At 64.2% G+C, this 110,733-nt stretch carries 113 protein-coding genes (1 of these 113 only partly in view); 71 read left to right on the top strand and 42 right to left on the bottom strand.

Annotation, left to right across the window (positions count from 1 at the left end; translation table 11 throughout):
• From ABIB00_RS27520 to ABIB00_RS27495, 6 genes are all read left to right on the top strand, one after another.
• A protein-coding gene (locus ABIB00_RS27520; protein ID WP_247446651.1) for a nuclear transport factor 2 family protein crosses the window boundary here: on the top strand, nt 1–327 show its 3' portion. The gene continues 18 nt to the left of window position 1, outside the view; only the last 327 of its 345 coding nucleotides appear in the window; its start codon lies off the left edge, out of view; its stop codon occupies nt 325–327.
• A gap of 238 nt (nt 328–565) precedes the next feature.
• Nucleotides 566–892 carry an NIPSNAP family protein gene (locus tag ABIB00_RS27515; RefSeq protein WP_247349208.1) on the top strand — a complete coding sequence of 109 codons (327 nt, stop codon included), beginning with the start codon at nt 566–568 and terminating at the stop codon, nt 890–892.
• Nucleotides 893–1,015: 123 nt separating this feature from the next.
• Nucleotides 1,016–1,879, top strand: coding sequence for a 3-deoxy-8-phosphooctulonate synthase (kdsA, locus tag ABIB00_RS27510; RefSeq protein WP_354106517.1), 864 nt, complete (start codon nt 1,016–1,018; stop codon nt 1,877–1,879).
• Nucleotides 1,879–3,087, top strand: a complete 1,209-nt coding sequence (locus ABIB00_RS27505) for an MFS transporter (RefSeq protein WP_354106516.1) — start codon at nt 1,879–1,881, stop codon at nt 3,085–3,087. The genes kdsA and ABIB00_RS27505 overlap by 1 nt, the downstream gene beginning before the upstream one ends.
• Before the next feature lie 219 nt (nt 3,088–3,306).
• Nucleotides 3,307–3,762, top strand: coding sequence for a hypothetical protein (locus ABIB00_RS27500; RefSeq protein WP_354106515.1), 456 nt, complete (start codon nt 3,307–3,309; stop codon nt 3,760–3,762).
• Complete coding sequence (locus ABIB00_RS27495; RefSeq protein ID WP_354106514.1) at nt 3,755–4,987, top strand: HlyD family secretion protein; 1,233 nt, start codon at nt 3,755–3,757, stop codon at nt 4,985–4,987. The genes ABIB00_RS27500 and ABIB00_RS27495 overlap by 8 nt, the downstream gene beginning before the upstream one ends.
• Nucleotides 4,988–5,008: 21 nt before the next feature.
• Here ABIB00_RS27495 and queF read toward each other — a convergent pair whose 3' ends face one another.
• Together queF and ABIB00_RS27485 are read right to left on the bottom strand one after the other, a co-directional pair.
• Complete coding sequence (gene queF, locus ABIB00_RS27490) at nt 5,009–5,461, bottom strand: preQ(1) synthase (protein ID WP_247349203.1); 453 nt, start codon at nt 5,459–5,461, stop codon at nt 5,009–5,011.
• Nucleotides 5,462–5,512: 51 nt separating this feature from the next.
• Nucleotides 5,513–6,490: a Vgb family protein gene (locus ABIB00_RS27485; protein WP_354106513.1), complete on the bottom strand. Its 978-nt coding sequence runs from the start codon at nt 6,488–6,490 to the stop codon at nt 5,513–5,515.
• Between the two features lie 174 nt (nt 6,491–6,664).
• On the opposite strand from ABIB00_RS27485, the gene eno reads away from it, so the two are divergent.
• From eno to ABIB00_RS27420, 13 genes are all read left to right on the top strand, one after another.
• Nucleotides 6,665–7,948: a phosphopyruvate hydratase gene (gene eno / locus ABIB00_RS27480; protein ID WP_354106512.1), complete on the top strand. Its 1,284-nt coding sequence runs from the start codon at nt 6,665–6,667 to the stop codon at nt 7,946–7,948.
• 33 nt (nt 7,949–7,981) lie between these two features.
• The gene (locus tag ABIB00_RS27475; RefSeq protein ID WP_354106511.1) at nt 7,982–9,115 is read left to right on the top strand and encodes a zinc-binding dehydrogenase; all 1,134 of its coding nucleotides are present in this window, start codon (nt 7,982–7,984) and stop codon (nt 9,113–9,115) included.
• Nucleotides 9,116–9,235: 120 nt separating this feature from the next.
• Complete coding sequence (locus ABIB00_RS27470) at nt 9,236–10,234, top strand: MBL fold metallo-hydrolase (protein ID WP_354106510.1); 999 nt, start codon at nt 9,236–9,238, stop codon at nt 10,232–10,234.
• Nucleotides 10,235–10,410: 176 nt separating this feature from the next.
• Nucleotides 10,411–10,962, top strand: coding sequence for an NADPH-dependent FMN reductase (locus tag ABIB00_RS27465; RefSeq protein WP_247446588.1), 552 nt, complete (start codon nt 10,411–10,413; stop codon nt 10,960–10,962).
• Nucleotides 10,963–11,067: 105 nt separating this feature from the next.
• Entirely contained in the window at nt 11,068–11,385 is a 318-nt protein-coding gene (locus ABIB00_RS27460) for an FtsB family cell division protein (protein ID WP_247349469.1), read from the top strand.
• 316 nt (nt 11,386–11,701) lie between these two features.
• Nucleotides 11,702–12,724 carry a pyruvate dehydrogenase (acetyl-transferring) E1 component subunit alpha gene (pdhA, locus tag ABIB00_RS27455; protein WP_354106509.1) on the top strand — a complete coding sequence of 341 codons (1,023 nt, stop codon included), beginning with the start codon at nt 11,702–11,704 and terminating at the stop codon, nt 12,722–12,724.
• A gap of 29 nt (nt 12,725–12,753) precedes the next feature.
• Complete coding sequence (locus ABIB00_RS27450; RefSeq protein WP_354106508.1) at nt 12,754–14,145, top strand: pyruvate dehydrogenase complex E1 component subunit beta; 1,392 nt, start codon at nt 12,754–12,756, stop codon at nt 14,143–14,145.
• Nucleotides 14,146–14,148: 3 nt separating this feature from the next.
• Nucleotides 14,149–14,451 carry a DUF5076 domain-containing protein gene (locus tag ABIB00_RS27445; RefSeq protein WP_247349190.1) on the top strand — a complete coding sequence of 101 codons (303 nt, stop codon included), beginning with the start codon at nt 14,149–14,151 and terminating at the stop codon, nt 14,449–14,451.
• Between the two features lie 2 nt (nt 14,452–14,453).
• A complete protein-coding gene (locus ABIB00_RS27440) occupies nt 14,454–14,906 on the top strand; it encodes a nucleoside deaminase (RefSeq protein ID WP_247446590.1) in 453 nt (150 codons plus the stop codon).
• A 62-nt stretch (nt 14,907–14,968) separates the two neighbouring features.
• A complete protein-coding gene (locus ABIB00_RS27435) occupies nt 14,969–16,315 on the top strand; it encodes a pyruvate dehydrogenase complex dihydrolipoamide acetyltransferase (protein ID WP_354047966.1) in 1,347 nt (448 codons plus the stop codon).
• Nucleotides 16,316–16,455: 140 nt separating this feature from the next.
• Nucleotides 16,456–17,877, top strand: a complete 1,422-nt coding sequence (gene lpdA, locus ABIB00_RS27430; RefSeq protein ID WP_354106507.1) for a dihydrolipoyl dehydrogenase — start codon at nt 16,456–16,458, stop codon at nt 17,875–17,877.
• 45 nt (nt 17,878–17,922) lie between these two features.
• The gene (locus tag ABIB00_RS27425; RefSeq protein ID WP_354047962.1) at nt 17,923–19,164 is read left to right on the top strand and encodes a threonine synthase; all 1,242 of its coding nucleotides are present in this window, start codon (nt 17,923–17,925) and stop codon (nt 19,162–19,164) included.
• 86 nt (nt 19,165–19,250) lie between these two features.
• Entirely contained in the window at nt 19,251–20,219 is a 969-nt protein-coding gene (locus ABIB00_RS27420; protein WP_354047960.1) for a tripartite tricarboxylate transporter substrate binding protein BugD, read from the top strand.
• Nucleotides 20,220–20,383: 164 nt separating this feature from the next.
• Here the strand turns inward: ABIB00_RS27420 and ABIB00_RS27415 are convergent, their stop codons facing one another.
• Nucleotides 20,384–22,573 carry a lytic transglycosylase domain-containing protein gene (locus ABIB00_RS27415; RefSeq protein WP_354106506.1) on the bottom strand — a complete coding sequence of 730 codons (2,190 nt, stop codon included), beginning with the start codon at nt 22,571–22,573 and terminating at the stop codon, nt 20,384–20,386.
• Between the two features lie 318 nt (nt 22,574–22,891).
• On the opposite strand from ABIB00_RS27415, the gene ABIB00_RS27410 reads away from it, so the two are divergent.
• The 5 genes from ABIB00_RS27410 to ABIB00_RS27390 all read left to right on the top strand — a co-directional run bounded on the left by ABIB00_RS27410 (nt 22,892) and on the right by ABIB00_RS27390 (nt 29,144).
• On the top strand, nt 22,892–24,628 hold the full coding sequence (locus ABIB00_RS27410; protein WP_354047957.1) for an adenylate/guanylate cyclase domain-containing protein: 1,737 nt from the start codon (nt 22,892–22,894) through the stop codon (nt 24,626–24,628).
• Between the two features lie 103 nt (nt 24,629–24,731).
• Nucleotides 24,732–24,908: a hypothetical protein gene (locus ABIB00_RS27405; RefSeq protein WP_247349180.1), complete on the top strand. Its 177-nt coding sequence runs from the start codon at nt 24,732–24,734 to the stop codon at nt 24,906–24,908.
• 153 nt (nt 24,909–25,061) lie between these two features.
• Nucleotides 25,062–25,274: a hypothetical protein gene (locus tag ABIB00_RS27400; RefSeq protein WP_247349178.1), complete on the top strand. Its 213-nt coding sequence runs from the start codon at nt 25,062–25,064 to the stop codon at nt 25,272–25,274.
• Between the two features lie 1,334 nt (nt 25,275–26,608).
• The gene (gene ilvD, locus ABIB00_RS27395) at nt 26,609–28,333 is read left to right on the top strand and encodes a dihydroxy-acid dehydratase (protein WP_354047951.1); all 1,725 of its coding nucleotides are present in this window, start codon (nt 26,609–26,611) and stop codon (nt 28,331–28,333) included.
• Entirely contained in the window at nt 28,320–29,144 is an 825-nt protein-coding gene (locus tag ABIB00_RS27390; protein WP_247349174.1) for a tetratricopeptide repeat protein, read from the top strand. Before ilvD ends, ABIB00_RS27390 begins: the two co-directional genes overlap by 14 nt.
• 15 nt (nt 29,145–29,159) lie before the next feature.
• Here ABIB00_RS27390 and xth read toward each other — a convergent pair whose 3' ends face one another.
• Nucleotides 29,160–29,957 carry an exodeoxyribonuclease III gene (gene xth / locus ABIB00_RS27385; protein ID WP_354047949.1) on the bottom strand — a complete coding sequence of 266 codons (798 nt, stop codon included), beginning with the start codon at nt 29,955–29,957 and terminating at the stop codon, nt 29,160–29,162.
• A 134-nt stretch (nt 29,958–30,091) separates the two neighbouring features.
• On the opposite strand from xth, the gene ABIB00_RS27380 reads away from it, so the two are divergent.
• Entirely contained in the window at nt 30,092–32,422 is a 2,331-nt protein-coding gene (locus ABIB00_RS27380) for a hybrid sensor histidine kinase/response regulator (RefSeq protein ID WP_354106505.1), read from the top strand.
• Between the two features lie 9 nt (nt 32,423–32,431).
• Here ABIB00_RS27380 and erpA read toward each other — a convergent pair whose 3' ends face one another.
• On the bottom strand, nt 32,432–32,761 hold the full coding sequence (gene erpA, locus ABIB00_RS27375; protein ID WP_007610737.1) for an iron-sulfur cluster insertion protein ErpA: 330 nt from the start codon (nt 32,759–32,761) through the stop codon (nt 32,432–32,434).
• Nucleotides 32,762–32,911: 150 nt separating this feature from the next.
• On the opposite strand from erpA, the gene ABIB00_RS27370 reads away from it, so the two are divergent.
• From ABIB00_RS27370 to surE, 12 genes are all read left to right on the top strand, one after another.
• A complete protein-coding gene (locus tag ABIB00_RS27370; protein WP_247349171.1) occupies nt 32,912–34,120 on the top strand; it encodes a deoxyguanosinetriphosphate triphosphohydrolase in 1,209 nt (402 codons plus the stop codon).
• A gap of 9 nt (nt 34,121–34,129) precedes the next feature.
• On the top strand, nt 34,130–35,920 hold the full coding sequence (gene argS / locus ABIB00_RS27365) for an arginine--tRNA ligase (protein WP_354106504.1): 1,791 nt from the start codon (nt 34,130–34,132) through the stop codon (nt 35,918–35,920).
• Nucleotides 35,921–36,062: 142 nt separating this feature from the next.
• Complete coding sequence (locus tag ABIB00_RS27360; protein ID WP_354106503.1) at nt 36,063–37,625, top strand: SPOR domain-containing protein; 1,563 nt, start codon at nt 36,063–36,065, stop codon at nt 37,623–37,625.
• 46 nt (nt 37,626–37,671) lie between these two features.
• On the top strand, nt 37,672–38,700 hold the full coding sequence (nagZ, locus tag ABIB00_RS27355; protein ID WP_354106502.1) for a beta-N-acetylhexosaminidase: 1,029 nt from the start codon (nt 37,672–37,674) through the stop codon (nt 38,698–38,700).
• Nucleotides 38,697–39,536: a segregation and condensation protein A gene (locus ABIB00_RS27350; RefSeq protein WP_247446607.1), complete on the top strand. Its 840-nt coding sequence runs from the start codon at nt 38,697–38,699 to the stop codon at nt 39,534–39,536. Before nagZ ends, ABIB00_RS27350 begins: the two co-directional genes overlap by 4 nt.
• Before the next feature lie 21 nt (nt 39,537–39,557).
• The gene (scpB, locus tag ABIB00_RS27345; protein WP_354106501.1) at nt 39,558–40,310 is read left to right on the top strand and encodes an SMC-Scp complex subunit ScpB; all 753 of its coding nucleotides are present in this window, start codon (nt 39,558–39,560) and stop codon (nt 40,308–40,310) included.
• A gap of 165 nt (nt 40,311–40,475) precedes the next feature.
• Nucleotides 40,476–40,709 (top strand): twin-arginine translocase TatA/TatE family subunit, encoded by a 234-nt coding sequence (locus ABIB00_RS27340; RefSeq protein WP_247349164.1) that lies wholly within the window; start codon nt 40,476–40,478, stop codon nt 40,707–40,709.
• Nucleotides 40,710–40,794: 85 nt separating this feature from the next.
• Nucleotides 40,795–41,358: a Sec-independent protein translocase protein TatB gene (tatB, locus tag ABIB00_RS27335; protein WP_354106500.1), complete on the top strand. Its 564-nt coding sequence runs from the start codon at nt 40,795–40,797 to the stop codon at nt 41,356–41,358.
• Nucleotides 41,355–42,167, top strand: a complete 813-nt coding sequence (tatC, locus tag ABIB00_RS27330; RefSeq protein ID WP_354106499.1) for a twin-arginine translocase subunit TatC — start codon at nt 41,355–41,357, stop codon at nt 42,165–42,167. Before tatB ends, tatC begins: the two co-directional genes overlap by 4 nt.
• Before the next feature lie 186 nt (nt 42,168–42,353).
• Entirely contained in the window at nt 42,354–43,685 is a 1,332-nt protein-coding gene (gene serS, locus ABIB00_RS27325; protein WP_354106498.1) for a serine--tRNA ligase, read from the top strand.
• A 95-nt stretch (nt 43,686–43,780) separates the two neighbouring features.
• The gene (locus ABIB00_RS27320) at nt 43,781–44,143 is read left to right on the top strand and encodes a hypothetical protein (RefSeq protein ID WP_247349160.1); all 363 of its coding nucleotides are present in this window, start codon (nt 43,781–43,783) and stop codon (nt 44,141–44,143) included.
• Between the two features lie 99 nt (nt 44,144–44,242).
• A complete protein-coding gene (surE, locus tag ABIB00_RS27315; protein ID WP_247349159.1) occupies nt 44,243–45,010 on the top strand; it encodes a 5'/3'-nucleotidase SurE in 768 nt (255 codons plus the stop codon).
• 19 nt (nt 45,011–45,029) lie between these two features.
• Here the strand turns inward: surE and ABIB00_RS27310 are convergent, their stop codons facing one another.
• On the bottom strand, nt 45,030–45,401 hold the full coding sequence (locus tag ABIB00_RS27310) for a response regulator (RefSeq protein ID WP_008547195.1): 372 nt from the start codon (nt 45,399–45,401) through the stop codon (nt 45,030–45,032).
• Between the two features lie 224 nt (nt 45,402–45,625).
• On the opposite strand from ABIB00_RS27310, the gene ABIB00_RS27305 reads away from it, so the two are divergent.
• Together ABIB00_RS27305 and ABIB00_RS27300 are read left to right on the top strand one after the other, a co-directional pair.
• Nucleotides 45,626–46,276 (top strand): protein-L-isoaspartate(D-aspartate) O-methyltransferase, encoded by a 651-nt coding sequence (locus tag ABIB00_RS27305; RefSeq protein ID WP_247349468.1) that lies wholly within the window; start codon nt 45,626–45,628, stop codon nt 46,274–46,276.
• 109 nt (nt 46,277–46,385) lie between these two features.
• Complete coding sequence (locus ABIB00_RS27300) at nt 46,386–47,771, top strand: peptidoglycan DD-metalloendopeptidase family protein (RefSeq protein WP_354106497.1); 1,386 nt, start codon at nt 46,386–46,388, stop codon at nt 47,769–47,771.
• Between the two features lie 135 nt (nt 47,772–47,906).
• Here the strand turns inward: ABIB00_RS27300 and ABIB00_RS27295 are convergent, their stop codons facing one another.
• On the bottom strand, nt 47,907–48,911 hold the full coding sequence (locus tag ABIB00_RS27295; RefSeq protein ID WP_354106496.1) for an ATP-binding protein: 1,005 nt from the start codon (nt 48,909–48,911) through the stop codon (nt 47,907–47,909).
• A gap of 181 nt (nt 48,912–49,092) precedes the next feature.
• Between ABIB00_RS27295 and yajC the strand changes: the two genes are divergently transcribed.
• The 6 genes from yajC to ABIB00_RS27265 are packed head-to-tail and all read left to right on the top strand — an operon-like array spanning nt 49,093 to nt 54,734.
• Nucleotides 49,093–49,458: a preprotein translocase subunit YajC gene (gene yajC, locus ABIB00_RS27290; RefSeq protein WP_247349156.1), complete on the top strand. Its 366-nt coding sequence runs from the start codon at nt 49,093–49,095 to the stop codon at nt 49,456–49,458.
• A gap of 47 nt (nt 49,459–49,505) precedes the next feature.
• A complete protein-coding gene (secD, locus tag ABIB00_RS27285; RefSeq protein ID WP_247349155.1) occupies nt 49,506–51,110 on the top strand; it encodes a protein translocase subunit SecD in 1,605 nt (534 codons plus the stop codon).
• Between the two features lie 10 nt (nt 51,111–51,120).
• Nucleotides 51,121–52,140, top strand: coding sequence for a protein translocase subunit SecF (gene secF, locus ABIB00_RS27280; RefSeq protein WP_354106495.1), 1,020 nt, complete (start codon nt 51,121–51,123; stop codon nt 52,138–52,140).
• Between the two features lie 60 nt (nt 52,141–52,200).
• Entirely contained in the window at nt 52,201–52,584 is a 384-nt protein-coding gene (locus ABIB00_RS27275) for an Mth938-like domain-containing protein (RefSeq protein WP_354106494.1), read from the top strand.
• Nucleotides 52,581–53,444, top strand: coding sequence for a phytoene/squalene synthase family protein (locus ABIB00_RS27270; protein WP_354106493.1), 864 nt, complete (start codon nt 52,581–52,583; stop codon nt 53,442–53,444). The genes ABIB00_RS27275 and ABIB00_RS27270 overlap by 4 nt, the downstream gene beginning before the upstream one ends.
• A 45-nt stretch (nt 53,445–53,489) precedes the next feature.
• On the top strand, nt 53,490–54,734 hold the full coding sequence (locus tag ABIB00_RS27265) for a threonine ammonia-lyase (protein WP_354106492.1): 1,245 nt from the start codon (nt 53,490–53,492) through the stop codon (nt 54,732–54,734).
• A 12-nt stretch (nt 54,735–54,746) separates the two neighbouring features.
• Here the strand turns inward: ABIB00_RS27265 and ABIB00_RS27260 are convergent, their stop codons facing one another.
• Nucleotides 54,747–56,300 (bottom strand): winged helix-turn-helix domain-containing tetratricopeptide repeat protein, encoded by a 1,554-nt coding sequence (locus ABIB00_RS27260; RefSeq protein ID WP_354106535.1) that lies wholly within the window; start codon nt 56,298–56,300, stop codon nt 54,747–54,749.
• 127 nt (nt 56,301–56,427) lie between these two features.
• On the opposite strand from ABIB00_RS27260, the gene ABIB00_RS27255 reads away from it, so the two are divergent.
• On the top strand, nt 56,428–56,889 hold the full coding sequence (locus ABIB00_RS27255; RefSeq protein WP_354106491.1) for a cupin domain-containing protein: 462 nt from the start codon (nt 56,428–56,430) through the stop codon (nt 56,887–56,889).
• Between the two features lie 69 nt (nt 56,890–56,958).
• Here ABIB00_RS27255 and ABIB00_RS27250 read toward each other — a convergent pair whose 3' ends face one another.
• The 5 genes from ABIB00_RS27250 to ABIB00_RS27230 all read right to left on the bottom strand — a co-directional run bounded on the left by ABIB00_RS27250 (nt 56,959) and on the right by ABIB00_RS27230 (nt 61,690).
• A complete protein-coding gene (locus ABIB00_RS27250; RefSeq protein ID WP_354106490.1) occupies nt 56,959–58,137 on the bottom strand; it encodes an aminotransferase class V-fold PLP-dependent enzyme in 1,179 nt (392 codons plus the stop codon).
• 90 nt (nt 58,138–58,227) lie between these two features.
• Complete coding sequence (locus ABIB00_RS27245; protein WP_354106489.1) at nt 58,228–58,800, bottom strand: CAP domain-containing protein; 573 nt, start codon at nt 58,798–58,800, stop codon at nt 58,228–58,230.
• 86 nt (nt 58,801–58,886) lie between these two features.
• Nucleotides 58,887–59,987 (bottom strand): serine/threonine protein kinase, encoded by a 1,101-nt coding sequence (locus ABIB00_RS27240; RefSeq protein WP_247446622.1) that lies wholly within the window; start codon nt 59,985–59,987, stop codon nt 58,887–58,889.
• Nucleotides 59,984–61,411: a methylenetetrahydrofolate--tRNA-(uracil(54)-C(5))-methyltransferase (FADH(2)-oxidizing) TrmFO gene (gene trmFO, locus ABIB00_RS27235; RefSeq protein ID WP_247349144.1), complete on the bottom strand. Its 1,428-nt coding sequence runs from the start codon at nt 61,409–61,411 to the stop codon at nt 59,984–59,986. The genes ABIB00_RS27240 and trmFO overlap by 4 nt, the downstream gene beginning before the upstream one ends.
• A gap of 126 nt (nt 61,412–61,537) precedes the next feature.
• The gene (locus tag ABIB00_RS27230; RefSeq protein WP_247349143.1) at nt 61,538–61,690 is read right to left on the bottom strand and encodes a DUF1127 domain-containing protein; all 153 of its coding nucleotides are present in this window, start codon (nt 61,688–61,690) and stop codon (nt 61,538–61,540) included.
• Between the two features lie 649 nt (nt 61,691–62,339).
• Between ABIB00_RS27230 and ABIB00_RS27225 the strand changes: the two genes are divergently transcribed.
• Nucleotides 62,340–62,666: a hypothetical protein gene (locus ABIB00_RS27225; protein WP_247349142.1), complete on the top strand. Its 327-nt coding sequence runs from the start codon at nt 62,340–62,342 to the stop codon at nt 62,664–62,666.
• 72 nt (nt 62,667–62,738) lie between these two features.
• Here ABIB00_RS27225 and ABIB00_RS27220 read toward each other — a convergent pair whose 3' ends face one another.
• Both ABIB00_RS27220 and ABIB00_RS27215 read right to left on the bottom strand, forming a co-directional pair.
• On the bottom strand, nt 62,739–63,563 hold the full coding sequence (locus tag ABIB00_RS27220; protein ID WP_354106488.1) for a lytic murein transglycosylase: 825 nt from the start codon (nt 63,561–63,563) through the stop codon (nt 62,739–62,741).
• 130 nt (nt 63,564–63,693) lie between these two features.
• Nucleotides 63,694–64,602: a DUF2189 domain-containing protein gene (locus tag ABIB00_RS27215; protein ID WP_247349139.1), complete on the bottom strand. Its 909-nt coding sequence runs from the start codon at nt 64,600–64,602 to the stop codon at nt 63,694–63,696.
• Between the two features lie 329 nt (nt 64,603–64,931).
• On the opposite strand from ABIB00_RS27215, the gene ABIB00_RS27210 reads away from it, so the two are divergent.
• Complete coding sequence (locus ABIB00_RS27210; protein WP_247349138.1) at nt 64,932–65,333, top strand: DUF3597 domain-containing protein; 402 nt, start codon at nt 64,932–64,934, stop codon at nt 65,331–65,333.
• Nucleotides 65,334–65,387: 54 nt separating this feature from the next.
• Here ABIB00_RS27210 and ABIB00_RS27205 read toward each other — a convergent pair whose 3' ends face one another.
• On the bottom strand, nt 65,388–65,663 hold the full coding sequence (locus ABIB00_RS27205) for a GNAT family N-acetyltransferase (RefSeq protein ID WP_354106487.1): 276 nt from the start codon (nt 65,661–65,663) through the stop codon (nt 65,388–65,390).
• A 103-nt stretch (nt 65,664–65,766) separates the two neighbouring features.
• Between ABIB00_RS27205 and ABIB00_RS27200 the strand changes: the two genes are divergently transcribed.
• Nucleotides 65,767–66,696 carry a tetratricopeptide repeat protein gene (locus ABIB00_RS27200; protein ID WP_354106486.1) on the top strand — a complete coding sequence of 310 codons (930 nt, stop codon included), beginning with the start codon at nt 65,767–65,769 and terminating at the stop codon, nt 66,694–66,696.
• Nucleotides 66,697–66,759: 63 nt separating this feature from the next.
• On the opposite strand, the gene ABIB00_RS27195 is transcribed toward ABIB00_RS27200, so the two are convergent.
• Complete coding sequence (locus ABIB00_RS27195; protein WP_354106485.1) at nt 66,760–67,119, bottom strand: hypothetical protein; 360 nt, start codon at nt 67,117–67,119, stop codon at nt 66,760–66,762.
• Nucleotides 67,120–67,298: 179 nt separating this feature from the next.
• Here ABIB00_RS27195 and ABIB00_RS27190 point away from each other — a divergent pair, with 179 nt between their 5' ends.
• The 4 genes from ABIB00_RS27190 (at nt 67,299) to ABIB00_RS27175 (ending at nt 72,253) form a co-directional block, all read left to right on the top strand.
• On the top strand, nt 67,299–68,906 hold the full coding sequence (locus tag ABIB00_RS27190) for an acyl-CoA synthetase (protein ID WP_354106484.1): 1,608 nt from the start codon (nt 67,299–67,301) through the stop codon (nt 68,904–68,906).
• 9 nt (nt 68,907–68,915) lie between these two features.
• The gene (locus ABIB00_RS27185; RefSeq protein ID WP_354106483.1) at nt 68,916–69,782 is read left to right on the top strand and encodes a PCC domain-containing protein; all 867 of its coding nucleotides are present in this window, start codon (nt 68,916–68,918) and stop codon (nt 69,780–69,782) included.
• Nucleotides 69,783–70,733: 951 nt separating this feature from the next.
• On the top strand, nt 70,734–71,303 hold the full coding sequence (locus tag ABIB00_RS27180; protein WP_354106482.1) for an SRPBCC family protein: 570 nt from the start codon (nt 70,734–70,736) through the stop codon (nt 71,301–71,303).
• A 5-nt stretch (nt 71,304–71,308) separates the two neighbouring features.
• A complete protein-coding gene (locus tag ABIB00_RS27175; protein ID WP_354106534.1) occupies nt 71,309–72,253 on the top strand; it encodes a YVTN family beta-propeller repeat protein in 945 nt (314 codons plus the stop codon).
• A gap of 26 nt (nt 72,254–72,279) precedes the next feature.
• Here the strand turns inward: ABIB00_RS27175 and ABIB00_RS27170 are convergent, their stop codons facing one another.
• Complete coding sequence (locus ABIB00_RS27170; protein ID WP_354106481.1) at nt 72,280–72,912, bottom strand: HAD-IA family hydrolase; 633 nt, start codon at nt 72,910–72,912, stop codon at nt 72,280–72,282.
• Between the two features lie 73 nt (nt 72,913–72,985).
• Between ABIB00_RS27170 and ABIB00_RS27165 the strand changes: the two genes are divergently transcribed.
• On the top strand, nt 72,986–73,207 hold the full coding sequence (locus ABIB00_RS27165; protein ID WP_247349129.1) for a DUF433 domain-containing protein: 222 nt from the start codon (nt 72,986–72,988) through the stop codon (nt 73,205–73,207).
• Nucleotides 73,208–73,210: 3 nt separating this feature from the next.
• Nucleotides 73,211–73,561, top strand: a complete 351-nt coding sequence (locus tag ABIB00_RS27160) for a DUF5615 family PIN-like protein (RefSeq protein ID WP_354106480.1) — start codon at nt 73,211–73,213, stop codon at nt 73,559–73,561.
• Between the two features lie 47 nt (nt 73,562–73,608).
• Here ABIB00_RS27160 and uvrA read toward each other — a convergent pair whose 3' ends face one another.
• The 3 genes from uvrA to ABIB00_RS27145 form a co-directional block, all read right to left on the bottom strand.
• Complete coding sequence (gene uvrA / locus ABIB00_RS27155; RefSeq protein WP_354106479.1) at nt 73,609–76,593, bottom strand: excinuclease ABC subunit UvrA; 2,985 nt, start codon at nt 76,591–76,593, stop codon at nt 73,609–73,611.
• A 277-nt stretch (nt 76,594–76,870) separates the two neighbouring features.
• Complete coding sequence (locus tag ABIB00_RS27150) at nt 76,871–77,617, bottom strand: outer membrane protein (protein ID WP_247446635.1); 747 nt, start codon at nt 77,615–77,617, stop codon at nt 76,871–76,873.
• Nucleotides 77,618–77,851: 234 nt separating this feature from the next.
• A complete protein-coding gene (locus ABIB00_RS27145; protein WP_354106478.1) occupies nt 77,852–78,634 on the bottom strand; it encodes an outer membrane protein in 783 nt (260 codons plus the stop codon).
• A gap of 470 nt (nt 78,635–79,104) precedes the next feature.
• Here ABIB00_RS27145 and ABIB00_RS27140 point away from each other — a divergent pair, with 470 nt between their 5' ends.
• On the top strand, nt 79,105–79,602 hold the full coding sequence (locus ABIB00_RS27140; protein ID WP_247349121.1) for a single-stranded DNA-binding protein: 498 nt from the start codon (nt 79,105–79,107) through the stop codon (nt 79,600–79,602).
• Nucleotides 79,603–79,980: 378 nt separating this feature from the next.
• A complete protein-coding gene (gyrA, locus tag ABIB00_RS27135) occupies nt 79,981–82,713 on the top strand; it encodes a DNA gyrase subunit A (RefSeq protein ID WP_354106477.1) in 2,733 nt (910 codons plus the stop codon).
• A gap of 127 nt (nt 82,714–82,840) precedes the next feature.
• Here gyrA and ABIB00_RS27130 read toward each other — a convergent pair whose 3' ends face one another.
• Nucleotides 82,841–84,694: a potassium transporter Kup gene (locus ABIB00_RS27130; RefSeq protein ID WP_354106533.1), complete on the bottom strand. Its 1,854-nt coding sequence runs from the start codon at nt 84,692–84,694 to the stop codon at nt 82,841–82,843.
• A gap of 201 nt (nt 84,695–84,895) precedes the next feature.
• Nucleotides 84,896–85,153, bottom strand: coding sequence for a hypothetical protein (locus tag ABIB00_RS27125; protein ID WP_354106476.1), 258 nt, complete (start codon nt 85,151–85,153; stop codon nt 84,896–84,898).
• Nucleotides 85,154–85,423: 270 nt separating this feature from the next.
• On the opposite strand from ABIB00_RS27125, the gene coaD reads away from it, so the two are divergent.
• From coaD to queA, 5 genes are all read left to right on the top strand, one after another.
• The gene (gene coaD, locus ABIB00_RS27120) at nt 85,424–85,918 is read left to right on the top strand and encodes a pantetheine-phosphate adenylyltransferase (RefSeq protein WP_354106475.1); all 495 of its coding nucleotides are present in this window, start codon (nt 85,424–85,426) and stop codon (nt 85,916–85,918) included.
• A 41-nt stretch (nt 85,919–85,959) separates the two neighbouring features.
• Nucleotides 85,960–86,523, top strand: coding sequence for a peptidylprolyl isomerase (locus ABIB00_RS27115; protein ID WP_247343435.1), 564 nt, complete (start codon nt 85,960–85,962; stop codon nt 86,521–86,523).
• An 8-nt stretch (nt 86,524–86,531) separates the two neighbouring features.
• Entirely contained in the window at nt 86,532–86,942 is a 411-nt protein-coding gene (locus tag ABIB00_RS27110) for a UCP034077 family protein (protein ID WP_247446640.1), read from the top strand.
• Nucleotides 86,939–87,403 (top strand): peptidylprolyl isomerase, encoded by a 465-nt coding sequence (locus ABIB00_RS27105; protein ID WP_354047887.1) that lies wholly within the window; start codon nt 86,939–86,941, stop codon nt 87,401–87,403. Before ABIB00_RS27110 ends, ABIB00_RS27105 begins: the two co-directional genes overlap by 4 nt.
• Before the next feature lie 141 nt (nt 87,404–87,544).
• Nucleotides 87,545–88,618, top strand: a complete 1,074-nt coding sequence (queA, locus tag ABIB00_RS27100) for a tRNA preQ1(34) S-adenosylmethionine ribosyltransferase-isomerase QueA (protein ID WP_354106474.1) — start codon at nt 87,545–87,547, stop codon at nt 88,616–88,618.
• 43 nt (nt 88,619–88,661) lie between these two features.
• Here queA and ABIB00_RS27095 read toward each other — a convergent pair whose 3' ends face one another.
• Nucleotides 88,662–89,699, bottom strand: coding sequence for an aspartate-semialdehyde dehydrogenase (locus ABIB00_RS27095; RefSeq protein WP_354106473.1), 1,038 nt, complete (start codon nt 89,697–89,699; stop codon nt 88,662–88,664).
• A gap of 220 nt (nt 89,700–89,919) precedes the next feature.
• Entirely contained in the window at nt 89,920–90,522 is a 603-nt protein-coding gene (locus ABIB00_RS27090; protein ID WP_354106472.1) for a PepSY domain-containing protein, read from the bottom strand.
• Here ABIB00_RS27090 and ABIB00_RS27085 point away from each other — a divergent pair.
• On the top strand, nt 90,521–90,691 hold the full coding sequence (locus ABIB00_RS27085; RefSeq protein WP_354106471.1) for a hypothetical protein: 171 nt from the start codon (nt 90,521–90,523) through the stop codon (nt 90,689–90,691). The genes ABIB00_RS27090 and ABIB00_RS27085 overlap by 2 nt on opposite strands.
• Nucleotides 90,692–90,773: 82 nt before the next feature.
• On the opposite strand, the gene ABIB00_RS27080 is transcribed toward ABIB00_RS27085, so the two are convergent.
• Both ABIB00_RS27080 and ABIB00_RS27075 read right to left on the bottom strand, forming a co-directional pair.
• A complete protein-coding gene (locus tag ABIB00_RS27080) occupies nt 90,774–91,520 on the bottom strand; it encodes a TetR/AcrR family transcriptional regulator (protein ID WP_354047879.1) in 747 nt (248 codons plus the stop codon).
• Between the two features lie 135 nt (nt 91,521–91,655).
• Nucleotides 91,656–92,807, bottom strand: a complete 1,152-nt coding sequence (locus ABIB00_RS27075) for a patatin-like phospholipase family protein (RefSeq protein WP_354106470.1) — start codon at nt 92,805–92,807, stop codon at nt 91,656–91,658.
• A gap of 241 nt (nt 92,808–93,048) precedes the next feature.
• On the opposite strand from ABIB00_RS27075, the gene tgt reads away from it, so the two are divergent.
• Nucleotides 93,049–94,197, top strand: coding sequence for a tRNA guanosine(34) transglycosylase Tgt (gene tgt / locus ABIB00_RS27070; RefSeq protein WP_354106469.1), 1,149 nt, complete (start codon nt 93,049–93,051; stop codon nt 94,195–94,197).
• Nucleotides 94,198–94,212: 15 nt separating this feature from the next.
• Here tgt and ABIB00_RS27065 read toward each other — a convergent pair whose 3' ends face one another.
• The gene (locus ABIB00_RS27065; protein WP_354047873.1) at nt 94,213–94,431 is read right to left on the bottom strand and encodes a hypothetical protein; all 219 of its coding nucleotides are present in this window, start codon (nt 94,429–94,431) and stop codon (nt 94,213–94,215) included.
• A 224-nt stretch (nt 94,432–94,655) separates the two neighbouring features.
• On the opposite strand from ABIB00_RS27065, the gene cysK reads away from it, so the two are divergent.
• A complete protein-coding gene (cysK, locus tag ABIB00_RS27060) occupies nt 94,656–95,633 on the top strand; it encodes a cysteine synthase A (protein WP_354106468.1) in 978 nt (325 codons plus the stop codon).
• A 3-nt stretch (nt 95,634–95,636) separates the two neighbouring features.
• Nucleotides 95,637–95,879: a BrnA antitoxin family protein gene (locus tag ABIB00_RS27055; protein WP_354106467.1), complete on the top strand. Its 243-nt coding sequence runs from the start codon at nt 95,637–95,639 to the stop codon at nt 95,877–95,879.
• Between the two features lie 78 nt (nt 95,880–95,957).
• On the opposite strand, the gene ABIB00_RS27050 is transcribed toward ABIB00_RS27055, so the two are convergent.
• Nucleotides 95,958–97,370 carry a caspase family protein gene (locus ABIB00_RS27050; protein WP_354106466.1) on the bottom strand — a complete coding sequence of 471 codons (1,413 nt, stop codon included), beginning with the start codon at nt 97,368–97,370 and terminating at the stop codon, nt 95,958–95,960.
• A 194-nt stretch (nt 97,371–97,564) separates the two neighbouring features.
• Nucleotides 97,565–98,440 (bottom strand): DMT family transporter, encoded by an 876-nt coding sequence (locus tag ABIB00_RS27045; RefSeq protein WP_354106465.1) that lies wholly within the window; start codon nt 98,438–98,440, stop codon nt 97,565–97,567.
• Between the two features lie 151 nt (nt 98,441–98,591).
• Between ABIB00_RS27045 and ABIB00_RS27040 the strand changes: the two genes are divergently transcribed.
• Complete coding sequence (locus ABIB00_RS27040) at nt 98,592–98,990, top strand: RidA family protein (protein ID WP_354047867.1); 399 nt, start codon at nt 98,592–98,594, stop codon at nt 98,988–98,990.
• A 52-nt stretch (nt 98,991–99,042) separates the two neighbouring features.
• On the opposite strand, the gene ABIB00_RS27035 is transcribed toward ABIB00_RS27040, so the two are convergent.
• The 3 genes from ABIB00_RS27035 to ABIB00_RS27025 all read right to left on the bottom strand — a co-directional run bounded on the left by ABIB00_RS27035 (nt 99,043) and on the right by ABIB00_RS27025 (nt 100,650).
• On the bottom strand, nt 99,043–99,588 hold the full coding sequence (locus tag ABIB00_RS27035; protein WP_354106464.1) for a hypothetical protein: 546 nt from the start codon (nt 99,586–99,588) through the stop codon (nt 99,043–99,045).
• A complete protein-coding gene (locus ABIB00_RS27030) occupies nt 99,533–99,877 on the bottom strand; it encodes a hypothetical protein (protein WP_354106463.1) in 345 nt (114 codons plus the stop codon). The genes ABIB00_RS27035 and ABIB00_RS27030 overlap by 56 nt, the downstream gene beginning before the upstream one ends.
• 185 nt (nt 99,878–100,062) lie before the next feature.
• Nucleotides 100,063–100,650 (bottom strand): formyltransferase family protein, encoded by a 588-nt coding sequence (locus ABIB00_RS27025; protein ID WP_354106462.1) that lies wholly within the window; start codon nt 100,648–100,650, stop codon nt 100,063–100,065.
• Between the two features lie 821 nt (nt 100,651–101,471).
• Between ABIB00_RS27025 and ABIB00_RS27020 the strand changes: the two genes are divergently transcribed.
• A complete protein-coding gene (locus ABIB00_RS27020) occupies nt 101,472–101,705 on the top strand; it encodes a hypothetical protein (RefSeq protein WP_354106461.1) in 234 nt (77 codons plus the stop codon).
• 4 nt (nt 101,706–101,709) lie between these two features.
• Here ABIB00_RS27020 and ABIB00_RS27015 read toward each other — a convergent pair whose 3' ends face one another.
• From ABIB00_RS27015 to ABIB00_RS27005, 3 genes are all read right to left on the bottom strand, one after another.
• Nucleotides 101,710–102,012 (bottom strand): hypothetical protein, encoded by a 303-nt coding sequence (locus ABIB00_RS27015; RefSeq protein WP_247447221.1) that lies wholly within the window; start codon nt 102,010–102,012, stop codon nt 101,710–101,712.
• A gap of 92 nt (nt 102,013–102,104) precedes the next feature.
• Entirely contained in the window at nt 102,105–104,150 is a 2,046-nt protein-coding gene (locus ABIB00_RS27010) for an acetoacetate--CoA ligase (protein ID WP_354106460.1), read from the bottom strand.
• 164 nt (nt 104,151–104,314) lie between these two features.
• Nucleotides 104,315–104,542 carry a hypothetical protein gene (locus ABIB00_RS27005; protein ID WP_247343368.1) on the bottom strand — a complete coding sequence of 76 codons (228 nt, stop codon included), beginning with the start codon at nt 104,540–104,542 and terminating at the stop codon, nt 104,315–104,317.
• A 392-nt stretch (nt 104,543–104,934) separates the two neighbouring features.
• On the opposite strand from ABIB00_RS27005, the gene ABIB00_RS27000 reads away from it, so the two are divergent.
• Together ABIB00_RS27000 and ABIB00_RS26995 are read left to right on the top strand one after the other, a co-directional pair.
• A complete protein-coding gene (locus tag ABIB00_RS27000; RefSeq protein ID WP_354047857.1) occupies nt 104,935–106,050 on the top strand; it encodes an AI-2E family transporter in 1,116 nt (371 codons plus the stop codon).
• A 145-nt stretch (nt 106,051–106,195) separates the two neighbouring features.
• Nucleotides 106,196–106,588 carry an NUDIX hydrolase gene (locus tag ABIB00_RS26995; protein ID WP_354106459.1) on the top strand — a complete coding sequence of 131 codons (393 nt, stop codon included), beginning with the start codon at nt 106,196–106,198 and terminating at the stop codon, nt 106,586–106,588.
• Between the two features lies 1 nt (nt 106,589).
• On the opposite strand, the gene ABIB00_RS26990 is transcribed toward ABIB00_RS26995, so the two are convergent.
• From ABIB00_RS26990 to ABIB00_RS26975, 4 genes are all read right to left on the bottom strand, one after another.
• Nucleotides 106,590–106,877, bottom strand: a complete 288-nt coding sequence (locus ABIB00_RS26990; protein WP_247447225.1) for an OapC/ArvC family zinc-ribbon domain-containing protein — start codon at nt 106,875–106,877, stop codon at nt 106,590–106,592.
• A gap of 185 nt (nt 106,878–107,062) precedes the next feature.
• Nucleotides 107,063–107,302, bottom strand: coding sequence for a hypothetical protein (locus ABIB00_RS26985; protein ID WP_354106458.1), 240 nt, complete (start codon nt 107,300–107,302; stop codon nt 107,063–107,065).
• A gap of 156 nt (nt 107,303–107,458) precedes the next feature.
• The gene (locus ABIB00_RS26980; protein WP_247343353.1) at nt 107,459–107,701 is read right to left on the bottom strand and encodes a hypothetical protein; all 243 of its coding nucleotides are present in this window, start codon (nt 107,699–107,701) and stop codon (nt 107,459–107,461) included.
• Nucleotides 107,702–108,348: 647 nt separating this feature from the next.
• The gene (locus ABIB00_RS26975) at nt 108,349–108,519 is read right to left on the bottom strand and encodes a hypothetical protein (protein ID WP_354106457.1); all 171 of its coding nucleotides are present in this window, start codon (nt 108,517–108,519) and stop codon (nt 108,349–108,351) included.
• Between the two features lie 365 nt (nt 108,520–108,884).
• Here ABIB00_RS26975 and ABIB00_RS26970 point away from each other — a divergent pair, with 365 nt between their 5' ends.
• Nucleotides 108,885–109,547: a hypothetical protein gene (locus tag ABIB00_RS26970; RefSeq protein ID WP_354106456.1), complete on the top strand. Its 663-nt coding sequence runs from the start codon at nt 108,885–108,887 to the stop codon at nt 109,545–109,547.
• A gap of 121 nt (nt 109,548–109,668) precedes the next feature.
• Here the strand turns inward: ABIB00_RS26970 and ABIB00_RS26965 are convergent, their stop codons facing one another.
• Together ABIB00_RS26965 and ABIB00_RS26960 are read right to left on the bottom strand one after the other, a co-directional pair.
• On the bottom strand, nt 109,669–109,953 hold the full coding sequence (locus ABIB00_RS26965) for a hypothetical protein (RefSeq protein ID WP_247343342.1): 285 nt from the start codon (nt 109,951–109,953) through the stop codon (nt 109,669–109,671).
• Nucleotides 109,954–110,352: 399 nt separating this feature from the next.
• Nucleotides 110,353–110,733: hypothetical protein (locus ABIB00_RS26960; RefSeq protein WP_354106455.1), on the bottom strand; the 381-nt coding region annotated here is incomplete at its 5' end.

The raw sequence follows: 110,733 nt of genomic DNA, 5'->3' as shown, positions 1-110,733 counted from the left end.
CTCAATGCGGGCTATATGCGCTCGGTTGCCTTGAAGGATGTCGATTGGTTCCGCCAACATCTGAGCGATGACTTCCTCAACAGCAACCCTGACGGATCAGTGGTTGATCGTGCCGGGTTCATTGAACAAATCGCGAAGCCGGCAACCATATCGAATTTGGGATACGAGGACGAGCGGATCCGGATCATGGGTGATATGGCGATTATCCATGCACGGACGACCTATACCAGAGCCGATGGGTCGGCCAGCCTCGGACGATATACCGACAGTTGGGCACGTCGAGGGGGCGTCTGGGTTTGTGTTGCCGCTCACGTCACCCGGGGATGAGCATAGGCCCGGATTTGGCGGCAACCCGAGTTCGTGGTTGTCGTGCTGCCGAAGATCGCCGAATATGAGGATCACCCAGGTTCATCGGCGTGCACTTGCGCAACGCGGCGTCGACCTTCGACTGCCAGAGCCCGGACCTTGCAGTCAATCGCTCGCAGGGGAGGCATGTGTGCCCAGCTACAAGACAGTCTCAGACGCAGCCGCTATAGATCACGGGAAATGTCAGGGAGGATAACAAATGATCTACGAAATGCGCATCTATCGCTGCGTGCCCGGCCGCCTGCCGGCACTGCTCAAGCGGTTCGAGACCGTCACGCTGAAGCTGTGGGAAAAGCACGGCATCAAGCAGGCCGGGTTCTTCACGACGCTGATCGGTGAATCCAACCAGGAGCTGACCTATTTTCTGGCCTGGGACTCGCTTGCCGAGCGCGAGAAGAAGTGGGCCGGCTTCATGACCGATCCGGACTGGATGAAAGCGCGCGCCGAGAGCGAGGCGGACGGCCAGATCGTCGGCAACATCATCAGCCAGATCATGGCGCCGACCGCCTTCTCGGCGGTGAAGTAGCGGCCGCCCGCGAGGGCATCGTGGGGAGCCCGGGCGCAACCCTGATATTCTGGGAGCCCGGGCCGAATGGGGTTGATCCGCCCTTCATCGCGGCTATGGTCGCGCCGAAACGAGGGATTTGCCTTGAGCTCTTCGACGTCAGCGGCGCCGGTCGTCACCATTGGCACGGTCCAATTCGGCAATGATCTGCCGATCTCGATCATTGCCGGGCCGTGCCAGCTCGAAAGCCGGCAGCATGCGCTGGAGGTGGCCTCCGCGCTAAAGGAGATCGCCGCGCGGCTGAAGATCGGCCTCGTCTACAAGACCTCGTTCGACAAGGCCAATCGCACCAGCGCGTCGGCTGCGCGGGGTCTTGGGCTGACGCAGTCGCTGCCGATCTTTGCCGAAATCCGATCGTCGCTCGGCCTGCCGGTCCTGACCGACGTGCATGACGCGGCGCAGTGCGCCGAAGTGGCGCAGGCGGTGGACGTGTTGCAGATTCCCGCCTTCCTGTGCCGGCAGACCGATCTGCTGCTGGCGGCCGCCGCGACCGGCAAGGTCGTCAACGTCAAGAAGGGCCAGTTCCTGGCGCCTTGGGACATGGCCAATGTCGTGTCCAAGATCACGAGCGCGAACAATCCGAACGTGCTCGTCACCGAACGCGGTGCGTCCTTCGGCTACAACACGCTGGTCTCCGATATGCGCGCGTTGCCGATTCTTGCGCGTACCACCGGCGCGCCCGTGATCTTCGATGCGACTCATTCGGTGCAGCAGCCGGGCGGGAAGGGGACGTCCTCCGGAGGCGAGCGCGAATTCGTGCCGGTGCTCGCACGCGCGGCTGTCGCTGTCGGTGTTGCCGGCGTCTTCATCGAGACCCATCCCGACCCTGATAGCGCGCCGTCCGACGGACCTAACATGGTGCCGCTGCGCGAGTTCGAAGAGTTGATCCGCAAGCTGATGGCGTTCGACGCGCTCGCCAAGGAATCTGTCAGAACCGGCCCGCGCTGATGCAGCAAGGCGAGGCGCGGCCGCACGATCACGGCCTGCCGGCCGCGCTCTACGTCATCTCCGGTGCAAGCTTCGCCGCAGCGCTCTCCGCGCGTGCGCTCGACCCGGTGCTGCCGCACGTCGCCGAGGATTTTGGCGTCAGCATCGCGACCGCAGCCGGATTTGCCGCGGTGTTCGCCTTCACTTTCTCGATCATCCAGCCGATCGTCGGCGCCGCCGCCGATCTGTTCGGCAAGACGCGGCTGATGATCGGCTGTCTCGCGCTGCTCGGCCTTGCCAACATCCTGGGCGCGCTCTCGAGCTCGTTCTCGGTTCTTTTCGCGACCCGTATCCTCGCCGGCATCGGCTCCGGCGGCGTGTTTCCGGTGGCGCTCAGCCTAACCAGCGATCTCGTCGGTCCGGAGAAACGCCAGGTCGCGATCAGCCGCACGCTCGCCGGCGTGATGACCGGCAATCTCCTCGGCGCCTCGGCCTCCGGCCTGATCGGCGACTTCCTCGGCTGGCGCGGCGTGCTGGCGGTGCTCGGCGTGCTCGTGATCGTTGCATCGGTCGCGGTCGCCGCCGGTTTTCGCGGCGCCAAGGTCAAGCATCCGCCGAAGACCAGCCTGTCGGCGCTGAAGGCCGGCTATCGCACCATCTTCACCAATCCGAACGCCTATGTCTGCTATTCGGCGGTGTTCATCGAAGGCTGCTGCGTGCTCGGCCTGTTTCCCTACCTCGCTTCGTTCCTGTTCGAACTCGGCCAGACCTCGCTCTCGATCGCGGGCATTGTCATCGCGGGCTTTGCGGTCGGCGGCTTGTTCTACACGCTGACAGTGTCGCGCCTGCTGCCATGGCTGGGCATGAAGGGAATGATGATCGCAGGCATGACGCTGGTGGCCTCGCAGCTCGTTGTCCTTGCCTTCGGCCCACGCTGGGAAGTGCAGGCGCTCAATCTCATCGTCATGGGCTGGGGCTTCTACATCGCCCATGGCTGCCTCCAGATGTTCGCCAGCGAGCTCTCGGTCGAGGCGCGTGCCACCGCGCTGTCGCTGCATTCGTTCTTCTTCTTCATGGGGCAGACGGTCGGGCCGCTCGCCTACGGCCTTGGTCTCCAGCATGGCGGCAAGATGCCGACCCTGTTCGCGAGCGCCGTGATCATGGTGGTGCTGGGTTTCGTCTGTGCCCGGCTGCTCAAGCAGCGCGCGCCATCCGACGCGCCGACCTGACGGAAGTATCGGATGTCCGACTTTCGTAGTTCCGCCACATCAAACTCCAGCTCGAGCATGCGAGCCGTTCACCAAGCAGGCGGCCGCGAGGTCAAGGATTCCGACACCACCGTTGCGCGCCTCGACGCACAATGCCGGCTTTGCGCTTGCCAAGTTCCCGCAATGTGAAAGAATGAAGTCGGGACGACCAGCGCCCAATGCAATTTCAGGGAGAGGCGCGTGAGTGAATTGCTACATCCCGCGGCCCCCCATCACCTGCCTTCCTTCATCACCGCGCCTGGAGAAACCGACGTCCTGATGGTCATCGTCGGCATTGTCCTGATTGGCGCCGTTCTCGCGGTCGGGAATCTCTATTTGCACCTGCATACGATGCCGGAGCGGATGGCTCACAAGTCGCAGAAATTCCAGTTTGAAATCGTGGCCGTGCTGGGGCTGCTGGCGCTGTTCACGCATAACCACCTGTTCTGGGTGATCGGCCTGTTCCTCGCCATGATCGATCTGCCGGACTTCAGCACGCCGCTACGCAAGATTGCCGGGTCGGTCGAGAAGATGGCCGGCGTCGCGCCCGGGCAGGATCCGACCGAGCCGCCAGGTGAAACCGTTGCCGCGCAGCCTTCCGCAGGAAGCAATGCCAAGGCCGAGAGCGCCAAGAGCGAAGTGGCCAGCCATGCTTGAGCTGCTTCTCTGTTCCCTCCTGACGATATTTCCGGACTATCTCTATCGCCGTTATCGGCAGGGAAAGCGCATCGGGTACGAAATCACGCTCTATTCGGTCTGGTTCGAGCTGCGATTTGGCATCATCGCCTGCCTGATGCTTACGGTCTCGCTCATCACGATGATCTTCTATTTTCATCCGTCGACGTCGTCGGCGACGTTGTTCTATCGGACTGTCCCGATCATGACCGAAGTCAACGGCCGGGTTGCCGAGGTTCATGTCGACGTCAGTGCGGACGTCAAGCAAGGCGAGGTGATTTTCAGGCTGGACAGCGCCAAGCAGGAAGCGTCGCTCCTGACGGCCAAGCGCAAGATCGCCGAAATCGACGCCGCCATGCTGGCCGCGCAGGCCGATGTCATGAAGGCGGAAGGCCAGCTTCAGGAGGCAAAGGGTTCGCTGCAGCAGGCTCAGGACGAACTCGATACCAAGACTGAATTGCAGAAGCGCAACCCCGGAATCGTTCCGCAGCGCGACATCGAAAAGCTCGGTGTGGCCGTTGCGGGTCGCCAGGGCACTCTAGACGCGGCGACCGCTTCCAAGCAATCCGCGACAACGCGGCTGAGCGCTCTGCTACCGGCGGAGAAGGCAAGCGCCGAGGCCGCATTGGCCGAAGCGCAGGTCGATCTGGACAAAACCTTCATTCGGGCCGGCGTCGACGGGCGGGTAGAGCAATTTGGACTGAAGCCAGGTGACATCGTTACGCCAAATATGCGCACGGCCGGCGTCCTGATCCCGCAGGGTGCAGGACGGCGTGCTCTCATGGCAGGGTTTGGGCAGATCGAGGCTCAGGTCTTGAAGATCGGAATGGTGGCCGAGGCCACCTGCATTTCCAAGCCGTGGACGATCATCCCGATGGTGATTACCGGTGTGCAGGACTACATCGCGGCCGGCCAGTTCAGGGGCGGTGAACAATTGGTCGAGGCGCAGCAGGTCGTGCGGCCCGGCACCATTCTCGTTTTCATGGAGCCGATCTACAAGGGCGGGCTGGAGGGCGTGACGCCCGGCAGCAGTTGTGTCGCCAACGCCTACACCAGCAATCACGAATTGATCTCGTCGGGGAAACTCGGCTCGTTCAAGAGCTTCGGCTTGCATGTCGTCGATGCAACCGGACTTGTGCACGCCATGCTGTTGCGGATTCAGGCCCTGCTGTTGCCGATCCAGACGCTGGTGCTGAGCGGGCATTGACCCGCCCGCAGCGGCCAAAGATTAGCCCCGCCCGCGATAGGGCGCGACGCCCTGCTCGGGCAGCCACAGGCCCTTCGGCGCGCGGCCGGTCTGCCAGAACACGTCGATCGGGATGCCGCCGCGCGGATACCAGTAGCCGCCGATGCGCAAAAATTTCGGCTTGATCTCGCTCGCGATGCGCTTGCCGATCATCACGGTGCAGTCCTCGTGGAAGGCGCCGTGATTGCGGAAGCTCGCGATGTAGAGCTTCAGCGACTTCGACTCCAGCAGCCATTGGCCGGGGGCGTAGTCGATCATCAGATGTGCGAAATCCGGTTGTCCCGTGACCGGGCAGAGCGAGGTGAATTCCGGCACGGTGAAGCGCACCAGATAATCGGTGCCCGCCTGCGGATTGGGCACGCGGTCGAGCTGAGCTTCTTCCGGCGTGTGCGGCCATTCGACCGCGCGGCCGAGCTGAAGAGATTTCTTCGCCATTGTCGTCACATCCTGTTTCGCGTGCCGGGATGGACGCAAACGCCGCGGCCGTCAACCGGCGGCGATCGTCTGGATCATGATGATCCGGTCGTTGCCGGACTCGCAGCCCCAGACCTCGCCAGGCCTGCCGTCGAGCTGGCGCACATTGGCATTGGCCTTGTCGCTGGCGAATAGGTTGAACTTTTCGGTGGCCGGATCGAAGCGGACGATGGCGTTCGCGGAGAAATCGGTCAGCCAGACCTTGTCCTTGTCGTCGACATAGACCGCGTAGGTGCGGGGACGTTCGCCCGGCAGCTTCCAGGTCTTCCAGGAGGCTCCCGCGGGATCGTGCACCGAGACGTGGCCGCTGTTCCACTCGCTGACCCAGATCCGGCTTTTCGAATCCGACCAGACGCGCCGCGAGCCCTGGCCCGGCGTCGGCGGCTCGACTACAGCGGCATTGCCGGTCGCCAGATCGATCTTGGCGATATAGCTGCCGGCGAGCGAGGCGTACCAGACGTCACCCTTGGGCGTGACGGTGATGCCGTAGGGGCCCACGCCCTTCGGCGCCTTGAACACCGTCATCTCGCCGGATTTTGGCGCGAGCCGGCCGTAATAGCCGGACTGGCCGGTAAACCAGTAGGTGCCGGCCTTGTCGAACACGCCGGTGTTGAGGTTGGCGTAGGCGAACTTTTCGGGCAGGCGGAACAGCGTGACCTTGAGGTCGGAAGGGTCGACGCGGGCGATCGCATTCTGGCCGCCTTCGGTGATCCAGGGCGCGCCGTCGGGGCCGATGGTCACGCCGTGCGGGGCCGCGCCCTGGCCGAGGCTGACTGTCTTATAGCTGCCATCGTTCGGATCGAGCCTGCCGAGCAGGCCCTTTCCCTGGGCCGTAAACCAGACCGTGCCATCAGGGGCGGGAGCGAGGTCGTGCAGACCGATGCCGGGGCTGATGGGGTAGTATTTTGTCCGGAACGGGCCTTCCTGCGCAAAACTTGGGCGGGCCGCGAATAGGGCGGCGCTCGAGGCAAGAAACTGGCGGCGATTCATGGCGTTACCCCGACTGTTTCAGATTGAGGGTTTGCGCGCGGACCAGGTGCCGTCAAGCTTAGTCCCGGACGCTTTACGCGTCAGTCGAAGCACGCCGTCCAAGCGTTCACATTTGCTTGCGCTCCGTGTAAGACCCGCGGCACCGATCAGCCCTAACGAACGGAAGTGCACATCATGACCGCCATCATCGACATCATCGGCCGCGAAATTCTCGATAGCCGGGGCAATCCCACCGTCGAGGTCGACGTCGTGCTGGAAGATGGCGCGCTTGGCCGTGCTGCCGTGCCGTCCGGCGCCTCCACCGGCGCCCATGAGGCGGTGGAACTGCGCGACGGCGACAAGGCCCGCTATCTCGGCAAGGGCGTCACCAAGGCGGTCGGCGCCGTCAACGGTGAGATCTTCGAAGCCCTGAGCGGTCTCGATGTCGAGCAGCAGGCCCAGCTCGACCAGATCATGATCGACCTCGATGGCACGCCGAACAAGAGCCGGTTGGGCGCCAACGCCATCCTCGGCGTCTCGCTCGCCTGCGCCAAGGCGGCCGCGAACTCGCTCGACATGCCGCTCTACCGTTACGTCGGCGGCACCTCGGCGCGCCTCTTGCCGGTGCCGATGATGAACATCATCAATGGCGGCATGCACGCCGACAACCCGATCGACTTCCAGGAGTTCATGATCCTCCCCGTGGGCGCGTCCTCCTTCGCCGAAGGCCTGCGCTACGGCGCCGAAGTCTTCCATACCCTGAAGTCGGAATTGAAGAAGGCCGGCCACAACACCAATGTCGGCGACGAGGGCGGCTTTGCCCCGAACCTGCCGTCGGCGGATGCCGCGCTCGAGTTTGTCATGAACGCGATCGGCAAGGCCGGCTACAAGGCAGGCTCCGACATCGTCATCGGCCTCGACTGCGCTTCGACCGAGTTCTTCAAGGACGGCAAATACGTCTATGAAGGCGAGGGCAAGACCCGCTCGATCTCCGAGCAGGCCAAGTACCTTGCCGACCTCGTCTCGCGCTATCCGATCGTGACCATCGAGGACGGCATGTCGGAAGACGACATGCACGGCTGGAAGGAGCTCACCGACCTCGTCGGCAAGAAGTGCCAGCTCGTCGGCGACGATCTCTTCGTCACCAACGTCAAGCGCCTCGCCGAAGGCATCAAGGCCGGACGTGCCAACTCGATCCTGATCAAGGTCAACCAGATCGGCACGCTGACCGAGACGCTCGCCGCCGTCGAGATGGCACACAAGGCCGGCTACACCTCGGTGATGTCGCACCGTTCCGGCGAGACCGAGGATTCCACCATCGCCGACCTCGCGGTCGCCACCAATTGCGGTCAGATCAAGACCGGCTCCCTTGCGCGTTCAGATCGCACCGCCAAATACAACCAACTCCTGCGCATCGAGCAGCAGCTCGGCAAGCAGGCGCTCTATGGCGGCAAGGCGGCATTGAAGGCGCTGGCATAAGCCAGCGTCTCGACCAAACAGGGGAGGATCGACATGAGCGACGGCAACACCGGCCTGCAACTGCGTTCGCTGATCAAGAAGAGCGGTGAACTCGAGATCTCGCTTCTGGACGTGCCAACCCCCGAACCCGGCCCGGACGAAGTCGTCGTCCGCGTCGAGGCGGCGCCGATCAATCCGTCCGACCTCGGGCTCCTGATCGGGGCAGCCGATATGAGTACGGCGAAGGCTTCTGGCGGCAAGGATGCCCCCGTCATCACCGCGAAGGTGCCGGAAGGCGCGATGCGGGCGATGGAAGGCCGGCTCGACGAGTCCATGCCGGTCGGTAACGAAGGCGCGGGCGTCGTGATCAGGACCGGCTCGTCGGATGCAGCGAAGGCACTGATGGGCAAGACCGTCGCCATGATCGGCGGCGCGATGTACACTCAGTATCGTACGTTGAAAGTGCGCGAGTGCCTGCCGCTGCCCTCAGGCACCACGCCGGCGGAAGGCGCCTCCTGCTTCGTCAATCCGCTCACGGCGCTCGGCATGACCGAGACTATGCGGCGTGAGGGTCACAAGGCGCTGGTGCACACCGCGGCCGCCTCCAATCTCGGCCAGATGCTGAACAAGATCTGCATCAAGGACGGCATCCCGCTGGTCAACATCGTGCGCAGCAAGGAGCAGGCCGATATCCTGCACAGGATCGGCGCCAAATACGTCGTCGATTCCACCGCGCCGAGCTTCCTCGGCGATCTCACCAATGCGCTGGTCGAGACCGGCGCCACCATTGCCTTCGACGCCATCGGCGGCGGCAAGCTCGCCGGCGATATCCTCAACTGCATGGAAATCGCGATCAACAAGACCGCCAAGGAATACAGCCGTTACGGCTCCAACGTGCACAAGCAGGTCTATGTCTACGGTGGGCTCGACATCCGCCCGATCGAACTGCCGCGCGGCTTCGGCATGGCCTGGGGCGTCGGCGGCTGGCTGCTGTTTCCGTTCCTGATGAAGATCGGGCAGGCGGACGGGGCCAAGCTGCGCCAGCGCGTGGTCGACGAACTGAAGACCACGTTTGCCAGCCACTACACCAAGGTGGTGTCGCTTCAGGAGGCGCTCGATCCCGCCAATATCGCGGTCTATGCCAAACGCGCCACCGGCGAAAAATTCCTCATCAACCCAAATAAATAATCGCGACGTGCGACGGCACGTCACCGAAAGAAGGTCTTGCCTTCTGAGCGAAGCGGGAGATTATTCCGCCGCCATTGAAAGCGGAAAAACCGCAAGGCGCGCTCAGAAGGGGACCTCTCCATGACCGATCTCAATCGCCGCCATTTGCTCGCAGGCGCCGCCGCCCTCAGTGCGGCTGCCGTGACCAGGCTTGGACCGACCGCCGCCAATGCCGCAGTGCCGCAAGCCGGGACGCAGGCGCCGGGCTTCTATCGCTACAAGGTCGGCAGCTACGAGTGCACCTCGATCAATGACGGCGCGCGCACGTTCCCGATGCCGGACAAGTTCGTCGTCAACGCGCCGAAGGAGGAAGCGCTGGCCGCGGGCGAGGCTGCCTACATGCCGAAGGGCATGGTCACGGTGCCGTTCAATCCGCAGCTCATCAACACCGGCTCCAAGCTCGTGCTGATCGATACCGGCAACGGCGTTGCCAATCTCGAGCCGAGCAAGGGCGCGGTCGGTCGCACGCTGCAGAACCTCCAGGCCGCCGGCGTCGACCCCAAGAGCATCGACGTCGTGCTGCTCTCGCATCTGCATCCGGATCATACCAACGGCATTCGTCTCGCCGACGGCGCGCTCGCTTTCCCGAATGCGGAGATCATGGTGCCAGGCAAGGATTGGGAGTTCTGGACCAGCGAGGACAACGCCGCCAAGGCCGAGTCCAATCCGATGATGAAGAACTACTTCGCCAACGTGAAGAAGACGTTTGCCGGCCTCGAATCCAAGGTGACGAAGTACGATTGGGGCAAGGAGGTCGCGCCCGGCATCACCTCGATCGCGACGCCCGGCCACACGCCGGGTCACACCTCGTTCGCGGTGGCGTCCGGCGATGCCAAGGTGCTTATCCAGTCGGATGTCACCAACATTCCGGAATTCTTCGTTCGCAATCCGGACTGGCATGTCGCGTTCGACACGGATGGCCCGCTGGCACAAGCAACCCGCCACAAATTCTACGACATGGCGGCGGCCGAGAAGGCGACCGTGATCGGCTTCCACTTCACCTTCCCCTCGGTAGGTCATGTCGAGAAGGATGGCGCCAAATATCGCCTGATCCCGTCGGCGTGGAACCCGACGATCTGAGCCGGGTTGCAGATTTGTACGAAAGATCAGGCCGCCACTTGGCGGCCTGATTGTTTTGGGCGGCTGTTTCAGAAACTCAGCGTTTCCAAATCGATCTGGTCCATGCACTTGCATCCATCGCGCGAGATGGCTTAAGTGCCGCCCCGGCACTCCCGCTCAAGCTCTGAGGACATTCCATGGCCTACAATATCGTCACGATCGCCGGCAGCCTGCGCAAGGACAGCTTTTCGCTGAAGATCGCCAATGCGCTTGCCAAGCTGGCGCCGGCCTCCCTCAAGCTCGAGGTCATCACGCCGGCTGGCGTCTCGTTCTTCAATCAGGACCTCGAGGGCGCGCCGCCGGCCGACTGGTTGTCTTTCCGCGAAAAGATCCAGAAGTCGGACGGCGTTATCTTCGTCACGCCGGAATACAATCGCGCGATCCCGGGCGTGCTGAAGAACGCGATCGACGTCGCCTCGCGGCCCTATGGCAAGAGCTCGTTCAACGGCAAACCGGTCGGCATCATCTCGAATTCGCCAGGCCCGCTCGGCGGCGTCAGCGCCGCCAAGACGCTCCAGAACATCCTGCCGGGTATTTCCGGCCCGATCATGCAGCAACCGGAAGCCTATTTGAACGCGGTCGGCGACGCCTTCGATGCCGACGGCAATTTGACCAAGGACTCCCTGAAGCCCGTGCTCCAGGCCTATATCGACGCGTTTGCGGTACACGTGGCGAAGCATCACGGCTGAGGCCGCTCGATCCTTGGCATGCCCGGACAGGCCCGGGCATGCCAATTGGCGGTGGGAGTGGCGGCAATTAGCACGCCCTTAACCAACCTGACCCATCTTCCTAGGATGGTCTCCCGCGCGCGCCTGAAATCGATCCTGACCGGTCTCGCCCTCTATGCGATGGCGGCCGCAATCGTCGGCTATTTCGGCGTCAACGCCTATACCGGCAAATACGGCCTCAACGCCCGCCAGGAGCTCGACCAGGAGATCGTCGCGCTGACCAGCGAGCTGGCGCAGCTCAAGCGCGAGCGCGCCAGGAGCGAGCAGCGCGTTTCGCTGCTGCGCTCTGCGAAAATCGATCCCGACATGCTGGACGAGCGGGCGCGCTTCCAGCTCGACTACGTCAATCCGCGCGATCTCGTCAGGATGATTCCGGCGAACTAACGCGCGTCGGCGCTGGCGACGCGCCTTCGCGAGCACGCAGCCTGTCACTGATTCCATCGATCCGGCGCGATCGGGACAAGCGCGAAGCGCGTTGCCGTCGTGCGGATGACGTCAGCATGTCTGCTATCTGGTACTCCACACACCATAGCGTGAGTGACCGGAGCTAATGTTGCCCGATCAGCGCCAAACATTGTGGAATATTTCGACCACGTTGCGGTGCGGCATAACGAAACTTGCGCCGCATCGCCGCGGTGCTTTCCAAGGGCGTTTGAGTTGGGTTAGAGAGGGCTGAAGTTTTCTCTGACCCGGAATTCCCATGGCCGCACCCAAGAAAGCCGCCGCAAGCACTGCACAGGACAAGACCGACGGCGGTTCGCCTCCGGAATTCAGCAGGGAGCAGGAGCTCAAGGCGCTCCGCGACATGCTCCTGATCCGGCGGTTCGAGGAAAAGGCCGGCCAGCTCTATGGCATGGGCGCGATCGGCGGCTTCTGCCATCTCTATATCGGCCAGGAGGCTGTGGTGGTCGGAATGCAGATGGCCCTGAAGCAGGGCGATCAGGTCATCACCGGCTATCGCGATCACGGCCACATGCTCGCCACCGGCATGGAGGCCAACGGCGTCATGGCCGAACTCACGGGCCGCCGCGGCGGCTATTCCAAGGGCAAGGGCGGCTCCATGCACATGTTCAGCAAGGAGAAGCACTTTTACGGCGGTCACGGCATCGTCGGCGCCCAGGTCTCGCTCGGCACCGGGCTTGCTTTCGCCAACAGCTATTGCAGCAACGGCAATGTCAGCGTCGCCTATTTCGGCGATGGCGCGGCCAATCAGGGCCAGGTCTATGAGAGCTTCAACATGGCGGAGCTGTGGAAGCTGCCGGTGATCTATGTCATCGAGAACAACCGCTACGCCATGGGCACTTCGGTCTCGCGTGCCTCGGCGCAGCAGGATTTCTCCAAGCGCGGCGCTTCCTTCAACATTCCCGGCCAGCAGGTCGACGGCATGGACGTCCGTGCCGTCAAGGCCGCCGGCGACGAGGCGGCGGCCTGGTGCCGCGCCGGCAAGGGCCCCTTCATCCTGGAGATGCAGACCTACCGCTATCGCGGCCACTCGATGTCCGACCCTGCAAAATACCGCACGCGCGAGGAGGTCGAAAAAGTCCGCCACGACCAGGATCCGATCGAGCAGGTGCGCAACCGCCTGTTGGCCGCCAAGGTCAGCGAGCAGGATTTGAAGGCGATCGACGCCGAGGTGCGCGACATCGTCAACGCGTCCGCCGATTTCGCCCAGCATGATCCCGAGCCGGATGCCGCCGAGCTCTGGACCGACATTTACCGCTGAACGCGCGCAAGCTTTCTTTTGGAGCCGATATGCCAATTCAAGTGCTGATGCCCGCGTTGTCGCCCACGATGGAAAAGGGCAACCTTTCCAAATGGCTGAAAAAAGAGGGTGAGACGATCAAGTCCGGCGATGTCATCGCCGAGATCGAGACCGACAAAGCGACCATGGAGGTCGAGGCGACCGACGAGGGTACGCTTGGGAAGATCCTGATACCCGAGGGAACCGCCGACGTTGCCGTGAACACGCCGATCGCGATGATTCTGGCCGATGGCGAGAGTGCCGCCGATCTCGCCAAGGCGCCCGCGCCGACCCAGCAGCAGAAGGCCGCTGAGTCTGCGCCGCCTGCCGGCGCAAAGGCCGAGGCACCCGCGCCCAAGGCTGCGCCGTCCGCGCCGCAGGCCGTCGCCGAGCCAGATCCCGAAGTGCCCGCCGGTACCGAGATGGTGACGCAGACCATCCGCGAAGCGTTGCGCGACGCCATGGCCGAAGAGATGCGCCGCGACCCCGACGTTTTCGTGATGGGCGAAGAGGTCGCCGAATATCAGGGCGCCTACAAGGTCACCCAGGGCCTGTTGCAGGAATTCGGCGCCAAGCGCGTCATCGACACGCCGATCACCGAGCACGGTTTTGCAGGCGTTGGTGTCGGTGCCGCGATGACCGGCCTGAAGCCGATCGTCGAGTTCATGACCTTCAACTTCGCCATGCAGGCGATGGACCAGATCATCAACTCCGCGGCCAAGACGCTCTACATGTCCGGCGGCCAGATGGGCTGCTCGATCGTGTTCCGCGGGCCCAACGGCGCGGCCGCGCGCGTCGCCGCCCAGCACAGCCAGGATTATGCGTCCTGGTATTCCAATGTCCCGGGCCTCAAGGTCGTCGCGCCGTTCTCGGCCGCTGATTACAAGGGCCTGCTCAAGGCTGCGATCCGCGATCCCAACCCGGTAATCTTTCTCGAGAACGAGATGCTCTACGGGCACACTGGCGAAGTGCCGAAGCTCGACGACTTCGTGATCCCGATCGGCAAGGCGCGCATCGTGCGCTCGGGCAGCCACGTCACGATCATCTCGTGGTCGAACGGCATGAGCTACGCGCTGAAGGCCGCCGACGAACTCGCCAAGGACGGCATCGAGGCCGAGGTGATCGACCTGCGCACGCTGCGTCCGATGGACACCGAGACCATCATCAATTCCGTCAAGAAGACCGGCCGCGCCGTCACAGTGGAAGAGGGCTGGGCCCAGAGCGGCGTCGGCGCCGAAATCGCCGCGCGCATCATGGAGAACGCCTTCGACTATCTGGATGCGCCGGTTGCCCGCATCACCGGCAAGGACGTGCCGATGCCCTATGCCGCGAACCTGGAGAAGCTCGCGCTGCCCTCGGCAGCCGAAGTGGTCGAGGCCGCCAAAGCCGTCTGCTACAGGTAGGCCATGGCGGGTCCGAAGGAGCAGCCATTGCCACCCGACGTCCTCGACCGCGACGACGCGGTCGAGATTCTGCGCGTGTTCGTGCTGGACGGCGGGTTGTCGATGGCGTTCCAGCGGGCCTTCGACGAGCCCGACATGTGGGGCCTGCTGCTCGTCGATCTCGCCCGTCACGCCGCGCGCGCCTATGCGCGCGAGAGCGAATACACCGAGGAGGATGCGCTGACCCGGATCATCGAGATGTTCCAGGCCGAGATCGAGCGTCCCACCGACACCGGCACCACGACGCCGCGCGGGAAGGGACACTGACCGTGGCGATCGAATCCTATCATTTCGATTTCATGCTGGAGGCGATCCGCGAGGCGGAAGCCTCGATCGCGCAAGGCGGCCTGCCGATCGGCGCCGTGCTGACCCGCGACAACAAGGTCATCGCACGCGGCCATAACAACCGCGTGCAGGAAAAGAACGTCATCCTGCACGGCGAGATGAGCTGCCTGCGCCAAGCCGGCGTGATCTCGTTCCACGACACCGTCATGTACACCACGCTGTCGCCGTGCTCGATGTGCGCGGGCGCGCTCGCTCTGTTCAAGGTCCAACTGGTGGTCATCGGGGAATCCGTCACCTTCCCGGGCTCCAAGGACATACTCGACAAGTTCGGCATCCCCTGGATTGATCTTGCGGACGACCGCTCCATCACCATGATGAAGAATTGGCGTTCCAATCCTGCCAATGAGCGCCTGTGGCAGGGCGACATCGGCAACTAAACCTGGTCTGTTCGTCCTCGCTTCCGGGGACGGCATTTTGAGAAGTTCTTCGTGAGGTCAGCATGCCCATCAACATCCTGATGCCCGCTCTTTCGCCAACGATGGAGAAGGGCAACCTCGCCAAATGGCTGAAGAAGGAAGGCGACAAGGTCAAATCCGGCGACGTCATTGCCGAGATCGAGACCGACAAGGCGACCATGGAGGTCGAGGCCATCGACGAGGGCACGATCGCCAAGATCCTGGTGCCCGAGGGCACGCAGGATGTCCCCGTCAATGACGTGATCGCGGTGCTGGCCGGCGAGGGCGAGGACGTGAAGGCGGCAGGTGCCGCCAAGCCCGGCGCGTCGGCCGCAGCTGCCGAAGCACCGGCGCCAACGCCTGCCGCGCCCAAGTCTGCGCCGCCCAAGGCTGCGCCGCCGCCCGCCGCTACTCCCGCGGCGAAAGCTGCCGCCGCACCGGCTGCGCAGGGCAACGGCCATGGCGGCCGCGTGTTCTCCTCGCCGCTGGCGCGTCGACTCGCCAAGGACGCCGGCGTCGATGTTGCGATGGTGACCGGCACCGGCCCGCACGGTCGCGTTGTCGCGCGCGACGTCGAGCTGGCCAAGTCCGGCAAGGGCCTCAAGGCACAAGCGGCGGCGTCGTCAGGTGCGCCCTCGATCGCGCCGACCATGTCGGACAAGCAGATCCTGTCGCTGTTCGAGCCGGGCTCCTACGAGGTCGTCCCGCATGACGGCATGCGCCGCACGATCGCCCAGCGCCTGACCGCGTCGATCCAGAACGTCCCGCACTTCTACCTCACCATCGATTGCGACATCGGCAAGCTGCTCGCCGCACGCGAGCAGATCAACGCCGCCGCGCCGAAGGACAAGGAGAAGAAGCCGCTCTACAAGATCTCGGTCAACGACTTCGTCATCAAGGCGATGGCGGTCGCGCTTCAGAAAATCCCGAACTGCAATGTGAGCTGGACCGAATCCGGCATGGTCAAGCACCACCATTCCGACGTCGGCGTTGCGGTGGCGATGCCCGGCGGCCTGATCACGCCGATCATCCGCAAGGCCGAGACCAAGACGCTCTCGACCATCTCGAACGAGATGAAGGATTTTGCGACACGCGCCCGCTCGCGCAAGCTGAAGCCCGAGGAGTATCAGGGCGGCACCACGGCCGTTTCCAACCTCGGCATGTTCGGCATCAGCCACTTCACCGCCGTGATCAATCCGCCGCATGCGACCATCCTCGCGGTCGGCACCAGCGAGGAGCGGCCTGTGGTGCGCGGCGGCAAGATCGAGATCGCGAACATGATGAGCGTGACCTTGTCCTGCGATCACCGCGCCATCGACGGGGCTCTCGGCGCCGAGCTGATCGGTGCCTTCAAACAACTGATCGAAAATCCCGTCATGATGATGGTGTGACGAGAAAATTCGCGTCGTCATTGCGAGCGAAGCGAAGCAATCCAGGACGTGACCGGCAGACTGGATTGCTTCGTCGCACGAGCTCCTCGCAATGACGGTCTCGAACATTGAGGCCGGTTGAACGGGAACGAACGCAAAGCATGGCCGATACATCCTTCGACATCATCATCATCGGCTCCGGTCCCGGCGGCTATGTCACCGCGATCCGCGCCGCCCAGCTCGGCTTCAAGGTCGCGATCGTCGAAAAATCCTATCTCGGCGGCATCTGCCTGAATTGGGGCTGCATCCCGACCAAGGCGCTGCTGCGCTCGGCCGAGATCTACCACTACATGCAGCACGCCGGGGATTACGGCCTGTCGGCGGAGAAAGTGTCGTTCGACCCGAAGGCGGTGGTGCAGCGCTCGCGCGGCGTCTCGAAGCGGCTCAACGATGGCGTCGGCTTTCTGATGAAGAAGAACAAGGTGAGCGTGATCTGGGGCGCGGCTTCGATCGACGCGCCAGGCAAGGTCACCGTGAAGAAGTCCGACGTCGAGGGTCCCAAGGGCACGCTGGGCGAGGGGGCTTATCAGGCAAAACACATCATCGTCGCGACCGGCGCGCGGCCGCGCGTGCTGCCGGGGCTCGAACCCGACAAGAAGCTGATCTGGACCTATTTCGAGGCGATGGTGCCCGAGCGGATGCCGAAGTCGCTGCTGGTGGTCGGCTCCGGTGCGATCGGAATCGAGTTCGCCTCGTTCTTCCACACCATGGGCTCCGAGGTCACCGTGGTCGAGGTGCTGCCGCAGATCCTGCCGGTCGAGGACGCCGAGATCGCCGGCGTTGCCCGCAAGCGTTTCGAGAAGCAGGGCATCAAGATCATGTCCTCGACCAAGGTCACGAAGCTGGAGAAGAAGGCCGACAGCGTCGTCGCCACCATCGACGACGGCAACGGCAAGCCGGTCACGACCGAGTTCGAGCGGGTGATCTCGGCGGTCGGCGTCGTCGGCAACATCGAGAATCTCGGTCTGGAAAAGCTCGGCGTCAAAACCGATCGCGGCGTCATCGTGATCGACGGTTACGGCAAGACCAACGTCCCTGGCATCTATGCCATCGGCGACGTCGCGGGTCCCCCGATGCTCGCGCACAAGGCCGAGCATGAAGGCGTGATCTGCGTCGAGGCGATCAAGGGCCTGCACCCGCATGCCATGGACAAGAACCTGATCCCGGGCTGCACCTATTGCCAGCCGCAAGTGGCCTCCGTCGGCCTCACCGAAGCCAAGGCCAAGGAGGGTGGCCGCGAGATCCGCGTCGGCCGCTTCCCCTTCGTTGGTAACGGCAAGGCGATCGCGCTCGGCGAGGACCAGGGCCTGGTCAAGGTGATCTTCGACAAGAAGACCGGCCAGCTCCTCGGCGCCCATATGGTCGGTGCCGAGGTCACCGAGCTGATTCAGGGCTACGTCGTCGCTATGAATCTGGAGACCACGGAAGAAGAGCTGATGCACACGGTATTCCCGCATCCGACGCTGTCGGAGATGATGAAGGAAGCCGTGCTGGATGCCTATGGCAGGGTGTTGAATATCTGACTGCCGCCAAAGAGACCGTTCGCAAAATAAGAAGGAAACCAGCCCATGCAGGACAACGACAACCTCACCATCGAGCGCCCGAGCTTCGTCACCCATCTCGAATGCGCGATGGAAGGCGATCATTACGCCGCCGATCAGGTCCACAATCTCTCCAAGGCCGGCAAGCCGCTGCTCGTGCGTTACGACCTCGCGGGCGTGAAGAAGGCGCTGACCAAGGACGCGCTCGCCCAACGCCCCGCCGACATGTGGCGCTACCGCGAGCTGCTGCCGGTGCGCAAATGCAAGGACATCGTCTCGCTCGGCGAGGTCACGACGCCGCTGATCCGGCTGCCCAAGCTCGGCGCCAAGCTCGGCGGCGGCGAGATCATCGTCAAGGACGAGGGGCGGCTGCCGACCGGCTCGTTCAAGGCGCGCGGGCTCGTCATGGCAGTGTCGATGGGCAAGGCGCTGGGCATCAAGCACATGGCGATGCCGACCAACGGCAATGCCGGCGCGGCGCTCGCGGCCTATGCGACCTCCTGCGGCATCAAGACCACGATCTTCTGCCCGGCCGATACGCCGGAGGTGAATGTCAGCGAGATCGAGCTTCAGGGCGCGACCGTCTACCGCGTCAACGGCTATATCGACGATTGCGGCAAGATCGTCGGCGAGGGCAAGGCGAAAGTCGGCTGGTTCGACACCTCGACCTTGAAGGAGCCGTACCGCATCGAAGGCAAGAAGACGATGGGCCTCGAGCTCGCCGAGCAGCTCGGCTGGGACGTGCCCGACGTGATCTTCTACCCGACCGGCGGCGGCACCGGCCTGATCGGCATGTGGAAGGCGTTCGACGAGCTCGAGAAGATCGGCTTCATCGGTAGCAAGCGCCCGCGCATGGTCGCGGTGCAGGCGTCGGGCTGCGCGCCGATGGTGCGCGCCTACGAGGCCGGTACCGAGCATGCGACGCGCTGGGAGGATGCTCACACCATCGCTTCCGGCATCCGCGTGCCGCAGGCGATCGGCGACTTCCTGATCCTGCGCGCGGTGCGCGCGAGCAAAGGCTTTGCGATCGCGGTCGACGACGACAAGATCTCGTCGGCGCTGAACGAGGTCGCGCGCGAGGAGGGGCTGCTATTGTGCCCCGAAGGCGCCGCGACCTACGCCGCGTACAAGGAGAGCCTCGCCGACGGCCGTGTCAGCAAGACCGACCGCGTGATGCTGTTCAACTGCGCTACCGGCCTGAAATACCCGCTGCCAAAGGTCGACCGCACGCTCGATCGCCACAAGCCGATCGACTATTCGCAGTTCTAGCGCGTCATTTCGTCTCTTTGCGAACGAGCCCTCTTCCCGTACGCGGGAAGAGACAAAAATAACAATGTCATCGCTGGGAGAACACAATGAAGGCCACTTGGGCTGCGCTGGTTGCTATTCTCGCTGTTGCAGGCGCCGCGCGCGCCGACGATTATCCTTCACGTCCCATCACCATCATCGTTCCCTTCGCCGCCGGCGGGCCGTCGGATGCCATGGCGCGCGTGCTTGCCGAGCGGATGCGGACGTCGCTCGGCCAGGCCCTGGTGATCGAGAACGTCACCGGCGCCGGCGGGTCGATCGGCGTCGGCCGCGCCGTGCAATCGCCGCCGGACGGCTACACGATCTCCTTCGGCCATCTCGGCACCCACGTTGCCAACGGCGCCGTCTACAAGCTCAACTACGATCTCGTCACTGACCTCGAACCCGTGGTGCTGCTGCCGAGCAACCCGATGATCGTCGTCAGCAAGAACGCGGTCCCCGCGACCTCGCTGAAAGAGCTGATTGAATGGCTGAAGTCGCGGCCGTCGCCGGCAACCGCGGGCACGGCCGGCGCGGGGTCCGGCAGCCACATCGCCGGAGTCTATTTCGAGAGCGTCTCCGGTATCAAGCTGCAATACGTGCCGTATCGCGGCACCGCGCCCGCCCTGAACGATCTCATCGCCGGCCAGATCGACGTCATCGTCGACCAGACCTCCAACTCCATCAACCAGGTCCGCGCCGGCACCATTCGCGCCTACGCCATCACCGACGACAAGCGCCTGTCGTCGGCACCCGACATCCCGACCACGGCGGAGGCCGGGCTGAAGGGTTTTAGCATGACGCTGTGGTCCGGCCTGTGGGTGCCGAAGGGTACGCCGAAGGCGATCGTCACCAAGCTCAATGCCGCAGCCGTGGAAGCGCTGAACGATCCCGCCGTGAAGAAGCAGCTGGAAAGTCAGGGCCTGGAAATGACGCCGCAGGATCAGCTCACGCCCGAAGCGCTTGGCGCGCGTCAGAAGGCCGAGATCGCGAAATGGTGGCCGATCATCAAGGCCGCGAACATCAAGGTGGATTGAGGCGGCGCGGCGCGTGTGCGCCACACCCTCCGACCTCATCCTGAGGAGGCCGCAAAGCGGCCGTCTCGAAGGATGGCCGCGGGGCCGCGGCGGGGCCTTCACCCTTCGAGACGCCTGCTTCGCAGGCTCCTCAGGATGAGGGGATAGAGCGGATGCAAACGGATTCACTCCGTTCCCGTAAATCCCACCGGCGTCGCCACGGCCGCCGCATCCTTCGTCACCACGCGCTGATCGCTCTTGCCGGCGACCATGCCGCTGCCCTCGAACCGTGCGCGATAGACCAGCACGTTTTCGATCACGCGCTGGACGTAGTTGCGCGTCTCCGACAGCGGGATGCGCTCGACCCAGTCGACCGGATCGACCTTGGGGTCCCTGGGATCACCGCGCGCCTGCACCCATTCGCGCACGCGGCCACGGCCGGCATTGTAGCCGGCGAAGGTCATGATCTGGTTGCCGCGGTATTCCGAGAGAAGTGCGCTGAGCTCGGCCGCGCCCATCTGCGTGTTGTAGACGGGGTCGGAGACCATCTTGTCCCAGTCATAGGTCACGCCGAACCGCTTGGCGGTATCGCGGCCGGCTTCCGGCGTCACCTGCATCAGCCCGACTGCGTTGGCCGCCGACTTGTCGCGCTGGTCGAACGAGCTTTCGGTGCGCGCCACCGAATAGATCACGCTGGTCTCGATCGCAGGCGCCACCTGCTTGTGCTCGGGAATGCCGATGGTGGGGAAGGCGTAGTGGTCGAGCGCAAGCCCGCGCGCCAGCGCTGATTTGCCGACCTCCAGCATGACCCGCGCGTCGTTGCGCCGGCCGGCGAGCTCGCCGAGCGCTTCGAGCGCCACGACGTCGTTGCTCTCCTTGGCAAAATCCTCAGCGTAGTAATACACCATGTCGCGCTCATTGACGCCGTAGAGCATGTCGGCGGCGCGCACGCGTTCGTCCGTGGGCGGTGTATCAGCCGCGGCCAGCACGGGCGAGGGCGCGCGCAGCTCGATCCGGTCAAGGCCGAGCTTGGCGCGGGCGAGCTGTCCGTAATAGGCGGTCGGATAGCGCGCCGCCGTCTGATAGCTCAGGCGCGCATCGGCCGTTGCGTTCATCGCCTCGGCGGCGCGGCCGCGCCAATAGTTGGCCCGCGACAGCGCGATCGGATTGGCCGAACCTTCGTCGATCGCGGCGAAATGCATCATCGCCGCCCTGGGATCGTCGAGATAGCGCAGCGCGATCCAGCCGCACATGAAGTGATAGTCGACGCGATAGACTTCCATCGCGGGCACCGCCGCCGAGCGCACCACGTCATAGGCGGTTTTGAACTTGCCCTGGTCGAGCAGCTTTCGCGCAAGCAGGCGGCGCTCGCGCCACCAGGCGTCGGTGTCCTGAGCCGCCATCGTATCGGGCGCGGCGGCCAGGATCACCTCGGCGGCGTCGTCGATGCGGTCGTTCTGGAGATGCCATTGCGCGCGGCACAGCACATAGCCGAGATCGCGGCGCGCCTCGGCCGGAACGTCCTCGAGATAGTCCTTGGCCTTGGTGACCTTGCCGGTGACGGCGGCGCAGGCCTTGACGATCGCGAGCGCATCCTCGCCGAGCCGCTTGGCGGCGCGCCGCGCCCCTGCGTAGTCCTTGGCGCCGAGGCGCTTGTCCATGCGGGCGCGATGGTCCTCAGCGGTCAGGAGATCGCGGAACGCTTCGTAGGAATCCTCTTCGCTGCGCTCGGTCAATTCATCCGTGCGCCAGGCCTCGCGCACCAGACGTGCGGCCCTGTCGCTGTCGCCCTCCGTCACCAGCACGCGGGCTAGCGCGAACTTGCCCTTGGCGCTGGTCGGCCGGTCCATCGTGAATTTGTGCACCGTCGCCGCGTCGGCCTTCTCCTGCCACAGCCGGGCCTCGGCACGGCGGCGGAGCAGGGCGCTGCTCGGCCAGTCCGGATTGGCGGCCAGGAAGGCGGCGTAGCGCTTGAAATTCGCGGTGCTCTCGGAATGGCGCAGCATGAACCAGTCGGCGAGTTTCTGTCCGGCGGGGTCAATGATGCGGTCGCGCGCCGCGCTCGCATCGTCCGTCTTGCCCTTTCGCGCGAGGTCGATGGCGTCCTTCAACGCGGCGAGATCGCCGGTCAGCGGCGGGGCTGCCTGCTTGTCCGAGGGCTCGTCGTCGGACTTCTTGGACTTGCGCTTGGCCTCGGCATGCTTGCCGTGCCGCGCTTTGCCGGCGGAGGCATGGCGCTGCTTGCCGGCTTTCGCCTCATGCGTCTTCTTCGGCGCGGACGATTTGTGACTGCTCTTCGCTGCCAGCTCATTAGGAATGAAGGCCAAAGCGGCCACGGCAACGACACACGCGAGCGAGCGTAGGCACTGGTTCATTCGATGGTCCCCCCGCGAAACCACTACAAACCAAGGTCCGCGACGACATGCGGCTTGAGAATCAAGGACGACACCAAAACGATGCCACCACATCGTTTCGCATTCCTCACGCTCGTTCAACAATGCGGCAAAATACGGATCGGGAACGCGGGAACTTCCGAAACGCCGGAAAAGGCCGCTTTTTTAACCTTCTCGGGGTTCGCGTGAGGGTTGCGCACAGCTCACGGCGGCGCGAATGGCCAGATTGCGCGTGTTCCCCCGTCAAATCCGGTGTACTGAGTTCCCTCAAGCCATCCTTTCAGCCTTTGCTCCGTACCCATGCCACTTTTCAACCAGTCGATCCGGCGCAAGATCGTCGGCATCGCCCTCGGATTGATCGTCCTGATGCTGGTCACCTCGATCCTGTCGATGGTGATGTCGGGCCAGGTCGGTGTCCTGCTCAACGAGCTGACCGATCGCTACATCCCGGCCTATGGCCATCTGGCACGCGCCAACATCCGCTCGCTGGAACGGGCACTTGCATTGCGGCGCATGGTCATGACCAAGATGCAGTCGCCGTCGGACGAAGAGGCCTATGCGGCGCGCCTTCGCGAGTTCGAGGAAACCGACCGTAGGATCGAGGAGGAGGCCGAAAGCGCGCGCAAGCTCATCAACGCGATTATCGACGATCCCAGAACGGCCTCCGACAATGCCGCGCTGGCGCGGATCGAGACCCGCATCGAGACCGCCGTCGCCGAGCTGCGCCGTGACCTGAACGAGGACCACGCAAAACTCCTTAAGCAGGTCGATGGCAAACAGATGACGGAAGCGCGCGGCACGCTGGAACATCTCGATCTGTTGCGCGATCAGTTCAATCAGCAGATCGATGCGATCCGCGCCGACATGCTGAAGCAGGTATTTGCCAGCACATCGCAGGTGATCGGTCGTCAGCGTCAGGCGATGATCATTTCGGGCATCGTGACCTTGCTCGCGGCGATCGTCGGATTCGCTTTTGCGCTGCTGGTCAGTAGCGGCATCACGCGTCCGGTGCGGCTGTTGCTGGCTGGCACCCGCGAGGTCGAGGCGGGCCGGTTCGACAAGACCATCACTGTCTCGACCCAGGACGAGATCGGCGAGCTCGCCGCCGCCTTCAACCGCATGATCGAGCAGTTGCGGCACAACGAGCGCATTCGCGAGACCTTTGGCCGCTACATCGATCCCAAGGTGGTGCAGGGCCTGATCGACCGGCCGGAAGTCGCCATCGACGGCCAGCGCCGGGTCATGACCATCATGTTCTGCGACATGAGCGGCTTCACCTCGATGAGCGAGGGCATGACCCCGCGCGGCCTGGTCAAGGTGATGAACCACTATTTCACGCTGATGTCCGGCCCGATCAGGAGCAACCGCGGCATCATCGACAAATATATCGGCGACGCCATCATGGCCTATTGGGGCCCGCCCTTCATCGAGGAGGACGAGCCGGCGCTGCTCGCCGGCCTTGCCGCCATCGACATGGCCGACCAGGTGCCCGCGCTGCAGAAGCAATTGCCGGATCTGCTGGGTATCCGCGCCATGCCGGCGCTGTGCGATTTGCGGATCGGCATCGCCACCGGCGAAGTCCTGACCGGCAGCATCGGCTCCGAGCTGATGATGAGCTTCACCGTGATGGGCGATGCCGTGAACCTCGCCTCGCGCCTGGAGGCCGTCAACAAGACCTATGGCACCCGCATCCTGATCTCGCAGGCGACGGCGGATGCGATCGGCTCGCATCTCGAGCTGCGCGAGGTCGATCGTCTTGCAGTCGCCGGCCAGAGCGCGCCGCAATCGGTCTTCGAGGTGATGGGCCGCGCAGGCGCGCTCACTGCCGCGCATGAGAGCCTGCGTTCGCACTACGCCGAAGGCCTCGCCGCCTATCGCGCCCGGCGCTTCGACGAGGCGCGTGCCGCCTTCAACGCGGCGCTCGAAGCCGTCCCCGGCGATGGCCCCGCGCGCGCACTGCTCGCCCGCCTGGCGCAGTTCGAGGTTAATCCGCCGGACGAAGGCTGGAACGGCGCCTGGCGGCTGCAGCAGAAATAGCCGGCCGCGGGAAAAATTGTTTCTACTCGATAACGATGTTCGCCGTGACCTATTTCCCGGGCCTAGGTTTGATGTCCTTGAGGCGTTTGATGGGGATACGCCGATGACAGAACTTGAGGACAGGCTGGAGCGGTTCGAGACGCTCACCGCGGAATGCGAGTTGATCGCCAAGCTCGCCACGGACCGCACCAAGCGGGAATTTTATCTGAAGCTTTCGGAGCAGTATCGCCAGCTGGCGTTGGATATGCGTCAGGCGATCGCGACCAAGGCTGCGGCCTGACGCCGGCTGCAATCCGTTCTTAACACTTGGCGCGCATCCTACATGTCGATGCGGGGACGCTTGCTGTGCTTCTCCGCTGTGGGAATGCCGGGGCACGCTGCGATGCAGCGCGCCTTGTAAACATTGTTTTGTCGTGTCTCACAGGGCGATCCCATGCGGCTCCTTGCGGTGATGATCCTTGCGCTCATGACGGCTGCCTGCAATCAGGAGCAGGACATCACCGGCTCGACCCCGGTCTGCGCGATGCGGAACTACACCTCCTACAATTCCCGCGACATGAACCAGTGCGTTGCCGCCTGCAAGGCGTGCGACCACGGCAACACGGTCACTTGCAGCACCTCTTGCACCCTCAAGGGTGCGCGCTGAGCTGCTCGGCGGGGTCTCGTAGCCCGATGGAGCGAAAGCGCAATCCGGGGCCGCTCGCCCGTCGTCGGGCACTTGCCGGATCACGCTTGCGTCCCATCGGACCTTGCTGTTTCGCCCCTCTGTCAAGCCGGCGCATCCAAAATATTCCACTTTACCGAAATTCGGAATTGGCGTATGTGTCGCCCATCCCGGCTCACCCAAGAGGGGCGATCTTGTGTCGTCACGTTTCGCGAGCCGGGCGTGCGGTGGACGCGACAGCGTCGGGCGCGAAAGTGCGGGCGGGGCGGATTGCTCTCCGTGAGCCCGAGGCTTCGTGTCGACGAGCGGCGCTGTCAGGTTCGTCTCGTCATCAGGTCGGCGGCAACGTGCACAACGTCGTCGAAACCGGTGGCGACAAGCGAGCCGTGCGTACGGCAAAACCGTGTGGTCCTGGCCGTCGTTGCTACGGTCAAGCCTTTGCGGAGGCGACATTCGCGTCAACCGGCGCGGTGTCCGCGACTTTCGTGAAGACGAGGGAGGCCAAAAGGAACTCGGCTCCCGGGAGAGCACGGCATAAGCCGTAAAGCCACTGCGCAGGGAAGGCCGAGTGATTTGGCTACACCTGTATGCTGCTGTGCGGTTTCCTTGCGCTACCTTTCGCGCAGCGGACCGCGGGTGCCAGCCGGCACCCGGCCTTCCCTGCGCCCTCCTGGACAAGAGGGTGGAGAGATCAAGCAAAGCTCGGGTGAAATCCGCCGCGAGGATGCGAAGGTGTGTCTGCAATCAAAAATGCAGCTGGAGAGTGGCGCTGCCGCCTCATATTCGCAATGACGACTTGAGAGAGCGTGCGCCACAATTCGCTCTCATGCCCCGGACGCTGCGCAACGCCCTTGCGGTGCGCTGCAGAGCCGGGGCCCATGTCGCCGCATTGTAACGTGTCGCCTTCTGGGTCCCGGCTCTGCGCAGCAACGCTGCGCGTTGCAGCGCGTCCGGGACACTCGGCGCCGACTCACCCTAGCTGCGCGCCGTCATCTGCCGAGGTGAGCCGCGCGCGTCACCCGCCGCAAAATCTGAGGTTGTGGACCGCCTTTCCAGCGAGGGTATCACTGTAGGCTTTCCCGTGTCCTTCGGGCCACGATTGTGCCGTCCATGCAACACTCATCCCGGATATAACCCTCATCTCTGTCCGTTCGCATCAACGCCGCTTTTTGGCCACACCTGAACTTGAATAAAATCACTCTAATGTTTTAGCGGCAGCGGTGGTCCTGAAAGGCGACGGGAAATCCCAAGGTCGATTCAAATCTTGGCTCTGATTTTTCGGGTCTGAAAGGGTTGGCCGGGGAAACTGGTTTGCGATGGACGCAAAGACCGACATCAAGCAGAGGCTGCCGAGCCGTCACGTGACGGAAGGCCCTGCGCGCGCGCCCCATCGCTCCTACCTCTACGCCATGGGTCTCACCACCGAGCAGATCCACCAGCCGTTCGTCGGCGTCGCCTCGTGCTGGAACGAGGCCGCGCCCTGCAACATCTCCCTGATGCGCCAGGCGCAGGCGGTGAAGAAGGGCGTCGTATCCGCCGGCGGCACGCCGCGCGAGTTCTGTACCATTACCGTGACCGACGGCATCGCCATGGGCCATGACGGCATGCGCTCCTCGCTGCCGTCCCGCGAATGCATCGCCGATTCCGTCGAGCTGACGATCCGCGGCCACGCCTATGACGCTCTCGTTGGCCTCGCCGGGTGCGACAAGTCGTTGCCGGGCATGATGATGGCGATGGTCCGCCTCAACGTGCCCTCGATCTTCATCTACGGCGGCTCGATCCTGCCCGGCAATTTCCGGGGCCAGCAGGTCACCGTGCAGGACATGTTCGAAGCCGTCGGCAAGCACTCGGTCGGAGCGATGTCGGACGAGGATCTCGACGAGATCGAGCGCGTGGCGTGCCCCTCGGCGGGTGCCTGCGGCGCGCAGTTCACCGCCAACACGATGGCGACCGTCTCCGAGGCGATCGGCCTGGCGCTGCCGTACTCGGCTGGTGCTCCGGCACCGTATGAAATTCGCGACGCCTTCTGCATGACCGCGGGCGAGCAGATCATGGCCTTGATCGCTCAAAACATCCGGCCGCGCGATATCGTCACCCGCAAGGCACTGGAGAATGCGGCCGCCGTGGTCGCCGCGTCCGGTGGCTCGACCAATGCTGCATTGCACCTGCCGGCGATCGCGCACGAGTGCGGCATCAAGTTTGACCTGTTCGACGTCGCTGAAATCTTCAAAAAGACACCATATGTCGCTGATTTGAAGCCGGGCGGCCGTTATGTCGCCAAAGACATGTTTGAAGTAGGTGGCATACCGCTTCTGATGAAGACGCTGCTCGACAACGGATTTCTCCACGGTGACTGCATTACGGTTACCGGTCGAACGATCGCCGAAAATCTCAAAAGCGTTAAATGGAATCCGCACCAGGACGTGGTGCACCCGGCAGACAAGCCCATCACCGTCACCGGCGGTGTGGTCGGTCTGAAGGGCAATTTGGCGCCAGAAGGTGCGATCGTGAAAGTCGCGGGAATGTCCAACCTCAGGTTTACCGGTCCGGCCAGGTGCTTCGACCGTGAGGAGGATGCTTTCGAGGCCGTCCAGAAGCGTACCTACCGCGAAGGCGAAGTCATCGTGATCCGCTACGAGGGGCCGAAGGGCGGTCCCGGCATGCGGGAAATGCTCCAGACCACCGCGGCGCTGACCGGCCAGGGCATGGGCGGCAAGATCGCGCTCATCACCGACGGCCGCTTTTCCGGCGCCACCCGCGGCTTCTGCATCGGCCATGTCGGGCCTGAAGCCGCCATCGGCGGCCCGATCGGGCTGCTCGAGGACGGCGACATCATCGAGATCGATGCGGTCGCCGGGACACTTGACGTAAAATTGAGCGACCAGGAGCTTGCACAGCGCAAGACCAAATGGAGCGCTCGCGCGACTAACCACACGACGGGCGCGCTCTGGAAATATGCTCAGCAGGTTGGACCGGCGGTCGGGGGGGCAGTGACCCATCCGGGCGGCGCGCACGAGAAACAGTGCTATGCGGACATCTAGGCGTATCATAGTTGCGTTTGTGTTTGGGGCTACCGCGCTAGGCGCGCCGGCGCTCGCCTTCGACGGCGCGCCCGTCAGCCCGAAGGATGCGACCATCCCGGTGGTGACGACCTTGCCGGGCGCAGCGGGCAAGGTGCGCAATGTGCCGCCGGCGGTCGCGACCCAGGAAAGCTCGCTCAGCGCCCTGCAATATGCCGCCGAGGGTGGCCACCCCATCGCGCAGTGGAGGCTCGGCCGCATGTACGCCAATGGCGACGGCGTTGCTCAGGACGATGTGCGCGCGTTCGAGTATTTCAGCCGCATCGCCAACGCACATGCCGAGGACAGCCCCTCGGCGCCGCAGGCGCAGATCGTCGCCAACGCCTTTGTCGCGCTCGGTCGCTATTATCTGAGCGGCATCCCGAATTCGAAGGTCAAGCCGGACCAGGAGCGCGCGCGGGAGATGTTCTCCTATGCCGCGTCCTATTTCGGCAACGCGGATGCGCAATACGACCTCGCCCGCCTGTACCTGAAGACACCGGACGCCTCGCGCGAGGATTTCCGCTACGGCGCGCGCTGGCTTGGGCTCGCCGCGCAGAAGGGCCAGCACGAGGCCCAGGCGCTGCTCGGTCAGATGCTGTTCAACGGCGACCGCCTGCCGCGGCAGGCCGCGCGGGGCCTGATGTGGCTGACGCTGGCGCGTGACAGCGCAGGTAGCGACGAGACCTGGATCAAGGAAAACTACAACCGCGCCTTCGCAAAATCGTCCGACGACGACCGCGCCATGTGCCTGCAAATGCTGGAGCAGTGGGTGCAGGGCCGCCGGGAGTGATTGGTTGAGGCGGCCTCACGCCGCCTCGAGATCCAGATCCGCCCACACCGGCACGTGGTCCGACGGCTTCTCCCAGCTGCGCACATAGCTGTCGATGCCGACATTGGCGAGCCGGTCGCTGGCCTGTGGCGACAGCAGCAGATGGTCGATCCGCAGGCCATGGTTCTTCTGCCAGGCGCCGGCCTGGTAGTCCCAGAAGGTGTAGAGCCCGGGCTCGTCAGTAACCGCCCGCAGCGCATCGGTCAGGCCGAGGCCGAGCAGGGACTGAAAACTCTCCCGCGTCTCAGGCTTGAACAGGGCGTCCTCGGTCCAGGCGGCGGGGTTATGGACGTCGCGGGCATGCGGGATGACGTTGAAGTCGCCTGCGAGGACCAGTGGCTCCTCGGACTTGAGGCGCTCCTTCGAATACTCAAGAAGCCGCGACATCCATTTGAGCTTGTAGGGATATTTCTCGGTCCCGACCGGATTGCCATTGGGCAGATAGAGGCAGGCGACGCGCAGCACCCCACGCTTCAGAGTGACCACGCCTTCGAGGAAGCGAGCGTGCGCATCCTCGTCGTCGCCGGTCAGCCCCGACTTGGTCTCGTCGAACCGGAGCTTCGAGAGCAGGGCGACACCGTTAAACGTCTTCTGCCCATGGGTGACCACGTTGTAGCCGAGCGCCTCGATCTCCAGCCGCGGGAAGGCCTCGTCGACGCATTTGATCTCCTGGAGGCAGACGATGTCCGGCTGGCACTCCTTCAGCCAGGTCAGGAGGAGATCGATCCTCTGCCGGACCGAGTTCACGTTCCAGGTGGCAATTCTGATGGGCATGTCGGCGGGCTCCGGGCAGGGGCCATGGTTAGAACAAACTGCAAACGCGCCCGTCAAGGCGCCCGCAAAATCTCCCACAAAATTAACCCGGCTTAAGCCGGCCCTGGGCCATTGATACTGAAAAGGTTTTTCGAATGGGATGGCCGGACAAATCCATGAAGCGAACCGAGCCGCGCGACGGCCTGATCGGCGCGTTCCTGTACTGGCTCGGCGGCTTCGAGATCGAGGACGGCCTGACCGCCGATCTCAGCGAGCGCGAGCTGCGCCGCATCCGCGCCAAGCAGATCGACGCGGTGACCCGGCTGATCCCGATGACGATGGCCGTCACCATGCTCAATGTCGCGGTCGTGCTGGTCCTGTTCTGGGGCCGGGGCTGGAACGATTTCCTCGCAATCTGGGGCATGACCCTCGCCGCCACCGCCTCGCTCGCGGTGCGCGCGTGGCGGCGTTCGCATCGGAACCCACCGCAAGAGGCTACCGCGCGCGCCGCGCGGCAGATGCTGCGGCAGGCATTTTTCCTGGCCGCGATCTGGGGCACGCTGCCGCTCGCCCTGTTCAGCCGCATCGAGCCGACCAGCCAGCTCATCCTGGCCTGCCTGATGGTCGGCATGATGTCCGGCGGCGCCTTCACGCTCTCGACCTTCCCGCGCGCCGGCCTCGTCTATCTCGCGACGACAACGATCGCCTGCGCCGGCGCACTGCTGTTGTGCGGCACCGGGCCTTACCTCGCGACCGCGGTGTTCCTGCTGCTGTTCGCGTTCTTCATGGCGCGCAACATCGTCTCGCAAGGCAATCTGTTCCTCGGCAATCTCAAGGCCCAGCTCGAGCTCGAGCGCCAGACCGAGATCATCTCGCTGCTGCTGAAGGATTTTCAGGAGAACGCCAGCGACTGGCTGTGGCAGACCGATGCCGAAGGGCATCTGGTCGACGTGCCCGAGCGCTTCGCCGCCGTCGCGCAGCTGCCGCTGCAGCTGCTGAAGGGCTCGCATTTCGCCGACGTGCTCGACATGCTGTGCCCCGAGGACAAAAGCGCGGCCTACAACGTCGTCGGGCTGATGGAGCACGCCGAACCGCTGCACGAGATGAACCTCAAGGTCGTTGCCGGCGGCGAGGCGCGGCTGTGGTCGCTTACTGCGAATCCAGCCCACGACCGCGACGGCCAATTCCTCGGCTATCGCGGCTTCGGCCGCGACGTGACCGAGCGCTGGCGCGCGGAAAAGGCCGAGGCCGAGAGCCGCGCCAAATCGGATTTCCTGGCGGTGATGAGCCATGAGATCCGCACGCCCATGAATGGTGTGCTCGGGCTCGCCAGCATGTTGCTGGAGACGGAGCTCGATCCGGAGCAGCACGAGGCCGTCACGTCGATCCGCGAATCCGGCGATAATCTCCAGCGCATCCTCAACGACATCCTCGATCTCTCCAAGCTCGAGGCCGGACGCTTCGCGTTCGAGGCGATCGACTTCGCGCCGCAAGCGCTGGTCGAGACAGTCGCCACCGTCGTGCGCGCGAGCGCCAAGAGCAAGGGGCTCGCGGTCAAGATCGAGCTTGATCCGAACCTGCCGCCGACGTTGCGCGGCGACGTCGCACGCATCAGGCAGGTGCTGCTCAACCTCGCTTCCAACGCGGTGAAATTCACCGACCAAGGCGAAGTCACGATCGCAGCAGTCTGTCAGGCGCGCCGCGATCTGCTCGCCACTGTCGAATGGAGCGTGACCGACAGCGGCATCGGCATCGCCCCCGAAAAGCTCGGCCAGCTCTTCTCTGACTTTGCGCAGGCCGATGCCTCGATCAGCCGCCGCTTCGGCGGCACCGGGCTGGGCCTGGCGATCTCCCGGCGCATCATCGAGCAGATGGGCGGCACCATCGGCGTCACCTCGACGCCGGGTGAGGGCTCGACCTTCCGCTTCACGCTGGTGCTGCCCTGGAGCCAGGCGCAGGCATCCGACCACAATTCAGACCGCGACGAAGCCGACGATCTGAAGGCGCGTATCGCCGAACTCGACCGGCCGTTGAAGGTGCTGGTCGCGGAGGACGATGCCGTCAACCGCATGGTCGTCAGCAAGATGCTCGGCGCCTTCGACGTCGAGCTGCGCGTCGTGGCCGACGGCGTCGAGGCCGTCGAGACGGTTGCCGAGAGCAATTATGATGTCGTGCTGATGGACGTGCGCATGCCCGAGATGGACGGCCTTGCTGCGACGCGTGCGATCCGCGCACAGGGCGGGCGCTTCGAAGCCCTGCCGATCGTCGCGCTGACCGCCAACGCCTTCGCCGAAGACGTCAAGATCTGCCGCGAGGCGGGCATGTCCGACTTCCTGGCAAAACCGTTGCGCAAGCCCGCGCTGGTCGCGGCACTGCTGCGCGCGCTGGACGGCCAATTGGTGTCGGAGGACGCACCGCTTCAGCCGGAGCAGATGCCGGTCGAGGTGGACTGGACGGACGAGGAAAGGCAGATCACCGGCGCATAGCCGGCGACGTCAGATCGAGAAGCTGGTCCCGCAGCCGCAGGACGCGGTGGCGTTCGGATTGTTGACGCGGAACGAGGCGCCGATCAGATCGTCGACGAAATCGACCTGCGAGCCCGCCAGGAACGGTTGCGAGGCGGAATCGACCAGCACCACCGCATTGTCCTGCTCGATCACGAGATCGTCGTCGGTGCGGGCACGGTCAATGTCGAACTTGTACTGGAAGCCGGAGCAGCCGCCGCCCTCGACCGAGATCCGCAGCATCGCGCCAGACCCTTCGCCTTTGAGGATCTCCCCAATCCGGCGTGCGGCCTTGTCACTGATGGTCACGTCAGTCGTCATCGTTCGTCTCCGATAGTCCCGCGGTCACACCAAGGGCACCTGAAGGAAGGGGCACTTGAAGGTTACTTGCCCAATTCATTTGGTATCCCGGGTGCGGCATAGTTAAGTACCACCATACGCAGAATCAAATGGATAGAGACTAAATTCGCCGTGTCCGTCGGAATGGCTGCCCCCCACGCGCCCTATGCCTGCGATCCCGAGCGCAGCCGCGGCCGGTTGGTTGCGGAACCGCCGAGCCAGACCCGCAGCCCGTTCCGGCGGGATTGCGACCGGGTGATCCATTCCACCGCGTTCCGTCGGCTGAAGTACAAGACCCAGGTGTTTGTGTTCCACGAGGGCGACCACTATCGCACCCGGCTGACCCATTCGCTGGAGGTGGCGCAGATCGCCCGCGCGCTGGCCCGGCAGCTCGGGCTGGACGAGGATCTCACGGAAACCCTCGCGCTCGCCCACGACCTCGGCCATCCGCCCTTCGGGCATGCGGGCGAGCGGGCACTGGACGCCTGCCTGAAGGAGTTTGGCGGCTTCGACCACAACGCCCAGACCTTGCGCGTCGTTGCGGCGCTGGAGCACCGCTATCCTGATTTCGACGGGCTCAACCTGACCTGGGAGGCGCTGGAGGGCATCGTCAAGCACAACGGTCCGCTGACCGATCGCAGCGGCGCGCCGGTCGGGCATTATCGCGAGCACGGCATTCCCGTCGGCATCGCCGACTACATCAAGATCTACGATCTCGAATTGTGGAGCTTCGCCTCGCTCGAAGCACAGGTCGCCGCGATTGCCGACGACATCGCCTATGATGCCCACGACATCGACGACGGCCTGCGCGCCGGCCTGTTTCACCTCGACGACCTCAAGGTGATGCCGTTGACCGCGGAGATCATCGGCGAGACCTCCGCGCATTACCCCGACCTCGAAGACGTCAGGCGCGGCGCCGAACTGGTGCGCGAGCTGATCTCGCATCTGATCGGCGCGGTATTCGCCGAGGCGCAGAAGAACCTTGCCGCCGTCAAACCGCAATCCGCCCAGGACGTGCGCCGGCAGAGCCGGGCGCTGATCGCGTTCCCCGCCGCGGTCGCCGAGGAGGAGGCCGCCATCAAGCGCTTTCTCTATCAGCACATGTACCGCCACAAGCGGGTCATGCGGGTGATGGGCGAGGCGGAACAGATCCTATTCGACCTGTTCGCCAAATACCTCAAATCGCCCGGCGAGCTGCCGCCGGAATGGCTGGTCGGGGCGGAGGCGGACAATGAAGGCGACCGGGCCCGGCGGATCGGCAATTTCATTGCTGGAATGACCGACCGTTTCGCTCTGACCGAGCACCAGCGGCTCTTTGACTCGACCCCGGATTTGCGTTAGGCGGCGCCCATGCCCGACACATCCTCAGCACTGCACCTGTTCGCCGACGTGCTCGCACGCGTGCACGCGGTCTGCCGCGCGCTCGCGACGGAAGCCAACTGGCCCGAGGGTATCGATTTCTCGCGCGTGGTGGTCGAGCCGCCGCGCGACGCCACCCATGGCGACATGGCGACCAACGTCGCCATGGTGCTTGCGAAAGAGGCAAAGGCAAAGCCGCGCGATCTCGCCGAGCAGATTGCCAAGCGGCTGCGCGCGGATACCCTGATCGCCAAGGTGGACGTCGCCGGCCCAGGCTTCATCAACCTGACGCTGAAGCCGGCTGCCTGGGTGGAAGCGCTACGCACGGTGCTGCGCGAGGGCGCCGATTACGGCCGCGCCCGCGGTGGCTCGAAGGTCAATGTCGAATACGTCTCGGCCAATCCGACCGGGCCGATGCATGTTGGCCATTGCCGCGGCGCCGTGTTCGGCGACGCGCTGGCGAGCCTGCTTGAGTTCGCAGGCCGTGACGTCACGCGCGAATACTACATCAACGACGCCGGCGCGCAGGTCGACGTGCTCGCCCGCTCGGCGTTCCTCCGGTATCGCGAAGCGCTCGGCGAGGACATCGGCGCGATTCCGGAAGGCCTTTATCCCGGCGACTATCTGAAGCCAGTCGGGCAAGCGCTGGTGAAGGAGCATGGCGACAAGCTCCTCGCAATGAGCGAGGCCGCATGGCTGCCGACGGTGCGCGCCAAGGCGATCGCAATGATGATGGACGAGATCAAGGGCGATCTCGGCGCGCTGAACATCCGCCACGACGTGTTCTTTTCGGAGCGCTCGCTGCTGGACCCCGGCAACAACAAGGTCGCCGAGACGATCGATTTCCTGCGCGCCAAGGGCGACATCTATCAGGGCCGCCTGCCGCGGCCTAAGGGCGCTCCGGCCGAAGATTGGGAAGATCGCGAGCAGCTGCTGTTCAAGGCGACGGCCTATGGCGACGACGTCGATCGTCCGCTGATCAAGTCAGACAATTCTTACACCTACTTCGCCTCCGACATCGCCTACCACAAGAACAAGTTCGACCGCGGCTTTGCCGAGATGATCGACGTCTGGGGCGCCGACCACGGCGGCTACATCAAGCGCATGCAGGCGGCGGTGAAGGCGACGACCTCCGGCAAGGGGGCGCTCGACGTCAAGATCGTCCAGCTCGTGAAATTGCTGCGCAACGGCGAGCCGGTGAAAATGTCGAAGCGGAGCGGGGACTTCGTCACCTTGCGTGAGGTGGTGGATGAGGTCGGCCAGGACGCCGTCCGCTTCATGATGCTCTATCGCAAGAACGATGCGGTGCTCGACTTCGACCTCGCCAAGGTCATGGAACAGTCGCGCGACAATCCGGTGTTCTACGTCCAGTACGGTCACGCCCGTGGCCACTCGATCTTCCGCAACGCACGCGCGGAGGTGTTCCCGGAGCTCCCCGAGGATACGGAAAAGCGCATCGCATGGCTCGCTGAGTCGGCGGTAGAGCGGCTGTCGGACCCGGCTGAGCTCGACCTTCTCAAGCGGCTCGCAATTTTTCCGCGCATGCTGGAAGCGGCCGCAAGCGCCCACGAGCCGCACCGAATTGCCTTCTATCTCTATGATTTAGCCAGCGAATTTCATGCACTTTGGACGAAGGGGCGCGATTTGCCCTATTTACGCTTCATTATCAATAATGATGCACTTCTAACGAAGGCGCGGCTGGCCATGGTCCAGGGCGTCGTCTCTGTCCTGGCATCGGGCCTCGCCATCCTCGGCGTCCATGCTCCGGACGAGATGCGGTAGTTTGGGGCGAACTACTTAAGGGGATTGTTGGGGGTAACCGGCAGAAGCCGGATCGCTTAGACTTGGTTGAAAGCCTTGTGGGTCGAAAGCCGTGCCTTGGTCGAGGGGGCGTGCGGCTTTCCCGAAGGGACGCATCATCACGATGGCCGAACGATATCAGGACAGACCGTTTCCTTCCGATGACTATGATCGCGGTGGTGATCAGCATGGGAGGGCCGAGAGCGGCGATCCCTTGGCCGAGCTCGCTCGCCTGATCGGGCAGACCGATCCGTTCGCAGCGCAGGGGCGGCCCGGCGCGCACCCGCCAGCAGCGCCTGCCCAGGGCTATCAGGACCACGACTACCGGCAGGACGATTACCAGCAGGACCATGCCGAGCAGGCCTCGCCGCCGCCCGGACCACCCTCATGGATGCGGCGCGCCAATGTGCAGCCCGCGCCACCCCCTGAGCCTGCCTATCCCGTTTCCGGAACCCCGGTTCATCCGTTGCATCGCTATTCAGCCCAGCCGACCGCGCCGGAGCCTGATTTTCATCAGCCGCAGGCCCATCAGGATCCCGCCTACCAGGATCAGGCTTATCAAGCTCAGGCCTACCAGGATCAGGCCTACCAGCAGCCCGATCAGGCTTACCGGGAGCAAGTCTATCAGCAGCCCGATCCGGCGCGCTACGACGATGCGCTCTACGGACGGCTGGAGGCGGGCGAGCAGGACTACCAGCGCGACCCCGCCTATCCCGACGATCCTTACGCGTTCCAGAGCGACTATCCCGAGGCGGATCTCGACGAGCCGAAAAAGCAGCGCGGCGGCATGATGACGGTCGCGGCGATCCTGGCGCTTGCCGTGGTCGGGACCGGCGCTGCCTTCGCCTACAAGACCTATGTGGGCTCGCCCCGCAGCGGGGAGCCGCCGATCATCAGGGCCGACAACACGCCGACCAAGGTCGTGCCGGCGCCGTCGGATTCTTCGGCGAAAGTGCCGGACCGCATGGTCACCGGCGATGGCACCGAGAAGATCGTGCCGCGCGAGGAAGCGCCTGTTGACGTCAACGCTAAGGCGGGAGGTCCCCGTGTGGTGTTCCCGCCGCTGAATCAGAACGCGAACCCGCCTCCGGTCGCGAGCGTGTCGCCGTCCAGTATTCCGCCGTCGGGTGCGGGTCCGAGCCCGAGCAACGGGACGCTGCCGAACAATTCGCCGCGCCCGATCAGGACTGTGGCCGTGAAGGGCGATCAGAACGATAGCGCGGCGCCGCAATCGGCTGCGGCCAGGACGGCAACTGCGCCGAAGACGCTCGCGGCACCAGCTGCGCCGATCGCCCCGCATACGCCCCCGACCTCGGCCAATGCCAGTGCCAACCAGCCGATGTCGCTGGCGCCGCAGGCGCCGCCAGCCGAACCGCCGCAGCGGATGGCTGCGAGCAACCCGACGCAACTCGCGCCCGCCAGCAGTGGCGGCGGCTATATCGTACAGGTCTCGTCGCAGCAGAACGAGGACAGCGCCGCCGCATCTTACCGGGTGCTTCAGGGCAAGTATGGTAGCATCCTTGGATCGCGCTCGGCGGTGATCAAGCGGACCGATCTGACTGACAAGGGCAAGGGTATCGTCTACCGCGCCTTCGCCGGGCCCTATGGTTCGGCCGCGGAAGCGACGCAGGTCTGCAACAGCCTGAAGGCTGCCGGTGGACCACAGTGTCTCATCCAGAGGAATTAACGGCCGTTTCCTTGACCCCCTCGCGGGTCAGGGTTAATCGGCCGTTATGAGCACGCGGGCCTTCATTACGGGCGTATCCGGAACGGAACTGACCGCCGTAGAGCGGGAGTTTATCCGCAGCGAACGCCCATGGGGCTTCATCCTCTTCAAGCGCAATATTGAGACGCCGGCTCAAGTTGCTGCACTCGTTGCGGAATTGCGAGCGGCTGCGGGTTCTGCTGATGCCCCTGTCCTGATCGACCAGGAGGGCGGACGGGTGCAACGGCTGGGACCGCCGCATTGGCCGGTCTATCCGCCGGGCGCCATTTTCGCAGGCCTCTACGACATTGATTCGGCGCTCGGGCTGACCGCGGCGCGCCTCAGCGCCCGGCTGATCGCGGCCGATCTCGCCGATCTCGGCATTACCGTGGATTGTTTGCCCCTGGCCGACGTTCCCGTGGCCGGCGCCGATGCAGTCATCGGAAATCGAGCCTATGGCACTGAGCCGGGCAAGGTCGCGGCGATTGCCCGGGCCGTCACCGAGGGCTTGGAACAGGGAGGCGTGCTGCCGGTCCTCAAGCACATTCCCGGCCATGGGCGAGCCACCGCCGATACTCATTTCAAGCTGCCGACGGTCGATACATCCAGGGACGAACTGGAGCGGACCGACTTCGCGGCATTCAAGCCGCTGGCGGATTTGCCGATGGCCATGACTGCACATGTTGTGTTTAGCGCGGTCGACCCCGCCCATCCGGGGACGACATCTGCGACAATGATCGCTGAAGTGATTCGCGGCGTGATTGGGTTCCAGGGTTTGTTAATGAGTGATGACGTGTCGATGAACGCGCTGTCGGGGAATATCGCCGAACGGACCCGCGCCATCTTCGCGGCCGGCTGCGACGTGGCCCTGCATTGCAACGGCAACATCGAGGAGATGCGCGAGGTCGCCGGCCAGACACCTGAATTGGCGGGCAGGGCGCTGGAGCGGGCAAACGCCGCGCTCGCGGCGCGTAAAGCACCGCAGCCGCTCGACCGCGCGGCCGCACGCGCCGAACTGGACGCATTGATCGCACGGGCAAACACGGCATCGGCATGACCGCAGAAATCCTATCGTTTGAAACCGGGCGGCCCGCAGAACTCGCCGAGGGTGAGCCGGCGTTGGTGGTGGACGTCGAGGGCTATGAGGGGCCGCTCGACCTGCTGCTCGCACTGGCGCGGCAGCAGAAGGTCGATCTCGCCAAGATCTCGATCCTGGCGCTCGCCGACCAGTATCTCCACTTCATCGAAGCCGCGCGAAAGATCCGGCTCGAGCTTGCCGCCGATTATCTCGTGATGGCGGCCTGGCTCGCCTTCCTGAAATCGCGCCTGCTGCTGCCGGAGCCGCCGAGTGCGGACGGCCCGAGCGCGGAGCAGATGGCGACGGCGCTCGCCAACCGCCTGCGCCGGCTGGAAGCCATTCGCGAAGCCGCCAACCGGCTGATGAACAGGCAACAATTGCTGCGCGACATCTTCCCGCGCGGTGAGCCCGAGCAGATCGCCGAGATCAAGCATCCGAAATACACCGCGACGCTCTATGACCTGCTCACCGCCTATGCCTCGCAGCGCCAGTCGCGCGTGCTGGCGAGCGTGCATCTGGCCAAGCGCACGGTGTGGTCGCTCGCCGAGGCGCGCGCCACGCTGGAGCGGCTGGTCGGCAGCATCAGCGAACAGGACGACTGGGGCGTTCTCGACGACTATTTGCTCCGGCACGTCGCCGATCCGACGCAGCGCGCGACGGTGCTGGCTTCGAGTTTTGCGGCTGCGCTCGAACTGGTGCGTGAAGGTCAGCTCGAGCTGAACCAGAAAGAGGCGTTTTCGCCCATCTATTTCCGGAAGGGGCGCCCTCAGCCGATCGCGGACGCAGCTCCTGCGCCCGATGCGCCGGTCGCTTAAGTGCAACAAGGAGAATCTGCCATGGCAAGCCTGGCTGAAGTGCGGGTAGATGAGGCCGAGCCGATGGAGAACGAATCCCAGGCGCGTCCCGAAGAATTGCGGCTGCTGGAAGCGCTGCTGTTCGCTTCGAATGAACCGTTGGACACCGCGACGCTGGCCAAGCGCATGCCCGAGGGCGTGGACGTGAAGGCCGCGCTCGAGCAGTTGCAGGCCGACTATTCCTTGCGCGGCGTGAACCTCGTGCGGGTCGCCAACAAATGGACCTTCCGCACCGCGGGCGATCTCGCCTGGCTGATGACCCGTGAGAGCACCGAGACCCGCCGCCTGTCGCGCGCCGCGATCGAGGTGCTCGCGATCATCGCCTATCACCAGCCCGTGACGCGCGCCGAGATCGAGGAGATCCGCGGCGTCGTCACCTCGAAGGGCACACTGGACGTGCTGCTGGAAACCGGCTGGATCAAGCCGCGCGGCCGTCGCAAGACACCGGGGCGTCCCTTGACCTTCGGAACCACCGAGGACTTCCTGTCGCAGTTCACTCTGGAACAGCTCGGCGATCTGCCGGGCTTGGAGGAGCTGAAGGGCACGGGCCTGCTGGATTCGCGTCTGCCGACCGGATTCAGCGTGCCGACGCCGTCGGACGACCCGCAACTGCGTGAGGACGAGGATCCGTTGGAACCGGGCGAGGACCTCGATCTGGCGCTGGCACCTGCGGTCGAGCCCGAGACGCCGCCGGAAGACGGCAATGAGGGTGGCGAGGGCGGCAGCGCGGACTGACGTCCCGGCCTTTTACCGGCCCCTGCGACCAGTTAACACTAGCAAGATTACGTAGCGCCAACAGCGAATTGGCGCTGCCTTGGTCCTTGTTTTTGACACCTGCCAAGCCTAGGTTTCTGTAAAGATCGGCCGGTCCCCGGCCATACGCGTTTGGAGGATTGCAGGATGGGTTCACTTAGCATTTGGCACTGGATCCTGGTGATCGCAGTGGTCCTGCTTCTGTTCGGCCGCGGCAAGATTTCGGATCTGATGGGCGACGTGGCGCAGGGCATCAAGGCGTTCAAGAAGGGCATGCAGGACGACGACAAGGTCGCCGACAAGCCCGAGCCGGCCAAGTCCCTCGAGCACACTGCCGCGCCGACCGCGGCACGGTCCGACGTCGGCAGCAAGGCCGTCTGAGCAGAGTACGCGAGACGCGGGTAGCGGCCCTGATCCTGCACGCAAGGGATTGGGCCGGTCGCGGCTGGCGTGAACGGAAGGCCTCATGTTCGACATCGGGTGGAGTGAACTGGTCCTGATCGGGGTCGTGGCCCTGGTGGCCATCGGCCCGAAAGAGCTGCCGGGCGTGCTGCGCATGGTCGGGCAGTGGATGGGCAAGGCCCGCAAGATGGCCGCCGAATTCCAGGGCCAATTCCAGGAAGCGATGCGCGAGGCCGAAATGGCCGACCTCAAGAAGAGCTTCGATGAGGTCAAGGAAGCGGCTTCCGGTTTTGCCGGCAAGAATCTGATGACCTCGCTGCAGAAGGACGTCAGCGACGCACTCCGCGTCGATGCGCTGGACAAGCCGGCCGAGACGACCACCACGGCGGTCGAACCGCCGGCGACTTCGATTGAAGCGACGGCGACTTCAAGTGACGCGCCGACGACGTCAAGTGACGCGCCGGTCACCCCGACCACTCCGGAAGCGCCGACGCCGGAGACCTTCGTGGAGGCCGAAGCGCATGCGGCCGTGAACGAGCCGCTCGCCATCACACGTGAGGTCGAGCAGGCGCAGGTCGCACAGGACACCGCGCCATCCGAAGCGATCAAGGACGCCAAAGCGTCATGAGCGACGCCGATATCGAGGCCAGCAAAGCCCCATTGATGGACCATCTGATCGAGCTGCGGTCGCGGCTGATCAAGGCGCTGCTCGGCTTCGGCGTGGCCTTCATCTTGTGCTTCTTCTTCGCCAAGCAAATCTACAACGTGCTGGTCTGGCCGTTCGTGTGGGTCGCGGGCCCCGAGAACTCCAAATTCATCTATACGGCGCTGCTGGAATATTTCATCACCCAGCTCAAGCTTGCACTGTTCGGCGCCGGCTTCATCTCGTTCCCGATCGTCGCGACCCAGATCTACAAATTCGTCGCGCCTGGCCTGTACAAGCACGAGAAGAATGCCTTCGTCCCGTATCTGGTCGCGACACCGTTCTTCTTCGTGCTGGGCGCAGCGCTGGTCTATTTCGTCGTGCTGCCGATGCTGGTCCGCTTCTCGCTCGGCATGCAGCAGGCCGGCAGCGACGAGACCGCGCAGATCCAGCTGCTGCCCAAGGTCGGCGAATATCTGTCGCTGATGATGTCGCTGATCTTTGCCTTCGGCATCGCTTTCCAGCTCCCGGTGATCCTGACGCTCTTGGGCCGGATCGGCATCGTCTCGGCAAAAATGCTGCGCGAGAAGCGCCGCTATTTCATCGTCATCGCCTTCGTGATCGCGGCCGTGCTGACGCCCCCCGACGTGCTCAGCCAGTGCTCGCTCGCGATCCCCTTGCTCGCGCTCTACGAGGGCTCGATCATCGCGGTGAGCATTGTGGAGAAGAAGGCGGCAGCTTCAAAGGCGGCCACCGGCACTGACGTATCGACCCCGGCTAATCCGGCGGAGTAGGGACGAGATGTCATTCCCCGCGAAGGCGGGGATCCAGCACACCGCGGCCTCTCGGGGAATCATTGACCTCTCTGGAATACTGGATCATCCGCCTTCGCGGATGATGACAGTCATGCTAGGAGACGCGCACATGTAAATCGTCAACATTCACGTTGACTGTTTACGCGCGGCCCCAGGATCACAGCCATGCACGACATCAAATCGATCCGCGACAATCCGCAAGCCTTCGACGCTGGCCTCGCCCGGCGTGGCCTGAAGCCGTTGTCGGCGTCGCTGCTCGCGATCGACGAGAAGCGGCGGGCGGCGATCCTGGCCTCGGAGCAGGCGCAGGCGCGGCGCAATGCGGCCTCCAAGGAGATCGGCGACGCCAAGAAGGCCAAGGACGAGACGCGCGCGGCCAGGCTGATGGCGGAGGTCGCCGAGCTGAAGACAACGATGCCGGAGCTCGAGGCGGCCGCGAAGGCTGCCGACGAGTTGCTGACAATGGAGCTGTCCGCGATCCCGAACATTCCATTCGATGAAGTGCCCGATGGTGTCGACGAGCACGGCAACGTTCAGCACCATGTGTTCGGCAACAAGCGCAACTACGGCTTCGCGCCGAAGCTGCATGACGATCTCGGCACCGCGCTCGGCTATATGGACTTCGAGGCGGCGGCAAAACTTTCCGGCGCGCGCTTCGTCGTGCTGAAAAAGGGGTTGGCGAGGCTGGAGCGCGCGCTCGGCCAGTTCATGCTCGACCTGCATACCAACGAGCACGGCTACACCGAGATCAACCCGCCGCTGCTGGTGCGCAACGAGGTGATGTTCGGCACCGGGCAATTGCCGAAATTCGAGGACGATCAGTTCTGGGCGATCAAGGGCGAGCTCCTGGCCGCGCCGGACTCTGAGCGGCTGATGACCGAGCGCCTCGGCCTCATCCCGACCGCCGAGGTTGCCCTCACCAATCTCGTTCGCGAATCCATTCTCGACGAGAAGCAGCTGCCGATGCGGCTCACGGCGTTGACGCCGTGTTTCCGCGCCGAAGCGGGCGCGGCCGGGCGCGACACCCGCGGCATGATACGCCAACACCAGTTCACCAAGGTCGAGTTGGTCTCGATCACGACGCCGGAGGTGAGCAAGGACGAGCTGGAGCGGATGCTGTCCTGCGCCGAACAGGTGTTGCAGAAGCTCGACCTGCACTACCGTGTGATGACGCTCTGCGCAGGAGATATGGGTTTCTCGTCGCAAAAAACCTATGACATCGAAGTCTGGATGCCCGGGCAGGGCGACGGCGGCATGTTCCGCGAGATCTCGAGCTGCTCGGTCTGCGGTGACTTCCAAGCGCGACGCATGGATGCGCGCTCGCGCGGGCCGGACGGCAAGCCCCGCTTCGTGCACACGCTGAACGGCTCCGGCACCGCGCTCGGCCGCGCGCTCATCGCGGTGATGGAGACCTATCAGCAGGAGGACGGCTCGATCGCGGTCCCCAGCGTGCTCCAGCCCTATATGGGCGGGCTCAAGGTGGTCGCGCGCGAGTAGGGCGCGTTGCTCGCCCGCAACGCAGAAACGTTTGGTTGCGAAGATCGGGCGGCCGGTTATCCTGCCGACCACCCGACAACGCGAACCCCTCGTTCATGGCCTTGCACCGCGACATCTTCTGGGTCGGCAGACAATGGGCGGTGACAGGTGCCGGCATCCAGGCTGTCGATCAGCGGCTGCGTGGCGTGCTCGACATCGCGATCGCGCGGCTCTGGGACGACGATCTGGTCCAGAGCCGGCGGGCCAAGCCCGGCGTGAATGCCGCGGATTTCGACAACGCGCTGACGATGGCACGGGAACGCTTTCCGCAGGCGCCGGTGGCGGACCCGTTCGTTGAACAGCTGGAGGCGCTCGGCGTGATCGAGGCTCCAATCGTGAGCCCGGTCGTGCCGGCGATGAAGCTGCATGCGGAGGGCCGGCTGGCGCGCTTCCTGCCGCAATGGCGCGTTCGCCGCTAACAGAACCGGGAACGGCCGCCGGCCCCGATCGGCCGGTTTGCCTGATCGGCCCCAGCCGGATAAGACGGATCAGACCCGTTTCAGGAATCGACCTTTCGCATGCGCATTCTCTGCACCAATGACGACGGCATCCACGCCCCCGGCCTCAAGGTGCTGGAGGAGATCGCACGCGCATTGTCCGATGACGTCTGGGTGGTCGCGCCTGAGCTCGACCAGTCCGGCGTGTCGCATTCGCTGTCGCTGAACGATCCTCTGCGCCTGCGCGAAGTCGGCCCGCGGCACTTCGCCGTGCGCGGCACGCCGACCGACTGCGTCATCATGGGCGCGCGCCATATCCTCGGCGCCAAGCTGCCCGATGTCGTGCTGTCGGGCGTCAACAAGGGCCGCAACGTCGCCGAGGACGTGGTCTATTCCGGCACCATCGCCGGTGCGCTGGAAGGCACCATCCTGGGGCTGCCGTCGTTCGCACTGTCGCAGGAATTCAGCGTCGAGACCCGCGACCGGCCGCTGTGGGACACAGCGCGCAAATTCGGCCCCGACATCCTGCGCAAGGTGATCGCCGCCGGCATCCCGAAGGACACGGTCATCAACGTCAACTTCCCGGCTTGCGCGCCGGAAGATGTGCTGGGCATCCGCGTGACGCGGCAGGGCAAGCGCAATCTCGGCTTCCTCAGGATCGACGAGCGCAAGGACGGCCGCGGCAATCCCTATTTCTGGATCGGCTTCGAGCGCGCGGCGATGATTGATACGCCCGCCGAAGGCACCGATCTCGCGGCGCTGCGCGGACGCTACGTCTCCGTCACGCCGCTCAGGCTCGACCGCACCAACGAAGCGTTTTCCGAGGCGCTGAGTGCGACGCTGAAGTAAGTCTGCTGGAACTTAAGGCCTAGCCGCCGCGAAGCGCGGCTTCGATGGTCTTGCCGAGCGCGTCGAGCTGAAACGGCTTCTGAAGCGCCGGCCGATCGCGGTACTGCTCGGGGAGCCCGGAGGAGCCGTAGCCGGTGGCGAAGATGAACGGGCAGCCTTTCGCCTTGATGACATCGGCGACCGGCGAGATGACCTTGCCGTTGACGTTGACGTCGAGAATGGCGATGTCGAACTCGGTTGCCTGGGCGAGCCGCATGGCTTCGGTGATGTCGCCCGCCTCAGCCGCGACCTTGTAGCCCAGCTCTTCGAGCATATCCGCGACCATCATCCTGATCATCACCTCGTCTTCGACGAGGAATACAGAGCGGCCTGAAAGCCCCGTCGCGGTCATGGTAGAGTCCTTGCCCATTGCCAAAAACGTTCGCAGATAACGTGAATCGACGCAATGCGCGTTTCGACGATCGGATGTCTGAAATGGCCATCGAGGCTCGCCCGTTGCAAGCCGATTTGTGGTCAGATACGCCAGCAGAAGCGTACCACGGGTTCCTGAACCGGAACAAGATTCTCGCGCCCCGGGGTTGGCATCCCGGATCCCCAAAACAGCATAAGCAGGCAATGACCTCCCATCAGCACCCGCCGGAAAAGATGATGTTTCAGCTCACGCTGAGGCGCCGGGGTATCAGCGACCAGGCGATCCTGCGGACCATGGAGGAGGTGCCGCGCGAGCAGTTCGTGGACGAGGCTGATCGCGACGGGGCCTATCGCGATACCGCGCTGCCGATCGCCTGCGGGCAGACCATCAGCCAGCCCTTCGTCGTCGCCTATATGACCGAGCAGCTCCAGCTCCAGAAGAAGCACCGTGTGCTCGAGATCGGCGCCGGCTCGGGCTACCAGGCCGCGGTGCTGTCGCGGCTCGCCGGCCAGGTGTTGACCGTCGAGCGCTACCGCAAGCTCGCGGACGCCGCACGTATCAGGCTTGAAAAGCTCAACTGTCATAATGTCGAGGTGATGCTGGGCGACGGACTCAATCTGCCGCCCAATATCGGCCCGTTCGACCGCATCATCGTCACGGCCGCGATGGAGCAGATTCCGGACAACCTGATCGAGCGGCTGGAGGTGGGCGGCATCCTGATCGCGCCCGTCGGCCCGCATCAGGGCGTGCAGACGCTGATCCGCCTGAGCCGGACCGAGGCCGGGATCGAGCGCAAGGAACTCGTCGACGTCCGCTTCGTGCCTGCGCTGCCCGGCGTGGCGCGGGAGCTCTAGAATTCCGGATTGGCTGTGCGGCCAACATCTTATTGGAAGGGTTAAGCCGTTATTTACTCGGCGCGTGTTTACTTAAAAGACCAGTTCTGTTGCGTACGAGTGAGTAACCATGTCCGCAGTCGCCGAGTTGCTTTACTCGCGCCGCGTACCGCAGGTCGCGGTGCTGGCGCTGATCTCCTTCAGCTTCGCAGGGTGCAGCGCCGACATGTCGTCGCGCATGTCCCAGTCGAACTTCTCCAACCCCTTCACGCAGGAATCGACCGGTTCGGTGCAGCAGGCACCGCCGCCGCAGCGCGAGCTGCCGCAATATTCGCGGCCACAGACGCAGTCCGGCTACTACCAGTCGCAGCCCTTGTCGCCGCCGGCGGTGTCCGCGCCGCAATCCTATCCGGTTGCGGCAGCTGGCGGTGTGTCTGGAGGCGGACGTGGCATGGGGTCCTACGCACCCCCGGCGCAGCCGCATCTGGAGACCACGGCCACCGTGCCGCCGCGCTCGGTTGCAGCCGCCCAGCCGGTCGGTGGAACCAAAATCATCGTCGGCACCAGCGATACGCTTGAGTTGCTCGCCAAACGCTATCGCGTCACGCCCCAGGCGATCCTCGCGGCCAACGGCTATAAGGGCCCGCGGTCGCTCTCGCCCGGCCAGCAGCTGATCATCCCGCACCAGGCCACGGCCGCTGCGCCCGCGCCGCTCATGGCTCCCGTTGCGGCGGCGCCTGCTGCGAAGCCGGTTGCTGCCGTTGCCGTGCCGCCGAGCACGCACTTCGTGAACCACGGCGACACGCTCGTCAGCATCGCCCGCAAGAACCACATCTCGGCGGCTGAACTGGCCCGCGCCAACGGCCTCAATCCGTCTGCAAAGCTCAAGCTCGGCACCCGGCTGGCCGTGCCCGGTGCCAGGACTGCCGCCCTCGCGGCGCCGGTTGCCGCGGCTCCGGTCGGATCCGCCCCCGTCGTGGGTACGCTACAGCCCGTCGCGGTCGCTCCTGCGCCTGCCACCAAGATGGCGGCCGTCGCCGCACCGGTGCAGAGCGCGCGCCTGGCGCAGGCCACGGCCAATGTCGAAGAGAAGACCGCGGAAGCTCCGGCGAAAGCTGCGGAGACCACCAGCGCGCTGCCGACCTTCCGCTGGCCGGTGCGCGGAAAAGTGGTCACGACTTACGGCGCCAAGACCAATGGCAAGTCCAATGACGGCATCAATCTCGCCGTGCCCGAGGGGACGCCCATCAAGGCGGCCGAAGACGGCGTCGTTGCCTATTCCGGCAACGAGCTGAAAGGTTATGGCAATCTCATCCTGGTTCGGCACTCCAACGGCTACGTCACCGCATATGCCCATGCGAGCGAGCTGATGGTGAAGCGCGGAGATACCATCAAGCGCGGCCAGGTCATCGCCAAGTCGGGTCAATCCGGAGAGGTGGCGTCGCCGCAGCTCCACTTCGAGATCCGTAAGGGATCGAGCCCGGTTGACCCGCTTCAATTCCTGAATGGGGCGTGAGGCCTGCGTTGCCTCGGCACTGAATCCGTCCAGTACGCCGCAGCCTCTCGATTAATCACAACCGTCTCTGGAATACTGGATTCCCCGCCTGCGCGGGGAATGACAGCGATGGGCCGGGCGACAGCTTCCGACTGATTACTTCGCCGTCAGCTTCACGCCGAGCCGTCCCGCAAGCTCCTGCACGAACTGCCAGGCGACGCGGCCCGAGCGCGAGCCGCGCGTCGTGGACCATTCCAGTGCCTCGCGTTCCAGCGCCTCGTCGTCGACCTTGACGCCGAAATGGCTGCAATAGCCGCGCACCATGGCGAGATATTCGTCCTGGCTGCAGCGGTGGAAGCCGAGCCAGAGGCCGAACCGATCCGACAGCGAGACCTTCTCCTCCACGGCTTCGCCGGGATTGATCGCGGTCGAGCGCTCGTTCTCGATCATCTCGCGCGCCAGCAGATGGCGGCGGTTGGAGGTGGCGTAGAGGATGACGTTCTCGGGCCGACCCTCGATGCCGCCTTCGAGCACCGCCTTGAGCGACTTGTAGGACGCATCATTGCCGTCGAAGGAGAGGTCGTCGCAGAACACGATGAAGCGGAAGAACGAGGCGCGGAGCTGCTCCATGAGTGCGGGCAGGCTCTCGATGTCCTCGCGATGAATCTCGATCAGCTTCAATCTGTCGGCCGGTTTGCGCTCCGCGTTGATGCTGGCATGCGCCGCCTTCACCAGCGATGACTTGCCCATGCCGCGCGCGCCCCAGAGCAGCGCGTTGTTGGCGGGCAGGCCATTGGTGAAGCGCTCGGTGTTCTCGATCAGGATGTCGCGCACCCGATCGACGCCTTTGAGCAGGAACAGCTCGACGCGGCTGACCCGTGGCACCGCCGCGAGGCGGCCGTCCGGGTGCCAGACGAAAGCATCCGCCTGCTTGAACGATTCGCGTTCGACGGCGAGCTTGCCTTGGGCGGAGAGGTGCGCCGCGATCGTCTCCAGCGCGCGAACGACGCGCTCCTGGGAGAGGTCAGGGGTCGCCTTGGAAGCTGCCTTGGCAGTTGCCTTGGAGGCCGCCTTGGGACGTTTTGCCGCGACGCGGGCAGGCTTCCTGGCAGCGGTGCGGGGGCCTTTGCCGGCCGGGCTTTTGCTTGGTTTTTGGGGCATGTCCGAAGTTCCTGAGAACGCAGCCTTTATCGGGCCTGAGCACGCTCCGCAAGGTGGCCAAATCGACGGTCTGGCAGCGTTGCAATTGGGGCAATGGCCGCTATAGTCCGCGCGAATTTGACCGAACCGGTCGCCATTTGGGCCTGACCGGTTTTCCCCCGTTCTCTCGAGGATCGTCCGAATGCTGATTACCCCTGCGTATGCCCAGGCTGCGGGCGCCGGCGACACCAGCGGCATGTTGATGTCGCTACTGCCGTTCGCTCTGATCTTCGTGATCATGTACTTCCTGATTCTGCGTCCGCAGCAGAAGAAGGTCCGTGACCACGCCGATCTCGTGAAGAACATCCGTCGCGGCGACACCGTCGTGACCACGGGCGGCCTCGTCGGCAAGGTCACCAAGGTCGTCGACGACGACCAGATCGAGTTCGAAATTGCTGACGGCGTGCGCGTGCGGCAGATGCGCTCGATGGTCTCCGGCGTGCGCGCCAAGGGCGAGCCGGCCAAAGAATCCAAGGAAAGCGCCAAGGACGACGCCGCGGCGAAGTAAGCGCTTCCGCGAGTCTCTCAAATCTCCTGATCTGACAGGTCCAGTCGATGTTGTATTTCACGCGGTGGAAGGCGCTCGGGATTATCCTGACGGCGCTGATCGTGTGCCTCTGCGCGGTCCCGAACTTCTTCCCCGAAGCGCAGGTCAAGACCTGGCCCGCCTGGGCGCAGCGCCGACTCGTGCTCGGCCTCGATCTTCAAGGCGGCTCCTATCTGCTGCTCGAGGTCGACGGCAACTATGTGAAGAAGGAGCGGCTCGACCAAGTCCGCGACGACGTTCGCCGGACGCTGCGCGATGCCAAGATCGGCTTCACCGGCGGCGTCACCGTGCGCAACGACGCGGCCGAGGTTCGGATCACCAAGGAATCCGACCAGCAGGCCGCGCTCGCCAAGCTGCGCGAGCTGGCCCAGCCGCTGGGCGGACTGGTCGGATCCAGCGGTCAGCGCGACCTCGAGGTGACGGATGCTGGCGGCGGCCTGATCCGGCTCGCCATCCCGCAGGCCGCGATGATCGAGCGCATGCGCAAGACCATCGAGCAGTCGATCCAGATCGTCGAACGTCGCGTCAACGAGCTCGGGACCGTCGAGCCCGTCATCCAGCGCCAGGGCAACGATCGCATCCTGGTGCAGGTCCCCGGCCTCCAGGACCCGACCCGCCTGAAGGAATTGCTGGGCAAGACTGCAAAGATGGAATTCCGCATGGTCGATCCTTCGGTGCCGCCGGACCAAGCGCAGCAGGGCGCGTTGCCGCCGGACTCCGAGTTCCTGCCGAGCGCCACGCCGCCGCCGCCCGGCTACGTGGTCAAGAAGCAGGTGCTGGTTGCGGGCGGCGACCTAACCGACGCCCAGGCGACCTTCGACCAGCGCACCAGTGAACCCGTCGTCAGCTTCAAGTTCAATACGTCAGGCGCGCGCAAATTCTCGCAGGCCACGCAAGAGAACGTCGGGCTGCCCTTCGCGATCGTGCTCGACAACAAGGTGATCTCCGCGCCTGTGATCCGCGAGCCCATCACCGGCGGCCAGGGCCAGATCTCCGGCAGCTTCACCGTGCAATCGGCCAACGATCTCGCGATCCTGCTGCGCGCCGGCGCGCTGCCGGCACCGCTCACGGTGGTCGAGGAACGTACCGTCGGTCCGGGCCTCGGTCAGGACTCGATCGAGAAGGGCGAGCTTGCTGCCTATGTCGGTTCGATCCTGGTCATCATCTTCATGCTCCTGACCTACCGGCTGTTCGGCGTGTTCGCCAACATCGCGGTGGCCATCAACGTCGCCATGATCTTCGGCTTGCTGTCGCTGCTCAACGCGACGCTGACGCTGCCCGGAATCGCCGGCATCGTGCTCACCGTCGGCATCGCGGTCGATTCCAACGTGCTGATCTACGAGCGCATCCGCGAGGAATTGCGTGGCGGCCGCAACGCGATCTCGGCGATCGACGCCGGCTTCAAGCGGGCGCTCGCGACCATCCTCGATTCCAACATCACGACCTTCATTGCCGCCGCGGTGCTGTTCTACATCGGCACCGGTCCGGTGCGCGGCTTCGCCGTGACGCTCGGCATCGGCATCATCACCACGGTGTTTACCGCCTTCACCCTGACCCGGCTGATCGTCGCTGGATGGGTGCGGTGGAAGCGGCCGCAGAGCGTGCCGATCTAGGAGCCTGATCGTGAATCATACCATTCTCATCGGGCTCGGCGTCCTCATTGCCATTCTCACCGTGGTTGCGGCGTTCGGCTGGCTGCCGTCGCTGCGCATCGTCCCCGACAATACCCATTTCGACTTCACGCGCTTCCGCCGCATCAGCTTCCCGATCTCGGCAGCGCTGTCGATCGTCGCGATCACGCTGTTCTTCACCCACGGCCTGAATTTCGGCATCGACTTCCGCGGCGGCACGCTGCTCGAAGTGCAGGCCAAGTCAGGCACCGCCGATATCGCGGCGATGCGTACAACGCTGGATGGTTTGCGCCTCGGCGAAGTCCAGCTGCAGCAGTTCGGCGGTCCGGCCGACGTCCTGATCCGCGTCGCGGAGCAGCCGGGCGGTGACGCCGCGCAGCAGGAGGCCGTGCAGAAGGTTCGTTCCGCGCTTGGCGATTCCGTCGACTATCGCCGCGTCGAGGTGGTGGGACCGCGCGTATCGGGCGAATTGCTCGCCTACGGCATGCTCGGCCTGATGCTCGCGATCGTCTCGATCCTGATCTACCTCTGGTTCCGCTTCGAGTGGCAGTTTGCGCTCGGCGCCATGATCGCCAACGTGCACGACATCGTGCTGACGATCGGCTTCATGTCGATCAGCCAGGTCGATTTCGACCTGACCAGCATCGCGGCACTTCTGACCATTCTCGGCTATTCGCTGAACGACACCGTCGTCATCTACGACCGAATCCGTGAAATGCTGCGGCGCTACAAGAAGATGCCGATGCCGCAGCTCCTCAACGAGTCCATTAACTCGACGCTGTCGCGCTCGATCATCACCCACTTCACGGTGACGCTGGCGCTGTTGGCCCTGCTCCTGTTCGGCGGTCATGCCATCCACAGCTTCACCGCGGTGATGATGTTCGGCGTGGTGCTGGTCGGCACCTACACCTCGATCTTCATCGCGGCGCCGATCCTGATCTATCTCGGCGTCGGCGAGCATCGCGAAGATGCGCGCGATACGGCTGCGCCGGCGAAGAAAAACAAGGCATGATCCGAACCGCACGCCCTCGCAGGCGTTTGCGAGGGCGATAAGCCTATTCGGACGAAGCTCATGGCCGGCGATTCCAACGCACCGCATTTCCCGCGCTCGGCGCCGATCGAGGCCTATGGCAAGGGCGGCTTCGCCTTTGCGGGCATGTCGCATCGGGGCTCGCTGCTCTGCCTGCCTGACGCGATCTGGGCCTGGGACGTGACAGACCCGGCGCGGATCGACCGCTATTCGCTGGATCGGGTGTTCATCTCCGCCAATAGTATCGACACGCTTCTGATCGGGACGGGAACCGGTGTCTGGCTGCCGCCGCCGGAGCTGCGCCAGGCGCTGAAAGCGGTGAGGGTGGTGCTGGACACGATGCAGACCGGACCTGCCGTGCGCACCTACAACATCATGATGGGCGAACGGCGCCGCGTCGCGGCCGCGCTGATCGCCGTGCCATGAGCAGTTCCGCGCCGCCGCCGGATTCCGCTGCCTTCTGCGCTGACCTCGTGCGCAGCCACGACTTTTCCCACTATGCCGCGACCCTGTTCGCGCCTGCCCCCGAGCGCCGCGCGCTGCTGGCGCTCTATGCCTTCAATGTCGAGATCGTCCGCGTTCGCGATCAGGTGAGCCAGCCCTTGCCCGGCGAAATCCGCCTGCAATGGTGGACCGACATGCTTTCGGGCCAGGTCCATGGCAGCGCCGAGGGCAATCCGGTGGCGGCGGAACTGCTCCGCGCGATCCGCGATTTCGACCTGCCGGTCGAGCCGCTGTCGCTGCTCGCCGACGAGCACCAGTTCGATCTCTACAACGATCCGATGCCGACCATGACGGCGCTCGAAGGCTATCTGGCCGCGACTTGCTCGGCGTTGTTTGCCCTCGCGGCACGGATCATGGCGTCACCTTTGGACGCAGCGGAGCATCTCGCGCGGCATGCCGGGCTGGCCCAGGGCATCGCTCAGGTCATCGCGAACTTGCCGCGCGATGCGGCGCACCGGCGATTGTTCTTGCCGCAGCAGGTTCTGGCGAGCCATGGCTGCAACATGGAGGATGTGTTCGCCGGCAAGGAGACGCCGAATTTGCGCGCCGTCCTGAACCAACTCGCGGGCGAGGCCGGGCAGCATTTGACCACGGCCTTGTCGCTGTTGGCGGAGGTGCCGCCGTCGGCACGGCCGGCATTTCTGCCGCTGAGCCAGGTGCGGGCCGACCTCGAGCGCCTGTCGCAGCCCGCGCGTAATCCGTTTACGCCGCAGCAGTCGTCGCGGCTGCGCACGCTGTGGACGCTGTGGCGGGCTTCACGATCGCGGGAATTTACCAAATAGAAGCTGGCTTATCGCCTCATTTTGCCAAATGCTCTATGCTGTCCCATGGCTGAATTGTCCCAAAGCGTGTCCTCTGATCTCAGCGGCCTTCCGGTCGCGCCCGATGATATTCATGCCGCCGCCAAGACCATCCGCGGCGCCGTCGTCGAGACGCCCTGTAGCTACAGCCGCACGCTGAGCAACATCTGCGGCTGCGACATCTGGCTGAAATTCGAGAACCTCCAGTTCACCTCCTCGTTCAAGGAGCGCGGCGCGCTCAACCGCCTCGCGGCGCTGACACCGGAGGAGCGCGCGCGCGGCGTCGTCGCGATGTCGGCTGGTAACCACGCGCAGGGCGTTGCCTATCACGCCAGGCGGCTCGGCATTCCCGCCACCATCGTCATGCCGGTCGGCACGCCCATGGTGAAGGTCGAGAACACCAAGCACCACGGCGCCGAGGTGGTGGTCACGGGCGCGACGCTGGAGGAATCCGCCGCGTATGCACGCAGCCACGGCGAAGCTCGCGGCATGATCTTCGTCCATCCTTACGACGAACCGCTTGTCATCGCGGGGCAGGGCACGGTCGGGCTGGAGATGATGAAGGCGGTACCGGAGCTTGACACGCTGGTCGTTCCGATCGGCGGCGGCGGCCTGATCAGCGGGATCGGCATTGCCGCGAAATCGATCAAGCCATCGCTGCGGATCCTCGGCGTCGAGGCCTGGCTCTATCCCTCGATGTACAACGCCATCCATGACGGCAATCTGCCGGCGCGCGGCGATACGCTCGCCGAAGGCATCGCGGTGAAATCGCCTGGCAAGATCACGACCGAAATCGTCCGCCGCCTCGTCGACGACATTGCGCTGGTCAACGAAGCCGAACTTGAACGTGCGGTCGCCACCCTGATCTCGATCGAGAAGACGGTCGTCGAGGGCGCCGGCGCCGCTGGCCTCGCTGCGCTGATGTCCGATCCCTCCCGCTTTGCCGGCCAGAAGGTCGGGCTGGTGCTGAGCGGCGGCAATATCGACACACGGCTGATCGCGTCGGTGCTCACCCGCGAGTTGGCGCGCGAGGGGCGGCTGACCCAGTTGTCGCTCGACATCCCCGACAGGCCCGGTCAACTGGCTGCGGTCGCGGCACTGCTGGCCGAGGCCGGCGCCAACATCATCGAAGTCTCGCACCAGCGCACGTTCTCGGACCTGCCGGCGAAGGCGACGCTGCTGCAACTCGTCATCGAGACCCGCGACAGCGCCCATCTCGACGAGGTCATGGCCAAGCTTGGCGCATCCGGATTGAGTGCGCGCTGCACGTGATTGGCGCGACCGTCATTCCGGCAGGCCGGCGGCACGAAGCGCCTCGCCAAGGGACGACGCAAGCGCCGGGGAACAGTTGACGCCTGAGAACTGCCGGCTGTAGCGGAACGTCGGGTGCAACTCGAGTACCCGGGCGGCCGCCGCCCTCGCTTCTTCCAGACGTCCGAGCTTTGCGAGCGCCGCGGCCAGTTGCACATAGGTAATGCTATGTCGAGGATTGGCCTGAACCGACCGGTAGGCCGCACGACAGGCTTCTTCATATCGACCGCGGTGGAAGTGACCCATGGCCTGCGCGTCGAACGCAGCAAAGGCCCAGGGATCGAACGGACTGAGCCGCACGCCCCTTTCGCTCCACTCGATGGCGCGGTCGGCTTCGCCGCCCCAACCGAGCATGACGCTGCCGAGGATGTAGGTCAGCGCCGATGATGGGCTGATGGCGAGTGCGGCGTCGAGTGCAGTGAATGCTGCGGAACGATCGTGCCCATCCATGCCGATCGAAAAAGCCGCAAGGGTGAGAGCAAGCCCGTCATCCTGTCCGTGGATCAGGGCCGACCGAGCATGATGGATAGACGCGGCCCGATTGACCTCCTGCAAACCGGCTCGAAGGAACAGGCAATGGTGGCACATTGCGGCATTGCCGTGCGCCAGCGCATAAGTAGGCTCTAGCGCGATCGAACGCGCGAGCAGCACAAGGGCCTGCGTGACCTGTTCAGGCATTCCGGAATCGACATCCGGCTGGGCCCGCAGGACAAGATCATAAGCATCGAGGCTGTCGGGCCGTTGGCGCTTGACCCTGTTGAATTCGGCGCGCCGCAGGCTCGGCGCAATGGCGCCGACGACCGATAAGGCGATGTCATCCTGGAGGGCGAAAACGTCCTCGGACCGGCGCTCGTAGCGTTCGGCCCACACATGCCCGCCGGTCGACGTATCGATCAACTGGCCTGTGATACGGACCGTTGTGCCGGTCTTCCGGACGCTGCCTTCCAGCACATACCGGACGCCAAGCTCGCGGCCGACCTGTTTCAAGTCCACCGCACGACCCTTGTAAATGAGCGTCGAATTCCGCGCGATCACGAACAGCCAGTTGATGCGCGACAGTCCGGTGACGATGTCGTCGACCATCCCGTCGGCAAAGTAGTCCTGCTCTGCATCACCGCTCAGGTTCGCGAAGGGCAAGACCGCGATTGACGGCCTGTCAGGCAACATCAGCGATGGCGCTGCGGAGGCGGCGGATGCGTGATCCCGATGGGACGTCGTAACGGAGGGACCCACATAGCGATAGCCGTGCCGCGGCAGGGTCTCGATCCAGCGGGCCTCTCCAGAGATATTCGCCAAAATGCGCCGCGCAGCAGCGATTTGGACGGTCAAATTACTGTCTTCGATTGCCTGGGCGGGCCACGCCGCCTCGATCAAGGCTTCCTTGGACACCGGCGCGCCGGCCCGTCGCACGAGCAGGGCCAAGAGCAGGACGGCTCGCTGGCCGAGGGGGGTCGGCTCGGCACCGTGGAAAAGGATTCTTGCATCGGCGTCCAGACGGAATGGACCAAATTCAAGGATCATGGCCATTGCCAAAGAAGGGCACATTTCGGAGGTTTTTTGCAATGTTTTCCGAACGGCTTCACCACTTTCAGGAGCCGCTGGATCACAATGGCGCAGTTTTCAGGCAGAGCCGCACCAAGCCATGGAGGGTCACATGAACGCCAAACCGCTCATCCGCAGGCCCGGCGAGACAAAGGGAATCATGCTGCGCGGTCAACCGATGGCCTTCCTGGTAACCGGCGAACATACAAAGCACACCAGCATGTTCGACTGGACGATACCGGCGGGGTTCGCCACCGGCCGGCACGTTCATCGCGTGCAGGAAGAGACCTTCTACATGCTGGAGGGCGAGTGCGAATGGCATGTCGGTGACGAAGTCGTCCGAGCGGCACCGGGGACCTACCTCTTCATCCCCCCGGGCGTCCCGCACAACATCACCAACGTCAGCGAGAAGCCCGCGCGCGTGCTCATGACGGTCTCTCCACCGGGACACGAACGCTACTTCGAAGAATTGGCCAAGCTGACCGCAAGCGGAGCCCCGGACGCGAAAGCCATCAGTGAATTGCGCGCCCGCTTCGACACCGATCAGCTGTCGGCGCTGACAACGAAAGGTTGAAGGCCATGTGCTGGGGCGACGGCGGATCGGCTTCGAACTCGATTCGGTCGCGCAGGTTCTTGCGCCTTGCTATCGCGGCACCAAACCCGCCAAATGGGCGATCAGCCGATCGATCTCGGCTTCCGTGTTGTAGTAATGCGGGGATGCCCGCACCACCGGCGGCAGCGAACGAATTTCGGCATCGATGCGCGTGCTCGACGGATCTGAGGCACCGATCGTGATGCCGGCTGCGGCCGCATCACTGACGACCGCTTCCGCCTCGTACCCTTCCATCGTGAAGCTGACGATGGCTCCCGGAGCGCGTCCGAGGTCGCGAATTCTGATGCCGCGAACGGACGCGAGGCCGCCCCGGAGACGGTCCGACAGCACGCGGCAGCGCTGCTCGATGGGGCCTATTCCGATGTCGAGGGCATAATCGACAGACGCGCCCAGTCCCAGACGCGCCGCGTAATTGTTCTCCCAGGTCTCGAACCGGCGCGCATCGTCACGCAGCCGGTAAGCGTCCCGGGAGACCCAGGGCGCGGCGAAGTGGTCAATCATCGGCGGTTCGAGCTGTTGCAGCATCTCCCGGCGGGCGTAGAGAAAGCCGGTGCCGCGCGGGCCGCGCAGGAATTTGCGGCCGGTCGCCGACAACATGTCACAGCCGATGGCCTCGACATCGACCGCCATCTGTCCGACGGCCTGGCAGGCGTCGAGCAGATAGGGAATGCCTCGCGCTCGCGCGGTTTTGCCGACGGCTGCAGCCGGATTGACCAGTCCGCCATTGGTCGGAACCCAGGTGATCGCAATAAGTTTCACGCGCTCGTCGATCATGCGTTCGAGCGCGTGGACGTCGAGCTCGCCGCTGGCGTCGCTCGGCACGACTTCGATGACGGCGCCTGTACGCTTGGCGACCTGAAGAAAGGCGACATAATTGGCAGCGTATTCCGCCTCGGCGGTCAGGATCCGGTCGCCCTCGCGAAACCGAAATGCGTAGAACGCCATCTGCCAGGCCACCGTCGCGTTCTCCATGAGCGCGATCTCATCCGGCGCGGCATTCAGCAGGCGCGCGACCGAGCCGTAGACCGCTTCCAGCCGATCGGACGCCCGGTCGGCTGCAGCGTAACCTCCGATCTCGCTCTCCAGATCGATATGCCGCTTCATGGCCTCCACAACGGGAGCCGGCATGAGAGCCGCCCCTGCGTTGTGAAGGTACGCAAGCCGGGAGGTAGCTGGGGTATCGGCACGTATTCGCTCGATGTCGATCAATTGCGCCTCCGCTTCTCGCGATCTCAGTGCATGAATTAGGCGCGTGGAGGAGTGCGAGCAAGATGGCCGGCGGCAATGCCTGAGTTCGCCTCAGATACAGAGCCCGAGCAGCTTGATGTGACAGCCGCCGGATTTGGGCTTGCTTGCAGGAGCGGCCTCACGTTTCACGGCGACCAGCGGCTCCTTGTCCTTCTTGCCTTTGCCCTTCGGCTCGTAGTCGCCGGCGATCACCATCGCCCAGTAGGTACGCTTGCCGCTGGCGGTTTTCGCGTTCGCGATCCCGACGCGGGAGGCGTTGTGCAGCAAGAGATTCTTGCGGTGTCCGGACGAGTCGATCCACTGGCCCAGCGTCTTCTCGAAATTGTCGTAGCCGTAGGCGATGTTCTCGGCGGCGCGGCCTGCGCCGGCCGGCGCGACGCGGCGATTGAACGGACCGAGGGCGTCGTGACTGAGGTCGTCCTTCGCCGCCATCGCGCGCGCCTGGTCCATGGCGATGCGGTCGAGGGTCGAATCCCGCACGACGCGGACCTCACCATGCTTGAGGCGGAAGCTCGAGATTTGATCGGTTGGGGATTCGGCCATTGCGGGCGTGGTGGCGAGCAGCAGAAGGCCAGCGATCAGGCTGCCAACCACACGATGCATCATCGTTCCCCGAGTACCCATGACCCCGTCAGCCCCTCCCGCCAAGCCCGAATTCTCCGATCGCTTCTCTATCGCCAATGTGGGCGCTTCAAGGCGGGTCCACCGTGCTAGCCCGCCGGCAGGTCCGCCTCGAAATTGAAGCGATCGCGCAGGTTCTTGCGCTGCTCCAGGATGTCCTTGAGGAAGGCGCGGTCCTGGTCGTTCTTCATCATCGGCTCGATCAGGTCGAGCTGGTTCATGGCGACCAGTTGCAGGATCTCGGTGCGCGGCTTGCCGCCGGCATCGCGGGGCAGTGCGTGCACGATTTGGATGTGTTCCGGCGGCTTTGGGCCCTTGGCGGCGGCGAGCTCGTCCCGCAATTGGCGTTCAAGGTTGGACTGATCAGCTTCAACGAAGGCATAGAGCCCGACACCGGAGCGGCGGTCGGCAAAGGCGACGATGGCGGTGTCGCGCACGGCGGGATTCTTGCGGATCAGCTCCGCCAGCAGCGGCGCGTCGTTGACGAGCCGGCGGCCGCCGCCTTCGCGGTCGGTGAAGTTGAAGAGGCCGCGTGTGATTGCCCGATAGACCTTCTTGCCGGTGGCGAGCCAGAGGCTGGCGGCGAACGACTTCTTCGCCAGGATTTTTCGCTCCCGCGGCGTCAGCGCGTCAGGTGCATAGGAGCGCTTGTGCTTGAGCAGATGCCGCAGGTCTTCATAGGCCAGGACGCGATAGAGCCGACCGCGTCGGTTGAAGCAGGCCGCAAGCTGAAAGTCGGTCACGTAGGCAAGCCCGTCGCGGCCGACCAGCCAGTTCTGTTCCTTGGCAAGATCGTTGTGGCAGATGCCGGCGCGGCGCAGCCGGCGCAGGGCTGCTTTGGCCGAGCGGAAATAGGCGAGGTCGCCGTGCGGTTTGGCCAGATGCAGCGCAACGCCGTCGACGAAGCTGCGCGCCAGCGCGCGGCGTCCGGCCCACAATAGCTCGGGCCCGACGTTCAGCCCCTTGGCGAGCACCAGCGCATGCTTCTCTCGGGCGAACAGATGGCGCGCCAGCAAGAACGACCACCACGGTACTTCATCCAGCCGGCGCAGCACCGCGTCGACTTCGCTGTTATCGCCACGGAAGCGCCCGCGCTCGACGGTCGAGAACACGTCGCGCTTGAGCAGAACGCCCTCGGTCCAGCGCGCCGAGAGTATTGCGGCGTCGTCTTTGGGAAGTCGAAAACTCATGCCGCGGCGGCAATGCGCAGGTGATCGGCGATCCAGCGATCGAGATCGGCGAGCGCCAGCGCGCTCATCGCCTGCTTCTTGGCCACGGTCTTTTCGTTCCCGCGCAGCCGGCTTCCGTCTGGCTTCTTCGTCGGTGCGCTGGCGAGCGGGGGGAATAGGCCGAAATTGATGTTCATCGGCTGGAACGAGCGGGTGCCGGGCTCGATGGTCTCGATATGGCCGCCCGTGATGTGGCCGAGCAGGGATCCAAGCGCGGTGGTGCCCGGCGGGCTCGCAAGTGTCTCGCCGCGCGCATCCGCGGCCGCATAGAGGCCGGCGATCAGGCCGACGCTGGCGGATTCCACATAGCCCTCGCAGCCCGTCATCTGGCCGGCAAAACGCAGCCGCGGCTGCGCGCGCAGGCGCAACTGGCCGTCGAGCAGCTTTGGCGAGTTGAGGAAGGTGTTGCGATGCAGGCCGCCGAGGCGGGCGAATTCGGCCTTTTCCAGCCCCGGAATGGTGCGGAAGATGCGCTGCTGCTCCCCGTATTTCAGCTTCGTCTGAAAGCCGACGATGTTGTAGAGCGTGCCGAGCTTGTTGTCCTGGCGCAGCTGCACGATTGCGTAGGCTTTGGTGGTGGGATCGTGCGGATTGGTGAGGCCGACCGGCTTCATCGGCCCGTGGCGCAAGGTCTCGGGGCCGCGCTCCGCCATCACCTCGATCGGCAGACAGCCGTCGAAATAGGGCGTGTTGGTTTCCCATTCCTTGAACTCGGTCTTCTCGCCGGCGACCAGCGCGGCGACGAAGCCGTCATACTGCTCCTTGGTCATCGGGCAGTTGATGTAGTCGGCACCGGTGCCGCCGGGACCGACCTTGTCGTAGCGCGACTGGAACCATGCTGCCGACATGTCGATGGATTCGCGGTGCACGATCGGCGCGATCGCGTCGAAGAAGGCGAGCGCGTTCTCGTCGGTCAGCTCGCGGATGGCTTCGGCCAGCGGCGCCGAGGTGAGGGGACCAGTCGCAACGATGACGTTGCTCCACTCGGCCGGCGGCAGGCCTGCAACCTCGTCGCGGGCGATCTCGATCAGGGGGTGGTCGTTGAGCGCCTTGGTGACGGCCGCGGAGAAGCCGTCGCGATCGACCGCCAGCGCACCGCCGGCGGGCACCTGGTTGGCGTCGGCCGCACGCATGATCAGCGAGTCGAGGCGGCGCATCTCGGCATGAAGCAGGCCGACGGCGTTGTTGGCGGCATCATCCGAGCGGAACGAGTTGGAGCAGACGAGCTCGGCAAGTCCGTCGGTGCGGTGTGCCTCGGTCATGCGGGTCGGCCGCATCTCGTGCAGCACCACGGGCACGCCGGATTTGGCCACCTGCCAGGCGGCTTCGGAGCCGGCAAGGCCTGCGCCGATGACGTGCACGGAATTGGATTGGGGTCCTGTCATGGGGCGGACAGGTAGCGCTTTTCGGCGACGAGTGGAATCGCCGAGATCGAGTTTTCTGCCACTGGATGCGACAACGCCCGCACGAGGCGGGCGCTATCGGTTTGTCCGGTGAAGGGCTGAACGATATCAGCCCTGATACTGACCGGCGGCAACGCGCGCGATGTCCGAGCGATCGAGGCCGATATCGGCCAATTCGCGATCGCTGAGCTGGGACAGCTCGGCAACATTGCGCTGATAGTCCCGGAACGCCTGGATCATGCGGATGAGCGAGAGCAGCATTGGTAGTCTCCTGTAGTTTGATTCAGCCCTTGCCCGGGCGTCATCGTTGAAATGAATATAGGTGAGAGTGGTGCAGTGCGAAAGTTCCGATGTTGCGATGCAGCTAAGCCATATGTGCATGGCTCTGGTAACGGACGATTAACCCGGAGGCACTGCCGCCCAAAGGGTAGGCGCAACGGGGGCGTGCGCGCTATAAATGGCCGTGAATTCAAGGAGTTACCGCGGATATCCAGGTTCCAATTGGAGACGAAATAAGGTTCGCTCCATTCGTTTACAAGGCGATTGTCTAGCTCCTGCACCCAAGTCTCGCATGCGCGAACCGCATGAGAGCAAAAGATAAAAATGAATTGAAATTCAATTTTATGCCACGAGCGGCCGCGTTTCGACGGGCGCGGGGTTAGCGATTCGCTTGGTTCCGAGCTGGGCGGATCGACGTGACGGGCGGCTGCAAGGCAGACGATCCAATCCAGCCTCGGTTCACAGCTCCAACCGCTCCCATGGTGCAATGCACACACGCTGAACGTGTGGCCTTCATTACGAGGGTGTAATGAAAATCAGAAGTTTCGCATGCGGCTCTGCGTGGTGCGCAACATCACGCAATTCTCGCGAGGAATTTATTGCGTCATGTTGCCGCGCCCGGAGGAAAGTCATGTCGCAGATTCCGGCAATGTCGCTGGGGCTGTGCCAAGAACAAGAGAAGGAAAGTAACATCATGACGAAGTTACTCGGGGTTATCGCAATCGCCGCCGTCGCATTCGCCGTCGCGCCAGCCCAGGCCGCCAAGCACGCCATGGGCGGCTGCAGCTCGGCCAATCTGGAGAAGACCGAGACCGCGATCGAGGCCATGCCCGATGGCGACGGCAAGATGGTCGCGCAGAAGGAGATCGCGGCCGCGCAGGACTCGCTGCTCAACAGCAAGATGGGTGCGTGCGGCGCCCATCTGAACAAGGCGATGCACGCCACCATGGGCAAATAAGAAACTTCGAAAACGCACCAAGAGAGGGCCGGTCGCCGGGCGATCGGCCCTACGCTTTTGGCCAGCAAACATTTAAGGGGCGCGTGCCAGCTGGGTGGCGAAATGGGCGACGGTCTTGGAATAGACCTCGCTCTTATTCCACTGCTGGAGCACCGCAAAATTCGGGGCGCCAGGCTGCCAGTCCTTGCCGCGCTGCCAACCATAACCAGCGAGATAGTTCGCGGTGGAGGCGAGCACGTCGGGGGCGTTGTGCAGAAGATCGCGCTTGCCGTTGCCGTCGAAATCGACGGCATATTTCATCCAGGAGGACGGCATGAACTGGGTCTGGCCGAGCTCGCCGGCCCAGGCGCCCTTCATGTCGGCCGGTGCCAGGTCGCCGCGCTGGACGATGCGCAGCGCATCCAACAGCTCGGCGCGGAACTGCTCGGCGCGCCGGCAGTCATAGGCCAGCGTCGCCAGTGAGCGGATGGTCGCGAACTTGCCGGTGTTGACGCCGAAATCGGTCTCGAGACCCCAGATCGCGACCAGCACCTCGCCGGGCACGCCGTAGGTCTGCTCGATGCGCGACAGCACCGAGCCGTATTGCTTCATCATGTTGGAGCCGCGCGTCATGCGCGGCGGCACCATGCGGCCTGAAAACTCCTCGAAGGTCTGGGTGAAGACCTTTTGCGAGCGGTCGCGGTTGAGCACGCTCTGATCGAGCGTGACGCCGGTAAGTCCGGCGGAAATGGCCTGTTGCGAGATGCCTTTGGCCGCGGCGTCGGTTTTGAAGTCCGCAAGCCAGGCGTCGAAATTGCCAGAGCCGCAGGCAACAGCGGCGAGCGCTGGCTGGGCGGATAGGATTGACGCGGAGATGAGGAGGGCTGCGAGGGCGAGACGAGAAATCGTCGGGGTCATTCGAGTCAATTAATTCCGTGAAGTGATCTGACCGGCGGGCGCAATTTCGGTGGTAACCGCGGCCAAAGCAAGGCGTATGACAGTGTGCGATCCTGCCCGGACCGGGGCAGGATCGCATGTCACGATATCGTCAGGCGTCGGTCCGATTGCGCCAGGGGAAGAGGTTGGCGGGGAAGTCAGCGGCCGGCTTGCGCGGACGATGCGGCGGAGGCGGCGCAGGACGCGCTCCCGGATCCGACACGATCACCTTCCGGTAGAGATGCCAGGTGGCATGGCCGAGCAGGGGGATCACCACGGCAAGGCCGAGGAAGGCTGGAATGGTGCCCAGCGCCAGCAGGACCGCCACGATCAGGCCCCACGCCGCCATCGGCACCGGGTTCTTCGCGACCACGCGCAGCGACGTCACCATCGCCTCGAACGCGCCGGCATGGCGGTCGAGCATCAACGGGAACGACACGGCGCTGATACAGAGCGCGGCAAGGGCGAACAGGAAGCCGGTGCCGCAGCCGACCACGATCAGCCACCAGCCTTGCGGGCTCGTGAGAACACGCGTCAGAAAATCCGAGATCCCGGATGCGCCTTCATAGCCGAACGCCGCGACGTAGATCGCCTGCGCGGTCGCAACCCAGGTCACGAACAGGGCGAGCAACAGCGCGCCGAGACCGAGCATGGCGCCGAAAGAGGGCGAACGCAGCACCTCCATGGCATCCCAGGCGCTCGCCTCCTCATAGCGTTCGCGCCGGCTGGAGAGCTCGTAGAGACCGAGCGCGGCGAACGGGCCGATCAGGGCGAAGCCCGCGGCCAGCGGGAACAACAGTGGCAGCACCGAATAACCCATCACCACGCGGGCGAGCACGAGGCCCAGCACAGGATAGATCACGCAGAGGATGATGGCGTGGCTCGGGACCGCTTTGAAATCTTCCCAGCCGCGCTTGAGCGCATCGTGCAGATCGGAGAGTTGGATGGTTCGGATCGCCGGTCCAGCCGCTTCCGCGGGCTGGGCCATGGTGGGGACATTGCCCCGGTAAAGTGTGGCCATGGTCGCTTGCTCCTTAGGCGGCCGAATCCGGCGCCGGCAAACGGCGCAAGCGGCCGCTCTTCTCTGAGTTTCGCGATCCCGACCAGACGCGAATTCCGGATGGCACCGCGAGCTGAACGTCAAGGCTACGCCCATTTGCGAGTCCTGTCCCTCACGCTTGGGTGAGATTCGATGTCGCAGTGCAACCTCGACAATGTCATTCGGTCGTCATTTCGCCGCAGATAAGCTGATGCTGTGTTGGTTCGCGGAACTTCGCGGGCGCAACGACGTAACTTGGTTTATAAGTGCCACTCAAGGCCCTTCCAACGGATCCTTTTCGGGGAGCAGACATGAGCATTTTCGGGAAAATCATGGGCGCGATCTTCGGCAGCAGTCATGCTTCCGCCGCGCCCGCAGGCAGCGCACCGTCGGGCACCGCGCCCGCTAGCGCCGCGCCTGGCGGATCGGCGCCTGCTGCCTCGCCCGGGGCGACAGTGGACGTCGCTTCGATCGTCGATGCGGCGGTCGCCGCGCACAAGGGCGAGAAGCTGGAATGGCGCACCTCGATCGTCGACCTGATGAAGGCGCTCGATATCGATTCCAGCCTCGCTGCGCGCAAGGACTTAGCCAAGGAGCTCGGCTACAGCGGCGATACCAACGATTCCGCGAGCATGAACGTCTGGCTGCACAAGCAGGTGATGTCCAAGCTCGCCGCCAATGGCGGCAAGTTGCCGCCTGAAATCAAGCACTGACCGACCCTCGGTCGTCAGCCAAGGGCCCGCGATCTCGCGGGCCCTTTTGCCGATTCAGGCGACGAGATCGGCATCCTCCGGATGCCTCTCGAGATAATCGACGACGAAGCCGCAACCGGCGATCACCTTGTTGCCGTCGCGGCGGATCAATTCCAGCGTGCCCTTGACCAGCTCGGACGCGATGCCGCGGCCGCGCAACGCGAGCGGCGTCTCGGTGTGGGTGATGATCACCGCCGATGGCGTCAGCCGGTAATTGGCGAAGGCGATTTCGCTGCCGACATCGAGTTCGAAGCGGCTTCTGTCCTTGTTGTCGCGTACCGATGACGCCATGCAAAATCCTTCCGACATGCTGCTTGCCTCTGATCTAGGCGCCTGAACCGGCCCTTGCCAAGGTGCGACCAAGAGAGGTTGCCGCAGGGGAGATATCCGGAAAATGCGTGTCCCGCTCAGCCTGATGGCGCTGCTCGCCGCGCTGATCTCGACGGCGCCGGTGCCGGCTTCGGCCGAAGGCGGTCCGGCCTGGGAGGCCTGCGTGGGATTGACCAGCACGCCGGACCAACGGGTCAAGGCCTGCTCGACCGTGATCGACACGAAGAGCGAGAGCGGATCTCGGCTCGCCGGCGCCTATTGCAACCGCGGCCACGGGCTCACCGAGAAGCGCGAGGCCGCGCTGTCCGATCTCGACGAGGCGGTCAGGCTCGACCCCGGCTACGCCTGCGCCTACAACAACCGCGGCCGCGTCTACAGTTTCAAGCGCGACCATGATCGCGCCATCGCCGATTACGATCAGGCCATCAAGCTCGATCCGTCGCTGGCGCTGGCCTACAGCAATCGCGGCGAGTCGCGTTTCAACAAGGGTGACCTCGATGGTGCCTTCGCCGACTTCGACGCCGCGATCAAGCGTGATCCCAATTACGCAATGGCCTACGCCAATCGCGCGCTGGTGTATTACCGCAAGCACGACATGGCACATGCGCTCGCCGACTACACCACGCGGATCAAGCTCGCGCCCGATCTGCTTGCCTATATCGACCGGGGCAACGTCTATCGTGACAGCGAGCAGCTCGATCGTGCCGCCGCCGACTATGGCGAGGCGATCCGTGTTGCGCCGACCGACGCGCGCGGCTGGCGCAATCGCGGCATGATCCGGCTCTATCAGGGTGACAGCAGGGGCGGCCTTTCCGACTACGACAAGGCGCTGCAATACGATCCCTCCGACGTGTTCTCGTGGAGCAATCGCGGACAGGCCAAGCTGCGGCTCGGCGACAAGCAGGGCGCGATCGCCGATTTCAGGAAGGCGCTGGAGTTGAAGCCAGGCCTGCCGACGGCGCAGGAACAGCTGAGGAAGCTCGGGGCGTTGTAGCTCTCCGTCATTGCGCGCGATGACGAGGTTAGACCTTTACCACGCCCTGATTGTCCGGATGCTTCAATCGGTCGCTTTGGCGAGCCTGGAATCCTCGGGCTGCGGCTGCGGGCGCAGGCATCCCTGGCAGATGACAAGGGAACGGTTGACCCTGGCGTCCTGCTCGGCCTCGATGCCATCCTGCGCCTGCCACCATTCTTTCGAATAGGGCTGAAGCCCGGCTTGCGACCTGTTGCGCTCGGACCAGGCGGCGGTCCGGGTTGGTTCTGAGGCAGCACGAGGCCGATTGGGATTCTCGCCCGCACCATCCCAGGCATAGCGCGCAGGCTTGAAGGCGGGATCGGAGGCCAGATGCGCCTGCGGGCCCACGGCACATCCGGCAAGCGCCAGCGACAACAGGAGGAGGGCGGGCGCTTTGACCATGAGGCGGCACTCTGTACACAAGAACTGAGCGAGGTTGCGCCGATCATATTTAAAATTTCCTGAACGGTTGGATGGGCTGCACTGCGACTCGCGGCCTTGCAGGGGCACTGGCTATGGCGATAAATGGGCTGCAATGAGCGGGCGGCTTGCGCGCGGTCCGCTATCGAAGAGGAAGCCCGATGCAGCCCCTGCGCATGTCCCGCCGCGTCATGAATCTCGCTCACATGCTGACCCAGAATGCGCGGCGGCATGGATCGCGTCCCGGGTTCGTCTGGGGTGACAGATCCTGGACCTGGCGCGAGATCGATGCGCAGGTCTCGGCGCTCGCCGCAGCACTCGCCGCGCGCGGCATCGCCAAGGGCGACCGCATCCTGGTTCATTCCAAGAATGGCGACGAGATGTTCTTTTCGATGTTCGCGGCGTTTCGGCTTGGCGCCGTCTGGGTGCCCACCAATTTCCGCCTGATGCCGGACGAGGTCACCTACCTCGCGCAGGCCTCCGGCGCGAAGGCGTTTCTGTGCCACGTCGATTTTCCCGAGCACGCCGCGGCCGTGAAGGGCGGGGCGCTCGAATTCACCTGGAGCATTGACGGCAAGGCCACGTTCGGTGAGCGCTCGGTTGCCGACGCCATCGCCTCGCAGGCAAGTCACCTCGTCGAGAACGCTGCCGTCGAGCATGACGATCCCTGCTGGTTCTTCTTCACATCGGGGACCACCGGCCGCTCCAAGGCGGCGGTGCTGACTCATGGCCAGATGGGCTTTGTCGTCACCAACCATCTCGCCGATCTCACGCCCGGCGTCACCGAAGCGGACGCCTCGCTGGTGGTGGCGCCGCTGTCGCATGGCGCTGGCGTGCATCAGCTGGTTCAGACCGCGCGCGGCGTATGCACTGTGCTGCTGCCTACGGAGAAATTCGACATCGACGAGGCGTTTCGCCTGATCGAGGCGCATCACGTCAGCAATCTCTTTGTCGTTCCGACCATTCTGAAGATGATGGTCGAGCATCCCGCCGCCGACAAATACGATCATTCCTCGCTGCGCCAGGTGATCTATGCCGGTGCGCCGATGTATCGCGAGGACCAGAAGGCTGCGCTGAAGAAGCTTGGCAAGGTCATCGTGCAGTATTTTGGTCTGGGCGAGGTCACCGGCAACATCACGGTGCTGCCGGCGGCGCTGCATGATCCCGAGGACGGCCCGCACGCGAAGATCGGCACCTGCGGCTTCGAACGCACCGGCATGCAGGTCTCGATCCAGGACGACGAGGGCCGCGAGCTCGGCGCCAACCAGAGCGGCGAGATCTGCGTGATCGGCCCTGCGGTGCTTGCCGGCTATTATGACAACCCCGAGGCCAACGCGAAGGCGTTTCGCAACGGATGGTTCCGCACCGGCGATCTCGGTCACATGGACGAGGAGGGGTTCGTCTACATCACGGGACGCGCCTCCGACATGTACATCTCCGGCGGTTCCAACATCTATCCGCGCGAGATCGAGGAGAAGATCTTGACCCATCCTTGCGTCGGCGAGGTTGCAGTGCTCGGCGTGCCCGATGCGACCTGGGGCGAGGTCGGCGTTGCCGTCTGCGTGGCGCGCGAAGGCGAGAAGCCGGTCAGCGAAGCGGAGATGGCGGCGTTCCTTTCGCCAAAAGTGCCGCGCTACAAGATGCCGAAGCGGTTCTTCTTCTGGGAGGCCTTGCCGAAATCCGGCTATGGCAAGATTCCGAAACGCATGGTGCGCGACGAGCTCGAGGCGCGCGGGCTGCTCGATCTCGACAAGACACAGGCGGGCTGAGCCTACGCGATGCGGAGTATCAAGCAGCCAGGCGCACCCGTCGCAGAGCGTATCCAATGGGTCGAGGCGAGGGGACGCGCTTTCTCCTTCACGATACAAGCAGGTCTGCCGCTGCTGGAAGCCGCGCGCCGCGGTTTTGCCGCAGAGGGATTTGCCGGCGGCGTGCTCAACTTCAGGCACGGCGCGCTGCGGCCGTTCGCCTATGTCATGCCGGCGCTGTCGAAGACCAGCGAGAACGCCGCGTTCTACAGCGAGACCTTCAAGCCCAGCGGCGTGACGCGCACGAAGCTCGGCAGCATGACGCTGGGCCTGCGCGATGGCGCGCCGTTCTTTCATTGTCACGGTCTTTGGACGGAGGCCGATGGTGGTCGCGCCAGTGGCGGCCACATGCTGCCGGACGAGACTGATGTCGCCGAGCCGTTTGAGGTCGAGGCCTTCGGTGTCGATGGTGCAATGTTCACCGCCGCGCCCGACCCCGAGACCAACTTCAAGCTGTTCGGGCCGGTCGTAGCCGCGAGCACCGGCGCGCGCACGACCAGCCGCGCTTTCGCGATGCGGCTGCGCCCCAATCAGGATTTTGCGGGCTGTCTCGAAGACTTCTGCCGTGCGCACGACATCGTGCGTGCGAAGCTCCATGGCGGCGTCGGCTCGACCATCGGCGCGCACTTCACCCATGGCGGCGTGACCGAGCCGTTCGCGACCGAGCTTGCGATGACGGCCGGTGCGATTGCGCCCGGCTCCACCGGCGCGCTCGAAGCTGCGCTCGATGTCGCCCTGATCGACTACACCGGCGGCATCGCCGAGGGCCGCCTGGTCCGCGGCGATAATCCGGTGCTGATGACGATGGAGCTGGTGCTGGAAGCGCTGGAGTCATGAGCGACCGGCGCCTGAGCTCGCAACGACGGAGTGGAGGCGACTGCATTCTCCACTCTCGTGTCCCGGACGCGACGCAGCGCGTAGCGGTGCGGTGCAGAGCCGGGACCCAGTAAGCCGCACGGACGGATTGCTGATGCATGGGCCCCGGCTCTGCAGCGCACCGCTGAAGTAGCGCCGCGTCCGGGGCACGGGAGCAAAATCCATCTTCGTATTTCAATCCACATAGTCCGCGCGGTTTCCCGTTCTCGCGGCACATCGTGCCCGAGCTTTGCGGCAGTTGCCGCCCCCAAAAGTGCCGAGGGCGCAGGGAAGGCCGGGCGCCGGCTGGCACCCGCGGTCCACTGTGCGAAAGTTGCGTTACGAAAGCTGCACAGCGGCATACAGGTGAAGCCAAACGACCGGCCTTCCCTGCGCAGTGGTTTTACGGCTTATGTCGTGATCTCCGCGGGGAGCGATGCACTATTGCCCCCGTCGCCTTGCAGATGGCTGATGTTGCAGACCTGGTCGGGCCGTCACATCACCACAAGATTTGGCGCACAGACCCCGGGCGCCAGGACCACACGATTTTGCCGTACGCGGGCTGCGCCGGTCGTGTGCGCGCGGATCGCTGCTCACGGAGTGATCCGCCCTGCAACCATCCTCGCGCCGACACCGCCCGCGTCCACCACGTCCCATCCCGCGTTCGTGACGATCGCGATCCGCCCCTCGGCCGGGTTGGGATGGCTCTCTATACGGTAACCCGAAATACGGATAAAGAGAAATATTTGACGCGATGGCGTTGACCTTGCAGTGGGGTGTTTTGCCTGCCGGGCGGCGCAAGAGGTTGTGGCTTGCGTATATCTTCGCCGCAACGGCGCCATGTACCGGTCTCCCCTCGGCCCCAAAATGAGCTAGGATGATCGCAGCGCGCCTCAAGTCGCGCACGATCAACGAGACGTATGAGGGAATGAGATGAGGGTGACGATTGGACGGCGCACGTTGTTGGTGGCGACGCTGACGGCGGCGGGAGCGGCGGCTTTGACGGCAGCGTTTGCGCCGGCCTGGGCCCACGGTCCGACCCGGCAGAAGGTGCGCGAATCCATCGAGATCAACGCCGCCCCCGCCAAGGTGTGGGCCGCGATGGGCAATTTCCAGGACATGAGCTGGCTGCCGCCGGTCACCAAGACCGAGGGCGAGAAGGGCAACGAGATCGGCGCCACGAGGAAGCTGATGCTGACGGGAGGAGCGATCGTCGACGAGGAGCTCTACAAGTTCGACGCCGCCGCCATGACCTATTCCTACCGGATCACCAATGTGGACGTGAAGGTGCTGCCGGTGACCAATTATTCCTCGACGCTGACGGTGACGCCGAGCGCCGACGGCAAGGGCTCGACGCTGGAATGGGCCGGCGCGTTCTATCGCGGCTTCCCCAACAACGATCCGCCGCCGGAGCTGAGCGACGAAGCTGCGGTCAAGGCGGTGAAGGGGCTGTATCAGGCCGGCCTCGAGGCGCTGAAGAAGAAGATCGAGAGCGGAAGCTGACCGTGCTGCGGGCGCTGGTCCCGGCGGCGCTGGCCGCCGGCCTTTGCCTTGCGCACGCATCCGCCGAAGAGGCGTTCGTCACCAACCAGCTCAGCGACGATCTGATGGTCGTGGACCTCGCCACGGCGCGCAGCGTGGCAATCATCCCGATCGGCGGCAAGCCGGCCGGCGTCGCCGTCAGCGCGGACGGACGCTTTGCCTATGTGACGAGCCCGGATGCCAAGGCCGTGACCGTGGTGGACGCAGCAACGCGGCAGGTTGCGGGGCGGATCGAGGTCGGCGGCGGGCCGCTCGGCATTGCCGTCGCGCCTGATGGCCGGACCGTCTATGTCGCGGACTGGTATGCGGCGGCGGTGCGGGTGATCGACGCAGCAACGCGCAGCGTCACGGCCAGCATTGCGGTCGGCGCCTCGCCCTCGGGGCTCGCGGTGACGCCTGATGGCAAGCTGCTGCTCTCGGCCGACCGTGACGACGACAGCGTCTCGGTGGTGGACACCGCGACGCGCCAGCGCAAGGCGACCATCAAGGTCGGCACGCGTCCGTTCGGCGTCACCATCGATGCCGAGGGCAAGCGCGCCTACACCGCCAATGTCGGCTCCAACGACGTCTCCGTGATCGATATTGCAGAAGCGCGCGAAATCGCCCGCGTGCCGGTCGGGATGCGACCCTATGCGGTGGCGCTGACGCTGGGCCGCGGCTTCGTCACCGACCAATATGGCGGCACGGTCAGCGTGTTCGATGTTGCGACGCTGAAGCCGGTGAAGCGCATCAATGTCGGCGACTATCCCGAAGGCATCGCCGCGACCGCGGACGGCAAGCGAATCATCGTCGCCTGCTGGGAGAGCAACACGCTCAGCATTATCGACGCGGCCGAGCTGAAGGTGATCGGCGAGGTGAAGACCGGCGACGGCCCGCGCGCGTTCGGGGCGTTCTTGCGCAGGACGGAGTAGAGGATTGATGTGCACGCTCGTCAGGGCTACGGCACTGGAGACAACGTTCGCACGACCTCATCCATCCGCTCAAACACATGATCCGGCGCCAGCGCCCGCAGCGCCGCCGGCGCCGCATAACCCCAGCACACCGCACCGCAGGCAATCCCGACGGCCCGCGCCGCCTCGATGTCACGCACCTCGTCGCCGATCGAGATGACCTTGTCCGGCTCTACGCCGGCGCGGTGGATGACCCGGCGGAATTTCGCGGCCTTGCCGAACAGCGACGCCGCGCAGTCGAAATGCGCGAACAGCGCGGCGGAATCGCCAAGCTTCTCGCGCGCATTGGCCTCGCTGTCCGACGTCACCAGCGCCAGCTGCACACCGTTTTCGGCGAGCGTTCGCAGCATCGCCTCGACGCCCGCAAACAGAAAGATCTCCGCCGCCGCCTCCGCCTTCAGCCGCCGCGCATGCCGCGCGATCGCCGGCAGCTTCCACAGTGGTACCTCGAGCCGAGCCAGAATCTCGCGGCTCGAAGCATGCCGCAGAGCCTCGATATCCTCATCCGCGACACGGCGAAATTTGAAGCGATCGGCGACATCGTTGATGACGCGCAGGAACCACGGAAAGCTGTCGGCCAGCGTGCCGTCGAGATCGAAGATGGCGAGGGTGTAGGGCATGGGGGACGGGTTTTGGAGTTCGCTGACAAGCGAGATGTGGCGTGCTATTGTTCGGCAGAATTCAGGGATAGCCATGCGGCACGAGCGGATTGAAATCAACCCGGCGATCATGGACGGCAAACCTGTCATCCGTGGGACGCGTGTGCCGGTTGAACTCGTGCTGCGCGAGCTGGGCGGGGGGATGACCACCGAGGCGATCATCGCGGAGCACCCGCGGCTGACCGCCGCTGACGTGCGGGCGGCGCAAGCCTTTGCGGCCGACTATCTGGCCGACGAAGACATTATTTATCGCTGAATCGTGCTCTGGCTCGCGGACGAATGCGTTACAGTCTCTTTGGTTCGAGAGCTCCGCGGTGCCGGTCACGACGTGCTCTACATCGCCGAGTTTGCTGCCAGTCTGAGCGATGTAGATGTCATTGCGCTGGCGTCCCAGGAGGGGCGTCTTCTCCTCACGGCTGACAAGGACTTTGGCGAGCTTGTCTTTCGTCGCGGCCACGCCGTTCCAGGCTTGATCTTGCTGCGTATCGGTCCAGAGAACGGGCCGCTGGTGAAAGCTCGGCTGCTGGAGGCCATAGATCAGTTCGGCCAGGGACTGTTCGGCCGATATGTCGTGATTGACGAGATTCGTTTCCGATCCCGTCCCCTATAGCGCCGCGGAGACCGTCGATCATCCCAACCTACTCGAGGCCAGGGAGATCACTCCGCCGCCTCGCTCGCCGCCCGTCTCCGCTTCGGCTTCCGCGCCTTCGCCAGCACCGGGGCCAGAAACTTGCCGGTGTAGCTCCGCGGCGCTTTCGCGATATCTTCCGGGGGGCCCCAGGCGACGATTTCGCCGCCGCCGTCGCCGCCTTCGGGGCCGAGGTCGATGACCCAGTCGGCGGTCTTGATGACTTCGAGATTGTGCTCGATCACCACCACCGTGTTGCCCTGCGCGACCAGCTCGTGCAGCACCTCCAGCAGCTTCTTGACGTCGTGGAAGTGCAGCCCGGTGGTCGGCTCGTCCAGGATGTAGAGCGTGCGGCCGGTGGCGCGCTTTGACAGCTCCTTTGCGAGCTTGACGCGCTGGGCTTCGCCGCCGGAGAGCGTTGTGGCCTGCTGGCCGACGTGGATGTAGTCGAGGCCGACGCGATGCAGGGTCTGGAACGTCTCGCGCACGCGCGGGACCGCCTTGAAGAACTCGGCCGCTTCCTCGACGGTCATGTCGAGCACGTCGGCGATGCTCTTGCCCTTGAACAGGACTTCGAGCGTTTCGCGGTTGTAGCGCTTGCCCTTGCAGACGTCGCAGGTGACGTAGACGTCGGGCAGGAAGTGCATCTCGATCTTGATGACGCCGTCGCCCTGGCAAGCCTCGCAGCGGCCGCCCTTGACGTTGAAGGAGAAGCGGCCGGGCTCGTAGCCGCGTGCTTTCGATTCGGGCAGGCCGGCGAACCATTCGCGGATCGGCGTGAAGGCACCAGTATAGGTCGCGGGGTTGGAGCGCGGCGTGCGGCCGATCGGCGACTGGTCGATGTCGATGATCTTGTCGATGTGCTCGAGGCCCTCGATGCGGTCGTGCGGCGCGGCGCCCTCGCTGGCATTGTTCAGCTTGCGGGCAATGGCCTTGTAGACCGTGTCGATCAGCAGCGTCGACTTGCCGCCGCCGGAAACGCCAGTGACGCAGGTGAACAGGCCGAGCGGAATTTCGGCCGTGACGTTCTTGAGATTATTGCCGCGCGCGTTCACCACCTTGATGGTGCGGCGATGGTTCGGCGGACGCCGCTCCGGCACCTCGACCTCGAGCTCGCCGGTGAGATATTTGCCGGTCAGCGATTTCGGGTTGCGCATGATCTCGGCCGGCGTGCCTTCGGCGATGATGTTGCCGCCATGCATGCCGGCGCCGGGGCCGATATCGAGCACGTAATCGGCCAGGAGGATCGCGTCCTCGTCGTGCTCGACCACGATCACGGTATTGCCGAGGTCGCGAAGCCGCTTCAGCGTGTCGAGCAGGCGCGCGTTGTCGCGCTGGTGCAGGCCGATCGAGGGCTCGTCGAGCACGTAGAGCACGCCGGTCAGTCCGGAGCCGATCTGCGAGGCCAGGCGGATGCGCTGGCTCTCGCCGCCGGACAGCGTACCGGAGGAGCGGGACAGCGTGAGATAGTTCAGGCCGACGTCGAGCAGGAAGGTCAGGCGCTCGCGAATCTCTTTCAGGATGCGGCCGGCGATCTCGTTCTGCTGCGCGTTCAACGCCTCCGGAACGGTCTCGAACCACGCGCCGGCGCCCTTCACCGACATCTCGGAGATGTCGCCGATGTGCTTGCCGCCGATCTTGACGCAGAGCGCCTCGGGCTTGAGCCGAAAGCCGTTGCAGCCTCCGCAGGGCACGTCGTGGAAATATTTCGACAGCTCCTCGCGCGCCCACTCGCTTTCGGTCTCGCGATAGCGGCGGTTGATGTTGGTGATGACGCCTTCGAACGGTTTCTTGGTGTCGTAGGAGCGGACGCCGTCTTCATACGAGAACTTGATCTCGTCCTCGCCGGAGCCGTGGAGGATCGCGCTCTGCGTCTTCTTCGGCAGATCCTTCCATTTGGTGGTCAGCGTGAACTTGTAGTGCTTGCCGAGCGCAGTCAGCGTCTGAATGTAATAGGGCGAGGAGGACTTGGCCCAGGGCGCGATCGCGCCCTTGCCAATGGGGAGCTCCTTGTCGGGGATGACGAGGTCTTCATCGACATGCTGCTCGACACCGAGGCCGCCACAGGCGGGGCAGGCGCCATAGGGATTGTTGAAGGAGAAGAGTCTGGGCTCGATCTCGGGTATGGTGAAGCCGGAGACCGGGCAGGCGAACTTTTCCGAGAACAGCATGCGCTCGGGTCCGCTCTTGTCGTGGATCTTTGCGGTCTTCTTTTTCTCTTTCTCTTCCGCGGGCGCGGTCGCCGGCGCGTCGGCGAACTCGATGACGGCGAGGCCCTCGGCGAGTTTCAGCGCGGTCTCAAAGCTTTCGGCGAGGCGCTGGCCGATGTCGGCGCGCACCACGATGCGGTCGACGACGACGTCGATGTCATGCGGGAATTTCTTGTCGAGGGTCGGCGCCTCGCTGAGCTCATGGAAGGTGCCGTCGATCTTGACGCGCTGAAAGCCCTTCTTGAGCCATTCGGCGAGCTCTTTCCGGTACTCGCCCTTGCGGCCGCGCACGACCGGCGCGAGCAGATAGAGGCGCGTGCCCTCGGGCAGCACCAAGACGCGATCGACCATCTGCGAGACGGTCTGGCTCTCGATCGGAAGGCCTGTGGCCGGCGAATAGGGCACGCCGACGCGTGCCCACAACAGGCGCATGTAGTCGTAGATTTCGGTGACGGTGCCGACGGTGGAGCGCGGGTTCTTCGACGTCGTCTTCTGCTCGATCGAGATCGCCGGCGACAGGCCGTCGATCTGGTCGACGTCGGGCTTCTGCATCATCTCCAGGAACTGGCGCGCATAGGCCGACAGCGATTCGACGTAGCGGCGCTGGCCCTCGGCATAGATGGTGTCGAAGGCGAGCGAGGATTTGCCGGAGCCTGACAGCCCCGTGAACACCACCAGCTTGTCGCGGGGAATCTCGACGTCGACGTTCTTGAGGTTGTGCTCGCGCGCGCCACGGATCGTAATTGCGCGCAGGTTTGATCCCACGTTCGGCTGTTGGCGCTTCGCCTTGATCACTTCATCCATCCTGGTGGTCCTCAAGAATCCCAAAGGCGCGCGATCGCGCCAACGCTGAAGGCGCGCTTCGCCCGGAACCGGGATCGGCGCCGATGGGTATGTCAGCGAACGTAGGAAGAACGAGGAGGGATTTCCAGTGGCCTTTGCGAATCGTCAACGGATTGTTGGCGCGCTGGCGGCATCTGGCAGCAGGAGGGCCAGCGGAACTACGCTGCAGGAGACCGCGCAAACAAAAAGGCCGGCGCAAGGCCGGCCTTTCGTAACGATGTGACGTCGGTCGTGCAGATCAGTACTTCGCGACGATCGGACCGCCGAAGCGATAGTTCAAGCGAACCGTGGCCATATCCACGTCCTGCTTGATGCTGTCGCTGCGGGTGTTCACACCGAGGAAGGTGAAGCTGTCGGTGTGCTTGCCCATGAACAGATGGTTATATTCGACGGCGACCGACCAGTTCGGAGCGAAGCCGAACTCGATGCCGGTGCCGACCGTGCCACCCCAACGGGTTTCGTTGGCGGTATCGAGGGTGACGCCACCCAGAGTGCCGCTGAACTTGTTGTGGGTGACGGCCGCGCCGCCCTTCACGTACCAGAGCACGTTGTTCCAGGCATAACCCACCTGACCGGTGAAGAGGCCGATGGCGTCGATCTTGGTGTTGTTCACCAGCGGGAAGAACGCGGCGGGCGAGCTGGTGTTCGAGCCCTTCAGGTCAGCCCAATCGCCCTGGGCTTCGAGGCCGAACACCCAATTGCTGGACTGCCAGCGATAGCCGATCTGGCCGCCGACGATGGCGCCGGTTGCATTGTGGCAGCCTTCAGCCGTGACGGGGACTGGTGCGCCAAGCACCGAGGTCGTATCCCAGCAATTGTGGCTCGAGCCGCCACCGGCGTTGGCGCCGATGTAGAAGCCGGTCCAGTTGTAGACCGAAGCCATAGCCACCGGAGCCTTGGTGTAGGGGCGCGCCGCGAGATCAGCGGCCGAAGCCGGGGCAGCGAGAGCGAACAAACAGGCCGAAGCCAACAAAATCTTTTTCATTTTCAACTAATCCCAGTCCCCAGTTTCTGTTGCCCTCCCTATTCGGGAAAGGCATCGGACACTCTCGTCCAACTGATGTCACTCTTACACCACTAAAGCCGCAAGTTGTGTGTCCCACCGGCCACAGCAGCCTGAAAATGGAGCACTTGTTGACCTGTTATTCCCGTCGGGGAACGGAAACGAAAAGGCCGGCGCGAAGGCCGGCCTTAGAGTTCTTGAATGATGTCAGTTGGATCAGTACTTCGCGAGGACCGGACCGCCCCAGCGATAGTTCAAGCGGACAAGCCCCATATCGACATCCTGGCTAATTCGGTCGCTTCCGAATGTTGCGCCCGCGGGCGTTGTGAAGCCGATCGTGCGATTGCCAAGGAAGATGTGGTCGTACTCAAAGCCCAGCGACCAGTTTGGTGCGAAGCCGAACTCCAAACCGGCTCCGACCGTCCCACCCCAGCGAGTTTCACGCGCCGAAGCCAGCAGCGTACCCGCGCCGGGCGTACCTGCGGCGGCATAGACGTCGTACTTGTCACCGACCACGGCGCCGCCGCCCTTCACGTAGAGCAGCACGTTATTCCAGGCGTAACCGACCTGACCGGTGATGAGCCCGAAAGAATCGATGCGAGAACGGTTGCGATCACCGGTCACCAAAGCGGTGCCCGGAAACAGTGTGCTCACGTTGTCGCCCCGGAAGTCGGCCCAGTTGCCCTGGCCTTCAAAGCCGAACACCCAACTGGCCGTCTGCCAGCGATAGCCGATCTGGCCGCCGACGGTGCCGCCTGTCGCATTGTGACAGCCTTCGCCGACCAATGTACCGGTCACCGGCGTAACGAAGTCCCAGCACTTGTGGCTCGACCCGCCGCCGCCGTTGATGCCGATGTAGAAGCCGCTCCAGTCATAGATGGTCGCAACCATCGGCGCCGGAGCCTTGGTGTAGGGACGCGCCGCCAGATCTGCCGCGCTTGCGGAAGCCGATACGCCCAACGCCACGGCACCGATTGCGCCAAACACAAGCTTATTCATTGCCAGTCTCCCCAGGTTCGTCGCTTCTTGTTGATCCGAAGCGGCTGATCAGGCGTGACGCCCATATGAACTAAGTCCGATGCCACGGTAGCTCCATCGAGCGGCAGAGTCCGTCGCCCGGATGCAACAATGGCAGGCGGTGAAAGCGCCAATAACTTGCTGAATGTTAAGTTGTTCTGCTCTTCGGGCGGGAACCTATAAAGGTTCCATCCAACGCTTCTGCAGATGTTCCATCCAACGCTTCTGCAGATGAAGCATCCGCGAGCGACCGAATGTCGGGTTTGCAGGAACAAATCTGGAACGAGATCCAAATAGATGCTATATTTGGGGATAACCGGAGGGATCATGGGCTGAGCGTCCCTTGCGAGCGTATAGGGTCCTCAGCAGGGTGGCAGAGGTTGCGGGCGCGGCCCCGCCTCGTGAAATTCAGTGGCATTCAAATTCAGTGGCATTCGGAGTGGAGAGCGGCGATGGCGGGAAGCGTCAACAAGGTCATTCTGGTTGGAAATCTCGGCAAGGATCCTGAAATCCGCCGCACCCAGGACGGGCGGCCGATCGCCAATCTGAGCGTCGCCACCTCGGAGACGTGGCGCGACAAGGCGACGGGCGAGCGCAAGGAAAAGACCGAGTGGCACCGCGTCGTGATCTTCAATGAAGGGCTCTGCAAGGTCGCCGAGCAGTATCTGAAGAAGGGCGCCAAGATTTACGTTGAGGGTGCGCTCCAGACCCGCAAATGGACCGACCAGAGCGGCGTCGAGAAGTACTCGACCGAGGTCGTGCTGCAGGGCTTCAACTCGACGCTGACGATGCTGGACGGTCGCAGCGGCGGCGGCGGAGCCGGCAGCTTCGGCGACGAGCCGGGCGGCGATTTCGGCTCATCGGGTCCGGTCAGCAGCGCGCCGCGCCGCCCCGTTGCCGCCGGCGGCGGTGGCCGCAACAACGACATGGACGACGATATCCCGTTCTGAGCGACCCCGTTCCAAGAACGTGGCGTATCTATCGCACGATGCCGACGCGCCAGCCGGATGGGGCGGCGCTTCTCGTGTCGTGTCAGCAAATCTCGCTAATCGGCAGGACGGGCTCGGATTTCCGAGCCCGCTTCATGTTTGGGTTGAACTTGGATTGCGTCTCGGCAGGCGCGCTGACGGGCACGTTCGCCGCACGGTTTTCCAGGTGTTCCAGGCGATTTTGCAAGGTCGAGTGGCGGCCGTCCGAGACCTGGCTCGCAAGGGCTTAAGTTATTGGAAAAATAGGCGGAAAAAGCGCTTGCCCAAGCCTCGCAAGGGTGGTTATCCGAGCCTCGATGCGCTATATGATTCCCAGATAAAACCTCACCGGATTTCCCCTTGGCTGACGACGACGACAAGCCCGGCGACCAGCCGGCGCAACCCTCGGATATTCGCCCTGTCTCCATCTTCGAGGAGATGAAGAAGTCCTATCTCGATTACGCCATGAGCGTGATTGTGGCGCGGGCGCTGCCTGACGCCCGCGACGGCCTCAAGCCGGTGCATCGCCGCATCCTGTACTCGATGAACGAGCAGGGGCACACGCCCGACAAGAAGTACGTCAAGTCCGCCCGCGTGGTCGGCGACGTCATCGGTAAATATCATCCGCATGGCGACCAGTCGATCTACGACGCCATGGTCCGGATGGCGCAGAACTTCTCCATGCGCGTGCCGCTGATCGACGGCCAGGGCAATTTCGGCTCGGTCGACGGCGATCCCCCGGCTGCCTATCGTTACACGGAAGCCCGGTTGACGAAGGTGGCGCTGGCTCTGCTGGCCGATATCGACAAGGACACCGTCGACTTCCAGCCGAACTACGACAACAACGAGACCGAGCCGTCGGTCCTGCCGGCCAAGTTCCCGAACTTGCTCGTCAACGGCGCCGGCGGCATCGCGGTCGGCATGGCCACCAACATCCCGCCGCACAATCTCGGCGAGGTCATCGACGCCTGTGTCGCGTTGATCGACAACCCCGCGCTCACCATCGACGAGCTCATCAACATCGTGCCGGGACCGGATTTCCCGACCGGCGGCGTCATCCTCGGACGGCAGGGCATCCGCGCCGCCTATCACCTCGGCCGCGGCTCGGTCATGATGCGCGGCAAGGTCGCGATCGAGACCATCCGCAAGGAGCGCGAGGCGATCATCATCACCGAGATTCCCTACCAGGTGAACAAGGCGACGATGGTCGAGCGCATCGCCGAGCTGGTGAAGGAAAAGAAGATCGAGGGCATCGGCGACCTGCGCGATGAATCGGATCGCGACGGCTACCGCGTCGTCATCGAATTGAAGCGCGACGCCGTGCCGGATGTAGTGCTGAATCAGCTGTACAGGTTCACCCCGCTGCAGACGAGCTTCGGCGTCAACATGGTTGCGCTCGACAGCGGCCGTCCGCGGATCATGCATCTGAAGGACCTGCTGGCGATCTTCGTCGACTTCCGTGAGCGGGTCGTCACGCGGCGCACCAAGTTCCTGCTCGCCAAGGCGCGCGATCGCGCCCATATCCTGGTCGGTCTGGCGATCGCGGTTGCCAATATCGACGAAATGATCCGCGTCATCCGGACCTCGCCCGACCCGACCACCGCCCGCGACACCCTGATGTCGCGCGACTGGCCGGCCCGGGACGTCGAGGACATGCTGACGCTGATCGACGATCCGCGCCACCGCATCAGTGAGAACGGCACGATCCGGTTGTCGATGGAGCAGGCGAGGGCCATTCTCGACCTGCGCCTGCAGCGCCTCACCGCACTCGGCCGTGACGAAATCCGCGAGGAGCTCGACAAGCTCGCCGGTGAGATCGCCGACTATCTCGACATCCTGCGCTCGCGCGACCGCGTGCTGGGCATCATCAAGACCGAGCTCGCCGAAGTGAAGGCCGAGTTCGCCACCCCGCGCCGCACCGTCATCATCGAGCAGGAAGGCGAGGTCGAGGACGAGGACCTGATCCAGCGCGAGGACATGGTCGTCACCGTCTCCCACGCCGGCTATGTCAAGCGCGTGCCGCTGTCGGCCTATCGCGCGCAGCGCCGCGGCGGCAAGGGCCGCGCCGGCATGCAGACCCGCGACGAGGATTTCGTCAGCCGTCTGTTCGTGGCCTCCACGCACACGCCCATGCTGTTCTTCTCCTCGCGCGGCCAGGTCTACAAGATAAAGGTCTGGCGCCTGCCGATGGCCGCGCCGAACGCGCGCGGCAAGGCGCTGATCAACATCCTGCCGCTGGAGCAGGGCGAGCGCATCACCACCATCATGCCGCTGCCGGAGGACGAGTCCACCTGGGGCAACCTCGACGTGATGTTCGCCACGACAGGCGGCAACGTCCGGCGCAACAAGCTGTCCGATTTCGTCGACGTCCGCCGCTCCGGCATCATCGCGATGAAGCTCGACGAAAATGAAGCTATCGTCGACGTGCAGATCTGCACCGAGCACGACGACGTGCTTTTGACCGGCGCCGGCGGCCAGTGCATCCGCTTCCCCGTCACTGACGTGCGCGTGTTCACCGGGCGTACCTCGATGGGCGTGCGCGGCATTGCGCTTGGCGAGGGCGACAAGGTGATCTCGCTGGCGATTCTGCGCCATGTCGAGACCTCATCGGAGGAGCGCTCGGCGTACCTGAAGATGCGCCGTGCAGTCGTCGGCGAAGCCGCGACTGAGGAAGCAGCAGTGGATGCCGAGGCCGAGGAGACCTCGGGCAGCTACCAGCTCGCCCAGGAGCGCTATGTCGAGCTGTCGGCGGCCGAGCAGGTCGTGCTGACCGTCTCCGTTAATGGCTACGGCAAGCGGACCTCGTCCTACGAGTACCGCACCACGGGCCGCGGCGGCAAAGGCATCGTCGCCATGAGCGTCAACAACCGCAACGGCAACCTCGTGGCCTCCTTCCCGGTGGAAGAGGCCGACCAGATCATGCTGGTCACCGACAAGGGCCAGCTGATCCGCTGCCCGGTCGAAGGTATCCGCGTGGCCGGCCGCTCGACGCAGGGCGTGATCGTGTTCGACACCGCCGAGGACGAGCATGTCGTCTCGGTCGAGCACATCACGGAAGAAGCGGAGAGTGGAAACGGGGCGAATGGGGAGTGATCCGTAGCCCGAATCGAGCAGGAGGTCGGCGCGAAGCGCCGACCGATGGCGCCATCCGGGAATGCAAATTGCCGAACGTTCGGAATCCCGGATTACGCTTGCGATCCAACCGGGCTACGAGATCGAGCTAAATCTCCAGCTCCGTCCCGAACTCCACCACCTGCTTGGTCGGCACGCCGAAGAACGCGGCGGAGCGTTCCGCGTTGCGCTGGAGGAAGGCGAACAGGGTTTCTCTCCAGACCCACATGCCCGGGACGTCCTCGCGCGGGATGATGGTCTCGCGCCCGACATAATAGGTGATGTCGGAGAGGTCGATGCCGGACAGCTTGCCGTGGCGGCAGGCGAGGGTCAGTCCTTCGTAGATCGTCGGGTTCTGCATGAAGCCGTAATGCAGGATAACGCGGGTGATGCCGGGGATGATCTCGATCACCTCGGTACGGTCCTCGTCAGTGATATGCGGAAGCTCCTCGATCAGCACGGTGACGAGGACGATACGCTCGTGCAGCACGTGGTTGTGCTTGACGAACTGGGTCAGCGCCAGCGGTACGCCGCGCGGCGCCGACGCCAGGAACACAGCCGTCCCGGGCAGTCTGGCGCTGCATTTGTTGACCGCCGTCTCGATCAGATCCTCCTCGGGCTGGCGCAGTTTTCCGCGCGCGACCTCGACCAGCTTCACGCCGGCGCGCCACGTCAGCATCAGGAAGGCGACGAGGGCCGCGAGCAGCAGCGGAAACCAGCCGCCTTCGAACAGCTTGATTGAGTTGGCCGAGAAGAAGATCAGGTCGATCACGAAGAAGAAGCCGTTCACAGGCAGCACCAGCCACGGCGAATAGCCCCACTGGATCGCGACCAGGGCGGCGAGCAGCGTGGTGATCGCCATCAGGAGCGACACCGCGATGCCATAGGCGCCGGCGAGCGCCTCCGAGGTGCCGAAGCTCAGGACCGCGCCGAGCGTTGCGGCGGCGAGCAGCCAGTTCACCAGGGGCACGTAGATCTGGCCGATCGCGTCACTCGTGGTGTGGCGGATCTGCATGCGCGGAAGGAAGCCGAGCTGGATCGACTGCTGGGTCAGCGAGAACACGCCGGAGATGATCGCCTGCGAGGCGATCACGGTCGCAACCGCCGAGAACGCCACCAGCGGATAGTGCAGGGCGTCGGGGCAGAGCTGGAAGAACGGATTTTCGATCATCGTGGGGTCGGTGATCAAGAGCGCGGCCTGGCCGAAATAGTTCAGCACCAGCGCGGGCAGGCAGATCGCGAACCAGGCCAGCCGGATCGGCAGGCGGCCGAAATGCCCCATGTCGGCATACATGGCCTCGCCGCCGGTCACCGCGAGGAAGGCCGCGCCGAGGATCGCGAAGGAGACATGGAAATCCTGGTGGATCAGGAATTCGAACGCATAGAGCGGGCTGAGCGCCGCCAGCACCGCCGGCGCCTTGACGATGCCGTGGATGCCGAGCGCGGCCAGCACGAAGAACCAGGCCAGCATCACCGGTCCGAAGATGCGGCCAATGAAGCCGGTCCCCTGCTTCTGCATTATGAACAGGCCAACCAGGATGACGATGGTGACGGGCACCACGACGGGCGCCAGCGAGGGGGCGTCGACCTTGAGGCCCTCGATGGCGCTGAGCACTGAGATCGCGGGCGTGATCGCGCCGTCGCCGTAGAGCAGCGCAGCGCCGACGAGGCCGACGACCAGCAGATGGGCGCGCCAGGTGCCGGGTTGGGCGTTGCGCGCGTGCAGCAGCGCCAGCAGCGCGACGATGCCGCCTTCGCCGCGGTTGTCCGCACGCAGGATCAGCAGCGCATATTTCAGCGAGATGATGAGCAGCAGTGCCCAGAGGATCAGCGAGGCAACGCCCAGAACAGCATCGTTGGTCACTGCGCCGCCGTGGGCGGCGGCCTTGGCGGCTTCCTTCAGGGCGTAAAGGGGACTGGTGCCGATATCGCCATAGACCACCCCGAGGGCCCCCATGGTCATGGCGATCGGCACAGGGTCAGGATGATGGCCGGAGGCGACTGCGGGCGTACTGGACAAGATCGACCCCCGATGGGATCGCGCCCGTCGGACCATTCCGACGGGCGCGAGCATCAGGCAGTCTGCGACGGGATGTCGCAAATATCCATCTTCATTATCTTGGGCTTTATATCGGGGTTTGTGACGCGAAGCTGACAGACCCGACTACGGGGTACGGTCTGCGGTCACGAGGCGAGCCTCGCGGATGTTGGCTTTGGTACCGACCTGGCGGAGGCAGGAGGCCTCGAAATTCGGCCAGGCCTGCTGCGAACAGTCCTTGCCGATGGTGCGGATATCGAGCCGGTCGCTCTTGGCGAGCGGCTGCGGCACGCTGGCCTCGACGGTCGGGGCGAAGCCGGGCAGGAGGGTGAGAGCGGCAGCGACACACGCAGAGATGGCGATCGCTGAAAGAGCCTTGATCATTGACAGTCCCCTGTGCTGTGGCCGCTACGCCCAGTGTGCGGCCCGTCATTTCGTTGGCTGGATTGGTAACCATGACCAGTTTCCGGACGTCTTCGCGGCTGTGGGAAATGGTTTCGTTCGCGCGTCCTTTGGTTTCGTGGCCGCCCTCCGGACGAAACAAACCGGCCATCGTCGACATGGCCGGAGGGACATTTTGCGGAAAATGGGCAGGAAATGGCCAGGGAACCCGCCTGGCTTGCCGGCCCGGGCCGGGCGCGGTAGGACGTGGCCATGCCGCGCATTGCCTTCTACCCAGGTTCCTTCGACCCCATCACCAACGGCCATCTGGACGTGGTCCGGCACAGCGTGTCGCTGTGCGACAGGCTCGTTGTCGCGATCGGGGTGCATCCCGGCAAGAAGCCGCTGTTCTCGACCGAGGAGCGGCTAAAGATGCTGCATGACGTCTGCGGGCCGGTGGCGGCCCAGGCCGGCTGCGTGCTCGAGGCTGTGACGTTTGACGATCTGTCGGTGGTCTCGGCGCGCAAGCACGGTGCGACCATCATGATTCGGGGCCTGCGCGACGGCACCGACCTCGACTACGAGATGCAGCTCGCCGGCATGAACGGGGCCATGGCGCCCGAGGTGCATACGGTCTTCCTGCCGGCCTCTCCCATGGTCCGCCCGATCACCGCCACTTTGGTGCGCCAGATCGCCGCCATGGGCGGGGACGTCTCGGCCTTCGTCCCGCCGCTGGTTGCGGCACAGCTCAAGGCAAAATTCGCCTGATAACGGCGCGTTTCCTCTCTCATCTCTGATCCGGAGTTATCATGATCCGAATTCTCGCAGTTCTTGCCGCGGTTCTGTTCGCGGCGCCGGCCTTCGCGCAAGCCTTGCCGGCGGGCCTCGACAAGGCCAACGCCGTCGTCATCGACACCACCAAGGGCCGCATCGTCATCAAGCTGCGGACGGATCTGGCGCCCCAGCACGCCGAGCGCATCAAGCAGCTCGCGCGCGAGGGCTATTACAACAACGTGCCGTTCCACCGCGTCATGGACGGCTTCATGGCGCAGACCGGCGACGGCGAGAAATTCAACGGCACCGGCGGCTCGAAATATCCGAATCTGAAACAGGAATTCTCCAAGGTGCATTTTGCCCGCGGCATCGTCGGGATGGCGCGGCGCGGCGACAGCGTCGACACTGCCAACTCGCAATTCTTCATCATGTTTGCGGACGGCGGCAGCCTCGACAACCAGTACACCGTGATCGGCGAGGTCGTGCAGGGCATGGACGTCGTCGACAAGCTGAAGAAGGCGCCTCCCGGATCAAGCGGCGGCACCGTCACCGACCCCGACAAGATGGTGAAGGTGCAGGTCGCTTCCGACATCAAGTAGGAGAGACGATGGCGCGCTGCGCTGGCAAGCTCCTGCTGGTTGCCGCGGTTCTGCTGCTCGGCGTCTCCGGAGCGGCCGCCGGGGACACGCAGGTCAACACCATCCAGGACATCTTCCGGCATCTGCGCACCTGCTGGAAGCCGCCGCCTGCCGCCAGGGCCCGTCCCATCGACATCACCGTCGTCGTGAGCTTTAACCGGGCTGGAAACATTCTGGGCCATCCGAGGATTACCTATGAATCCGCGGAGGCCTCCGACGATGACCGGCTGCAATACCGGGTCGCGGTGATGGAGGCATTGCAACGCTGCACGCCGATGCCATTTACCGATGCGATGGCCGGCGCCGCTGCGGGGCGTCCATTCGCGATCCAGTTTCGCAACCGGAAGACTTCACCCTCAACCCAAGAGAGACGAGCATGAGTGCCACCGAAAACACCCTGATCCTCGAGACTACCCAGGGCCCCGTCACCATCGAGATGCGGCCTGATCTGGCGCCCGGCCACGTCGCGCGCATCAAGGAGCTCGTGCGCGAAGGCTTCTACGATGGCATCGTGTTCCATCGCGTGATCGACGGCTTCATGGCGCAGACCGGCTGCCCGCAGGGCACCGGCACCGGCGGCTCCGGCCAGAAGCTGAAGGCCGAGTTCAGCAAGGAGCCGCATGTGCGCGGCGTCACCTCGATGGCCCGTGCAGCGAGCCCCGATTCCGGGGACAGCCAGTTCTTCATCGTGTTCGACGACGCCCGCTTCCTCGACAACCAGTACACGGTGTGGGGCAAGGTCACCGAGGGCATGGATAACGTCGACAAGATCAAGCGCGGCGAGCCCGTGCAGAACCCCGACAAGATCGTCAAGGCGCGGATGGCGGCTGACGCGGCGTAGCCGCTCGATCCTCATGGTGAGGAGGCGCGCAGCGCCGTCGCGAACCATGAAGGCCGAGCTCGAGCAGCGGGCCTTCATCCTTCGAGACGCGCGTTCCGCGCTCCTCAGGATGAGGAGTGACCATGTGGCGCTGAACCCGACATGCGGACCGATCTCTTCGATTTCGACCTGCCCGCCGAGCGCATCGCATTGCGCCCGGCGAGCCCGCGCGACTCCGCGAAGATGCTGGTTGTCGATCACGGCACGCTGCGCGACCGTGTCATCGCCGACCTGCCGCAATGGCTGAAGCCGGGCGACCAGCTGGTCGTCAACGACACCAAGGTGATCGCGGCGCAATTGAAGGGCCGCCGCATCGGTCGCGAGACCGAGCCGAAGATCGAGGCGACGCTGATCAAGCGCGTCGACGGTTCGCGCTGGCAGGCACTGGTGAAGCCCGCCAAGAAACTCACCCCCGGCGACCGCATCCGCTTCGGCAATGAGGGCAAGGTCTGCCTGCTCGGCCATCTCGACGCCGAGGTCGAGGCCAAGGGCACTGAGGGTGAGGTGACGCTGTCATTCTCGTTCCACGGCCCGATACTGGATCAAGCCATCGCCGATCTCGGCAGCCCGCCGCTGCCGCCCTACATCGCCTCCAAACGCACGCCGGATGATCAGGACTTCGCCGACTACCAGACTATGTTCGCGGCGAATGAAGGCGCCGTTGCCGCGCCGACAGCAGGCCTGCATTTCACGCCGGCGCTGGAGCAGGCGCTGCACGCGCGCGGCGTCGACATCAACCGCGTCACGCTGCATGTCGGAGCAGGGACGTTCCTGCCGGTGAAGGTGGACGACACCGAAGGCCACAAGATGCATGCCGAGTGGGGCACGATCTCGGCCGAGACGGCGGAAAAGCTCAACACCGCGCGGAGCAATGGCGGCCGTATCGTCGCGGTCGGCACCACGTCATTGCGGCTGCTCGAAAGCGCAGCGAGCGCGGATGGCGCCATTCAGCCATTCGCCGCCGAGACGTCGATCTTCATCACCCCCGGCTATCGCTTCCGCGCCGTCGATATCATGCTGACCAATTTCCATCTGCCGAAGTCGACGCTGTTTATGCTGGTGTCGGCATTTTCGGGGCTTGAGGCGATGCAGCAGGCCTATGCGCATGCCATCGCGCACGGTTACCGGTTCTATTCGTATGGCGATGCGTGTTTGTTGTTTCGGGCAGAGCCGTAAGGTGGGCAAAGGCGCGTAGCGCCGTGCCCACCCGACGTACCCGTTACGCCATCACCCGCTGCGGCAACAGCTCCGCGATCTGCACCGCGTTCAACGCGGCACCCTTGAGCAGCTGATCCGCCGCCACGAACATCGAGATCGAATGCCCGCTAGCGTCGCTGAGATCCTTGCGGATCCGGCCGACCAGGACGTCGTCCTGGCCCGAGGCGTCGATCGGCATCGGGAAGTAGTTCTTCACGCGGTCGTCGACCACCTTGACGCCGGGCGCCTGCGCCATGATGGCGCGGACCTGGTCTTCGCTGATCGGCTTCTCGCATTCGAAGGTGATGGCCTCGCAATGAGCCCGCAGCACCGGCACGCGCACGCAGGTGACGCCGATCGCGATCTTGTCGTCCTCGAAGATCTTGCGGGTTTCCTTGATGACCTTGGTCTCTTCGTCGTTGTAGCCGGTGTCAGGATCGATCGCCGTGTTGTGGTTGAAGAGGTTGAAGGCGTAGGGATGCGGCATCACCTTGGGCGCGTAGGCCTGCCCATTGAGATTGGCGCGGGTGGACTCGACGAGCTCCTCCATCGCGGCGGCACCGGCGCCGCTTGCCGCCTGGTAGGTCGAGATGATCACGCGCTTGATGCGGTTGCTTTGGTGGATCGGCCACAGCGGCACCAGCGCGGTGATTGCGGCACAGTTCGGGTTGGCGATGATGCCCTTGTGGTCGCGGATGCGGTTGCCGTTGACCTCCGGAATCACCAGCGGCACGTTCGGGTCCATGCGGAAGGCGGAGGAGTTGTCGACCACGACGGCGCCCGCCTTGACCGCGATCGGTGCGTACGTCTTGGAAATGCTGCCGCCGGCGGAAAACAGCGCGATGTCGACGCCTTCGAAGGCGCGCTCGGTCAGCTCCTCGATAACGATTTTTTGCCCGCGAAACGACACCGTCTTGCCGGCCGAGCGGGCGCTCGCGAGCGCCTTGAGCTTGCCGACGCGAAAGCCGCGCTTGTCCATGGTGGCGATGAATTCGGCGCCCACCGCACCGGTGACGCCGACAATCGCGACGACGGGATCGTTACTCACTTTGTCCTCCATTGAATTGAGAATTTAGACAACAAAAAAGCCCCGGACCAACGAGGGCGGGGCTTCGGTAGAGTGGATTGCGTTCTAGTCGACGACTACACGCGCACGCCTCCCCGGGCCCCGAAGGCCGTGGTGGTTTTAGTCGTGCGTTTGGTGGTCGTGAACATGGCGGCGACTTATGGGGGAGAGTCTTGCGGCCGTCAATGGCTTTTCGGCGGGATTGGCGCCGTCGCTATCTCGTCCGGGCGCCCGGAGGTTCGAGGATGACCTCCTTGAGGTTGTCGCCACTGATGACGACGATCGCGAAATTCAGCCGGCCGCCTTCGCGCACCAGCCCGCCGCTGATCGCCTTGCCGGAGGCCGCGCGTTCGGCGACGTGCACGGCATCCGCAAGGCGGTGCTTGATGGCACCGAGCGCTGCGAGGTTGCTGCGGTCGTCGAGATCAAGCTCGGCAAGGGGGAGGGCAGCTTCCCCGCCGACGAGTTCGCCTGTCGCGGCATTGATGGTGTGGCGCCAGATCCGGTCGTTGTGCAGGGTCTTCACCCGGTAGACCGGCACACCGGAGGCTCCGTCGAAACTCACATCCGCCGTGGTGGCACCGGCGTGGCGGGATTCCGCAATCGCCATGGCCTGGCTGATCGAGATCGACGAGCTGCGGAAGCGCTCGATTTCGCGGCTGACCGCTTGGCGATCGGCCTCGGTGTCACCATCTGTGTCGCTGTGAAGCGCGGTCGGCGTGCCCGTGCTCACGATCGCCCGCGCCGGCGCTGCGAGGAGGAGTGCGGACAGGGCGATCGCAAGCAATCCCGAGGTCCATGGTTGGGCTGTCGTCATGCTCGAAACCCTCGGCCAGCGAGTGTGCCGGATGATCGTAAAGAATTTGCGGCCGACCTTGGGCATCGGTCGGCCGCTGAGCGTCGTGATGGGCTGTACCCGCCGCGGCGATCGAAGCGGTGCGGATCTCTTTGGGGCTGGTGAAAAAGCGATCCGCATCGGCCTATAATTAAACCATACCGTATCGTTTTGTTTTGGTCAACGGCGCGGGCGCAGGTCCACTCGGAAAAGATCGCAACCCCACGGAATTGTCAGCGGGACGGACGCCGCCGCTGCGTGCTCTTGGCGGCGCTCTGGACGCGGTCCGCCGGTCCGAGCGCACCGGCCAAAAACAGCTTGATCGCAGCGCGCATTCGTTTTTCCGCGACCTTCATCTCCGGCGGCGTTCCAAACGTCGCCAGGCGATGATTGTGACCGACGACGACGTCGAGGAACACCTCGGCCGCGATGGTGGTGTCGTCCACGTCGAGCGCACTTTGCGCCATCAGATGGTCGAAGAAGCGCGCCGTCGTGGCGACGGCCTTGAGCCAGCCTTCCTCTTTGCCGAGCTTGGCGACATCGGGAAAGTTGATGGCCTGTGACGTCATCATGCGGCTGAAGGCGACGGCGTCGGGACCGCAGGTGAATGTCAGCATCTCGCGCCCGATCGCGACCAGCCGCTGCTCGACCGAAATGTCCGAGGCGCTGCTGATCTGCGTTTCGGCGGCTGCCGACAGCGGCGCAAGCCAGCGCGCGATTTCGCGCCTCAGCACGGCCGCGAACAGTCCGCGCTTGTCGCCGTAACGGGAATAAACCGTGGGTTTGCTGACGCGTGCTGCTTCCGCGACCGCATCGAGCGAGGTCGCGTCAAAGCCGCGATCCAGGAACAGGCGGGTGGCGACCTCGATCAGCCGTTGATCCCGCTCGATCGCTGCACTTTTGGTCGGCCGGCCGCCACGTGATTTCGGCACCTCGCGCCGGGGCGCTGCCGGTCTTGTCTTGGTCGCAGTCAATCCCATGCCCGATGATTCCTGCGCGTTCCTGACATCGATCATTGCTCTATAGCGCGCAGCAGCCGGGGCGTCATCGCCAATCTGGCCGAATTGGTCGTATCGTCAACGGTCTCGGTAAGACCTCGTTCCTCCGTGAGGGCCTCACGGAAGCGTCGAAGTCCAAGCCTGGCCAGCCGCCGCCTTCTCATATCCGTACTGATACAGCGCCCGCATATAGGCGGTGTCGAACCCTTCCGAGACCGGCGCGGGATAGTCGCGCGCGATGTAGGAGAGATGGAAACCCAGGCGGTTGCGCTTGGCGAAATCATAGGTCGAGAAGATGATCGAACGGGTCTGGGACTGGGTGATCGACGACAGGCTGCGTGAGGCGACGTCGATGGTGCTGTTGAAGACGAGCTCGAAGTTGCGTTCGATCTTCTTGTTGACGAGGATGTAGATGTCCATCTTCGCAGTGCCGGGCAGGCGACTGCCCTGGAAAAGCAGGGCTTCCGGCAGCGTCAGCACCGGGGCCGTCACGCCGCCGTCGACATGCATCTCCTGAAACCTGCGGCCCTGGCCTTCGGCGTCGATCATGATCGGCGGAAACACCAGCGGTATGCTGGCGGAGGCCGCCATCACGTCGCGAAACAGCTTTAGCGCTTCGGGCGTGCCGACCGCTGCGATCTTGCCCATATCCCAGATGGCGGTGCGCTGGGTGTCGAGATCGGTCGTCACGATCAGCAGCCTGCGGCCCTTGGCGTTTTCGCGCGCGACCTGCGCCATGATCTCCGGCCCGACATAGCGTGCGACGAGCTCGCGCAGCCGCGTGTTGCCGAACAGCCCGGATCCGAACAGCACGCGCATGATGCTGGGATCGCTCAACAGGCTCTCCGCGATACCGCTGGTGTAGACCTCCTTCAGCGTCTCGTCATATTGCGAGCCGAGATACGCAAAGGGCGCAATCAGGCCGCCGGTGCTCACACCCGAGACGACCGAGAAGGCGGGACGGGTTCTGGCCGCGGTCCAGCCGTTGAGCACGCCGACGCCATAGGCGCCATCGGCGCCGCCGCCTGACAGAGCCAGGTAGGACTTCGTCGCGGTGCCGGTGTCCTTCTCGAAGCTGAATTTCGCGATGGGTTCGTCGGCGTAGCGCCGGAGGCCGTCGATATCGAGCACCCGCGAGGTGCTGGCTTCAGCGGCGGTATAGGGCGTGCGGGGCAGGGAGGTGCAGGCGCCGAGCGCCAGGCTGCACGTCAGGAATCCGATCAGGCGGGCGCCTGTCTGCCTCGTCCAGCCATGCGAACGGCCGGACATCTCACTCGAACTTGAAGGAAAGGGCATTGTCGGTGGCTGGCGATCACGCATCTACCGCCGCCGGCAACATCGCCGCGGCAGCTCGTCCAACCCCAGATAAAACTACACTGTATCGTTTTGTTTAACAAGGGAAGCGGGTGCAAATATCCGTGTCCGTTCTGTCCCAGTCTGATGCACAAGCCGGCGCAAGCAACGCTTGAGCGGGTTGATCGGCCTGCTCCGACACGCAATAAGCACCCTCATGAATCGTCCTGACACCGGTTTGCCCAATCATTTCGAACTGCTCGCCACCGATGGCGCCGCGCGCACCGGGCGCCTGACCACGCCGCACGGTGTGGTGCGCACGCCCGCGTTCATGCCGGTCGGCACCGCCGGCGCGATGAAGGGCATGCACTGGCGCGAGGTGCGTGAGGCCGGTGCCGACATCGTGCTCGGCAACACCTATCATCTGATGCTGCGTCCCGGCGCGGAGCGGATCGCGGCGCTGGGCGGCCTGCAGACATTCACCGGCTGGAACGGCCCGATGCTGACGGATTCAGGCGGCTTCCAGGTGATGTCGCTGGCGGATTTGCGCAAGGTCAGCGAGCACGCCGTCACATTCCGTTCGCATATCGATGGCGCCAAGGTCGAGTTGTCGCCGGAGCGCTCGATCGAGGTGCAGCGTTTGCTCGGCTCCGACATCGCCATGCAGATGGACGAATGCGTGCGGCTGCCGGCCGAGCGCGCCGACATCGACCGCGCGATGCAATTGTCGCTGCGCTGGGCCGAGCGGAGCAAGCGCGCCTTCGAGAGCGCGCCCGAGGGCTACATGCTGTTCGGCATCGTGCAGGGCGGCGATATACCGCAGCTTCGCCATGCCAGTGCGCAGGGCCTCATCGAGATCGGTTTCCACGGCTATGCGATCGGCGGCCTCGCCGTCGGCGAGCCGCAGGCCGTGATGCTGGCGATGATCGACGAGACCGCGCCGCTGCTGCCGAGGGAGCGGCCGCGCTATCTGATGGGCGTCGGTACGCCGGACGACATGCTCCAGGCGGTCAAGCGCGGTATCGACATGTTCGATTGCGTGATGCCGACGCGCAATGGCCGGCATGGCGTTGCGTTCACACGCTTCGGCCAGGTGAATTTGCGCAACGCCCGCCACGCCGACGATCCGCGTCCGCTCGACGAAGAGAGCTCGTGGCCGTCGGCTCGCACCTACGCGCGCGCCTATTTGCACCACCTCGTCAAGTCGGGCGAGACGCTGGGTGCGATGCTGCTGTCCGAGATCAATGTCGCTTATTACCAGTTCCTGATGCAGGGCATCAGGGACGCGGTCGCACGGGGAACGTTCGAGGAGTTCTATCAGCGTACGTGCGAGGACTGGGCGAGGGGCGACATCGCCCCGCGCTAGCTCGACTGCACAGGGTCAGTTGCACACGAAATGTTGCTTGACGGCGTGCTTGGTCACGAAGCCATAGCCGCAATTGTCGCAGGTCCAGAGATAGCTGATCACGTGGTCCGACACATATGCTGAAGCTTCGGCTGCGACCATGGAGTCGGCGCAGACGGGACAGGTAGGCAACGCGCTACAACGCGGATAGCGGTGGTGTGTGACGGTCGACAACACTTCAGCGACTGCTGACATCGTGGTGACCTTCCTGCTTCGAGACGTAAGTCTAACATAAGCAGAATCAGTTGACGAGGTCGCAACACAAATGCGTTGGTTTTCTGATAATTAAAGCTCACGCGATTTTGCGATGCAGCGTATTTAACATATTGCCGCAATGTCGCTTGCCTGTCGTCGCAGGCTGTCTGTAACTGCGCAAGAGACGCGACAGAAGCGCAAATTGTCGTCACACGGAGTTCATCATGGACGCATCGTCCAGCACGGGTGCAGCGCACCAACCCGGCCGCGGCCGGATCTACGACTCGATCGTCGATGCTTTTGGCGACACGCCGGTCGTTCGCCTGCGACGGCTGCCGGCCATGCACGGCGTCAACGCGACCATTTTGGCAAAACTTGAATACTTCAATCCGGCCGCCAGCGTGAAGGACCGCATCGGCGCGGCCATGATCATTGCCATGGAGAAGGCCGGCATCGTCAAGTCCGACACCGTGCTGATCGAGCCGACCTCCGGCAATACCGGCATCGCGCTGGCCTTCGTCGCGGCGTCGCGCGGCTACAGGCTCAAGCTGGTCATGCCGGAGTCGATGTCGATCGAACGGCGCAAGATGCTGGCCTTTCTCGGCGCTGAGCTCGTGCTGACACCGGCGGCGCAGGGCATGAAGGGCGCGATCGCGACGGCCGAAGAGCTGTTGAAGACGACGCCGAATTCGGTGATGCCGCAGCAGTTCAAGAATCTCGCCAATCCCGAGGTGCATCGCCGTACCACCGCGGAGGAGATATGGAACGACACCGGCGGCAATCTCGATTTCTTCGTCGCTGGCGTCGGCACCGGCGGCACCATCACCGGCGTCGGCCAGGTGCTCAAGCCGCGCAAGCCCTCGCTGCGGGTGGTCGCGGTCGAGCCCGAGGAAAGTCCGGTACTGTCGGGCGGCCAGCACACGCCGCACAAGATCCAGGGTATCGGCGCCGGCTTCGTCCCCGACATCCTCGACCGTTCTGTGATCGACGAGATCGTCAAGATCAACTCGACGACGGCGATCGAGGCCTCCCGCGCGCTGGCGCGGCATGAGGGTATTCCTGGCGGCATCTCCTCCGGCGCTGCCATTGCGGCTGCGCTACAGATCGGCAAGCGGCCGGAAGCTGCGGGAAAAACCATCCTGGCTATAGTGCCGTCCTTCTCCGAGCGGTATCTTTCGACGGCACTGTTTGAGGGAATCTAGGACATGGCTGATCAACCACCGAGGCGGCCGCGCACGCTCGGCGATGCCAGGACCGAGGCCGAGGCGGCGTTCAAGAAGGTGACGACCAAGGTCGCAGTGGCGCCGCCGAAGCAGAACGTAGCGCCGGGGGTCAAGGAGCAGGTCACGCTGCGGATCGATCAGGACGTGCTGGAGCATTTCCAGGCAGGTGGACCCGGCTGGCAAGACCGCATCAACGACGCGTTGCGGAAAGCCGCTGGGAAGTAGGCGCCAGCTGGCTGAGGGACTCGCAACGAAAAAGCCCGGCGCGAACCGGGCTTTTGTGCTTGCGATCTGGTCCTCGCCTCAGCGGCGGAACATGCCGCCCATCATGCCGCCGACGACACCGCCGACGAAGGCCGCGCCGGGATCGCCGCCGCGATGCTGGGCCGGTGCGCTCGGGGCAGGGGCGCTGGCGCGCCGGGCTGGCTTCGCGCTTTCGTCGCTCGCTGTCGGCGTGGCGGCCACGATCTCGGAGAGCAGGGCCTTGTGCTGGAGCTTGTTGAGATAGCCGGTCGACGGATAGCCACGTGCCGCCTGCCAGCGCTTGAGCACCGTACGGGTGTCGTCGCTGAAGGCACCGCTGACCTTGATGTCGAAGCCGAGCCCCGTCAGGCGGCGCTGCACGTCGCGGCGCTGACCTTTGTCGAGGCCGATCTGGTCCTCGGTCAGCTGGCTGGCGTCGTCGGTGAAGGTCGCGGGATCGACACCGGCGTTCAGGTTACGGGTCGTCGTCGACGGGCCGCTCTTGATCGCGGCGAGCCGCGCCAGCGCCAGCGCCTTGAACTGGCCGTTTGGGTAGGCGGAGAGGTAGGCGTTGAGTTCTTCCGGCTTGTTGCTCTCCTTGACCGAGCGCCAGTATTCGAGCTCGACACCGTCCGAATTGCCGCTGGTTGCCGCCGGCACGACGCCAGCCGCCGTCGGTGCCGCATTGGCAACCTGGGTCGTGGGCGCCTGGTTGAGATACACTGCGCCAATCAGATTGGTGTGGCCCCAGGGCAGCTGACCCTTGTGGGTCTCCTCGTTGACCTGGGCGCGCACCGACGTCATCGCCTGCTGGATCTCGATACCAGGCTTGGTGATGTTGTCGATCAGCGCACGGGTGAATGGGCTGTTGTTGCCCTCCTGGCCGTCGAGCGCGGTCTGGCCCGGGCCGGTGGCGAACGCGATCAGTGTGCCTTCGCCGGACTTCATCTCGGCAAGACCGCTCTGCACGTTGACGCTGCGGGTCGCGGAGTTCGACTTGATCTTGGCAGCGAACGGATTGTCGCGGCAGGCATCGAGGAAGACCAGCTTGACCTTGGCGTCGCCCATGGTCTGCTCCAGCGTCAGGTCGATGTTGATGGCGGCACCGAGCTTGACGTCCATCTCCGATTTGATGTCGGCGTCAACCGGCAGGAGATAGTTGGAGCCGCCGACCGCGATGCCGTGACCGGCATAATAGAACACTGCGACATCGGAGCCCTGCGCCTTGCGGCCGAAGTCCAGCAGCTTCTCCGTCATCTGGTCGCGGGTGAGGTTTGAACCTTCGATCACATCGAAGCCGACATTGCGCAGCGTCGCCGCCATCGCCTTGGCGTCGATCGGCGGGTTCGGCAATTGCGCGACGTTCTTGTAGGTGCCGTTGCCGACGACGAAGGCAACACGGCGGTCGGCCTTTGCGGCGCTGACCGACAACGCCATGCACATCAGCGAAGCGAGGAGGGTGAGAGTGCGCATCTGAAATCCCCAACAGAATCGAATTGCAGGCAGCAACAAATTGGCAGCAAACCTACACGAAATCGCCCGGCTCCGTGCAAGCAAAACGACCGTCACCCGTTGCTTGGCGGCGGACTGTTGCATGAGCGACTGCCCGTCCAACGTGATCCAAATCACACGCCCACTTCGTTTTGTCGCGCGAGGCCGGGCGAGGTTCACTGCGCGCGGGCAGGAACTGCTGAAGCCGGCTTCAAATTCAGGAGATTACCGCACAGGATCAGCGCCGCGCCGAATACAGTCCAGGCATCGAGCCGCTCCGAATAGAGCAGCCAGCCGACGGCTGCCGTGAGTGGAACCCGCAAAAAGTCCATCGGCACCACGATGGTCGCATCTGCGTACCGGAGCGCGCTGGCGAGGCAGTAGTGCGAAAAAGTGCCGCACACCCCGATGACGAAGAGCCATCCCCACAGGGAGGCCGACGGCCAGGTCCAGACATAGAGCGTCGGCAGCAGGCCCACGACAAACTGCACCACAATCATCCAGAACAGGATCGACAATGCGCTCTCCGTCCGGGTCAGCGATTTCGCCAATATCATGGAGATGCTGAAGCCGATCGCGGCCCCCAGCGCGATCAACTGGCCCGGATTGATCTCGCCCGTGGCGGGCCGCACGATCATGACGACGCCGACGATGCCGAGCGCGATGGCGGCGATCTTCCAGACGCTCATGTGTTCGGACAGGAAAGTTGCGGCCAGCAGCGCCGTCCAGATCGGCATGGTGAATTCAATTGCCACCACCTGGCCGATTCCGATCAGCGTCAGTGCGTAGAACCAGCCGAGCTGTGCGAAATAATGGACCCCGTTGCGCGCGAGGTGCTGGGGCAGGCGCTTGGTCGCGACCACCTTGAAGCCTCCGGCCCGGTAGATGATCGGCAGGAGGAGCGTGAACCCGATCACCGAGCGCACTTCCATGATTTGAAAAACATTCAGCTCGCGCGTGGTCTCGCGCCCGGCCACCGCCATGACCAGCATCAGCGACAGCCAGCCGGCCATCCACAGGGCAGCCATCGTTTTGGACGGTGTCGTGTTCATCGGCGCTGGTATGGGAGGCGAGGGTCCTGAGGGAGGGCCGGTATCGGCGACATCGCCGCCGTTTGCAACGGCCAAATCTGCGGATGCAGCGATGCACGGCGGCGTGCTAAGGCATCAGCGACCAAGGACAAAAAACGGAAGGGCTTCGCTCATGCAGATATTGCAGCCGGCCGAGTGGAAAAAACCGCGCGGCTTTTCCCATGGTGTCGTGGCCGAGGGGCCGGGCCGCTGGGTGGTGCTGGCCGGGCAGACCGGCGGCGACGAGACCGGCAATTACGCGCCTGACATGGCGGCGCAGGTCGGGGCCGCGCTGAAGCGGATCATCAAGCTCCTGGGCGAGGCCGGCGCCGGCCCCGAGCACATCGTCCGCCTGACCTGGTACCTGACCAGCCGCAGCGAATATGAGGCAGCCGGTGCCGGCATCGGCGCGGCCTGGAAGGAAACGCTGGGGCGCAATTTCCCGCCCTCGACCTTGCTCTACATCGGCGGTCTCGTGGACGACCGGGCCAAGGTCGAGATCGAGGTCACGGCGTTCGTGCCGAACGCATAAAAAAAACGACCCGGCGAGGTCGCCAGGTCGATTGTAATTTGCTTGTATCGGCTTAGCGCGTCAGCGAGATGTTGGCGCCGCGGAACTGGCTGTCGGCGCGCATCGTGACGATTTGCTTGTTGCCGATCGTCTTCAGCGAGATGTTGGCGTTGAAGCCGGCGGCGGAGGCGACCAGCTCGTAGTTTCCTCCGGCGCCGCGACCCGAAAGCGAGCCCGAGATGTTGCGGCTGGCCTCGGACCAGCTGCCGGCGATGGCGCTGCCTTCAGCCTTGACGCTGGCGCCGAGGTTGAACTTGTAGGCGTCGCTGGCACAGGTCAGCGCCATCTCCATCGTCGGTCCGATCGGGATGTATTTGGCCCGGCAGCGAATCCGCTCGCTCGAGCCGTCATCCAGGGTGACCGTGCCGGAGCCACTCCAGCTGCCCGCAAGCGGGGCGAACGGGCCGGACTGCGCCTTGCTCTCAGAGTTCGCAATGCCCGCCGCAAATAAAACGGCGGCCGCGACCAGAAGCCGCCGGCTTAGGCCGGTGGTCCCGAATTGCTTATTGGCGCGATGCTTGCCATCGCCCGCTGCACGGTATGCCTGCAGATGCTCCATTCCACTTTCCCGATCCGGCGTTGCCGCTGAGTTGACCGTTGGCATATGCGCCATTGATCGAAACTTTCACAAGACCCTCCCGGCCGATGGTGCCGGAAACGTTAGCGCCGGGGGCGCTGATCTTGCCGTCGGCAACCGTCAGCAACGAGCTTGCGGTCGGCTCGCAGGAACCGCTCTTGGTGACGATGGTGACCTGCCAGTTGCCGTCATAGGGGGTCTGGGCGAAAGCGGGCGAGGCGAGGGTGATAACTGAGGCGGCACAGAACGCCGCAATGCGAGCAAAACGCATGAATTTGGTCCTTGAATCTGTCTGATATACTGACGCTTATTGGGACCAAATGTGACGGAAATTTGTTGCAATGCCAAATCGAAAATTGTTCCAGTGGAAACAATGGTTTATTTGCATTACCGGCTGCAATTTTCGAAGCAGAATCAACGCCCCTTCACGTTAAGGGTAAACGTTAGGAGAGCGACTCAGGAAAGAGCTGGCGCCGAGGTCGCGAACTGCTCGTCCTGAATCTTGGACGGCAGCGCCTTGTGGACCTTGGCATAGTCGATCACGTCGGCCAGCAATTTGAGCCCGAGCGGGGCAAGTGCGCGCTCCCACAGCTCCCGTGCCGTCTCGCCCTTCTTGACGAAGCACCATTCCTGGGCGGCGATGGCGCCGGCGTCCATGCGGTCGGCGAGGTGATAGATCGTGCCGCCGGCGATCGGATCGCCTTCCTTGATAGTCCATTCCACGGCGGCCTTGCCGCGATGGCGCGGCAGCAGCGAGGGATGATAGCCGATCCCGCCCAGCTTCGCCGCGGCGAGCGCGTCCTTGCCGATCCGGGCATGGCTGTGCGCGGTGACGATCAGATCGGTGTCGGGGGCGATCTCGGAGGCGACCACCAGCTTGGGGTCGGCCTGGACCACGACGTCGATGCCTGCGGCCCGGGCTGTCGCGGCGAGGCGATCCTCCGCGTCGGCCACTACGACCCGAACGATCGAGACACCGTGCTCCCGGAACATGTTCAGGGTGGTCACGCCGAAATGGCGGGAGCCGACGAGGGTAATGCGCATGGGGGTCCGATCCGTCTCGCAACTGCGTCATCCCCCGATACCATGTCCGGACGTCCTGTCACCACCCGCGCGGCGTTTGCGCCGGTTATCAACAATGCACCGGGGCCCAGATGCGCGATAAATTCGTCGATTGCGGAGCCGGCCGGTCCGGTGCTTCCATGGGCGCGCGCTTGGCACCGGCTTGGAGCGAGCGCATGCGAAGTGCGTGGCTCGTCCTTCTCGCGGCGCTGATCGCGACCACTCCGGCGCGCGCCGGCGGACCACCCTATCCGGCGGTCCCGCCTGGGGTTGGGGTGGCGCCCTTCATCGGCCCGACCTGGGACACCTATCGCTGCGCGGAAGGGCCGGTGACCAATTTCTATCAAGGCCCCTATTACCGGCGAGGCGCCGCCGGCACTCCATCGCGGCTACGCGTACCGGCCGTATTACCGCTACAGCGCCTACCGCAGGCTGCCGCGTCCATACTTCTGCATCACGGACTAGCGTTGCCGCGCCGCCACGGTCGGACGGCAAGTGATGGATATCCCGGTTCCTATGTTTCATTTTTAACATAGAGGCCCCCGGTTTGCCGATAGAACATGGACCGACCGGAGCTGGCGAAATTTCAACCCGTATCCGTTTTCGAACCCGGCTTTGGCCGCTGGCATGATCGCCAGCGGCTTTTTCGTGCTGGGCCATCACGAAATCATCGGACGGTAATACGATCTCAACCAGCCTGGCGTATCGACGAATCCGTCGCGGATTTGTATTGCGTACCGCGACACCGAAATTGTCCCGCCGGCGTGGTGCGTCGTGCGGGCTTTTTTGCCGGGACCGATTTCATGCCGAGCGCGATTGAGCAGATCGTCGACGTCTATGTCCGACTGAAGAACCGGCGCGGCCTCGACCAGTTGATGATGCACAGACAGCGGCTCGCGGTCGACCTGAAGAGCAGGTCCGGCTACGATTTCAGCGTGCCGATCGGTCAGATCGACGATGAGATCGTGATCATCGAGGCGGGCCTCAGCCGGCTCAAGGCTGAATCCGCGGACCTCGGCGCGACGCATCCGATCTGAGCGCTCAGTCGCGCCGGCCGCCGTCGATGACGGTGAACAACGGCCGTGCCGTGGTCGGCTCGACCAGCAATTCCTCCACCAGCGCGGTCGCCGCATCGACATATTTGCGCGTCGGCTTGTCGAGGGCGCGCGCGGCCTCGTCGTCAAGCGCGACCTTTGCGGCCTCGACCAGCTTGCGCATCCGCGCCGCATGCTCGTCGCCCGCCGTCAGCGTCGCGCGCGCCAGCGAGCGCAGCACGAACAGCTCGCCTTCGAGGCGGAGCAGACGGTCGTTGAGTCTGGTGAGGACGGCGTTGAGATCGGCCATGGCGCGCGTTCGTTGCGGAAGATCCATCCTGCTCTAGCGGCGATCGGTGAACGGAGTCCAAACGGCATCGGCGCAATTGGGCCGATCTCCCCTCAAGCCTCGGTCCGCGCCAGATAGTCGCGCGCGAAGGCGAGATACCAGTCAAGGCAGGCGGGATTGGCCATCGCCTCCCTGTTGATGACTTTCTCGACAGGCTGGCCGAGCAGCAGCTTCTTGATCGGCAGCTCCTGCTTCTTGCCCGAGAGCGTGCGCGGAATCTCGGCGACTGCGAAAATTTCGTTCGGCAGGAATCGCCGGGAGAGGCCAGCCTCGATCGCCTTGTTGATCCTCGCCCGCATCGCGCCGTCGAAGGCGACGCCGTCGCGCAGTACGACGAACAGCGGCATGTAGCTGTCGCGGCCGAGATATTCGAGATCGACGACGAGCGAGTCCAGCACCTCCGGCAAGGCTTCAATCGCGGAGTAGAGTTCGCTCGTACCCATGCGCAGGCCATGCCGGTTGATGGTGGCATCGCTGCGGCCATAGATGATGCAGGAGCCGTCCGGGTCGACCTTGAGCCAGTCGCCGTGCCGCCACACCGGCCCGCGGCCGCTGCCGTCGAAATTGTCCGGATAGGTCTCGAAATAGCTCGCGCGATAGCGCACATCGCCCTTGTCGTTCCAGAAATAGAGCGGCATCGACGGCATCGGCTCGGTGCAGACGAGCTCGCCGACCTCGTCGATGACGGCGCGGCCCTGTTCGCTGAAGGCCTCCACGGCAGCACCCAGCAGACGGCACTGCATCGCGCCCGGCGTCTGCGGCAGTTCGCGGTTGCCGCCAATGAAGGCGCCTGCGAAATCGGTGCCGCCGGAGATGTTGGCCCACCAGATATCGGCATGGGCCTTGCTGCCGTTGGTCCTCGAGAGCGCCGCGAAGCGGTTGTTGAACCAGGCTTGCGTGTCGGCATTGAGCGGAGAACCGGTCGAGCCGAGACAGCGTAATCGCGACAGATCACCGGCGGCGAGGTCGATTTCCGCCTTGGCGCAGTTGGCGAAGAACGCCGCGCCCGCACCGAAGAAGGTCGCTTTCGACTGCGCGACGAAGCGCCACAGCGTGGTCCAGTCCGGCTTCTCCCTGGCGCCGCCGGGACTGCCGTCGAAGATGCAGCAGGTGGTGCCATTGAGCAGGCCGCCGACCTGGCTGTTCCACATGATCCAGCCGGTCGAGCTGTACCAGTGATAGCGCTCGCCGAACGAGTTCTCGTGGTAGGAGCAGCCGAGATCGTTGTGCAGTCCCAGCAGCGCCAGCACCACGATGACGATGCCGCCATGGCCGTGCACGATCGGCTTCGGCAGGCCCGTGGTGCCGCTGGAATAGACGATCCAGAGCGGATGATCGAACGGCAGCCAGGCCGGTTCGAACGTGTCGATCGCCGCACTTGTCCTTGCAAGGATATCGGAGAGCAGGGCGTCCGGCGCTGCGGGCGCGACGGCCTCGCTGTGCAGGATGACGTGCTCGACCGTCGGCAGCGATCGCCGCAGCTCGGCGAGGACGTCTTTGCGATCGTGCAGTCGATCGGCATAGGTGACGGCGTCGCAGGCGATCAGCACTTTCGGCTCGATCTGCTTGAAACGGTCGATCACGGCGGGGGCCGCCATATCGGGCGCGCAGACGCTCCAGATCGCGCCGATGCTGGCGCTCGCCAGGAACGCGATGATGGTCTCGGGGATGTTGGGCAGGTAGGCAGCCACGCGATCGCCGGGCTTGATGCCTTTTTCTTTCAGATGCAGCGCGAGCGCTGCCGCCTTGCGCCGCAGCTCCGGCCAGCTCGTCTCTTTATGCTTGCCGTCCTCGCCGCTGCTGACAATCGCGGGCAGGCCGGCGGCGTCGGCCGCGTCCACATGACGGAACACCTGCCGGGCATAGTTGACCTGGGCGCCGGGAAACCAGACCGCGCCGGGCATCTTGCGCTCGGTGATGACGGCCTGGAACGGCGTCGGCGATTGCAGATCGTAATAGTCCCAGATGCTGCGCCAGAAGCCGTCGAGATCGCGCACCGACCATTGCCGCATGTCCTCGTAGCTGGCGAAGGTGAGGCCGCGCTGCTCGGCGAGCCAGGTGCGGTAGAGGGCGATCTGGGGAACGAAAGCTGCGGTCATTGCGTGTCGGCTTCAGTTGCGGGGAAGGGGAGTTTATCTGTTGCGGCGGAGCAGCAGAAGCCGCACTTCGCGCAGGCAGCGTTGACAGCAGTAGCGGGCTGCGTCCGCCAGGAACACGTTTGAGTGGCGTAACGCGACTGCTTCAACGGGTTCGTCGTTTCAACCTACCGCCCCACGTCTGCCCAGCGCCTTCCGAACACCGGCGGCTTGGTCTTCACCGCTTCCCAGCCAAAGAAATGATGCTTGCCGGACCAGGTGTGCACCACGCCGCTACAGATGCTGCACTTGTAGCTGCCGGAATGCGCTTCGGCGTGCTCTTCCCTCGTCGCGGTGTAGTTCATGCTGCAACCCGCGCAGGTGAATTCTTCAATCGTCCAGATGCTGTTGGCCATTGCACCGAAAGCGGTTTGGGGGATCTCAATGAAAGCGTAGGTGCACGGCTTTGCATCGGCGTAAACCCGCCGGCCGAAATCCGGTTAATCGTCGTTAGCCAAACCGCCTTCGCCCGGAGCGGGCCCTGTCGCCGACGGCATAGGCGTAGCGCCAATAGCCCGGTGCGGCGTTTCGCTTCAGCGAAAAGTGGATGCCGCGGTGAATTCCCGTGTGTGCGACAGGATCTCTGGGGCGGCGCGCCATGCTCTCGGAATGCCGAATGGCCCGATGCGTTCCTAATCGCCAGGCTCGGGCTGGACCGGTCGTCTTGACGCCGGATGCGCGGCTGGCAATAACGCTGGACCGAGCAAGTGCCGGAACCCGCGTCAATGCCGCAAGGAAAGCCGTGCCCGTGAAAAGTCTCCGTCAACTCCTGACGGGCGAGGACATCATCCAGCTCGTGATCCGGGTCGGCCTGCTCGGCCTGTTGATCATCTGGACCTTCCTGATCATCCGCCCCTTCGTGCCGATCCTTGCCTGGAGCGGCGTGCTCGCGGTCGCGTTCTACCCGGCCTTCAGCTGGGTCGCCAAGATCCTCGGCGGCCGGCCCAAGACCGCAGCGGCGATCCTGACCCTGATCACGCTCGGCATCGTCATTGGCCCTGCGACCTGGCTCGGCATCAGCGCAGTAGATGGCGTGCGCGAGCTGGCGCGCCAGCTCGGCACCGGCGACCTCGCGCTTCAGTCGGCGCCCGAGCGGCTCAAGTCGTGGCCGCTCATTGGCCCCTGGCTATTCGACCTCTGGGAGCAGACCTACAACAACATCCGCGCGGTGCTGCACGAGGTGGCGCCATATCTCCAGCCGTTGGCGGGACCGTTGCTTGGACTCGCGGGAGACGCCGGCGTCGGCACGCTGCAGTTCCTGGTCTCGGTGTTCGTGGCCGGCTTCCTGTTTCCGCACGGGCCGCGGCTGGTTGCGGCCGGCCGCGGCTTCCTGTTTCGCATCGTGCCCGAGCAGAGCGAGCATTTCCTGGGGCTCGCGGGCGCCACCATCCGCGCCGTGGCGCAGGGCGTGATCGGCGTCGCGATCGTGCAGGCGCTGCTGGCCGGAATCGGCTTCAAGCTCGCCGCCGTGCCGAGCGCAGGCCTGCTCGCCTTCATCGTGCTGCTGCTCTCGATCGTGCAGATCGGCGCCTTTCTGGTGCTGCTGCCGGTGATCATCTGGATCTGGACCGCCAAGGACGTTACCACGGCGCTGCTGCTCACCGTGTTTCTCGTCCTCGTCGGCTTCCTCGACACCATGTTGAAGCCGCTCGTCATGGGGCGCGGCCTGACCACGCCGACCATCGTGATCTTCGTCGGCGTGATCGGCGGCACGCTCGCCCACGGCATCGTCGGCCTGTTCATCGGGCCGATCATCCTGTCCGTGGCCTGGGAGATGATGATGGCCTGGATCAGGACGGAGGACCGGGCAGAGGCGGGGGCAGGGGCAGGGGAAAGAGCGGGGCAAAAGGCGGACGAGGCCTGATCTCGGGCCTCGAACGGCGCGATCGGCCTGCCGTAACCCGTCGGACCTGAGGGTCCAGCGGCCTGTGATCAAGCGGCGGGCTGAACTTGTCTATTCGACTAGACAAGTTACCATGGGTCCGATTCTGTTTTCGATTACGGCGGAAATGGCGAAGTCTTCCAAGCTGGTAGCCGCCAAGCGCGGCAAGGTATTGTTGGTCAGACGCCGGTCGGACGGGCTGTGGATGTTCCCGGGCGGCCGCAAGCGCGCGCGCGAGTCCGACAAGGACTGCCTGCGGCGGGAGATCAAGGAAGAGCTGCCCAAACTGAAGCTCGGCCGGATCAGCCTCTGGAAGGAAGTGACAGCCAGGAACAAGCGCTCCGGCCGCAAGATGAGCGATGCGATCTTCATCGCGAAGGGGACCAAAGGCAGGCTCGCGATCGGCGACAAGAACGAGCTCGACCGCGCCGCCTGGCAGAAGCCGCGCGGCATCCGCCTGACGCCGACCTCGCGCTATATCCGCGACCGCCTGTTTCCGAGGAAGCCCCGGCGGGCGTAAGCTACTCCTCGTCCTCCGACGGCTGCTGCGTCCGACCGGCGTGGGACCGCGAAGAATTGACACGGGCCTGCGGCGCGGATGCCCTCGCCATTTCGGTTTCGCGCTGCTCCTTGCGGGCCTTGCGTGCGCGCTTCATGGCCTGCTTGACCTGAGGGTTCGGCGAGTCCTCCGCGAAGAACAGCACCACCTCGCAGCTTGGACACTGCCTGGAATAGCCGTCCTGCAACCGTCCGGCGCGATCGCGGAATACGGTCTTGCAGCGCGTGCACTGAATCTGGACGAAACTCATCCGCGGTCGACAATGACTGATGGAAATGGATCGTCAGGTGATCCCAAATGTCTGAAGAAAGCTTGAATGCTTCCGGGACTTCACCGGCAGGTTTTTCCGCAGCCGGCACGAATGTGCTGGCCGTGTTCGCAAAACCTGGCCGGCCAAACATCATCTGCCCGTCGCGACAAGCTGAGATATCGGCGCTATTGCTTGGCGGCTATCGTGTCCAGGCAATGGTTGAGATAGACGGTGCGATCCCTCGGCAGCACCTTCTCGAGATCTGCCTTTAGCGCGCACTCGCGCTGCCGCATCTGCTCGGCCCGCCGCTTCTCGGCCGCTTCGCGATATTCGGGAGCAACCTTGTTGGGATCGACGAGGGCCTGCGAGCGGGCGGGAGCGGTCACGGCGAATGCGATGGCGGCGATGATAACGAGCTGTTTCAAATGAGCCTCCTTAAAAGGCTCATTCTAGCGCTCGGGCGGCGAGGGCTCAAACGGCAAGTTCGGTGAGACGACCGACAGCGCGGCCTGTCCGCGCAGGGTCGCTAGCGGCTGGTGGAGCCGGCTTCGACTACCTGAAGTTTGGCTAAGTGAAGTCCGTCACTTCGGGACGTGGTCGATCTTGTGCCCGAGATGCCCGGTGTCGTGATCGCGACGCAACTGGCTCAGCGACGTCTCGTTCAATTGTTGCAACACTTCATTGAGTTCAGTCGTATCCGGATAACCGGCGGCAAAACCCTTTCCGTAGATCTTGCGCAACGTGCCGACCAGCGTGTTGCCGTGCTTCTTGCTGATCGCGCCATCCTTGTCCCGGTGGCGACTATCCAGGCCGTGCTCCTTCATATGCTTCTCCCTGAGTGGCGTCTGCGCGCCGGGGGGCAGCGTGCTCCCAAACGAGTTGATTGGCAACGGCATGGCACGCGGGAGTGGAGGTCGGCTCGCGCTTCCATCTCTTGGCTGTGAAGCCGCGTCGGATTGCGGTTGGACGGTTGGCGTATCACATAGACCCGAGCGGTGCTTGATGGGAGCCGATACGATGCGCTCTGTTTTGGCCATGGGCCTCTTGATCCTGCTGTGCACGTCTGCAAGCGCCGCAACGGTGCATCACGCCCGTGCGGGCAATCCTGCGACACGCCATCCTGCGGCCGATCGTCCTCGCTCGGACGTGAATTCTCGCGCGCGCTTCGCGGTCCCCGGCTGGAGCGATGAAGCAACGGAGCGATGGCTCAATAGCGCCTCGTCCAACGTCGGCCGAGGCGGATAGTCACGGGGGTGTGAAAAGTTCAGCCGAGCCGTGTGAAGCAGCTCACAAGCGGTTGTCGAGACCGCTGCTAAGAAGGCCTCATTGCTTTACCGATTTATACTTCGAAAACGCCTCAGCGCAGCCACCAGGCGCTGGGGTTTTTCATGTCGATCGCCGCCACGGCCGGAGCACGCGAAGCGCGATCGGATGGGCGGGTGCTTTCTGAAAAGTGCTTAAGGCGGGGCGATTAAGCGGCTTCTTCCTCAAACGATGTGTAGATTTGGCCTGCGGGATCAACGATCTGAACGTCCCGGCACCCGTCCGCGATCAGTTCTCGGGCCTTCTTGAGGGCGGCGGCGAGGGATAGCCGCTTGAGACTGACGATGCCTGCCGTGTCGAAACCGTTGATTTCAAACATGCCGCTCCTCCGATTTTCTCGAATCCTACACTTTTCGGGGGAGTTGTCTGTAGCTTTGTAGCGGTTCCGGGCAGGCTGCTCCATTATCGAGACGCAAAGCATTCGCTTCGGAGAACCGGAACTTGACCTGAAAAACCCGGATCTTTCCTGCGCTCACGTGGGTGCAGGGCTACCTGCAACTCTATCGCATGGACCCCGTACTCGGCCGGGGTGAGCGGGCATGCCCGGCGGCCAGGCCGCTAACGTGGAATTAATCCGAAAAGCCCACAATTTTAGGCAGTTGTACGTGGGTGTTGCGTAGAGGAGGCGTCGCGAGGACGTTCCGGCGGCGGCATCCTTTTGCTCGCTCATTTGAGGTCAATGCAATGACCGCGACTTTCGAAACGCAAGGCCTCGTCGAACAACTCGACCCCGCAGCACTGGCAGCCGCAGTCGCGGCACACGAACCCGCAAGCTTGGACGCTCCAGAACCGATCAAGCGGTCCAGCCGGACGTCGGTCATGGCGCTATCGGTGTGTGCCCTCGCCATCAACGGCGCGGCGGCGATCTACACATGGCCGTCCGGCTTGCCATCGCTGAATCTGAGCAGCCTGGCTGATCTGCTACCGCGGCAAGAGGCTTCAGCGCCAAAGCCGGATCCGGTTGTCGCTGCCTTGAAGGATATTCAGTCGACCCAGCAGCAACACACGGCTTCGCTGCAGGAGAGCAACCAGGCATTGCAACAAAACGCGGCTGTGCTGCAGGCGGATTCGATGGTGCTGTTTTCGCTGCGACAGAGCATCACGGACGAACGGGTCGATGTGAAGAAGGTATCTTCGCAGCTGTCCACGCTGATTGCGAGGATCGAGTCGCTGCAAAATGCCATGATGTCGGACGTCACGTCCTCCGTTCGAAGAGCGCGTGCTCGCTATGGACTGTCCGCAGCGATGCGCAAACGGATGGCTCCGCAATCGAAATCTATGGGGCCCGTTTCGGTTGGAGGAGCTCCCTTGAGTGTGCCGGCTACAATCTCGGCCCCGGAAAGCTGAAGATAGGTCAGGCAAGTCATCTGGGACTATGTCCGCGCTCACTTGGCCGAGGGTTCGCGTTGACGGGCTGGCGGGCCGCTGCCGTAGGCACCCTGCATTTCCAGAAACGAATGACGCGACGCTAGTAGCGCGGGTAATAGCCCGGCGCGTACCTTGGATCGCCATACCTCTGAGATCGATAGTAGCCATAGCCCCGCGGCGGATCGTCAGGGATTGGCCTGGCGTAGACGCCGGGCGCCTTGTACGCGTTGGGATAGCAGCGGCCGTTGGAGTAGTTGAAGTCATATCCGTGCGGACAGCCGCCGTCTGGACTGCCGCGAAACTGGACCTGTTGGAGCGGGGCCGGCTGGGGAGCGGATACGCCAATTTGGAGGGCGAGGGCCGCACCGGCGATAGCTGCAAGCATGTCTATGTCCTCCGTGTAACTCCCCGATCAACCATATGGCTATTACGAGTAATGGTCGCTGAATTGGGCATTCATCAACCATTCACTTTTGGGTGCGGTTCACTCCGAACGGTTCGAAGATTACAAACCATGGTGTCGGCGAGGCGCTGATGAAGCGGAGGCGCAGAACCACCGAAGGGGCGACCGGCACCGCCACTCGGCATGTTAATGACGAAAGTCCGTCCGCCTGTTTTCTCATGTTCGCGGGCGGGGGCCGCCCTCGGGAGGAACCGCGGCGCGCGTCGCTCGTTCGCTAGGGTCTTGTGGCGTATCGGCCTGATGCGGGAAGGTGTCTTCGGCCTCGGGTTGTCCCTGAGGCTGCTTTTTTGCCTGAAGCCCGCCGGTCCATGTGCGCTGGCCTTAACCTAACTTTAGGAAACAATTGTACGGCGGCGCCACGTTGGATAGAACAAATCCTGTCAGCGTCAGTTGCGTCCGAAAGTCATGATTACGTACAAGCAGTACCATATCGAACGATTTGAGCACGGGCCCAAGCGCTGGGTTGCTCGCATCACGCGGACAGACGGCCAGAACATCCGCACGATTCTGCCGGCGTCTGAGCTCCCCTACCTCGATACGAAGCCGACAGCGTCCGCCGAGGAAGCTGAGGAGCTTGCCAAGGAAGGCATCGACTTCGGCGGCGTGGTCTAGGGTCTGTTGGGATTCAGGATTCTCATCGGGGCTTGGTTGTGATTCAAGCTTGGGATGGACCGATTCGTTTTGACTGACGCCCAATGGGCG

The sequence above is a fragment of the Bradyrhizobium sp. LB14.3 genome, from assembly GCF_040547985.1.
Taxonomy (GTDB): Bacteria; Pseudomonadota; Alphaproteobacteria; order Rhizobiales; family Xanthobacteraceae; genus Bradyrhizobium.
This window is presented reverse-complemented; position numbering and strand designations above follow the sequence as displayed.

What these genes read in the sequence shown, in the direction of transcription:
- ABIB00_RS27400 (WP_247349178.1), top strand. Translation starts at nt 25,062, where the DNA reads ATGCGGCTCCTTGCGGTGATGATCCTTGCGCTCATGACGGCTGCCTGC.
- uvrA (WP_354106479.1), bottom strand. Translation starts at nt 76,593, where the DNA reads ATGGATGAAGTGATCAAGGCGAAGCGCCAACAGCCGAACGTGGGATCA.
- ABIB00_RS27220 (WP_354106488.1), bottom strand. Translation starts at nt 63,563, where the DNA reads ATGACCCCGACGATTTCTCGTCTCGCCCTCGCAGCCCTCCTCATCTCC.
- ABIB00_RS27205 (WP_354106487.1), bottom strand. Translation starts at nt 65,663, where the DNA reads ATGGCGTCATCGGTACGCGACAACAAGGACAGAAGCCGCTTCGAACTC.
- ABIB00_RS27410 (WP_354047957.1), top strand. Translation starts at nt 22,892, where the DNA reads ATGCCACTTTTCAACCAGTCGATCCGGCGCAAGATCGTCGGCATCGCC.
- ABIB00_RS27475 (WP_354106511.1), top strand. Translation starts at nt 7,982, where the DNA reads ATGAGCGACGGCAACACCGGCCTGCAACTGCGTTCGCTGATCAAGAAG.
- ABIB00_RS27170 (WP_354106481.1), bottom strand. Translation starts at nt 72,912, where the DNA reads ATGCCCTACACCCTCGCCATCTTCGATCTCGACGGCACGCTGGCCGAC.
- ABIB00_RS27080 (WP_354047879.1), bottom strand. Translation starts at nt 91,520, where the DNA reads ATGGGATTGACTGCGACCAAGACAAGACCGGCAGCGCCCCGGCGCGAG.
- ABIB00_RS27460 (WP_247349469.1), top strand. Translation starts at nt 11,068, where the DNA reads ATGGTCTCCCGCGCGCGCCTGAAATCGATCCTGACCGGTCTCGCCCTC.
- cysK (WP_354106468.1), top strand. Translation starts at nt 94,656, where the DNA reads ATGGACGCATCGTCCAGCACGGGTGCAGCGCACCAACCCGGCCGCGGC.
- ABIB00_RS27185 (WP_354106483.1), top strand. Translation starts at nt 68,916, where the DNA reads ATGCGGAGTATCAAGCAGCCAGGCGCACCCGTCGCAGAGCGTATCCAA.
- ABIB00_RS27240 (WP_247446622.1), bottom strand. Translation starts at nt 59,987, where the DNA reads ATGAGTTTTCGACTTCCCAAAGACGACGCCGCAATACTCTCGGCGCGC.
- ABIB00_RS27030 (WP_354106463.1), bottom strand. Translation starts at nt 99,877, where the DNA reads ATGCGTTTTGCTCGCATTGCGGCGTTCTGTGCCGCCTCAGTTATCACC.
- coaD (WP_354106475.1), top strand. Translation starts at nt 85,424, where the DNA reads ATGCCGCGCATTGCCTTCTACCCAGGTTCCTTCGACCCCATCACCAAC.
- ABIB00_RS27305 (WP_247349468.1), top strand. Translation starts at nt 45,626, where the DNA reads ATGACCTCCCATCAGCACCCGCCGGAAAAGATGATGTTTCAGCTCACG.
- ABIB00_RS27420 (WP_354047960.1), top strand. Translation starts at nt 19,251, where the DNA reads ATGAAGGCCACTTGGGCTGCGCTGGTTGCTATTCTCGCTGTTGCAGGC.
- ABIB00_RS27485 (WP_354106513.1), bottom strand. Translation starts at nt 6,490, where the DNA reads ATGAATCGCCGCCAGTTTCTTGCCTCGAGCGCCGCCCTATTCGCGGCC.
- ABIB00_RS27295 (WP_354106496.1), bottom strand. Translation starts at nt 48,911, where the DNA reads ATGCCCCAAAAACCAAGCAAAAGCCCGGCCGGCAAAGGCCCCCGCACC.
- ABIB00_RS27505 (WP_354106516.1), top strand. Translation starts at nt 1,879, where the DNA reads ATGCAGCAAGGCGAGGCGCGGCCGCACGATCACGGCCTGCCGGCCGCG.
- ABIB00_RS27445 (WP_247349190.1), top strand. Translation starts at nt 14,149, where the DNA reads ATGGCGGGTCCGAAGGAGCAGCCATTGCCACCCGACGTCCTCGACCGC.
- ABIB00_RS27165 (WP_247349129.1), top strand. Translation starts at nt 72,986, where the DNA reads ATGCGGCACGAGCGGATTGAAATCAACCCGGCGATCATGGACGGCAAA.
- ABIB00_RS27270 (WP_354106493.1), top strand. Translation starts at nt 52,581, where the DNA reads ATGAGCAGTTCCGCGCCGCCGCCGGATTCCGCTGCCTTCTGCGCTGAC.
- ABIB00_RS27360 (WP_354106503.1), top strand. Translation starts at nt 36,063, where the DNA reads ATGGCCGAACGATATCAGGACAGACCGTTTCCTTCCGATGACTATGAT.
- surE (WP_247349159.1), top strand. Translation starts at nt 44,243, where the DNA reads ATGCGCATTCTCTGCACCAATGACGACGGCATCCACGCCCCCGGCCTC.
- ABIB00_RS27495 (WP_354106514.1), top strand. Translation starts at nt 3,755, where the DNA reads ATGCTTGAGCTGCTTCTCTGTTCCCTCCTGACGATATTTCCGGACTAT.
- ABIB00_RS27125 (WP_354106476.1), bottom strand. Translation starts at nt 85,153, where the DNA reads ATGATCAAGGCTCTTTCAGCGATCGCCATCTCTGCGTGTGTCGCTGCC.
- ABIB00_RS27050 (WP_354106466.1), bottom strand. Translation starts at nt 97,370, where the DNA reads ATGCGCACTCTCACCCTCCTCGCTTCGCTGATGTGCATGGCGTTGTCG.
- erpA (WP_007610737.1), bottom strand. Translation starts at nt 32,761, where the DNA reads ATGACGACTGACGTGACCATCAGTGACAAGGCCGCACGCCGGATTGGG.
- ABIB00_RS27055 (WP_354106467.1), top strand. Translation starts at nt 95,637, where the DNA reads ATGGCTGATCAACCACCGAGGCGGCCGCGCACGCTCGGCGATGCCAGG.
- ABIB00_RS27350 (WP_247446607.1), top strand. Translation starts at nt 38,697, where the DNA reads ATGACCGCAGAAATCCTATCGTTTGAAACCGGGCGGCCCGCAGAACTC.
- ABIB00_RS27225 (WP_247349142.1), top strand. Translation starts at nt 62,340, where the DNA reads ATGTCGCAGATTCCGGCAATGTCGCTGGGGCTGTGCCAAGAACAAGAG.
- ABIB00_RS27200 (WP_354106486.1), top strand. Translation starts at nt 65,767, where the DNA reads ATGCGTGTCCCGCTCAGCCTGATGGCGCTGCTCGCCGCGCTGATCTCG.
- ABIB00_RS27310 (WP_008547195.1), bottom strand. Translation starts at nt 45,401, where the DNA reads ATGACCGCGACGGGGCTTTCAGGCCGCTCTGTATTCCTCGTCGAAGAC.
- ABIB00_RS27035 (WP_354106464.1), bottom strand. Translation starts at nt 99,588, where the DNA reads ATGGAGCATCTGCAGGCATACCGTGCAGCGGGCGATGGCAAGCATCGC.
- ABIB00_RS27450 (WP_354106508.1), top strand. Translation starts at nt 12,754, where the DNA reads ATGCCAATTCAAGTGCTGATGCCCGCGTTGTCGCCCACGATGGAAAAG.
- tgt (WP_354106469.1), top strand. Translation starts at nt 93,049, where the DNA reads ATGAATCGTCCTGACACCGGTTTGCCCAATCATTTCGAACTGCTCGCC.
- ABIB00_RS26970 (WP_354106456.1), top strand. Translation starts at nt 108,885, where the DNA reads ATGACCGCGACTTTCGAAACGCAAGGCCTCGTCGAACAACTCGACCCC.
- ilvD (WP_354047951.1), top strand. Translation starts at nt 26,609, where the DNA reads ATGGACGCAAAGACCGACATCAAGCAGAGGCTGCCGAGCCGTCACGTG.
- scpB (WP_354106501.1), top strand. Translation starts at nt 39,558, where the DNA reads ATGGCAAGCCTGGCTGAAGTGCGGGTAGATGAGGCCGAGCCGATGGAG.
- queA (WP_354106474.1), top strand. Translation starts at nt 87,545, where the DNA reads ATGCGGACCGATCTCTTCGATTTCGACCTGCCCGCCGAGCGCATCGCA.
- ABIB00_RS27435 (WP_354047966.1), top strand. Translation starts at nt 14,969, where the DNA reads ATGCCCATCAACATCCTGATGCCCGCTCTTTCGCCAACGATGGAGAAG.
- ABIB00_RS27110 (WP_247446640.1), top strand. Translation starts at nt 86,532, where the DNA reads ATGGCGCGCTGCGCTGGCAAGCTCCTGCTGGTTGCCGCGGTTCTGCTG.
- ABIB00_RS27245 (WP_354106489.1), bottom strand. Translation starts at nt 58,800, where the DNA reads ATGGGTACTCGGGGAACGATGATGCATCGTGTGGTTGGCAGCCTGATC.
- ABIB00_RS27190 (WP_354106484.1), top strand. Translation starts at nt 67,299, where the DNA reads ATGCAGCCCCTGCGCATGTCCCGCCGCGTCATGAATCTCGCTCACATG.
- ABIB00_RS26990 (WP_247447225.1), bottom strand. Translation starts at nt 106,877, where the DNA reads ATGAGTTTCGTCCAGATTCAGTGCACGCGCTGCAAGACCGTATTCCGC.
- ABIB00_RS27145 (WP_354106478.1), bottom strand. Translation starts at nt 78,634, where the DNA reads ATGAATAAGCTTGTGTTTGGCGCAATCGGTGCCGTGGCGTTGGGCGTA.
- ABIB00_RS27005 (WP_247343368.1), bottom strand. Translation starts at nt 104,542, where the DNA reads ATGGCCAACAGCATCTGGACGATTGAAGAATTCACCTGCGCGGGTTGC.
- ABIB00_RS27300 (WP_354106497.1), top strand. Translation starts at nt 46,386, where the DNA reads ATGTCCGCAGTCGCCGAGTTGCTTTACTCGCGCCGCGTACCGCAGGTC.
- ABIB00_RS27130 (WP_354106533.1), bottom strand. Translation starts at nt 84,694, where the DNA reads ATGACCATGGGGGCCCTCGGGGTGGTCTATGGCGATATCGGCACCAGT.
- ABIB00_RS27425 (WP_354047962.1), top strand. Translation starts at nt 17,923, where the DNA reads ATGCAGGACAACGACAACCTCACCATCGAGCGCCCGAGCTTCGTCACC.
- ABIB00_RS27340 (WP_247349164.1), top strand. Translation starts at nt 40,476, where the DNA reads ATGGGTTCACTTAGCATTTGGCACTGGATCCTGGTGATCGCAGTGGTC.
- yajC (WP_247349156.1), top strand. Translation starts at nt 49,093, where the DNA reads ATGCTGATTACCCCTGCGTATGCCCAGGCTGCGGGCGCCGGCGACACC.
- ABIB00_RS26980 (WP_247343353.1), bottom strand. Translation starts at nt 107,701, where the DNA reads ATGAAGGAGCACGGCCTGGATAGTCGCCACCGGGACAAGGATGGCGCG.
- ABIB00_RS27090 (WP_354106472.1), bottom strand. Translation starts at nt 90,522, where the DNA reads ATGACGACAGCCCAACCATGGACCTCGGGATTGCTTGCGATCGCCCTG.
- ABIB00_RS27265 (WP_354106492.1), top strand. Translation starts at nt 53,490, where the DNA reads ATGGCTGAATTGTCCCAAAGCGTGTCCTCTGATCTCAGCGGCCTTCCG.
- tatB (WP_354106500.1), top strand. Translation starts at nt 40,795, where the DNA reads ATGTTCGACATCGGGTGGAGTGAACTGGTCCTGATCGGGGTCGTGGCC.
- ABIB00_RS27065 (WP_354047873.1), bottom strand. Translation starts at nt 94,431, where the DNA reads ATGTCAGCAGTCGCTGAAGTGTTGTCGACCGTCACACACCACCGCTAT.
- ABIB00_RS27095 (WP_354106473.1), bottom strand. Translation starts at nt 89,699, where the DNA reads ATGGAGGACAAAGTGAGTAACGATCCCGTCGTCGCGATTGTCGGCGTC.
- ABIB00_RS27115 (WP_247343435.1), top strand. Translation starts at nt 85,960, where the DNA reads ATGATCCGAATTCTCGCAGTTCTTGCCGCGGTTCTGTTCGCGGCGCCG.
- ABIB00_RS27275 (WP_354106494.1), top strand. Translation starts at nt 52,201, where the DNA reads ATGGCCGGCGATTCCAACGCACCGCATTTCCCGCGCTCGGCGCCGATC.
- trmFO (WP_247349144.1), bottom strand. Translation starts at nt 61,411, where the DNA reads ATGACAGGACCCCAATCCAATTCCGTGCACGTCATCGGCGCAGGCCTT.
- ABIB00_RS27210 (WP_247349138.1), top strand. Translation starts at nt 64,932, where the DNA reads ATGAGCATTTTCGGGAAAATCATGGGCGCGATCTTCGGCAGCAGTCAT.
- ABIB00_RS26965 (WP_247343342.1), bottom strand. Translation starts at nt 109,953, where the DNA reads ATGCTTGCAGCTATCGCCGGTGCGGCCCTCGCCCTCCAAATTGGCGTA.
- ABIB00_RS27415 (WP_354106506.1), bottom strand. Translation starts at nt 22,573, where the DNA reads ATGAACCAGTGCCTACGCTCGCTCGCGTGTGTCGTTGCCGTGGCCGCT.
- ABIB00_RS27015 (WP_247447221.1), bottom strand. Translation starts at nt 102,012, where the DNA reads ATGGCCGATCTCAACGCCGTCCTCACCAGACTCAACGACCGTCTGCTC.
- ABIB00_RS27010 (WP_354106460.1), bottom strand. Translation starts at nt 104,150, where the DNA reads ATGACCGCAGCTTTCGTTCCCCAGATCGCCCTCTACCGCACCTGGCTC.
- ABIB00_RS27260 (WP_354106535.1), bottom strand. Translation starts at nt 56,300, where the DNA reads ATGGCCATGATCCTTGAATTTGGTCCATTCCGTCTGGACGCCGATGCA.
- ABIB00_RS26975 (WP_354106457.1), bottom strand. Translation starts at nt 108,519, where the DNA reads ATGTTTGAAATCAACGGTTTCGACACGGCAGGCATCGTCAGTCTCAAG.
- serS (WP_354106498.1), top strand. Translation starts at nt 42,354, where the DNA reads ATGCACGACATCAAATCGATCCGCGACAATCCGCAAGCCTTCGACGCT.
- ABIB00_RS27085 (WP_354106471.1), top strand. Translation starts at nt 90,521, where the DNA reads ATGCTCGAAACCCTCGGCCAGCGAGTGTGCCGGATGATCGTAAAGAAT.
- ABIB00_RS27150 (WP_247446635.1), bottom strand. Translation starts at nt 77,617, where the DNA reads ATGAAAAAGATTTTGTTGGCTTCGGCCTGTTTGTTCGCTCTCGCTGCC.
- ABIB00_RS27515 (WP_247349208.1), top strand. Translation starts at nt 566, where the DNA reads ATGATCTACGAAATGCGCATCTATCGCTGCGTGCCCGGCCGCCTGCCG.
- ABIB00_RS27320 (WP_247349160.1), top strand. Translation starts at nt 43,781, where the DNA reads ATGGCCTTGCACCGCGACATCTTCTGGGTCGGCAGACAATGGGCGGTG.
- tatC (WP_354106499.1), top strand. Translation starts at nt 41,355, where the DNA reads ATGAGCGACGCCGATATCGAGGCCAGCAAAGCCCCATTGATGGACCAT.
- ABIB00_RS27075 (WP_354106470.1), bottom strand. Translation starts at nt 92,807, where the DNA reads ATGTCCGGCCGTTCGCATGGCTGGACGAGGCAGACAGGCGCCCGCCTG.
- nagZ (WP_354106502.1), top strand. Translation starts at nt 37,672, where the DNA reads ATGAGCACGCGGGCCTTCATTACGGGCGTATCCGGAACGGAACTGACC.
- ABIB00_RS27195 (WP_354106485.1), bottom strand. Translation starts at nt 67,119, where the DNA reads ATGGTCAAAGCGCCCGCCCTCCTCCTGTTGTCGCTGGCGCTTGCCGGA.
- eno (WP_354106512.1), top strand. Translation starts at nt 6,665, where the DNA reads ATGACCGCCATCATCGACATCATCGGCCGCGAAATTCTCGATAGCCGG.
- ABIB00_RS27215 (WP_247349139.1), bottom strand. Translation starts at nt 64,602, where the DNA reads ATGGCCACACTTTACCGGGGCAATGTCCCCACCATGGCCCAGCCCGCG.
- xth (WP_354047949.1), bottom strand. Translation starts at nt 29,957, where the DNA reads ATGCCCATCAGAATTGCCACCTGGAACGTGAACTCGGTCCGGCAGAGG.
- argS (WP_354106504.1), top strand. Translation starts at nt 34,130, where the DNA reads ATGCCCGACACATCCTCAGCACTGCACCTGTTCGCCGACGTGCTCGCA.
- ABIB00_RS27470 (WP_354106510.1), top strand. Translation starts at nt 9,236, where the DNA reads ATGACCGATCTCAATCGCCGCCATTTGCTCGCAGGCGCCGCCGCCCTC.
- ABIB00_RS27025 (WP_354106462.1), bottom strand. Translation starts at nt 100,650, where the DNA reads ATGCGCATTACCCTCGTCGGCTCCCGCCATTTCGGCGTGACCACCCTG.
- ABIB00_RS26995 (WP_354106459.1), top strand. Translation starts at nt 106,196, where the DNA reads ATGGCGAAGTCTTCCAAGCTGGTAGCCGCCAAGCGCGGCAAGGTATTG.
- ABIB00_RS27180 (WP_354106482.1), top strand. Translation starts at nt 70,734, where the DNA reads ATGAGGGTGACGATTGGACGGCGCACGTTGTTGGTGGCGACGCTGACG.
- lpdA (WP_354106507.1), top strand. Translation starts at nt 16,456, where the DNA reads ATGGCCGATACATCCTTCGACATCATCATCATCGGCTCCGGTCCCGGC.
- pdhA (WP_354106509.1), top strand. Translation starts at nt 11,702, where the DNA reads ATGGCCGCACCCAAGAAAGCCGCCGCAAGCACTGCACAGGACAAGACC.
- ABIB00_RS27465 (WP_247446588.1), top strand. Translation starts at nt 10,411, where the DNA reads ATGGCCTACAATATCGTCACGATCGCCGGCAGCCTGCGCAAGGACAGC.
- ABIB00_RS27380 (WP_354106505.1), top strand. Translation starts at nt 30,092, where the DNA reads ATGGGATGGCCGGACAAATCCATGAAGCGAACCGAGCCGCGCGACGGC.
- ABIB00_RS27140 (WP_247349121.1), top strand. Translation starts at nt 79,105, where the DNA reads ATGGCGGGAAGCGTCAACAAGGTCATTCTGGTTGGAAATCTCGGCAAG.
- queF (WP_247349203.1), bottom strand. Translation starts at nt 5,461, where the DNA reads ATGGCGAAGAAATCTCTTCAGCTCGGCCGCGCGGTCGAATGGCCGCAC.
- ABIB00_RS27040 (WP_354047867.1), top strand. Translation starts at nt 98,592, where the DNA reads ATGCAGATATTGCAGCCGGCCGAGTGGAAAAAACCGCGCGGCTTTTCC.
- ABIB00_RS27390 (WP_247349174.1), top strand. Translation starts at nt 28,320, where the DNA reads ATGCGGACATCTAGGCGTATCATAGTTGCGTTTGTGTTTGGGGCTACC.
- secD (WP_247349155.1), top strand. Translation starts at nt 49,506, where the DNA reads ATGTTGTATTTCACGCGGTGGAAGGCGCTCGGGATTATCCTGACGGCG.
- ABIB00_RS27255 (WP_354106491.1), top strand. Translation starts at nt 56,428, where the DNA reads ATGAACGCCAAACCGCTCATCCGCAGGCCCGGCGAGACAAAGGGAATC.
- ABIB00_RS27045 (WP_354106465.1), bottom strand. Translation starts at nt 98,440, where the DNA reads ATGAACACGACACCGTCCAAAACGATGGCTGCCCTGTGGATGGCCGGC.
- ABIB00_RS27405 (WP_247349180.1), top strand. Translation starts at nt 24,732, where the DNA reads ATGACAGAACTTGAGGACAGGCTGGAGCGGTTCGAGACGCTCACCGCG.
- ABIB00_RS27230 (WP_247349143.1), bottom strand. Translation starts at nt 61,690, where the DNA reads ATGCTGCTCTCGCTCATCCGCATGATCCAGGCGTTCCGGGACTATCAG.
- ABIB00_RS27020 (WP_354106461.1), top strand. Translation starts at nt 101,472, where the DNA reads ATGCCGAGCGCGATTGAGCAGATCGTCGACGTCTATGTCCGACTGAAG.
- ABIB00_RS27105 (WP_354047887.1), top strand. Translation starts at nt 86,939, where the DNA reads ATGAGTGCCACCGAAAACACCCTGATCCTCGAGACTACCCAGGGCCCC.